This is a genomic window from Maridesulfovibrio zosterae DSM 11974 (assembly GCF_000425265.1).
Lineage (GTDB): Bacteria > Desulfobacterota > Desulfovibrionia > Desulfovibrionales > Desulfovibrionaceae > Maridesulfovibrio > Maridesulfovibrio zosterae.
In genome coordinates this window covers 223,788-339,130 of sequence record NZ_KE384343.1, presented here as the reverse complement: position 1 = coordinate 339,130, position 115,343 = coordinate 223,788, and the positions used below count along the sequence as shown (strand labels likewise).

94 protein-coding genes and 4 tRNA genes (2 of these 98 cut by a window edge) are annotated in these 115,343 nt (G+C 42.3%); 44 read left to right on the top strand and 54 right to left on the bottom strand.

All coding sequences use genetic code 11. The features are described from left to right. Positions 1-123, bottom strand: partial view of a radical SAM/SPASM family putative metalloenzyme maturase gene (locus tag H589_RS0117795; RefSeq protein ID WP_245577197.1) — the 5' portion only. It extends 1,200 nt beyond the left edge of the window; only the first 123 of its 1,323 coding nucleotides appear in the window; its start codon is at positions 121-123; its stop codon lies beyond the left edge, outside the window. A 357-nt stretch (positions 124-480) separates the two neighbouring features. Between H589_RS0117795 and H589_RS20060 the strand changes: the two genes are divergently transcribed. The 3 genes from H589_RS20060 (at position 481) to H589_RS0117780 (ending at position 3,356) form a co-directional block, all read left to right on the top strand. Beyond that, a complete protein-coding gene (locus tag H589_RS20060; RefSeq protein WP_084147043.1) occupies positions 481-795 on the top strand; it encodes a TIGR03905 family TSCPD domain-containing protein in 315 nt (104 codons plus the stop codon). Positions 796-991: 196 nt separating this feature from the next. Further along, positions 992-1,930: a hypothetical protein gene (locus H589_RS0117785; RefSeq protein ID WP_027723284.1), complete on the top strand. Its 939-nt coding sequence runs from the start codon at positions 992-994 to the stop codon at positions 1,928-1,930. A gap of 271 nt (positions 1,931-2,201) precedes the next feature. After that, a complete protein-coding gene (locus H589_RS0117780; RefSeq protein ID WP_027723283.1) occupies positions 2,202-3,356 on the top strand; it encodes an iron-containing alcohol dehydrogenase in 1,155 nt (384 codons plus the stop codon). Positions 3,357-3,492: 136 nt separating this feature from the next. Here H589_RS0117780 and H589_RS0117775 read toward each other — a convergent pair whose 3' ends face one another. Further along, the gene (locus tag H589_RS0117775; RefSeq protein ID WP_027723282.1) at positions 3,493-4,302 is read right to left on the bottom strand and encodes an EF-hand domain-containing protein; all 810 of its coding nucleotides are present in this window, start codon (positions 4,300-4,302) and stop codon (positions 3,493-3,495) included. Between the two features lie 234 nt (positions 4,303-4,536). Here H589_RS0117775 and H589_RS0117770 point away from each other — a divergent pair, with 234 nt between their 5' ends. The 4 genes from H589_RS0117770 (at position 4,537) to H589_RS0117755 (ending at position 7,136) form a co-directional block, all read left to right on the top strand. Further along, the gene (locus tag H589_RS0117770) at positions 4,537-5,733 is read left to right on the top strand and encodes a hypothetical protein (protein ID WP_027723281.1); all 1,197 of its coding nucleotides are present in this window, start codon (positions 4,537-4,539) and stop codon (positions 5,731-5,733) included. Between the two features lie 239 nt (positions 5,734-5,972). Further along, positions 5,973-6,049, top strand: a tRNA-Pro gene (locus tag H589_RS0117765). Between the two features lie 165 nt (positions 6,050-6,214). After that, positions 6,215-6,290, top strand: a tRNA-Thr gene (locus tag H589_RS0117760). 177 nt (positions 6,291-6,467) lie between these two features. Beyond that, positions 6,468-7,136 (top strand): hypothetical protein, encoded by a 669-nt coding sequence (locus tag H589_RS0117755; RefSeq protein WP_027723280.1) that lies wholly within the window; start codon positions 6,468-6,470, stop codon positions 7,134-7,136. Positions 7,137-7,209: 73 nt separating this feature from the next. Here H589_RS0117755 and H589_RS0117750 read toward each other — a convergent pair whose 3' ends face one another. After that, positions 7,210-7,653 (bottom strand): nucleoside deaminase, encoded by a 444-nt coding sequence (locus H589_RS0117750; RefSeq protein ID WP_027723279.1) that lies wholly within the window; start codon positions 7,651-7,653, stop codon positions 7,210-7,212. Positions 7,654-7,696: 43 nt separating this feature from the next. Then, on the bottom strand, positions 7,697-8,893 hold the full coding sequence (locus H589_RS0117745) for an MFS transporter (RefSeq protein WP_027723278.1): 1,197 nt from the start codon (positions 8,891-8,893) through the stop codon (positions 7,697-7,699). 134 nt (positions 8,894-9,027) lie between these two features. Here H589_RS0117745 and H589_RS0117740 point away from each other — a divergent pair, with 134 nt between their 5' ends. Next, complete coding sequence (locus H589_RS0117740; protein ID WP_027723277.1) at positions 9,028-9,642, top strand: LysE family translocator; 615 nt, start codon at positions 9,028-9,030, stop codon at positions 9,640-9,642. A gap of 38 nt (positions 9,643-9,680) precedes the next feature. On the opposite strand, the gene H589_RS0117735 is transcribed toward H589_RS0117740, so the two are convergent. Both H589_RS0117735 and H589_RS0117730 read right to left on the bottom strand, forming a co-directional pair. Continuing rightward, the gene (locus tag H589_RS0117735) at positions 9,681-11,051 is read right to left on the bottom strand and encodes an MATE family efflux transporter (RefSeq protein WP_027723276.1); all 1,371 of its coding nucleotides are present in this window, start codon (positions 11,049-11,051) and stop codon (positions 9,681-9,683) included. Positions 11,052-11,243: 192 nt separating this feature from the next. Further along, positions 11,244-11,516 (bottom strand): HU family DNA-binding protein, encoded by a 273-nt coding sequence (locus tag H589_RS0117730; protein WP_027723275.1) that lies wholly within the window; start codon positions 11,514-11,516, stop codon positions 11,244-11,246. Between the two features lie 495 nt (positions 11,517-12,011). Between H589_RS0117730 and H589_RS0117725 the strand changes: the two genes are divergently transcribed. Both H589_RS0117725 and groL read left to right on the top strand, forming a co-directional pair. After that, entirely contained in the window at positions 12,012-12,284 is a 273-nt protein-coding gene (locus H589_RS0117725; protein ID WP_027723274.1) for a co-chaperone GroES, read from the top strand. Between the two features lie 50 nt (positions 12,285-12,334). Continuing rightward, positions 12,335-13,924, top strand: coding sequence for a chaperonin GroEL (gene groL / locus H589_RS20055; protein WP_035076581.1), 1,590 nt, complete (start codon positions 12,335-12,337; stop codon positions 13,922-13,924). A gap of 145 nt (positions 13,925-14,069) precedes the next feature. Here the strand turns inward: groL and H589_RS0117715 are convergent, their stop codons facing one another. From H589_RS0117715 to H589_RS0117690, 6 genes are all read right to left on the bottom strand, one after another. Further along, on the bottom strand, positions 14,070-16,502 hold the full coding sequence (locus tag H589_RS0117715) for a glycosyltransferase (protein ID WP_027723273.1): 2,433 nt from the start codon (positions 16,500-16,502) through the stop codon (positions 14,070-14,072). 188 nt (positions 16,503-16,690) lie between these two features. Then, a complete protein-coding gene (locus tag H589_RS0117710) occupies positions 16,691-19,669 on the bottom strand; it encodes an AIR synthase-related protein (protein WP_027723272.1) in 2,979 nt (992 codons plus the stop codon). 41 nt (positions 19,670-19,710) lie between these two features. Then, positions 19,711-22,194 (bottom strand): HDOD domain-containing protein, encoded by a 2,484-nt coding sequence (locus tag H589_RS0117705; RefSeq protein ID WP_027723271.1) that lies wholly within the window; start codon positions 22,192-22,194, stop codon positions 19,711-19,713. Between the two features lie 27 nt (positions 22,195-22,221). Continuing rightward, complete coding sequence (locus tag H589_RS0117700; RefSeq protein ID WP_027723270.1) at positions 22,222-23,190, bottom strand: polyprenyl synthetase family protein; 969 nt, start codon at positions 23,188-23,190, stop codon at positions 22,222-22,224. Positions 23,191-23,241: 51 nt separating this feature from the next. Further along, positions 23,242-23,940, bottom strand: coding sequence for a futalosine hydrolase (mqnB, locus tag H589_RS0117695; RefSeq protein ID WP_027723269.1), 699 nt, complete (start codon positions 23,938-23,940; stop codon positions 23,242-23,244). 3 nt (positions 23,941-23,943) lie between these two features. After that, entirely contained in the window at positions 23,944-25,254 is a 1,311-nt protein-coding gene (locus tag H589_RS0117690; RefSeq protein ID WP_027723268.1) for a nucleotide sugar dehydrogenase, read from the bottom strand. A 143-nt stretch (positions 25,255-25,397) separates the two neighbouring features. Between H589_RS0117690 and H589_RS0117685 the strand changes: the two genes are divergently transcribed. Beyond that, complete coding sequence (locus tag H589_RS0117685; protein WP_027723267.1) at positions 25,398-25,607, top strand: DUF2065 domain-containing protein; 210 nt, start codon at positions 25,398-25,400, stop codon at positions 25,605-25,607. Between the two features lie 2 nt (positions 25,608-25,609). On the opposite strand, the gene H589_RS0117680 is transcribed toward H589_RS0117685, so the two are convergent. From H589_RS0117680 to lpdD, 9 genes are all read right to left on the bottom strand, one after another. After that, on the bottom strand, positions 25,610-26,341 hold the full coding sequence (locus tag H589_RS0117680) for a ubiquinone/menaquinone biosynthesis methyltransferase (RefSeq protein WP_027723266.1): 732 nt from the start codon (positions 26,339-26,341) through the stop codon (positions 25,610-25,612). A gap of 4 nt (positions 26,342-26,345) precedes the next feature. Further along, positions 26,346-26,528 carry a hypothetical protein gene (locus H589_RS0117675; RefSeq protein WP_027723265.1) on the bottom strand — a complete coding sequence of 61 codons (183 nt, stop codon included), beginning with the start codon at positions 26,526-26,528 and terminating at the stop codon, positions 26,346-26,348. A gap of 284 nt (positions 26,529-26,812) precedes the next feature. Further along, positions 26,813-29,212 (bottom strand): hypothetical protein, encoded by a 2,400-nt coding sequence (locus H589_RS21170; RefSeq protein ID WP_027723264.1) that lies wholly within the window; start codon positions 29,210-29,212, stop codon positions 26,813-26,815. A 66-nt stretch (positions 29,213-29,278) separates the two neighbouring features. Next, complete coding sequence (locus H589_RS0117665; RefSeq protein WP_027723263.1) at positions 29,279-29,680, bottom strand: cytochrome c3 family protein; 402 nt, start codon at positions 29,678-29,680, stop codon at positions 29,279-29,281. 137 nt (positions 29,681-29,817) lie between these two features. After that, positions 29,818-30,657, bottom strand: coding sequence for a precorrin-3B C(17)-methyltransferase (gene cobJ / locus H589_RS0117660; RefSeq protein WP_084147042.1), 840 nt, complete (start codon positions 30,655-30,657; stop codon positions 29,818-29,820). Then, on the bottom strand, positions 30,549-31,583 hold the full coding sequence (locus H589_RS0117655; protein WP_027723261.1) for a cobalt-precorrin 5A hydrolase: 1,035 nt from the start codon (positions 31,581-31,583) through the stop codon (positions 30,549-30,551). The genes cobJ and H589_RS0117655 overlap by 109 nt, the downstream gene beginning before the upstream one ends. Positions 31,584-31,830: 247 nt before the next feature. Next, the gene (hemL, locus tag H589_RS0117650; protein ID WP_027723260.1) at positions 31,831-33,099 is read right to left on the bottom strand and encodes a glutamate-1-semialdehyde 2,1-aminomutase; all 1,269 of its coding nucleotides are present in this window, start codon (positions 33,097-33,099) and stop codon (positions 31,831-31,833) included. Between the two features lie 64 nt (positions 33,100-33,163). Then, positions 33,164-33,649 carry a siroheme decarboxylase subunit beta gene (ahbB, locus tag H589_RS0117645; RefSeq protein WP_027723259.1) on the bottom strand — a complete coding sequence of 162 codons (486 nt, stop codon included), beginning with the start codon at positions 33,647-33,649 and terminating at the stop codon, positions 33,164-33,166. Between the two features lie 224 nt (positions 33,650-33,873). After that, entirely contained in the window at positions 33,874-34,266 is a 393-nt protein-coding gene (gene lpdD, locus H589_RS20050) for a prenylated flavin chaperone LpdD (RefSeq protein ID WP_027723258.1), read from the bottom strand. 283 nt (positions 34,267-34,549) lie between these two features. Between lpdD and H589_RS0117635 the strand changes: the two genes are divergently transcribed. The 3 genes from H589_RS0117635 to rsgA all read left to right on the top strand — a co-directional run bounded on the left by H589_RS0117635 (position 34,550) and on the right by rsgA (position 37,443). Then, a complete protein-coding gene (locus H589_RS0117635; RefSeq protein WP_027723257.1) occupies positions 34,550-35,557 on the top strand; it encodes an NAD(P)H-dependent glycerol-3-phosphate dehydrogenase in 1,008 nt (335 codons plus the stop codon). Continuing rightward, positions 35,557-35,832 (top strand): hypothetical protein, encoded by a 276-nt coding sequence (locus H589_RS0117630; RefSeq protein ID WP_027723256.1) that lies wholly within the window; start codon positions 35,557-35,559, stop codon positions 35,830-35,832. The genes H589_RS0117635 and H589_RS0117630 overlap by 1 nt, the downstream gene beginning before the upstream one ends. Before the next feature lie 498 nt (positions 35,833-36,330). Next, a complete protein-coding gene (gene rsgA / locus H589_RS0117625; RefSeq protein ID WP_027723255.1) occupies positions 36,331-37,443 on the top strand; it encodes a ribosome small subunit-dependent GTPase A in 1,113 nt (370 codons plus the stop codon). Between the two features lie 169 nt (positions 37,444-37,612). Here the strand turns inward: rsgA and H589_RS0117620 are convergent, their stop codons facing one another. Next, positions 37,613-38,569, bottom strand: a complete 957-nt coding sequence (locus H589_RS0117620) for a chemotaxis protein (RefSeq protein WP_027723254.1) — start codon at positions 38,567-38,569, stop codon at positions 37,613-37,615. A 289-nt stretch (positions 38,570-38,858) separates the two neighbouring features. Here H589_RS0117620 and H589_RS0117615 point away from each other — a divergent pair, with 289 nt between their 5' ends. From H589_RS0117615 to H589_RS0117605, 3 genes are all read left to right on the top strand, one after another. After that, positions 38,859-39,497 (top strand): hypothetical protein, encoded by a 639-nt coding sequence (locus H589_RS0117615; protein WP_027723253.1) that lies wholly within the window; start codon positions 38,859-38,861, stop codon positions 39,495-39,497. A 121-nt stretch (positions 39,498-39,618) separates the two neighbouring features. After that, positions 39,619-41,298, top strand: a complete 1,680-nt coding sequence (locus H589_RS0117610) for a long-chain-fatty-acid--CoA ligase (RefSeq protein WP_027723252.1) — start codon at positions 39,619-39,621, stop codon at positions 41,296-41,298. 247 nt (positions 41,299-41,545) lie between these two features. Beyond that, complete coding sequence (locus H589_RS0117605) at positions 41,546-42,061, top strand: hypothetical protein (protein WP_027723251.1); 516 nt, start codon at positions 41,546-41,548, stop codon at positions 42,059-42,061. Positions 42,062-42,172: 111 nt separating this feature from the next. Here H589_RS0117605 and dxs read toward each other — a convergent pair whose 3' ends face one another. From dxs to H589_RS0117540, 13 genes are all read right to left on the bottom strand, one after another. Beyond that, on the bottom strand, positions 42,173-44,089 hold the full coding sequence (gene dxs / locus H589_RS0117600) for a 1-deoxy-D-xylulose-5-phosphate synthase (RefSeq protein WP_027723250.1): 1,917 nt from the start codon (positions 44,087-44,089) through the stop codon (positions 42,173-42,175). Between the two features lie 161 nt (positions 44,090-44,250). Continuing rightward, positions 44,251-45,141, bottom strand: a complete 891-nt coding sequence (locus tag H589_RS0117595) for a polyprenyl synthetase family protein (protein WP_027723249.1) — start codon at positions 45,139-45,141, stop codon at positions 44,251-44,253. Continuing rightward, positions 45,131-45,373 carry an exodeoxyribonuclease VII small subunit gene (xseB, locus tag H589_RS0117590; RefSeq protein WP_027723248.1) on the bottom strand — a complete coding sequence of 81 codons (243 nt, stop codon included), beginning with the start codon at positions 45,371-45,373 and terminating at the stop codon, positions 45,131-45,133. Before xseB ends, H589_RS0117595 begins: the two co-directional genes overlap by 11 nt. A gap of 21 nt (positions 45,374-45,394) precedes the next feature. After that, complete coding sequence (locus tag H589_RS21165) at positions 45,395-46,291, bottom strand: M23 family metallopeptidase (protein WP_027723247.1); 897 nt, start codon at positions 46,289-46,291, stop codon at positions 45,395-45,397. A gap of 21 nt (positions 46,292-46,312) precedes the next feature. Continuing rightward, on the bottom strand, positions 46,313-47,686 hold the full coding sequence (xseA, locus tag H589_RS0117580; RefSeq protein WP_027723246.1) for an exodeoxyribonuclease VII large subunit: 1,374 nt from the start codon (positions 47,684-47,686) through the stop codon (positions 46,313-46,315). A gap of 120 nt (positions 47,687-47,806) precedes the next feature. Next, entirely contained in the window at positions 47,807-49,552 is a 1,746-nt protein-coding gene (locus H589_RS0117575; RefSeq protein ID WP_027723245.1) for a proline--tRNA ligase, read from the bottom strand. Further along, positions 49,553-50,629, bottom strand: a complete 1,077-nt coding sequence (gene ispG, locus H589_RS0117570; RefSeq protein ID WP_035076569.1) for a flavodoxin-dependent (E)-4-hydroxy-3-methylbut-2-enyl-diphosphate synthase — start codon at positions 50,627-50,629, stop codon at positions 49,553-49,555. It lies immediately after the preceding gene. A gap of 171 nt (positions 50,630-50,800) precedes the next feature. Beyond that, positions 50,801-52,372 carry a hypothetical protein gene (locus H589_RS0117565; RefSeq protein ID WP_027723243.1) on the bottom strand — a complete coding sequence of 524 codons (1,572 nt, stop codon included), beginning with the start codon at positions 52,370-52,372 and terminating at the stop codon, positions 50,801-50,803. Positions 52,373-52,400: 28 nt separating this feature from the next. After that, positions 52,401-52,760, bottom strand: coding sequence for a hypothetical protein (locus H589_RS0117560; RefSeq protein ID WP_027723242.1), 360 nt, complete (start codon positions 52,758-52,760; stop codon positions 52,401-52,403). Between the two features lie 54 nt (positions 52,761-52,814). Then, the gene (locus H589_RS0117555; RefSeq protein ID WP_027723241.1) at positions 52,815-53,156 is read right to left on the bottom strand and encodes a hypothetical protein; all 342 of its coding nucleotides are present in this window, start codon (positions 53,154-53,156) and stop codon (positions 52,815-52,817) included. Between the two features lie 41 nt (positions 53,157-53,197). Next, the gene (locus H589_RS0117550; RefSeq protein ID WP_027723240.1) at positions 53,198-53,539 is read right to left on the bottom strand and encodes a hypothetical protein; all 342 of its coding nucleotides are present in this window, start codon (positions 53,537-53,539) and stop codon (positions 53,198-53,200) included. A 302-nt stretch (positions 53,540-53,841) separates the two neighbouring features. Beyond that, entirely contained in the window at positions 53,842-54,549 is a 708-nt protein-coding gene (locus H589_RS0117545; protein WP_027723239.1) for a uracil-DNA glycosylase, read from the bottom strand. Between the two features lie 27 nt (positions 54,550-54,576). After that, positions 54,577-55,269 carry a phosphoadenosine phosphosulfate reductase family protein gene (locus H589_RS0117540; protein WP_027723238.1) on the bottom strand — a complete coding sequence of 231 codons (693 nt, stop codon included), beginning with the start codon at positions 55,267-55,269 and terminating at the stop codon, positions 54,577-54,579. 283 nt (positions 55,270-55,552) lie between these two features. Here H589_RS0117540 and H589_RS0117535 point away from each other — a divergent pair, with 283 nt between their 5' ends. Together H589_RS0117535 and rimK are read left to right on the top strand one after the other, a co-directional pair. Then, positions 55,553-56,023: an ATP-dependent zinc protease family protein gene (locus H589_RS0117535; RefSeq protein ID WP_027723237.1), complete on the top strand. Its 471-nt coding sequence runs from the start codon at positions 55,553-55,555 to the stop codon at positions 56,021-56,023. Positions 56,024-56,044: 21 nt separating this feature from the next. Beyond that, complete coding sequence (gene rimK / locus H589_RS0117530; protein ID WP_027723236.1) at positions 56,045-56,950, top strand: 30S ribosomal protein S6--L-glutamate ligase; 906 nt, start codon at positions 56,045-56,047, stop codon at positions 56,948-56,950. Between the two features lie 156 nt (positions 56,951-57,106). On the opposite strand, the gene nifJ is transcribed toward rimK, so the two are convergent. The 12 genes from nifJ to H589_RS0117470 all read right to left on the bottom strand — a co-directional run bounded on the left by nifJ (position 57,107) and on the right by H589_RS0117470 (position 71,973). Then, a complete protein-coding gene (nifJ, locus tag H589_RS0117525; protein ID WP_027723235.1) occupies positions 57,107-60,631 on the bottom strand; it encodes a pyruvate:ferredoxin (flavodoxin) oxidoreductase in 3,525 nt (1,174 codons plus the stop codon). Between the two features lie 243 nt (positions 60,632-60,874). Next, a complete protein-coding gene (gene pta, locus H589_RS0117515; protein ID WP_027723234.1) occupies positions 60,875-62,995 on the bottom strand; it encodes a phosphate acetyltransferase in 2,121 nt (706 codons plus the stop codon). A gap of 244 nt (positions 62,996-63,239) precedes the next feature. Then, positions 63,240-63,449 carry a hypothetical protein gene (locus H589_RS0117510; protein ID WP_027723233.1) on the bottom strand — a complete coding sequence of 70 codons (210 nt, stop codon included), beginning with the start codon at positions 63,447-63,449 and terminating at the stop codon, positions 63,240-63,242. Between the two features lie 226 nt (positions 63,450-63,675). Further along, on the bottom strand, positions 63,676-65,208 hold the full coding sequence (locus H589_RS0117505; protein ID WP_027723232.1) for an SLC13 family permease: 1,533 nt from the start codon (positions 65,206-65,208) through the stop codon (positions 63,676-63,678). Continuing rightward, on the bottom strand, positions 65,183-65,395 hold the full coding sequence (locus H589_RS20835) for a hypothetical protein (protein ID WP_156891774.1): 213 nt from the start codon (positions 65,393-65,395) through the stop codon (positions 65,183-65,185). The genes H589_RS0117505 and H589_RS20835 overlap by 26 nt, the downstream gene beginning before the upstream one ends. 15 nt (positions 65,396-65,410) lie before the next feature. Next, positions 65,411-66,730 carry a malic enzyme-like NAD(P)-binding protein gene (locus H589_RS0117500; RefSeq protein WP_027723231.1) on the bottom strand — a complete coding sequence of 440 codons (1,320 nt, stop codon included), beginning with the start codon at positions 66,728-66,730 and terminating at the stop codon, positions 65,411-65,413. A 39-nt stretch (positions 66,731-66,769) separates the two neighbouring features. Then, on the bottom strand, positions 66,770-67,327 hold the full coding sequence (locus H589_RS0117495) for a Fe-S-containing hydro-lyase (RefSeq protein ID WP_027723230.1): 558 nt from the start codon (positions 67,325-67,327) through the stop codon (positions 66,770-66,772). Next, positions 67,327-68,166 (bottom strand): fumarate hydratase, encoded by an 840-nt coding sequence (locus tag H589_RS0117490; protein ID WP_027723229.1) that lies wholly within the window; start codon positions 68,164-68,166, stop codon positions 67,327-67,329. The genes H589_RS0117495 and H589_RS0117490 overlap by 1 nt, the downstream gene beginning before the upstream one ends. Before the next feature lie 2 nt (positions 68,167-68,168). Beyond that, on the bottom strand, positions 68,169-68,906 hold the full coding sequence (locus tag H589_RS0117485; protein WP_027723228.1) for a fumarate reductase iron-sulfur subunit: 738 nt from the start codon (positions 68,904-68,906) through the stop codon (positions 68,169-68,171). Between the two features lie 25 nt (positions 68,907-68,931). Next, positions 68,932-70,785 (bottom strand): fumarate reductase flavoprotein subunit, encoded by a 1,854-nt coding sequence (locus H589_RS0117480; RefSeq protein ID WP_027723227.1) that lies wholly within the window; start codon positions 70,783-70,785, stop codon positions 68,932-68,934. A gap of 13 nt (positions 70,786-70,798) precedes the next feature. After that, positions 70,799-71,446 carry a succinate dehydrogenase/fumarate reductase transmembrane subunit gene (locus H589_RS0117475; RefSeq protein WP_027723226.1) on the bottom strand — a complete coding sequence of 216 codons (648 nt, stop codon included), beginning with the start codon at positions 71,444-71,446 and terminating at the stop codon, positions 70,799-70,801. A gap of 164 nt (positions 71,447-71,610) precedes the next feature. Beyond that, positions 71,611-71,973 (bottom strand): hypothetical protein, encoded by a 363-nt coding sequence (locus H589_RS0117470; protein ID WP_027723225.1) that lies wholly within the window; start codon positions 71,971-71,973, stop codon positions 71,611-71,613. Between the two features lie 600 nt (positions 71,974-72,573). Here H589_RS0117470 and H589_RS0117465 point away from each other — a divergent pair. From H589_RS0117465 to H589_RS0117455, 3 genes are all read left to right on the top strand, one after another. After that, positions 72,574-73,146, top strand: coding sequence for a TetR/AcrR family transcriptional regulator (locus H589_RS0117465; RefSeq protein WP_027723224.1), 573 nt, complete (start codon positions 72,574-72,576; stop codon positions 73,144-73,146). Beyond that, on the top strand, positions 73,110-75,296 hold the full coding sequence (locus H589_RS0117460; protein ID WP_027723223.1) for an MFS transporter: 2,187 nt from the start codon (positions 73,110-73,112) through the stop codon (positions 75,294-75,296). The genes H589_RS0117465 and H589_RS0117460 overlap by 37 nt, the downstream gene beginning before the upstream one ends. Before the next feature lie 130 nt (positions 75,297-75,426). Beyond that, positions 75,427-75,503 (top strand) — tRNA-Arg (locus tag H589_RS0117455). 212 nt (positions 75,504-75,715) lie between these two features. Here the strand turns inward: H589_RS0117455 and H589_RS0117450 are convergent. Together H589_RS0117450 and H589_RS0117445 are read right to left on the bottom strand one after the other, a co-directional pair. Then, on the bottom strand, positions 75,716-76,891 hold the full coding sequence (locus H589_RS0117450) for an iron-containing alcohol dehydrogenase (protein WP_027723222.1): 1,176 nt from the start codon (positions 76,889-76,891) through the stop codon (positions 75,716-75,718). Between the two features lie 112 nt (positions 76,892-77,003). Continuing rightward, positions 77,004-77,843 carry a helix-turn-helix domain-containing protein gene (locus tag H589_RS0117445; protein WP_211225351.1) on the bottom strand — a complete coding sequence of 280 codons (840 nt, stop codon included), beginning with the start codon at positions 77,841-77,843 and terminating at the stop codon, positions 77,004-77,006. Positions 77,844-78,784: 941 nt separating this feature from the next. On the opposite strand from H589_RS0117445, the gene H589_RS0117440 reads away from it, so the two are divergent. Next, positions 78,785-78,861 (top strand) — tRNA-Arg (locus H589_RS0117440). Between the two features lie 245 nt (positions 78,862-79,106). After that, entirely contained in the window at positions 79,107-81,524 is a 2,418-nt protein-coding gene (locus H589_RS0117435; RefSeq protein ID WP_027723220.1) for a cache domain-containing protein, read from the top strand. A 5-nt stretch (positions 81,525-81,529) separates the two neighbouring features. Here the strand turns inward: H589_RS0117435 and H589_RS0117430 are convergent, their stop codons facing one another. Beyond that, positions 81,530-81,937 (bottom strand): Gfo/Idh/MocA family oxidoreductase, encoded by a 408-nt coding sequence (locus tag H589_RS0117430; protein ID WP_027723219.1) that lies wholly within the window; start codon positions 81,935-81,937, stop codon positions 81,530-81,532. Between the two features lie 248 nt (positions 81,938-82,185). Between H589_RS0117430 and H589_RS0117420 the strand changes: the two genes are divergently transcribed. Together H589_RS0117420 and pbpC are read left to right on the top strand one after the other, a co-directional pair. Further along, positions 82,186-87,582 (top strand): alpha-2-macroglobulin family protein, encoded by a 5,397-nt coding sequence (locus tag H589_RS0117420; RefSeq protein ID WP_027723218.1) that lies wholly within the window; start codon positions 82,186-82,188, stop codon positions 87,580-87,582. A gap of 87 nt (positions 87,583-87,669) precedes the next feature. After that, positions 87,670-89,976 carry a penicillin-binding protein 1C gene (pbpC, locus tag H589_RS0117415; RefSeq protein WP_027723217.1) on the top strand — a complete coding sequence of 769 codons (2,307 nt, stop codon included), beginning with the start codon at positions 87,670-87,672 and terminating at the stop codon, positions 89,974-89,976. A gap of 3 nt (positions 89,977-89,979) precedes the next feature. Here pbpC and H589_RS0117410 read toward each other — a convergent pair whose 3' ends face one another. Next, a complete protein-coding gene (locus tag H589_RS0117410) occupies positions 89,980-91,554 on the bottom strand; it encodes a SidJ-related pseudokinase (protein WP_027723216.1) in 1,575 nt (524 codons plus the stop codon). Between the two features lie 203 nt (positions 91,555-91,757). On the opposite strand from H589_RS0117410, the gene H589_RS0117405 reads away from it, so the two are divergent. The 6 genes from H589_RS0117405 to H589_RS0117380 all read left to right on the top strand — a co-directional run bounded on the left by H589_RS0117405 (position 91,758) and on the right by H589_RS0117380 (position 97,148). Further along, positions 91,758-93,035: a double-cubane-cluster-containing anaerobic reductase gene (locus H589_RS0117405; protein ID WP_027723215.1), complete on the top strand. Its 1,278-nt coding sequence runs from the start codon at positions 91,758-91,760 to the stop codon at positions 93,033-93,035. Positions 93,036-93,184: 149 nt separating this feature from the next. Beyond that, positions 93,185-93,949, top strand: a complete 765-nt coding sequence (locus H589_RS0117400) for an acyl-CoA dehydratase activase (protein WP_027723214.1) — start codon at positions 93,185-93,187, stop codon at positions 93,947-93,949. Between the two features lie 107 nt (positions 93,950-94,056). After that, positions 94,057-95,580: a 30S ribosomal protein S1 gene (locus tag H589_RS0117395; RefSeq protein ID WP_027723213.1), complete on the top strand. Its 1,524-nt coding sequence runs from the start codon at positions 94,057-94,059 to the stop codon at positions 95,578-95,580. Positions 95,581-95,691: 111 nt separating this feature from the next. Continuing rightward, positions 95,692-95,859, top strand: coding sequence for a hypothetical protein (locus tag H589_RS20830; RefSeq protein ID WP_156891772.1), 168 nt, complete (start codon positions 95,692-95,694; stop codon positions 95,857-95,859). A gap of 58 nt (positions 95,860-95,917) precedes the next feature. Beyond that, the gene (locus tag H589_RS0117385; protein WP_027723212.1) at positions 95,918-96,640 is read left to right on the top strand and encodes a sulfite exporter TauE/SafE family protein; all 723 of its coding nucleotides are present in this window, start codon (positions 95,918-95,920) and stop codon (positions 96,638-96,640) included. 31 nt (positions 96,641-96,671) lie between these two features. Then, on the top strand, positions 96,672-97,148 hold the full coding sequence (locus H589_RS0117380) for an FxsA family protein (protein ID WP_027723211.1): 477 nt from the start codon (positions 96,672-96,674) through the stop codon (positions 97,146-97,148). Between the two features lie 146 nt (positions 97,149-97,294). Here the strand turns inward: H589_RS0117380 and H589_RS0117375 are convergent, their stop codons facing one another. Both H589_RS0117375 and H589_RS0117370 read right to left on the bottom strand, forming a co-directional pair. Further along, positions 97,295-98,017, bottom strand: a complete 723-nt coding sequence (locus H589_RS0117375) for a septal ring lytic transglycosylase RlpA family protein (RefSeq protein WP_027723210.1) — start codon at positions 98,015-98,017, stop codon at positions 97,295-97,297. 79 nt (positions 98,018-98,096) lie between these two features. Next, a complete protein-coding gene (locus tag H589_RS0117370) occupies positions 98,097-98,405 on the bottom strand; it encodes a hypothetical protein (RefSeq protein WP_027723209.1) in 309 nt (102 codons plus the stop codon). Between the two features lie 38 nt (positions 98,406-98,443). Between H589_RS0117370 and rlmD the strand changes: the two genes are divergently transcribed. The 4 genes from rlmD (at position 98,444) to H589_RS0117350 (ending at position 105,772) form a co-directional block, all read left to right on the top strand. Continuing rightward, positions 98,444-99,841 carry a 23S rRNA (uracil(1939)-C(5))-methyltransferase RlmD gene (rlmD, locus tag H589_RS0117365; protein WP_027723208.1) on the top strand — a complete coding sequence of 466 codons (1,398 nt, stop codon included), beginning with the start codon at positions 98,444-98,446 and terminating at the stop codon, positions 99,839-99,841. Positions 99,842-99,921: 80 nt separating this feature from the next. Continuing rightward, positions 99,922-103,863: a class I adenylate cyclase gene (locus H589_RS0117360; protein ID WP_245577196.1), complete on the top strand. Its 3,942-nt coding sequence runs from the start codon at positions 99,922-99,924 to the stop codon at positions 103,861-103,863. Between the two features lie 64 nt (positions 103,864-103,927). Further along, positions 103,928-105,172, top strand: coding sequence for an HD domain-containing protein (locus H589_RS0117355; RefSeq protein ID WP_027723206.1), 1,245 nt, complete (start codon positions 103,928-103,930; stop codon positions 105,170-105,172). A 114-nt stretch (positions 105,173-105,286) separates the two neighbouring features. Then, positions 105,287-105,772 carry a CBS domain-containing protein gene (locus H589_RS0117350; RefSeq protein ID WP_027723205.1) on the top strand — a complete coding sequence of 162 codons (486 nt, stop codon included), beginning with the start codon at positions 105,287-105,289 and terminating at the stop codon, positions 105,770-105,772. 107 nt (positions 105,773-105,879) lie between these two features. On the opposite strand, the gene H589_RS0117345 is transcribed toward H589_RS0117350, so the two are convergent. Next, complete coding sequence (locus tag H589_RS0117345; RefSeq protein WP_027723204.1) at positions 105,880-106,893, bottom strand: HD-GYP domain-containing protein; 1,014 nt, start codon at positions 106,891-106,893, stop codon at positions 105,880-105,882. Between the two features lie 429 nt (positions 106,894-107,322). Here H589_RS0117345 and mraZ point away from each other — a divergent pair, with 429 nt between their 5' ends. The 8 genes from mraZ to murD form a co-directional block, all read left to right on the top strand. Further along, positions 107,323-107,772: a division/cell wall cluster transcriptional repressor MraZ gene (mraZ, locus tag H589_RS0117340; RefSeq protein ID WP_027723203.1), complete on the top strand. Its 450-nt coding sequence runs from the start codon at positions 107,323-107,325 to the stop codon at positions 107,770-107,772. Positions 107,773-107,912: 140 nt separating this feature from the next. Beyond that, a complete protein-coding gene (gene rsmH / locus H589_RS0117335) occupies positions 107,913-108,890 on the top strand; it encodes a 16S rRNA (cytosine(1402)-N(4))-methyltransferase RsmH (protein ID WP_027723202.1) in 978 nt (325 codons plus the stop codon). Positions 108,891-108,894: 4 nt separating this feature from the next. Then, positions 108,895-109,185: a hypothetical protein gene (locus H589_RS0117330; RefSeq protein ID WP_027723201.1), complete on the top strand. Its 291-nt coding sequence runs from the start codon at positions 108,895-108,897 to the stop codon at positions 109,183-109,185. Positions 109,186-109,206: 21 nt separating this feature from the next. Further along, positions 109,207-111,180, top strand: coding sequence for a penicillin-binding transpeptidase domain-containing protein (locus H589_RS0117325; RefSeq protein WP_027723200.1), 1,974 nt, complete (start codon positions 109,207-109,209; stop codon positions 111,178-111,180). Beyond that, entirely contained in the window at positions 111,170-112,630 is a 1,461-nt protein-coding gene (locus H589_RS0117320; protein WP_027723199.1) for a UDP-N-acetylmuramoyl-L-alanyl-D-glutamate--2,6-diaminopimelate ligase, read from the top strand. Before H589_RS0117325 ends, H589_RS0117320 begins: the two co-directional genes overlap by 11 nt. Next, on the top strand, positions 112,627-114,018 hold the full coding sequence (locus H589_RS0117315) for a UDP-N-acetylmuramoyl-tripeptide--D-alanyl-D-alanine ligase (protein ID WP_027723198.1): 1,392 nt from the start codon (positions 112,627-112,629) through the stop codon (positions 114,016-114,018). Before H589_RS0117320 ends, H589_RS0117315 begins: the two co-directional genes overlap by 4 nt. Further along, the gene (mraY, locus tag H589_RS0117310) at positions 114,015-115,094 is read left to right on the top strand and encodes a phospho-N-acetylmuramoyl-pentapeptide-transferase (RefSeq protein ID WP_027723197.1); all 1,080 of its coding nucleotides are present in this window, start codon (positions 114,015-114,017) and stop codon (positions 115,092-115,094) included. The genes H589_RS0117315 and mraY overlap by 4 nt, the downstream gene beginning before the upstream one ends. A 7-nt stretch (positions 115,095-115,101) precedes the next feature. Beyond that, positions 115,102-115,343 carry the 5' end (the start) of a UDP-N-acetylmuramoyl-L-alanine--D-glutamate ligase gene (gene murD, locus H589_RS0117305; RefSeq protein ID WP_027723196.1) on the top strand. It continues 1,063 nt past the right edge of the window, so only the first 242 of its 1,305 coding nucleotides appear in the window; its start codon is at positions 115,102-115,104; the stop codon falls past the right edge of the window.

Below are 115,343 nucleotides of genomic sequence, written 5' to 3'. Positions count from 1 at the left end.
TGCTTCCTGAATATCACTACCATCTGCATATTTTACACACATTGAGCATGCCATATTACATCTGGTAGTAACCTCAACTTGAATTTTTACAGGGTAATTAATTTTATGAGTATAATGTGCCAAAATGACTTCTCCAGCGACTGTTTATATCAACCGTAATAGTATCTTAAAAGAAATCCCGCATCAAATTACACCTAATAAAAACCATAGGATAAAACCTGCCGATACCAGACAGAAGCATCATCGTTTCATAATTTTCCAAATATAAAAATAAAAATTCCATAACCTGACTTATAAGTCAAAATGGTTTTTTCTTGCTCCTAAGCTTACATGTAACCTAACCAGAACCTATCCCTTCCCCTTGACCTTCAATGGTATTTCATGGTGAAAATCACCTTGAGCATGCAGTTGCATCTTTTCAAAATATTTAATCCGCAAGATTTAATGCGGAAATGACTTAATAAAAACCTCGGGATTAAAATGGAAAACATCACGCTACAGCCACAGATTATGGCCCCTTTTGGAGGAACAGATGAACCGGTTAATGCACATGACTTCATTCCAAAAGGAGTCTGTGCAAAACTTATTCGTTATGCAGTGGAAGACGGTAAACTGACTTACGTGAAATTTACCGGTGGATGTGACGGCAATCTCAAAGCTGTATCCACATTAGTTACTGGTATGAAACTGACTGAAATATTATCTAAGCTTAAAGGTATCACCTGCGGCAACAAGCCTACATCATGTGCAGACCAGCTTTGCTGTGCGCTATCTGAATACCTTGATTCAGAGTAACTGTTTTATTCTGAGGCCAGCTTACAAAACAGCTGGCCTTAATTTATACCAAAGTATTTATAGAAAATATTTCATTCCACCTAAAAAAACATTTTCACTCCCTGCCTTCCTTCTTATTTGCATCAAATAAATCCGCCATGCTAAAACAATATTGTTTCCATGATGAAAACTTAACACACAAGTCAGGCGCACAACTATGTCCCCAAAAATTGATGTAGTAATCAACGTATTCGGTAAAGTTTACCAAACTGCTCTTTCATTACTCACTTTAACAGAGCAATGTGGGCAGCATATTAGTAAGATATATTTTCAGGAAGAACCCCTAACGGCCGAATACGAGCGTAAAAATCACACTAAGACTCTTGAATATTTCAGCGATATTGTTGAACATTTCACTCCACGATACTGGAATGGCATTGACCCGACAGATTTAGAAAGGGCCGCTGTTGACTATGCCTATCTACTATCTATACGCTACCAGTACGGATGGGAGAAAACTGAATCTAAATACCTGCTGACAATACATAACGACATTGATGTTCGAGCAGATATTGTTGGTAATCTGTTGACAGCAATTGGCGACCACACTGGAGTAGGAGAAATAGGACAATGCTGGTGGTGTCCTGCATTTCAAAACGGGTTATGTGACTCGGAGCGATACACAGAGTTTAAACCTTCATACCAGTACCTAATGAAAATATATAATAAGGGTATGAATTACACTCAGCGCAGGGCATATAACCTCGGCCTCTCTGAGCAGTTTCAAAAGAACGCATGGCCTTTGCCTGAATGCAGGCTCAACGAATGGTGCGCCCTTATAGATATGGATAAAGCACGTAAATCGACTCTGCCGAACGGATATGCGGCCCCATTTGGTGCCCGCCTTCCATCTGGAGCCTGTATAGGTGAAAACTGGGACCGTCCGGTTTGCCTTGATGTTGGAGTACAATGGTTTAGAGATATGCTGCATATGGGGCATACTTTTGGGCATTATGATGTGAACAATGACATAGTTCATGATAAACGGGGAAGTGTGAAGCTGGATTCAGCAGAAGCATATGTTAAAGCAGAAATGATTGCCTTCAATAAAATTAAAGAAAGGTTCCCTGAATTTTTCAAGTTTATGCAATCATGAAAAACATCCATAATTCCAAAAACTTGACCCAAGACATCTAACGATCCATATAGTCAAAGTATACAAAGGCGGACTATATTTTAATTTTACGAGACAGTATAATAATGCAGATAGGTTAGCAGCCTTTTGGAACTCGTTTAAATATAATAGCCATGTATAATCAAAAATTTTCATAGCATTATTTATCGTGTTGGCAGATAATTATAAGAATCTTTAAAAACATGGAACAAATCCATCATGGATTTTCCTAAGTATAAGTGGACTGACTAAAATGAAATTCCAATTCTCTACAGCTCCTAAAATCATTTTCGGCCCGGGCACAGCCAAATCAATCCCGGATCATGCATCCCGTATGGGCAATAAGATCTGCCTCATCACAGGCCGAAATCACGAAAGGACTAAATGGCTGATAGCAGCTTTAGAAGATAAAAAACTTCCACCGTTCATAATTACTGTCGGCAATGAACCGGATACTAATTTTATTTCAAAACAAGCTAAAAATGCTCGCGAACAAGGCTGTGATGTTGTCATTGCCATCGGCGGAGGAAGTGTGCTTGATTCAGGTAAGGCTATTGCCGCTTTGCTGAACAACCAACGTGACATATATGATTATCTGGAAGTGGTAGGTAAAGGCATGCAGCTCGAAGGTAAGTCTGCACCGCTGATAGCTGTTCCAACTACATCGGGAACAGGGTCAGAAGTTACTTCCAATGCTGTACTTCTATCTAAAAAGCATGGCGTAAAAGTAAGTCTGCGTTCGACAGACATGATTCCTGATCTTGCAATAGTCGACCCTGTTTTAACCACATCAATACCTCCAAAAGTTACTGCTAATACAGGTATTGATGCCTTAACTCAGCTTATGGAGGCTTTTGTATCTAAATTTTCTACTCCCATAACCAGTCCTCTCTGTAAAGAAGGTATGGCACATGCCGCAGCCTCTTTACATACTGCTGTTACTGAAGGAAACAACATAGAAGCACGTAGCGGTATGGCACTGGCAAGCCTTTTTTCAGGAATTGCTCTCGCCAACGCTAAACTTGGTGCTGTTCATGGATTTGCAGCTCCGCTTGGAGGACAATTTAAGGCACCGCACGGAGCTGTATGCGCAGCACTTCTTCCACACGTTATGGAAATAAATATCCGAGCCCTTCAAGAACGGATGCCTGAGAGCAGTTCACTTGCAGCCTATACTGAAACAGCCCGAATTCTAACTGGCAAAAGAGACGCTACTGTGACTGACGGAGTTAAATGGGTGAAACAACTGTGTACAGATTTGAATATTTCCGGTTTAGCTGAAATGGGCGTCACTGAAAATGATTTCACTGAGCTTGCCCTTAAAGCCGCAAACTCCAGCAGCATGAAAGGAAACCCCATTGAACTAACTCAGGGTGAGCTTATTGAAATACTGCAACTTGCCTTTTAAATATCTAAGTCAAAAGGCTTATCCTATAAACAGGATAAGCCTTTTGAACCACATCCCTGTTCACGACATATTTCCTCTTTTAAATTCATACGTCGAACCATGAATCCTTTCACAGTCTGATCAGTTCATATTGCCGTTAGGCTAAAGCTCCAAGTGAGCTTCCTGAATACATAGCACTGGCCTGATCCTGATAAGCACGCATAGCCATACGCTGCATTATTGATTGTCCAGACTGTCCGTCTTCTTTTTGATAAGGCTGATTTTTATCCCCCCTTCTGCCGACAATATCCTCAAGAGAACTATCACCATTAGTGTAAGCCCGCTCTAATTCATCACTTGTTACAACTCCGTCCTGATTATAATCATACTCATCGTATTCTTCTTCCCCCTCCTCACTGGAACTCGACGAAGAGCTAGAACCAGATGCGGAACCGGCTTGAGCCGACATTCCCTCAGAAGACATCATTCCTTCTGGAGGAGTCATACCGGCCTCAATTTCCTCACTGGAGATTTTACCATCACCGTCAGCGTCAAGAGTATTAAAAAGTTCATCCTCAAGGCCGGACTCTTCCTGGCTGATCAGGCTGTCACCATCGGTATCAAGTTCATTGATAAGAGAATCAACTATACTACCGGAATTGCCACCTTGCATCGTCACAGACATCCGGCCCAGCATCGCCATCTGCTCTTGTATCTTCTCAAAATCAGCAACTATTTCTTCCTGAGAAATAGTACCGTCACCATCAGAATCAACTTTATTAAAGCGATCCTTATCAAGAGATGACTCCTCAAGACTTATCAGTCCATCGCCATCGCTATCTTCTTCTCCAATAATGCTCTTGGCAAAATCTTTTGCGGAACCCTTTTGACCAGTGCGGTTCAAACTGAACTGGTCACTGGAGAATAGATTTCCGACCATTGAGCTGTCTAATGCGGAAATACTCACCACAAACCTCCTTGCATTTTTAAAAAGGCAAATTTTTCCTTTTTTCGCGATGCAAGGAAGACTAGCAACTATGGTTCCGTATTATATTAAGAAGCATTAAGGTCAAATTCAATTGCATTACAGATGTAAAGAGTTGGCATAGACACATGCTTAATCATTTGAATTGAATTTTTTAAAATCTTATGCTTATTATAAAGTAGGTCTTTAATTTTTTTCACAGCTGGAGGCGAACATATGAACTCTCTAAAAATTTTCTTTGTAACGTTTCTATTTCTTTTGACCATACTGGCTGGAATTTTATACCCTACAAAGTCTTCAGCTTACGATAATTATGATTTCTGGATACAAACACCTACCAACTGGAACAACAAAACTGACGGCCTTAATGGAGGATTAAAAAAACAGGTCATGGCACCTGATGGAAACGCTTTCATAGAAGTATATGCACACTCCGGTAACAACCCAGGATTGCAAAATCTTGCTGACAAAATGGAGCAGGGAATAAAGGATCGTGGCGGGATATACTTCCAAAACAGAATAACCAGCAAAAATGTTCAAGCAGATGGACATCCTGCAATTTTCAGAGAATACAGCTGTAATTACAATGGAAACAAGCTGCGGTCCTGTGCATTATATACATATGCGAACGGCGGTGCTGTTGTCGCAATTGGTGTATATGTCGAATCACTAGCTCAAAAATATCATAATCTAGTATACAGAAGCATAGGAAGTCTTCGTTTTACACCTCCTCCAACCATGTCCGCCAATGATCCATATGGGACTATGCCTCCAGCACACGGTAATAACAATAACCCATACGCATCAGACGAAGGAGTCTGTGACTTAATCGTAGGAAAATGGAAATGGTTTACAAACTCTGTAGTTGAATTCCAACACGGAGGCAGAATGCCAGGAAACGGTAACTATTGGAAATGCGTCGATTCAAATCAACGCAAGTTCGTGGTTAACTGGGGTAATGGAAAATGGATAGATAATCTTATACTATCGCAAGATGGAAACCGTCTTGACGGTAAAAATCAGATTGGTAACAAGGTATGGGGAACAAGACTGTCAGGATCATCTGCCCCTCCAACTCCCCCCTCAGCACCTCAAGCTGTTCCGAAAATGAATTATGCTAAAGAAATTAAAGGTAATATGTCCGCCAGCTGGCGACTTGCACACGGTAGTATTAAACCATCAGATCCTTCAGAATGGGAACTCAGCACAGTAGCAGGGACAACCCTCCGGTTCACTGATCCATACAAAAAAGGAGCTCAGCGCTATCGTGTAAAAATTACAACTAAAAACAGGCAGCCGGTAGAAGAAAGAGTTATCGGTATGTCCGAACATATTACTATAGGACCGGGGATCTACAACATCAAGGTACTTCCAGAGGGAGGATATGCAGGATGGCGATGTGAATGGCATTAGGTCAGGTAGACAAAAAAATAATATTAAAAACCGGCGGGTAATTTCACTCGCCGGTTTTCATTTTAAATAAGATACTCTTTAATTCAATAGAACGAGACTGTCGACGCCCCCATTTACAGCAACTTAACTTTATGCAGCGACTGATATTCCAAGTATTTGGTTATGCCGTAATAAATTAATTTTTTTCAAAAAACCGTTGACTTATGTTTGGCAATTCCATAGAAGTCTCTCCGTGACGTCGGGATGTAGCGCAGCCTGGGAGCGCACTTGAATGGGGTTCAAGGGGTCGAAGGTTCAAATCCTTTCATCCCGACCACTTTAAAAGATACCCCAAAGGCCGTAATTCTTTGCAAGAATTACGGCCTTTTCTTTTAAAAACCGATTTTAAAGATTATCACCCAAGGCTTTTAACGAAGCTCCCGCTATAGCGGTTGAGCGTGCCACACGGCATTATCGCTAAAAAAAGCCTTAATATAAAGGTGCTCCCATGGCTCAGTAGGTAGAGCGCGTCCTTGGTAAGGACGAGGTCAGCAGTTCAAATCTGCTTGGGAGCTCCAGCAAAAGTAAAAGCCCTTGCTTAAAAAAAGCAAGGGCTTTTACTTTTGCTCACTCAATTGAAACTGTATATTATATTTGTATAGCTCAAATAAGTTTTAAACAGCCAATTCAGCATGTTAACAAAACAACTTGACTTTAATAGCACCGCATTGATAACAAAAATCTACGGAGGGATTATGAAAAAATTTTTATTGTTATTAAGTGCTATTTTAATATGCACATCCATAGGATGTGTTGGAAAAAAAACTGCTATTGGAAACTCTTTCTATTCAACAAATTCACCTTCTCTTACAATTCAATTCCCTAACAACATGAATTATATAGGTGAAAAACATCTCACAAAGAGTCCAAGTAATATTCAAGTATTCTATTATGCAGCAAAAGATGAAGCTGAAAATTATAGCGAAGGCTCATGGATTGAGTTTTTATCCGTGCCTAATGGATGGTATTTATATCCCAAACATCTTCCAGGTGGAAATTCCCCTAGAAGTGCAATATTTACCAAAACGATTGATGGCGACCAATATTATTGCAGAATATTTATAACAAAACCTGATCCTAATGGTTTTATTGAAAAATATTTTCAAGACAATGGTCATAAACTTCCGAAGTACTCAACGGTAAGAGTATGCAACAAACTACTTTCCACTAAAAAGAAAATAGTTTTAGGATATGCTGAATCAACTGATTCGGAAACAGCTGAAAAACTGTTTTGGAAAAACATGAATATCAGTAAAAGGTTAAACCAGCAGCAAATTGAATTCTTTGATGCTTTTGATAAAAAAGCTGATGCTAAAATCTCACTCAAAAAATTTGAAGAAACAGATATGCCAACCACCAACTAATATAACTAATAACAAACAAAGTTCTCCCGCAAGGGAGGACTTTGTTAGCTACAACTCCATATAAAAACGTCTCCTACTCCCCTATATCTTCAGCCCATAATTCCGGCTTTGTAGCTTTCAACTCTTCCATAAGGGCAATACACCTACTGTGATCAAGAATATCAACTTCAATCCCATTTGACTGTAAAAACTCTTCATTACCACCAAAATTTCTATTCTCACCAATCACTACGCGCGGCACTCCAAACTGTACCATAGTACCGGAACACATCATACAAGGAGATAATGTTGTATAAAGAACTGTATCTTTATATGTTTTCTGACGACCTGCATTACGCAGGCAATCCATCTCGCCATGAGCAATAGGATCTCCTTTTTGTACTCTCTGGTTATGTCCCCGCCCAATAATGATTCCATCCCGGACCAATACAGCCCCGATGGGCAGTCCTCCTTCGTCAAAACTTTTCTTGGCAAGCATATAAGCTTCATCCATAAATTTCATATCATTATCTGACATTGCCCACTCCTAAAAAATATCCTGATATGTAATACACTGCATATTATACTCTTACAGATTCACTTTGCCTACTGACAAAAGTAAAAACCACCGCAGCCCCGGCTGTACCCAGAACAGCTATCCACAGAAAGCCTTCATAACCTAGCAGATCAACCATTACTCCACCCATCAAAGGCCCCAGAAAAGACCCCAGATGCACTGTAAGCATCATCATATTAGCATTAAAACTACGATATTCAGGTTCACTGACAGTAAACATTAATGAATTTAGCGCGGGGGAACTTAGTCCCATTCCGATACCAAAAATAGTGGCAACAGGCAGGATCAAAGATTCATCATTTAAGTTCATGAGGAATAAAAAACCGGCTGATGTAAATATAAAAGCGGTAAAAATAAGCATGACCTTTGAAAAACGATCAAAAACAGTTCCACCAAAAAAACGAATGGCAATCATTATTCCCATCTGCATTGAAAAAAAATATCCAGCATTGCCGATTCCTCTAGAATAGGCATAATCCTGAAACATGAAAAATAATCCACTAAAAGTTATGAAATAAACTCCGTTAGCTGCCAATACATTAAAAATATGAACCCGCTTCAGGTTCGAATATGATTCTCTTGTAGAAATTTTAGATGGGAGTAAATTATGGTCAGCACCTGCTTTAAGCAACCCAATTCTATAACGTAGAAAAAGTGCCAGCAAAAAAGCAAGAGGCATCAATCCTGCGGTGCCAGCATAAAGCCAGCTAGGATTTGCAATATATACAGATAATCTTTCTGATAAATAAGGCATTAAAGAATATGGCAGAAGTAACGCAGTAGAATACAGACTGAAAGCAGATCCAGAATTTTCCGGACTGATCATAGAAACCAGCAAAGTCATGCATGGCGCTAGAAAAAGAAAAACTCCGATTCCTTGAACAACACGTATTAAAACCAAAGCCCACAAACTGGTCACTTGTATATAAGCGAGCCCACACAAAATGAGAAGCCCCATACCGACAAACATAAGTCTATACGTATTCCTGACCGTAATAGAGCTGCTGGCAACTCCGTACATGATCATTGAGGAGAGAGAATACAAACTGATTACGATGCCGGAAATACTTTTTGAAAACCCAAGGTCTTGCATGTAAACATGAAAACTATAGAAAACGGATACGTTACACACACCCATAAAAACAACTGTACATAAAATTATGAATTCAAAAACCGGCAAGTGATCTTTCTTTACAGCCATATTTATTCCAGTTTAAAGAGTCCAATAAATGATTAAGTAAAAAAGTTTTAACGGCTATTTGTTTACATTGATCACTTACTTTAATAAAAAGGCATTATACAACATACTTGAATTTGAAAAGCGTGGAAAATCAAATGACATTATCAACAACTGTCGCTTTAATATTAGCTGTACTTATATTTGCAGCTATACCCGGACCAGGAGTAATGTCTATTCTTGCCCAATCAGTAGCTCGCGGATTCAAATTTACAGCATTATGGTGTCTCGGGATCGTCATGGGAGACCTCGTATATCTGCTTATGGCTATCTTCGGTATGGAATTTGCTGCCAAACAAATTGGACCAGGATTTATTGTTCTAAAGTTGGTAGGAGCAGCTTATCTGCTGTATTTGGGACTTAAATGCTGGCTGGCACCTGCTCCTTCTACGGATCAACCAAAACTCCCCCAAAAGAAGGGAGTATTTAATACCGTCATTGCAGGACTGTGCCTGTCACTTGGTAACCCGAAGCTGATCGTATTCTACTGTGGATTTCTACCCGGATTCGTTAACCTGCAAGAATTAACAGGAACAGAATCAATCATGATTATCTGCGCCATCATTCCAACTGTGCTTAGCGTTCTTTTAGGCTATGCCTGGGTAGGGGCAAAAGGACGTAAGATTATCAGGAGTCCCAAGATATGGAAAACGGCTAATCGCTGCGCCGGTTCAGTTTTGATAGGCTCCAGTATCGCTGTGGTAACAGAATAACCTGCCCCATGAACCTAGCATAAAAATCAAACTGATTATTACTCAATAACCTTCATTTTTTCCCACTTTCCACACTTGAAGCGATAATAAAAAACAAAACTCAGAACCACTACATAAGCCGTAAATATACTCCATAAATAATATGATCCGGCCTTGATAAACTCTACGCCTACATAGCATGGAATAACCATAATAGTCAGACAGAAAAAACCTACACTTTTCATAACAAAAACAACATCTCCAGCTCCTTTAAGCGCACCGGAATAAACTAATGCCAGTCCGTCAAAAAGGATATAGGCAACCATAAACATGAGAAATATACGCCCATGCTCAAGAACATTTGTGAACTGTACATCGGTTATATCGTTCGGCCTGAACATGGAAATAAGTATATCGGGCATAGCGATATAAATAATTCCCATAAACAGCATCCAGATGCAGGTAATGTGAAAAGCACAGACGGTTGCCCTTTTGGCATAATCAGGTCTTCCCTTACCTATCGCCTGCCCGACCAGAGTACTGACCCCTACAGAAATTCCGTAAGCAGGAAAAAAGGATACTCCATCAATGGATAATGCAATATTACTGGCTGCAAGGATTATGGTTCCAAGACGGCCTATCATATATACGAAAAAGGTAATGGCAAAAATATCCAGAAAAAACTGAACTCCATTAGACAATCCGAATTTAATAAAGCGCTTAAACAGCTTTAAATCAAAACCGTAATTAGTTCGTGTTTTATATAATCTCTCATTTTTATTACTGAAAATAAGGGGACAATAAATTGATACAATTACAATCCATGCTACAGCTGTAGCGACAGCAGCGCCACGGATTCCCATTTCAGGGAAAAACCAGACTCCATTGATCAAAGCATAGTCCAAAGGAATATTTATTATTGCCCCGATCATATTCACAACCATGACCGTCCGGGTCAATCCACGACCTGAATAAAAACCGGACAAAGCAGTATCAAGCACCGGAAGCCCTGCTGCAAGCATTATAATTCTGAAATATTGAATTTCAAGTTCCAGAACTTCAGGTGGATGTCCCCCGCTAACCAGTACTGGAGTCATAGTATATGCCATAGACGCCAGTATCACCCATGCCCCCAGCGAAAAATATATTCCCTGCCACAAACTTGCTGCGACCTTTTCAGGTTTGGATGCTCCGGTATACTGAGCTATAAATACATTTATGTAGCTGGCAATTCCCATAAAAAATGAGATAAATAAAAAAGAAAGAATCCCTGCCGGAAGCGCAGCAGCAATAGCTTCCACTGAATATCTTCCAAGAAAAATACGGTCTGTAACCTGCATTATAGTAGTAGATGCCATACTGATTGCCAGCGGCATACTAACTTTTAAAACATCTTTATAACCGAATGGTTTATCCCATAAGGATATCATTTTATATACTCCTGAGAGTCAAATGCGGCTGGAGAATTGTTACAGAAGTCGCATCACGTTTTTATCAAATTAATGAAGAATAAATCGCCGTCTAAGAAGATATCATCATGTAAGAGATATTTTTATTGAGCAACAAAAAAAGCCACTTCCAGTATCCCGGAAGTGGCTTTCAACAGTCAAAATATCAAAAAACTATTTAACTGCGTCCTTGAGGAACTTTCCGGGGGTGAATTTTACACCGCGAGAAGCAGGGATCTGGATAGCCTGGCCAGTCTGGGGATTACGTCCGGTACGTGCGGAGCGTTCAACAGTCTTAAATGTACCGAAACCTGTAAGGGTAACATTACCTTCTTCTTTGAGGCCATCTTCAATAGCGCCGAGAATTCCTTCCAAAGCAGCGGAAGCGTCTTTTGCGCTCATATCCAGTTTTTCCCGGATTTTCTTTACAAGAACAGTCTTACTCATAGTTAACTCCTTAAAAATGATTTTGTCCGCACAAATGGCGGAATATCCGTCCCCTTAAAAGGCCCCTACACCAGAAAGTGAGAAAAAGCCATAGCCAAAGGCGAATCGAAACTTGTTAACGAATTTCTGAGAACATAAAAATATTCAACATTATCCAGCCTGGCACAATCAGCTGGTCGGACTAAGGGTGGAGGAGGCGGATTACAGACATTAGCGTAGTAATGTCAAGCTCTAATAGCGATTCAGCATAATTATTGCCATTTTTTTTCGCAAAAACACCAATATTGCTTATTTCGAAAATTCTTAAAAGTAAATTAACTTTTTTTAACTCATGGTGTTGACTTACTCATCAGCTGTCTTAGTTTAGCATAGCTTCTTCATTGAAGTATTCGGCCTGCGATAATACGCAGGCTTTGAAACTTAAAAGTTTGATCCGTCTAACTCGCACGGATTACTTATTATTATCACAAAAGTTTATTTTATTCTGGAGGAAACATGAATCTCAAGCCGTTACAGGATCGTGTACTTATTAAACGTTTGGAAACCGAGCAGAAAACTGCCGGTGGAATTATCATCCCCGACTCCGCAAAAGAAAAACCTATGAAAGGTGAAGTTGTTGCTGCCGGTCCAGGTAAAGACAACAACTCCATGTCTGTTAAAGCTGGAGACGTAGTTCTTTTCGCTAAATATGCAGGCAACGAACTCAAAATTGATGCTGATGATTTCATCATCATGCGCGAAGAAGAAATTCTCGCAATAGTTGAGTAATTTTTAAGCTCTACACATAATATTTCTATATTTTCAGGAGAATCATTGAAATGTCTAAGACTATTAAATTTGATGTAAAAGCGCGTGAAAGCCTCAAAATTGGTGTAGACACACTTGCTGATGCAGTAAAAGTTACCCTCGGACCCCGTGGCCGTAACGTTGTTATCGAAAAATCATGGGGCGCACCCACCATTACTAAAGATGGTGTAACTGTTGCCAAAGAAATTGACCTCGAAGACAAATTCGAAAACATGGGCGCACAGATGGTTAAGGAAGTAGCTTCTAAAACCAATGATATCGCTGGTGACGGAACAACTACTGCAACTGTCCTCGCTCAGTCCATTTTTGCTGAAGGTGTTAAGCTTGTAGCAGCTGGACGTAACCCCATGTCCATCAAACGCGGTATTGACACTGCAGTTGCTGCCATTGTCGAAGAACTTGACAAACTGGCAAAACCCACTCGTGATAAAGCTGAAATTGCTCAGGTTGGAACAATCTCTGCAAACAGTGATTCAACCATTGGTGAAATCCTTGCTGAAGCAATGGATAAAGTAGGCAAAGAAGGCGTCATCACAGTTGAAGAAGCCAAATCCATGAAGACCGAGCTTGATGTTGTTGAAGGCATGCAGTTCGACCGTGGATACCTTTCCCCTTACTTCGCAACTGACACCGACAAAATGGTTTGCGAATTCGAAAATCCTATGATTCTTCTTTGCGAAAAGAAAATCTCCAATATGAAAGAACTGCTGCCCATCCTTGAGCAGGTTCTCAAAATGTCTCGTCCCCTGCTTATCGTAGCTGAAGATGTAGACGGTGAAGCTCTGGCAACTCTGGTTGTTAACAGACTTCGCTCCAGCCTCAATGTTTGCGCTATCAAAGCTCCCGGCTTCGGTGATCGTCGTAAAGAAATGCTTAAAGACATTGCAACCCTCACCGGTGCTACTGTTGTTTCTGAAGATATCGGTCTGTCTCTTGAAACCTTGCCTCTCGAAGGTCTGGGTAACGCAAAACGCGTTAAAATTGACAAAGAAAATACCGTTATTGTTGATGGCGCTGGTTCTGTTGAAGAAATCAAAGGACGTGTACGTCAGATTGAATCTCAGATTGCAGATTCCTCCTCTGACTATGATCGTGAAAAACTTCAGGAACGCCTCGCTAAACTCGTTGGCGGTGTTGCAGTAATTAAAGTAGGTGCTGCTACTGAAGTTGAAATGAAAGAAAAGAAAGCACGTGTTGAAGATGCTCTGAATGCAACCCGCGCAGCTGTTGAAGAAGGCATCGTAGCAGGTGGTGGTACCGCTCTAGTACGTTGCTCCAAAGTTCTCGATGACCTCAAAGTAGGTAACGACGATGAACTTGCTGGAATCAACATCATCCGTCGCGCTGCACAGCAGCCTCTGCGTATGATCGCAGAAAATGCAGGTTTTGAAGGTTCTGTTGTTGTTGAGAAAGTTGCTGAAGGAACTGATGGTTTCGGCTTCAACGCAGGAACAGGCGTATATGAAGACCTCATTAAGGCCGGTGTTATCGACCCTAAAAAGGTTACCCGTATCGCTCTTCAGAACTCAGCTTCAGTATCCAGCCTGCTGCTGACAACTGAATGCTCCATCGCAGACTCTGTTGAAGAAGACGCTGAATAGTTTTGTACTAGATTAATTATTAAAGGCCCTGCAAGCTGATGCTTGCAGGGCCTTTTTTAGTACTTTCAAATCCAGATATTCAAACTTACTAACTTCACTTACCTTTAAATATATTCATTCTCTGTCAGCCAATCATCCATAATCATTACTGAACAGAACCACGCCTTGATAGTTCTTCATACATTATCCATGTTTTAAGGAATTCTTCATCAAAGGATCTTTTCTCGGTATATTTTCGAGCACTTTGTTTCATATATTGTAAAAGTTCAGGATGATCGCTGAACCTTAAAATGGCTCTGGCCATAGCATCAGCATTCCCGGCTTCGACAATAAGCCCGGTTTTATCTTCAATTAGGTTTTCGCAAGGACCTCCAAAATCAGTCACAATTACGGGTAATCCGGAAGCCTGTGCTTCGAGAACCACATTACCAAATGTATCCGTTGCCGAAGGAAATACAAAAATATCAGAACTGGCATAACATCCTGTTAATTCTTCACCTTCGAGATACCCTGTAAAAGTTACCGGCAATCCCCTGAGCAACCTCTGCATTTCTTCAAGATACGGTCCCTCCCCAACAACAACAAGATGGAGCTCCGGCCGCATCGGAGAAACTGTTTTGAATGCTTCTGCAAGAATATCGAGATTCTTTTCTTTAGAAACCCGGCCAACATAAAGCAACTTTACGGCTTCTTTTACTTTAAATCGTCCGCTATAAAAACCATTTCGCTTTTCAGGAGTGAAACGCTCGATATCAACACCTCTTGGATATACTTTGATTTTATCTCTTCCAACACCTTTCTCAATCAGTTCATCACCTGTTGCCTCAGAAGGCACAAAAACGGTATCCATTTGATTGTAAAACCAGATCATGAATTTCCACGCCATATCTTCTAAGCCAGTATCTTCGGTAAACGCTTTTACATATTGTGGAAATGCCGTGTGATACGTTCCATGTACAGGTAGTTTCAAAAGTTTTGCAACAGCAAGCCCTGCAAGGCCCACAGGACCGGGTGTTGCAAGATGCAGCAAGGTGTAATTATTTTCAAGACAATGTGATAAAACACGTAAAAAAGGTGGGTACTTAAAAGACAGTTCAGGATACTCTGGAAGATTGAATTCACCGGCAGGCTTAAAATTTACAACCTGTCCACCTCCACTATCTGATCCGCAAGTCACGACAGTTAAATTTTTGTTATGCTTACGTGCAACCTCAAGTTGATTTTGAAGAGTCAATGCAACTCCATTTATATCCATGAAAGTGTCTGTAAAATGTGCGATCTTTGTTTCTGCCCCAAGAGGATCGCCCAAATCAAAAGTAAACATGCATTCACGAGCTAATTCCCTCTCACTGGCAAAAAGTCCATATGAAAGAAAATACGGAGCCAGAATGGCATATAATGATCCGGCTGCACCTATTGTATGGAATACATCAAAAAAATTAGCACCGATTGCACTATTTATAATTTTATTTCCAAGTCCTGAAAGAACCTTGTCTGTGGCATTTCCTACAAAACGAAACCATTCCTCTTCAAGCTCTTCTGGGCATATTTTTGAACCGTCACAAACTTTGCGTGCTCCTTCGTCACTTTCAACAATATGATTTGCTTCACGTAAAAGAGCAGCCTGAACACAGTCTGAAGTTTTATAATATTTCTTTGACTTATGCCTATATATAAGGCCTTGCAATTTCTCAAGTAACGTAGGCAATTCCTTGTCACCAGGATCAAGGATGTTATCTATGAACCGAAAACATTCTGCGGATCTCTTAAGCTTTGTGACGTCAAAATGACTTTTATAGAACTGGTAGGCGATACCATAAAGATTATGAGCCATTGTATGTGGAGTGGCAGCGTTGCCTTGAACCATACACTTTCCTTCGTCTACAGCTTGAAGCATTTGCTGCGGAGTGTTTACGCCAACAATTTCAGTATAAACTCGCGCAATATTGATTCCAGAATGGTCATCTGAACCTCCGGTAAGCCCCTTAACCCACGGGGTATTCCCATATGGCTCGATGTTGTGCTTATTAGCAAGGAAATCAACTTTTTCAGGATTAAGGCTATTCACAATGCTTCGCAAGGCTGAATTCTGTATTTCATCTCTGGTTCCATTCAATTCCAACAAATTAAACATGAGCAGAGATTTCTCAAAATGATCCGGCGTAAGTCTCTCGTTAACGGCAAAAAGGGGATGGGCAAGAACATGAACAATGCCTTGTTCTCGTAAGTAGACAACCAGATCATGAACGTTTTCACGTATCTTTTGAAACTCACGATGATGCTCTTCAGTTATGTTATATGCAAGAACATGAAGCTTACAACCGTCTTCAGGAAAATATGTTGTTATCTCTTCGCTGACAAATGCGTTATCAAGGTGTGCAATTTCTAGACTGCCATTAATGGTATTATGATCGGTTATAGTGACCATATTCATTGATCTAGCACATGCTCTTTCATAAATCTTAAGCGGCTCTGTAAAACTCTCAGGACAATTCAACTTCTGCAAAATCCATTGGGAAGGTCGTGTTGAATATTTTGAATGAACATGTAAATCCACTCTAACATTGGTAACGTTCATGGCAAAATCCTCCTGACACTATCTCATTATTCTGGCACGAGATTGGTCGTTCATTTTGCCTATTCAATAAAGTGGAGCCGTCTAAATAACCCTACAATTAAGTTACGGTTCAACGTTTTTTCAGAAACCATAAAAAAGGCCGTGTCCTTATGAGACACGGCCTTCAATTTTTTATGAATAAAGTAATCTTACCAATCGAGTGTAGCTTTAAAAGCAGTCGCAAGATGTTCAATCTTACTTCTTACTATACCGAATGTTCCTTCCATGAGACCGAAGGAATCTCCGCCTACAGTCATACCTATACGCTTGCAAATCTGCCCTGCAAACAGGTCTTCAAACTTTGCAGCGTTCTCAGGTGCAACTGTTACCGCAAAACGACTGGCAGTTTCACTGTAAAGAACGGAAAGAGTAGACATGCCATATTCAGTCGGCACGGAACGCAGATCAATTTCACAACCAATGCGGCCACCGATGGACATTTCAGCAAGAGCAACACCAAGCCCACCGTCTGACAAATCATGACATGATGAGACAAGTCCCTGACTCATTGCGTTATTCAAAGTGAGATAACGTTTCTTTGCAGTTAGAGCTTCAACCTGCGGAACAATATTATGGCTGAATCCAAGCTGAGAAGCTATCTCTGAACCGCCCATCTCATTGCGGGTCAATCCAAGAACATATACGAACTCACCTGGCTTTTTAAAGTCGGAGGTTACGCACTTGTTAATGTCTGGGACAGTACCCACAACGGAGAATAATACAGTCGGTGGAATTGAAATTTTAACTCCTCCGCCTTTGTAGTCATTCTTCATTGAGTCTTTACCGGAAATACATGGTACTCCGAAAGCACGGCAAAAATGCGACAAAGCCTGATTTGCACGAACAAGCTGAGCAAGTTTGTAGTGACCGTCGGGAGTTGACTCAGACTGAACCGGATCGCACCAGCAGAAGTTATCAATACCGGCCATATGGGTAATATCACCGCCAACGGCTACGGCGTTTCGAATAGCTTCATCAACAGCGTTAGCCATCATCCAGTAGGTGTCCAGATCACTGAATTTTGGACAGATACCATGTGAAACAACAAGACCCTTGTCTGAATCATAATCAGGTCTGAGTACACCGGCATCAGCAGGTCCGTCTTCTTTCTCACCAACCAGAGGCTTAACTACACTTCGTCCCTGAACCTCGTGATCATATTGGCGGATAACGTATTCTTTACTACAAATATTGAGTCTGCCGAGCATATCCTTAAGCAGAGCAGTATGATCTTCGACTACAGGCTCGCCACTTGATTCAATAACAGGGCGTTCCCATACAGCTTTCAGCTGCATCTGAGGAACACCATCATGGAGAAAATCCATGCGCAGGCAGGCAACAGGCTTTTCACCATAACGGATATTGTAGAGGCCGCTATCGGTGTAAGTTCCAAGAGCAGTTGCTTCAACATCCATTTCATCAGCCAGAGCCATAAACTCGTCCAGCTTCTCTGGAGGAACAGCGAGAGTCATGCGCTCCTGAGCTTCGGAAACAAGAATTTCCCACGGTTTAAGACCGTCATATTTAAGGGGGGCTTTAGCGAGGTCAAGATCACAACCACCGCTGTCTTCCGCCATTTCACCAACAGATGAAGACAGTCCTCCTGCTCCATTATCGGTGATGGCATTGTACAAGCCAAGATCACGGGCACGCATAAGGCAGTCGTACATTTTGCGCTGAGTAATAGGGTCTCCGATCTGAACTGCAGTTGCAGGCGAACCTTCGTGCAGTTCTTCAGAAGAAAACGTTGCGCCATGAATACCATCTTTACCGATACGTCCACCAGTCATTACTATGATATCACCGGGAAGAGCCTTTTTCTCATAGCTGAGGCGTCCGGCAGATTTTACCGGCATGGTTCCTATAGTTCCACAATAAACTAGTGGTTTACCAAGATATCTTTCATCGAAAACAATAGAACCATTAACTGTTGGAATACCTGACTTGTTACCACCATGCTCTACACCTTCACGTACACCTTCGAACACACGACGCGGGTGCAGCAGACGTGGAGGAAGCTCTCCTTCATGAAAAGGAGAAGCAAAACAAAATACATCTGTGTTACAAAGCAGATTTGCGCCAAGGCCGGTTCCCATAGGGTCACGGTTAACACCTACAATCCCGGTCAAAGCTCCGCCGTAAGGGTCCAGAGCTGAGGGACTGTTATGAGTTTCCATCTTCACACAAACATTGAGTTTATCATTAAACTTGATAACCCCGGCATTATCTTTGAAAACGGATAGACAGAAATCATCATCACCCTTTTCGGCACGGATTTCCTTAGTGGTTTTCATAATGCATGTTTTATAAAGGCTGTCTACGGTACTGGAAAATCCGGTTTCCTTATTTTCATATTCAATCTTTGAACTGAAAATTTTATGCTTACAATGCTCGGACCATGTCTGTGCAAGAGCCTCAAGTTCAGCATCAGTTGGTGTAGCTGTCAGCCCCATTTCTTCACGCTGCTTAACAACTTCAGGGTCAGCATAGTAATCACGGATGCCATGAAATTCTTCAAGACTCAGCGCCAGAGTATTGGCACGGCTGAAAGCAACCATTTCATCATCATTCATTGAAGCAAGATCAATTGTGGCAACTTCATCACTGGCTTTTCCGGTAACTCGTGCCGCTTTAGCTTCAAAGCCGGGGGACTGTATCCACTCTTCGGCTGAACGAATCTCGTAACGCTGAATGAGTTCGTTTGCCAGCAGGTCTTTGGCAATATGAGTAATTTTATCCAGACCAAGATCTTTGGAAAAAATATACTGAGTGGATGTATATACTTTAATAGTAGAAGCATCAGCCGGCCCAGTTACCAGAACAACTGACTCCTTGGCGGTACGGCCTTCGTTATCAGTAACACCTGGACGAAAACCAACTTCAAGATTCCATGCGAAATCTTTAGCCAGAGGTTTAAGTGAAGAAATATGTAATACGGGATCATGTAAGACGCCCATTTCCAGCACTTTTTCAATTTCGTCTTTTTCAAGACCTTCTACAGTATATACTTTGATCGTCCGGACTTCGCCGGCGTCAATACCGAGTTCTTCTTTTATCTTGTTGGAAACTTTATGTCCGTGAACATCGCGAACATGGTCTTTGAGTGCGACCTCGACACGCCAGAGCATGGCAATCTCCTTAAAATTAGTTGTATAAATCAAATCAGGACCTACTTGGCCCAGACCAGTACATTTCCGCCTAAACCCTTAGCTTCATAAACGGCCTTGTCTGCCCGATTAAGCATACTTACAGGGGTATCACCGTCCTGAAGCAAGGTCAGCCCTCCGCTGATGGTTACTTTACCTAAAAATTTGTTCTCTATTCTGAGCCGAATCCTACCGCTTATCTTCTCGAGTGCCTCAGGACGCACTTCAGTAACAATCACAGCAAATTCATCCCCTCCGTACCTGCACGGAAAATCCATACCTGCACGCAACTCAGCTTTTAAAATCTTTGCTACGCTCCTTAAAACATCATCTCCAGCAAGATGCCCTTCTGTATCGTTGACTGCTTTGAAACCATCAAGATCAAAAAAAAGTAAGCCGATGGGGCGGCCTGTCCTGTTACTGCGAGTGATCTCACGCCCGAGAAGGCTATTAAATTGAGTATGGTTATAAATATCCGTAAGCCCGTCAAAAACAGCCTGTCGTTTCAATTTATCTTCAAGCCGTCTTATATGAGTCAGATCACGGGCAACGATCAGATGTTTACCGTCTCGTCCTGACAACTGACTGATAACAAGTTCAAATGGCCTTCCAGCTGTATCAGTCCGCTTAAGCAAAACCTCAACTACACTTTTTTTCTGCCCAAACAGCTCTGGACCCCATACTCCTGTGAAAGTTTCGCCTGGTTTTGCAATCTCGAAAAGATTCCTGCCTATGAAAATTTTTGAAAAACGGGCAGAGGCATAATTAATATTTCCTCTTATATCTACAGTAAAAACGATGTCACGCATGGAATCAACCAGACCTTCCAGAAAATCTCTCTGCTTAAGCGCCTGAATCTGGCTCTCCGAAATTTCCCGGATATCTTCCATTACAACAGTAATTAGCTGGTCTCCACCTTTGTTCTGCTTACTTGCAGAGATATAAAGACATGCATCTCTAGGCAACCCATCTTTGCGAAGGACTACACACATAATTTTACTAAATGAATCTTTATTTTCGTTTTCAAGAAAATCACGCCAACCCTTTCCAAGATCGGCACTAAGACCAGTTTGAAAAAGGTCACTGAAACTCTTTGTTACAGTTAACGCATCACGGCCAAGGAAGCGCCCCATCTCTTCATTCATGTCAAAGAGCATTCCGCTTATATCAAGAGATGCAACACCTAGTGGCAAAGCTTCAAGAATAGCGGCTCTGTCTTCAATGAGATGCTGTTTAGCACAATAGTGCTCATAAGCTTGACCGATAAATTTAAAATAGAGTTTTAGGTTTTTCTTCTCTTCCTGAGCCAGACCTTTTGCAACATAACGAAACTGGCCCAAAAGGATATTACGGCTTGTAATATCTATACTCCCGCCACGCATGGTCCATGGTAAACTATTTTGAACACAACTACCTGCGACCTTTATAAGACCTGAACTTGAAGCCTGAAAAAGATGAAATGAATCCGTGTGTGGGGATTTCAAAGCCAGCTCCCATTCAGTCATATCCCAATTCAATCTTATATGGCGCCCCATAATCTGTGCAATAGATTTGACGCCTCCTTCAGCTGTGAGCAGCTCAAGACTCAAAAAATAATTAGACTGAAGGCTTTTTATAGAGTGTTTATAAAAATGTCTCTCGATATCACCTTCTTCAATTCCCAAAGTGGATAACATCGACTGAAACTTGGTTCTGCATAAAGCGCGGAAATCCTCAAGAACATCTTCTTCCATATGAAGAGTACTTTGAAGCTGCATTTCAAATTGCAAAACATTGAAGGGCTTAGAATCATTACCAAGTTCCATCTCTGCCCATCTCGTTGCCAAAATAATCGCCTGAGTAGGCAAATCAAAGGAATCAATTTCATCCATACAATGATGATTTCGCAAAGGAGAACAATCCAAATTGCTCATTTTCCACCGCGCGAGCAACAGCTGACTAAGATCACCATGAGTCATACCCCAAGAGTCATTTTCAGCTTCTACCTGCCCAGGATACGACATTGCAACGGAATCTAGTTTTGCAAGATCAGGAATTTCTTTTGGTGCGGCACTCCTCAAAAAGAGCAAAGAAATATCTTTTAGAAGACAGCACAAGTAGACCTTGTCAACTTGTTCAGGACATATTCTGGAAGCAATAAGTTGAGCAGCTATAGCTCCCCACACAGTAAGCATCCAATCATTGTAGACCTTATATCCGTCATCTTCAATCTTACTTGAAATATGTTTATGATAGCTGACAGTTACAGCAAGATTAAGAAGCTCTCTAGTCCCTAAAACGACAGCAGCCCTTTTGAGATCAGAAACTTCCTGTGATAATCCATAGAAAGGAGAGTTTACAAGTGTAAGAATAGTTGTTGAAAGTACAGGGTCCATGCTGATGATCTCACCGAGAACGGCAAAGTCGGGTTCAGTCTTACTGGCTTCCTCCATCAACTGCAACATTACAGGAGGAAAGCTAAGCTTCATCATCAACCTTGGAGATTCAAGGATTTCATCAAGACTCATTGCTTCCTGCTCCTTTTAAAAAGACACCTACTTGCTTCGGGTCAACACAAAATCAGCTGCTAGTTTAAGCACTCTGCTCTCAACACTATCCGGAAGTGGGGCAAGACACTGTTTTGCTTTTTCAATGTATTCAGCTGCAGATGCTCTGGTTTTGGCTCCGAACTCATGCTTTCTAATATCTTCAAGAACCTGATCACGCCTTTCGTCTGAAAGAGTACGATTCTTAATATGAGCAAGCAATTCTTCTGCCTCTTTAGCTTGTAACATCTCAAGATAAAGAATCAGCGGTAAAGTAATCTTGCCCTCTTTCAAATCACCGCCTTCGGGCTTACCGGTATCCCCGGAAGGAGACTCATAATCCAGCGCATCATCAACAAGCTGAAAAGCAATACCCATGTTCAAACCAAAATTCCCTAAAGCATCTTCAAGCGAGCGGTCATCACAGGCTAATGCAGCACCAATACGGCACGAAGTTTCAATAAGCCGTGCCGTCTTGCCTATGATAATTTCCATATAGATTCCACGATCGACCATGGGTTCTGATATGTGGGCTATCTCTCTGATTTCACCTTCAACTGTCGCCATAATACCTGAAGCCAGAACAGAGCTGATTCTGGATTTTCCGTAATCTGCGCCGATACGGTTGGCTAGTGCCAGAAGAACATCTCCGGCAAGAATTGTTTCGGTTGTTCCAAATACTAGATGTGAAGCTTCAACCCCTCTACGCAGATCGGCATCATCAAGTATATCATCATGCAAAAGTGTTGCAGCATGCAGAAGCTCCAGAGAACCGGCTAAAGGGTACAGGTCATCCTTGGAATATCCCAATCCTCGTGCAGAAAGAATGGTGAGTATTGGACGAATCCTCTTACCAGGGGCAAGAAGTACGTGCCGTGCCACCCCTTTCACCAAGCCTTCAAGTTTAGCGGTCTCCTCATCAAGAAAACCGTTAATTAGAGGCAACTCCTTTTCAAAATAGGCTAATAACTCAGTCATCCGCGTTTGAATTATCCCGGTTACGAAGGATCAGTTAAAAATATAAAAGACTTATTTTACAATCCAGGAGCAAACACGGCCAAGCTCGGCCAGTGCCCCGCGCAAATCCCAGTCTTCGGTTTCCCTTGATCCCACAAGGTTTGAAATGGTTCTCACCTGACATATACTAACTCCGGACATGGAGCAGACATACGCAGCTGCAAAACCTTCCATATTCTCTATATCTACTGCAAATTTTTTTCTAAACCTGTCAGCACCATCTGCCGTGGCGGTTACTCCGCTAACTGTTAAGGATATAGCTTCGGGCAGTTTTGCCAATCGGTCAAGTCCTGAGTTCACAAGACTTACTCCAGACATTAATCCAACTCTGTCCCATACAGACTCACCATCAATCTCAGCAAGACAAAATCCGAGCCCCCTAGGATCAATTTCATCCCCGGACTTAAGCCCGTATTCAGGCCATATTTCAATTTTTACACTGCAAGCAGAACCGACAGGAAATCGATCAGGAACAAAAGTTCCGGCAACGCCGGCTAATATAACAAGTTCTGTGTCATACTTTGCCAGAGTATAGCCTAAAGCAAAAGAAGTATTGATTACCCCGATCCCTGTCACCAACAACAGTCCCGGTTTACCTGAAAAAGAGAACTCGACAGGAACTCCCGGTTTCAGTGCAGGCAAAGAACAGACTCCTCCAAGAGAAGCCTTCATCTCCTTGACTGTAGCTGTGACAAAAAGAATCTTTTTCAACGACTAAAGTCTCCAGTGAGCAATTCCTGCTGCTTCCATTTCTTTGCGGTCATAAAAGCACTTAACATCAATGACTAGAGCTTTAGCAGGATCTCTAAACCAGCTCTTGATTTCATCAAGACTCAGTTTACGATATTCATCATGAGATACGGCAAGAACAACTGCATCGAGATCGTGAAATTCCTCAAAAGAAACCAATTTAATTCCGTATTCCTCTACAGCCTCTTCAGAATCTGCGTAAGCATCATGAATAAGGACATTAACGCCAAAAGACTCAAGTTCTTCAACAACATCAACAACCTTTGTATTACGCAGATCAGGAACGTTCTCTTTAAAAGTCAACCCAAGCACGCCAACACGTGCATTTTTAACTTTGCTGTCGCCATTAATCATATGTTTAATGGTAGTATCAGCAATAAATTTCCCCACAGCATCATTGATCTTGCGTCCAGCAAGAATAACCTGCGGATGATGTCCAATCGCTTCAGCCTTGGTAGTCAGATAGTAAGGGTCAACACCGATGCAGTGCCCACCTACCAGACCTGGACGAAATGGGAGAAAATTCCATTTTGTTCCTGAGGCTTCAAGAACATCCAGAGTATCAATATCCATGCGGTCAAAAATCATCGAGAGTTCGTTCATAAGAGCAATATTGAGATCTCGCTGAGTATTCTCAATGACTTTGGCAGCTTCAGCAACTTTGATGCAGGAAGCTTTATGGGTACCAGCAGTAACAACAGTTGAATACAGCTTATCCAGAAGATCAGTAACTTCTTCATTGCACCCGGACACAACTTTGACAATAGTCTGTAAGGTATGCTCACGATCACCCGGATTGATACGCTCAGGAGAATAGCCTACTCCAAAATCTTCACCGTATTTTAAACCGGATTTTTCTTCCAGAAGAGGAACACAAATATCTTCAGTAAGGCCAGGGTATACAGTCGACTCATAAACAACAACTGATCCGGGAGCCATGTTCTCTCCAACCATTGTTGTCGCGCCGACAACAGGACGTAGATCAGGATTACGGGCTTCATCAATAGGAGTCGGAACAGCAACGATTATTATACCGCAGTCTTTAAGCGCAGCAGGATTACTGCTGAACTCAACATAATTATGAAAATCTGTTTCCAGCACCTCATTAGTGCGATCATATCCTTTACGAAGTTCCGCAATGCGTGACTCTGAGATATCGATTCCCAGAACCTTAAAATGACGTCCTAAAGCTACAGCCAGAGGAAGCCCGACATAACCTAGTCCAACAATAGCAACAGTGGTCTTTTTGTCTTTAATATCTTCAAATTTAATCATAATTTCTTATCCTTTAACTTTTTTAATCCCGATAAGGATCAAGCTTGGCACAGTATAATAATTCTGACCTATAAATTTTATAAAGATACTCAGTACCAAAGGGGGTGGACATAATTTACCAGCACATATACATAACAAACATTATGAATATTGATTGGTCATTTCTACTGTCTGCCCTTGGTCTGGCCTTCATTCTTGAAGGAATACCTTATTTCATTTTTTCTGAGCGTATGCCCAGAATACTTATATCTATTATCGAAAAAGGACCGAGGCAGTTACGTATTCTCGGCCTTATAGCCATGATCTTCGGATTGTTGCTTATATCTTTCGGACAATCGCTGAGTAATCTTTAACCTTATTCAGCAGGTTTCTCAGCTACATGAATGTAAACAATCCCTGAAAGCATAGGAATAAACATCACGCGGTCAAATCCTGACCTGCGCAGCTCTTCGCCAAGAGTTCTTTCGTCCGGAAAAGAGCGAATGGTATCTGCAAGATACGTATAAGCTCCAGAATCACCGGAGACAACTTTCCCTAAAAGCGGCAGAACCTTGTTCAAATAAAAATTATACACACCTTTCCAAATTCTCTTGCTCCCTGATCCGAACTCAAGAATACAAAATCTTGCTCCGGGCTTTAATGCACGCAATACTTCACGATACGCATCTTCGCGGGGAAGAATATTCCTGATACCAAAAGCAATGGTGGCCCCATCAAGGCAACAATCAGGCAGAGGTAACTTTTTGCCGTCAGCCTGCACAGCAGCTATCACTCCGCTTCTTTTTTCATGTTTACCTTCAAGTTTCTTCCCCTTACCACAGGAAAGCATGGGGTAAGCAAAATCCATAGCCAGTACCTTGGCATCAGGGTACTGCCGTGTAAGCTCGACAGAAACATCCAGCGTTCCAGCTGCAAGATCGAGCACAAGTCCGTTCTTTTCCGGACGTACAAGTTTAACCAGCCTATAACGCCAGTACACATCTTGCCCTGCACTCAGGAAATGGTTCAGAAAATCATACCACCCGGCAATACGACCGAACATGGCAGCAACTTTTTTACCGTGCTCCTGATGTGATAATTGCGTCATCTACTTACGCATCTCCCTTGCCATTATCGGCAAGAACTTTCTCCTGCTCCATGACCGAGGCGACTACGTCAGCGTAGATTGCACTGAAATGCTCTGAAAAATTTGAGGGTGAAATCCTGCCAACTTCAATGAATTTGACAACAATTTCCTTAGTAACCTGTAAAGCCTGCTTCTGAATTTTGTCCATTTTTATGTATCCTTGATTCAGCATGAAAAACCCCGCCCGGTGGGAAATGGCCACGACCTCCACAGGTAGGGCGCCGGGCGGGTAAAAAGAAAGAAACCATTAAAGCACCCCTCTTTTGTGAGGCTCTTTAGCATGAGACCTCTAATTAGTCGACCCGCTTGTTGGCGCAAAAAAGATGAAAACCAGCCACAGTCAGAGTTATTTTTTTCAATCTTCTAAATTAAAAGAGGTCCGCCGGATGGCAATTTCCAGCGGACCGTCAAATAAACAGCTTAATATAATAATTAATCTTCTAGTTCACGGGCTAGAGCAGCAATTTCTTCACGAATAATACGTGCTGCTTCTGCCGGAACTGCTCGCTCGAGTTTTTCGGCTAGAACATCTTCGATTGTTGATTTAAAAGAGTCCTCAATAGCACTCTTCATTTCATCAACCTTTTCGGAGAGACGTGGACGAAGATAATCTTCAATATCTTCAGTCAAACGACTCCTTATACGATAGAAAGCAGGGGATTCTGGATCAAGTTCTCTTTCAAGAGCACTGCTTACAATCTCTCCTAAATCAGGCGTAGATTCAAGTTTTTCTTCTGCAGCTGATATACGCTCATCATAGCCTGAAACTTCATTTAACCGCTCTTCCAGTTCAGCTATTTTTGGATCATGATCTGGAATATTATTAAACTTATCCTCGTGAGAAACTATACGCTCCTCAAGAACAGAAACTTCATTCAAACGACTATCCAGTTCATTCAGTTTTGATTCATGATCCGGAAGGTTATTAAACTTATCCTCGTGAGCAGCTATACGCTCCTCGAGAGAAGAAACTCCATTCAAACGACTTTCCAACTCTGAAATCTTTGACTCATGGCCTGATAGACTTTCAAATTTGGCATCAATCGCAGCAAATTGGGATTCAGATTCAGCCTTGATTTCAAGTAATCCTACCTGAATATGTTCTCCAACCCTTTCCTGTACATCGTCGGCTGCAGCGGCAGCAATAGCAACGACAGCTGCGGAACCAGGCCTAAAGGCTTCACTTAATTTCTGGCTTACTGCGGACTCTATTTCAGTTCCCTGAGAAAACCTTTCCTCAAGAGACTGCACATTCTCAGTTAAAACAGAGAAAGTTGTTTCCAGAGAATCAATCTGTGAAAAGCGCTCAATGGCGGCTTCAAGAGCAGATTCAAGTGTCGCAATTCTTTCATTTGCTTCATTCAAGGAAATTTCAAGACTTTCAGATCGTTTAGCTGAAGAAGCTATTCTATCTTCAAGTGCTGAAACCATTTCTCCCTGCTCAACATCATCAGTTGACGAAGAGTGATCAACAATCAGAGCCTCAATATCAGGCAATCTTGTTTCAAGAATATCAACTCTATCCACCAACTCTTCAATACGTGCAGAATTAACAACTACGTCCTGCATATCAGTTGGACACACAACTAAATCTTCATTTCCGTCTGAATCTTCTTCATCAAAATCAGAAAAATCTATTTCAGTATCCTCAAGCAGCTCACCAAGATCAATATCATCGTCTTCAAGATCAAGGTCTTCACCTTCTACGAGCTCAAGATCATTGGTAAAATCTATTTCAGGATCAAGAACTTCTGCAACTTTCTCAGCAGCAGGAATTTCTATCTCAACATCTTCAACTGCTTCAGGAACTACTTCGTCTATTTCATCAAGGTCGACAGACTCAACCTCGACAGCTGGCTGACTATCTTCTGCTGAACCAGAGTCATCAATTTCAACGAGAGGCTCAAGACCTTCTTCAGACAGTACGACTTCCTCATGCTCTTCACCAAGAAGACCTTCAATATCACCGTCATCAAGAATATCTTCACCAAGAGCTCTTAAATCAACATCATCTTCGACGTCACCAAGAAGATCTTCAAGGTCATCCATTTCATCTGAATCAGAATTTTCAAGCAGTGAATCAAGATCGCTGACTTCAGTATCTTCATCAAAAAGAGACTCAATATCTCCTTCATCTGGAGGAACTGTTGCATCACCTCCAAGATCATCTATAAGCCCGTCAAGGCCGTCAGCATCAAGCTCTCCGTCACTTTTTGTCTCGGAAGTAAGAAGCTCTTCCTCACCCAGATCAAATTCGATATCATCTTTGTCATTTTCCGAATACTCATCAACAGAAATTTCGGGCAGGTCAGAAACATCAGTTTCTTCTGCTAAATCAAGAGTGTCTTCAGAATCAGCAACATCATCAAGGACGAGCTCATCTTCATCGGTAAGTTCTAAAAGATCATCAAGATCAAGTATGTCTTCGTCATTATTTTCTTCAACTATATCAGAAAGATCAAGAACATCATCCTCATTGTCATCAGCGACTTCGTCAAGCAACAGAAGGTCATCACCTCCTTCTTCCTCAACAGGATCGTCTAGTTCAATAAGGTCATCACCGGAAACTTCTTCTAACACATCATCAAGAACAAGAAGCTCCTCATCATCGCTGCTCTTAACAACGTCATCAAGAACGAGCATATCATCTGAATCGTCCTCAACGCCAAGTTCAGGCTCTTCCAGTTCAAGGTCTTCAGAAAAAAGGTCTTCAAGCTCCTGCTCGAAGCTTGCATCAACATCTGCAGCAGGATCAGCAAGAACTTCTTCCGCAACTTCGCTAAGGTCGAGAACCTCTTCCTTACCTTTCTTTTCCGGTGAATCCGGGGTCATAGGCTACCCTCTGTAAAAATTTAAAAAGGGGACAAGTTGCCCCCTTTCATTACAAATCAAAAAGACTTATTTCTTAGGGTGACAATCGCCACACTTAGTGGGGCCGGTATTCTTCTTAGCTTTCTTCATAGCCTTATGACAGCCTACGCAGCTGTTATCTTTTTTGGCATGAAAAGCAGAGTAAAAAGAAGTAGGTTTCTTCTTGCCTTCTTTGCTGACATCAATATGACAACCTTCACTGTCACATTTCTTAATAGCAGCTTTTCCGTCCCATGTATGGTGACACTTTGCACAGTCTATAGCAGCATGCCCCTTATGAGAAAAATTAACAGGTGATTTGGTACTCTTAGCACCAGCAGGTACTTTGAGAACCATATCACTAGGTGCGTCTACAGCATACAGGCTGGGAAGAGCAAATGCACATACCAGAGCAGCTGTCACCATGCCGATAAGCAGGGTCTTTTTCATCCTCAGTTCCTCCTTAAAAAAACGTTAACCTAATTACAGTCTTCTTGTGGATTTAATTTAGATAAAACACCATGTCAAGCATGCACGCATAAAACAGAGCATTAATTTAGCGGTATCAAACACTTATAATACGTCGATTAGATATCATACTTGTTTGAATAGCCACGCGGCGTAAGCATCATTTCTCCGCTAATCCGAGTAGAGCTATTTCCTATAATCAAAACTGTTTGCATATCAACGTCCTGTTCATTCATAGTCTCAAGAGTTGCTATCTGCACTTTCTGCCCGTCACGATAGGCCTTATTAACTATCCCCACAGGAGTTGAGTCTACGCGATATTTTCTTACAATAGCAATAGCTTTTCCAAGATTTTCAGGTCTATTCTTTGAGCGTGGATTATAAATAGCAATAACAAAATCAGCGTCAGCTGCTGCTGCAAGACGTTTCTCAATCTTTTCCCACGGGGTAAGTAGATCACTTAAACTGATCGAAGCAAAATCATGCATGAGAGGAGCACCTAGTAAAGCCGCAGCAGCGGTAAAGGCAGGAATCCCCGGTATCACTTCAAATTTTACTTCATCAAATAATTTTCCCTTCTCAAGAAGCTCCATGACCAATCCAGCCATAGCATAGATTCCAGGATCACCGCTACAAACCATTACAACATTTCTTCCGGAAACAGCCGATTCTACGGCTTTTCGGCAACGCTCAACTTCAGCCATCATCCCTGTAGAGAGCACTTCCCGTCCTTCAAGCAGGGTTTTAGAAATAAGTTTTACATATCCAGTATAGCCTACTACAGCGTCAGCGTTTTCAATGGCATACCGAGCCTGCGGAGCAAGTAAACAATCATCTCCGGGACCAAGTCCTATAACCCTGATACTGCCTTTGCCAGAGCTACTGTCACCCGTGCACTTTTGGTTTTGGGTATTAATATTCCTTTTGCATTTGCCAGTTTCATCGCCGCTGCTTCGCATACGCTGCCGACTCCCATATGTTTCATCACCATGCCTGAGGGCTTAGTAACTGTAATTTCATCAAGTTCAGCTGCACTGAAAAAATTTAAATCAAGTCCTAAAATATCAGCAGCTTCAATAAGTCCATCTTCATCGTTTTTTGCGTCAATTGTCCCCATACAGAGGACAGACTGGACCGCAACATCATTTATCTTCAAAGTAGATTCAATAAGTTCCAAAATTTCTTTTGCAGGCACTCCCCTGCGGCACCCGACACCAAGAGTCAAGCACCTTGGATAAAGGCATAGCACCGATTCAGGCAAGTCGCTTCTGCGCCAGTCAATATGAACACCACAGCGTAATCCACGAAGCTCTTCAGCCGTATCCACTATGTAAAAATGCTTACTGCTTTTTTTAATTTTCATAACCCCGTCAGGGTCATAAACTGCGACCTTCACACCATCAAGCAGGGCCGCATTAATATGTTTAATCGATCCCAAATCACCTATTACCAGACCTCTATCTTTAGCCAATAAATCTATCGATGGCACCCCGGCACAATCAGTGGCTGTTGTAATAACCGCAGTAGCCCCGATAATTTCTGCAATCAATCCGGCCAACTCGTTAGCTCCGCCCAGATGACCGGAAACAAGACTCACTGCAAAATGCCCTTGCTGATCCAGAACAACAATCGCAGGGTCCTCAGCCTTATTTTTCAAATGAGGAGCAATAGAGCGCACAGCAATTCCTGAAGCAGAAATAAAAATATGCGACCTGTAAACTGAAAATTTGTCCGTAATCAACTCTGCCAGATAATTAAACGGAATATCACCTTCAACAGCATAGCGCTCCAGCACATAACTGTCAGCTTCAAGCGAAGCCTTCAGCCTATGTGCAAGCAAAGCCCCCGTTGCTGTCAAAGAATATATAGCTATTTCATTTGGCATGATTCTGCCTTGCAAAAACTCCAGTAGCTTCTCTGAAAGAAAATACCGAGTCACTGAGAGTTACATTTTCCAGACCAAAAACAAGTTAACCTTGAGGCCCAGACCACCAAATTCTAGTTAAGTAATCTGCCTTGATTTTTTCTTGCAGGCAATGCGGAGCACAAAGTAATTTAGCACCTTAAAACACAAAATCCAGAGAGGATAATTTTTACAAAATTATCCTCTCTGGATACTATCTACAATAAGACTAGCCCTTAAAACTTTTTACAGCTTCAAGAGTGGCTTCATAGTCTTCTTCAGAATGCGCAAATGAAGTAAAAGTACATTCAAAACTTGATGGAGCGAGGTTAATTCCTTTTTCGCGCATATGGCGATAAAATGAAGAATAAATATCGGCATCCCCTTTTTTAGCTGATTCAAAATCGGTAACAGGCTGCTCAGCAAAAAACAGGGTAAAAATAGAGGCGATATGATTAAGCACGATTTTGAAACCATTAGCTTCAAGGGCAGACTTCATATCCTCAGCAAGTTTAATAGTACGCGCTTCAAGAGCATCGTAGTCATGTTTCTGCAGCGCACGAAGAGTTGCTATACCAGCGGCCATTGCGACAGGATTACCTGACAGAGTTCCGGCCTGATAAACATCTCCACACGGAGAAATGCGGCTCATATATTTTTTCTTACCGCCGTAGCACCCTACAGGGAAGCCGCCACCGATTATTTTACCCATTGTGGTCAAATCAGCGTCTATGCCGAAGCGAGGTCCTACACCACCTGAAGTCACCCGAAAACCGGTTATGACTTCATCAAAAATAAGCAGCGCGCCGTATTCATCACAAAGATCGCGCAAACCCTGTAAAAAGCCTTCTGCGGGCAAAACAAGCCCCATGTTTCCAGCTACGGGTTCCACGATGATAGCCGCAATATTTTTGCCTTCTTTCGCAAAAACAGCTTTGACAGCCTCGAGATCATTATAAGGAGCAAGAAGAGTGTCCTTTACAGTTCCTTCAGGAACCCCCGGAGTACCAGGAATGGAAAAAGTTGCTAACCCAGAACCAGCGCTTGCTAAAAAGCAATCGCTATGCCCATGATAACAACCCTCGAATTTCAATACCTTATCACGTCCAGTAACGCCACGGGCCAGACGGAGAGCACTCATAGTTGCCTCAGTTCCGGAGTTGACCATGCGCACCATCTCAATAGACGGAACCATTTTGATAATCTCTTCCGCAAGTGTGATCTCATCAGGACAAGGAGCGCCGAAACTTGCGCCCATATCAACAGCTTTATGAGCGGCCTTTTTAATATCTTCGTAACCGTGACCGAGCATCATCGGTCCCCAACTCATAACATAGTCGATAAGTTCCTGACCGTCAGTAGACCACATACGACTACCGGCGGCCTTTTCGATAAACAGAGGATCGCAACCAACACTTTTGCATGCTCTGACTGGGCTATTAACACCGCCGGGCAGAACGTTCTGCGCCTGTTTGAAAAGTTCAGAAGATGAAGTCATAAAAGGATACTCCTTATCTGTATATTTAATTTAATCAATTTTACATGTTAACAATTTAAAATGGCTATTTTCTTTCAAAATAAACCATTGAGGTCTTTTTCATTTCCTTAAGACTGCGCAAGATGCAGTGATCGGTAATACCAGTCTGCTCAATAAGTTTATTTACCACTTTTCCACAATCCTCAGGACCTTTTCCGTGAATCATTGTGTATAAATTGTAAGGCCAGTCATCATATGTTCTGCGCAGGTAGCAATGACTTATTTCAGGGCGTGCTGCCATAATTTCACCGATCTTTTCAGGATTCTGATCAGCTTCAACCCTCCAGGCAACCATTGCATTTGCGCCATACCCGGCTTTCTGATGGCGCAAGGTAGCACCGAAACGACGGATAATTTTATCATTTTTAAGACGGCTTAAAAGATCGACTACAGCCTTTTCTTCACATCCCACCTGTTCTGCTATATCCGCATAAGGCGTAAGACTGTCAGACAGATTTGTACCTGCCAATGCCAGAATATTGTGTTCCAATTCAGTAAATTTCTTAGCCATATTTGATCCTTAACTATGACCGAACCACATGGATACGGGCCGGATTTGTTTTTTATTCAGTCGGTGATACCTGTATATTGTTCCATCCTCAAGAGCTGAACTGAAAATATTTATTTTATAGGTCCTCTTAACGGCCAGCACTATTTGCTTTTTAAAATTGGTGATCATATTTACGAAAATCATAAATTTAAAAGTATTCCTATTATGAATCAGACCAATCCAGCTTAGACAGAACGACTGTAATCTCCCTCTTTAAGCTTGACTACAGCCTCTCCCAAAAGTCCGTCCGCCTCATCAAGCACTTGAGTTATTTCCTGAATGCTTGCGCCATCCAAATGTATTCCACATGAAACTGATACCGTACAATTAAATTCAACAGCCAGCTTATACGCAACCTTGCGAGCAAGTTCATCTTCCTTATGTCCGGTCACTGTGAGTAAAGAAACGGACGCATCAATTTTATCACAGCCACTCAAAGCACGATGAGAAATAGCGAGAGCAACAGCTCCTATGTGCGATTTATCTCCCCCACCAATGCTGACGCATAAATCATTGCCCATACAGATTACATGCATCCGTATGCTAAAACGGAGAGTATTTCTTTCAAGAACGATCATAATTCACCTGTTACTTTCCATAATCTGTAGATTCTATTTTTCATTTCTATCAAAATTTATATATTTTTTTATTAACCAAGACAAACTATCAAGAATAACCATAAGTCTTAATTCTTTTAGAACAATTTCAAATAATAACTTTTCAGTTTTGATCTTTAGCTTTCATTTTTGAACCAGTTGCCAAAAACCTTCTGGGTGAGTAACATTAAGTAGTTATTGGTAAATCTAAACATTTGAGACATAACCCAATTATATTTTAAAATATATTTCTTAAGGAGCTGATATGAAAATTGCTGTTATCGGAGCAGGAGCATGGGGCACAACTCTAGCAAATACTTTAGCCAAGAAAGGCTTAGACACATATCTATGGGTGAGGGAACAAGCGCTGTGTAATGAAATAATGGAAACAGGCTATAACAAAATTTTTCTTCCTGACTATAAACTTTGCGAAAATCTTAAATGCAGCAGTGACCCTGAAACCGTTCTTGGTGGAGCCGATTATTTTGTTTTAGTTGTACCAAGTCAATTCATGCGTGATGCTTTGATTAAATTGAAACCCTATTTCCCTGAAAAACCAGCAGTAATATGTGCCAGTAAAGGCATCGAGCTTAAATCAGGAGCTCCCATGTCACAGGTTATAAAGGAGAGCCTTGAGGAACTCAGTCCAAGATACGGACACATTTCCGGGCCTACTTTTGCTTATGAATTAAGTGCAGAACTGCCGACTTCAATTGTTTTAGGTTGTGAAGATGAAGCTCTAGCCAGAGAAGTTCAGGAAATATTCTCTACTCCTTATTTAAGAATTTATACTAATCCGGATTACCGTGGAGTTGAGATTGGTGGTGCAATCAAAAACATTATGGCTATTGCGGCCGGCATGGCTGACGGACTTGAATTTGGTAATAATGCCAGAGCAGCCTTAATTACCAGAGGTATTGCTGAAATGAGTAGACTTGGAGTTGCTATGGGAGCACAGGCTTCAACTTTCATGGGTCTCTCAGGCATGGGTGATCTTGTACTAACATGCACAGGTGACCTTTCAAGAAACAGGCAGGTAGGTCTTAAACTGGGTCAGGGACTTAAGTTGAACGAAATTTTAAAGATGCGTATGGTAGCTGAAGGTGTTAAGACCACTGAATCAGTTCACTTCCTAGCCCAAAAAATCGGGGTGGAACTGCCTATTACAGAACAGGTTTATAAAATTCTTTATGAAGATAAAGATCCGGCGACAGCAGTACGTGATCTTATGCAACGAGATCTCAAAGCAGAATACCCCACAAGGAGTTTATAATGAAAAAAATGATTCTTTTGTTCGCAACCATGGCTATTTTTGGAGGGTGTGGGTCATGGCATAATCCTAACATTGTTGACCCATCTAAAGAAAAGGAAATTCTTGCTCAGGATAAGGATTTCTGCACAAAACTGACGAAACAAAATGTACCTGTAGGAGCCCAGACCGATGGAGCACCTCCGGAGCCCACTACCTACGAAGCTGTTTTTTCAGATGATTATGCTTCAGCAAAAACATTTGATGAATGCATGAAAGGGCGTGGCTGGCAAAAATAGCGCTTCAACGCTATCAAACGAATTTTGAAATAACGAAAATCAATTTTACATTATGTCCATATAAGGGTATTGTTTCGCAGTAATTATAGAAACAGTACCCTTATTGTTTTTTTTAAAAAGGAGTTTTTTTGTTTAAAAAATCATCAGAGATTGTGCCTCACGTTGCCGACATCAGGTAACACACTGGCAGCAGGATGATTTGGTTCTGCCACAAGTAGAACCTGCCAGCTCTGCATAAGGAGCTTCTATATCCCTCCCGGCTTTTGCCGTTCCGGGTCTCAGTACTGAGCCCCGTGTGCTTTGTTGTTCCCTATTGTGTCGGCAACATGTCATTGCCAAGAATTCATAATTTATATGTACACCTCCTAGATAGCTTGCCAGCTATATCTATGGGGCAATCTACAGTCAGATACATATTATGCTTCGAACACAATAATAGTAAGTACACTGCATGCAGCAAGATACCTGCTATTTGAATAACAAATACCGGTGAAACCAATGAAGACTATTATCAATACAGAGAAAGACTTTGCAGCTGAGTCTAAACTATCAGCCATGGGCTGGAACGACTTTTTTCAAACACATGTTAACTCATCCGGCATTCCTGCCAGAGTCATTGCTGTGAACAAAGGTCTGTTTCAACTGAGTAATGGTGATAAGTGTCTGCAAGCCACTCTATCTGGAAAAGTACGCCATAATGCATCCTTATCAAATGAACTCTACCCGGTAACAGGTGACTGGGTCCTGACACATGACACGGTCATTACGCAGGTTCTTCCACGGCAAAATGCTTTATCGCGCGGCGCAGCAGGAAGCAGAGGAAAGAACAATGCCACGGCCACGGGCGAGCAGGTTATAGCTGCTAATCTGGACACGGTATGTATTGTTTGCGGATTGGACAGAGATTATAATATTCGCCGCATTGAAAGATATCTGACGCTTATCTATAATTGTGGATTAAGCCCAGTTATAGTTCTGACTAAAGCAGACCTGCACGATGCTCCTGAAAACTGTTTAACAGAAATTGAACAAATTGCTTTTGATGTTCCAGTACATCTTGTATCTGCCGAATGTTCAACGGGATTACTTGAACTTGAACAATATCTAGGTCAAGGAAAAACAGTTACTATGATAGGCTCATCCGGAGCTGGAAAATCCACTCTTTTAAACAGACTATACGGCAAATGTATCCAGACGACAGGCTCTGTGAGCCAGAGCGTAGGCAAAGGTAAACACACAACAACCGGTCGCGATCTCATTTTTATGCCTCAAGGCGGAATGCTGATCGATAATCCTGGTATCCGTGAAATTGCATTTTATGAAAATGACGGAGGAGTGGAAAGTGCCTTTGCTGATATTGAGTATTTTGCGCAAGAATGTCGTTTTTCAGATTGCTCCCACACAAATGAGCATGGATGCAATGTAATGAAAGCGGTTGAAAACGGGGAGCTTTCACAAGCACGTCTGAAAAGTTATTATAAAATGAAACGAGAACTGGCATATCTATCTGACCGACAGAGCAAAAGTTCAGACAGAGTGGAAAAAGAACGCTGGAGAGACGTTTCCCTGCAAATAAAGTCAATGTACAAAAATAGCAGAAAGAGAAGATAACTTAGCTGAACTGGCGAAAACAATCGTATGTAAAACGTACTTTTATAGAGCCACAGGCAATAGTTAATAACTCCGGATGAACCTGAACTCATCAGGTTCATCCGGACCAAATAAATTACATCTTTATAAATCATGATCTAAAGAACAAATACGGAAATATGAACGGTAGCTAAGAAAATTGCTTCTGCTGATACTTTTCTATCAAAGAAATTGCTCTTCCGGTAAGTTCATTAAACTCAGGTTTTGTTATCTGGTCATCAGCCTTTACAGCTTCTCCTTTATGAAAAAGCCCCTTGGTAATCAATGAGGAAAAAAGAATTACAGGCAAATTCTTAAGGTCCGCATGTTCCTTAATATTTCTAGTTAATGTATAACCGTCCATTTGCGGCATCTCGATATCAGATACAACTACATCAATATGGTCAGTAATTGATTTTCCATCATCTTTCGCCTGATTATTTATATTCTGCAAAGCTTCCCACGCTTCAAGGCCATTTTTATATAGCTGAACTTCGAAATTTGCAGCTTCAAAATTTTTATTCAATAAAGCTCGGACTGAAGCAGAGTCATCAACAAGTACAGCAGTATAACTTTCCGGAGCACTATATACGGTTCCATCATTTCGTTCTGCCATTTCAGGGTCAAGTTCACCGAGAATACGCTCTAGATCGATCATCAGGACAAATCTTCCATCAAGATCCACTGTACCGGTGATACAATTTGTATCCATATCAGCAATATATTTATTAGGCATTTTCAAATCCGCCCAACCGATACGGTGGATCTGGGTCACTCCGCTGACAAGAAAACCGGTTACCATATTGTTGATTTCAGTCACAACAATCAGTTCAAACTCTGATTCTTTACGCTCAAGTCCAAGCCATACAGAAAGATCAATAACAGGAAGAATTATATCTCTCAAAGACATTGTGCCAAGATAACTCGGATGAGGAGCGCCCTCGGCAGCTTCCAACCCCGCAGGGGCTTCTACAACCTCAAGAACTTTCGCTACATTGATACCGAAATAATCACGATGATGCTGGCCACAATCCGATTCATTAATATAAAATTCTATAATCTCAAACTCATTCGTCCCAGCATCAAGCAAAATTTCATTATCTGCCATAGCAACACTCCCGAAGATATCATCTCATTTTCTTTCCAGAACTAACCTTTAGGCAATAATTTATAATCACTACTATTCTTATTCAAATACATATCTATTTCTGCCATAAAATCTGGACTTAAAACATATAATTTCAAGCAATAAACCATACCCGTGCATGTTTTGACTTTAGCATAATATCCGCAAACATCAATATCATCCAGCTATTAATGCAACCTCAATATTGCTAGAGATTCTGTATTCATATACAGGTTATGCTGGTTCCACCCAACTAAACTAAGAGGTTAATATGTGCAAATGCTCCGGGCTTATCAAACTGCTTACAATTATTGTTTTAATTTGTATGGGAGGATGTTCTTCACATGAAACAAAACCAACTGTCCCGATAACAGTTTTCAACCCTTCACCCGGCTCATTTAATGTTAATGTTGTATTATTTCAACTTAATGGTGATGGATCTCCTCAAAAAGTTGAGTCCGGAATAGTTCCTATCGAACAAAATGTAATAAAGGCATTGCAGGGAGTTGGCTACAATTATACTCCGCAGGGAGATGTAAACTACCTTATTGAAGCACGCATAGGATCTATCTCACCCAAGCTTGCCGCACAAGCACAGTCACAACAAATAGGTTTTGCATTCGACTCAATTGATGACTGGCCATATTTCAATGAATATCCTGTGTTAGTTCATGAATGGAGCCCTGAAATTCAGCGCATAAAAAGCGGTCCTGATTCCTGTTTTATTACCATGCAGGTCCTTATTAAAGAAGTTAAACAGCAACGTGATTCTGTAATATATCATGGAACACCGAGACCTCTGGAAGTCCCCTTCAGTCTTGGTTGTCCTTTTGATCAATGCGGTCAGGGAGCTGGTCAGGCCTTAACAAATTACCTGCTTCAGCTTTTCACTCATTCAGCGCAGAATTAAATATATATACAAACTTGCCAGAATCTAAACTGATCAATATACTGCGGCTCTTTTGATCAGGAGCCGCTTCCCTTTTATATGGGGAACTTGTTTTAATATATGAATAAATGGAAGGTTTGGTGTGGAACATAGTCGCCCATGGCTGGATAATTATGATTCAGATGTCCCTACGAGCATAGATTTTTCATACCGTCCACTGTTTGAATATCTGGACATGACTGCTGAAAAATGGCCCAAACGTACTGCTATTGAATTTCAAAACTGGTCCATTAATTACATCAAACTTCAACAGACTGTTGAAGTTATGGCCGCCAATCTGCGCAAGCATGGGCTTGAACCTGGCGACAGAGTGGCTATGATGCTTCCCAATACTCCACAAATGATCATGACCTATTGGGCTATTCTCAAAGCAGGCGGAGTGGTGACAATGACCAACCCCCTTTATATGGAAACGGAAATAGTTCACCAGCTGAACGACTCCGGAGCCAAAATAATGATCACGGTTGATCTTCTATGGTCCAAGCTTGAAAAATTACGCGACAAAATACCAGTACGCAAATTTTTCATCACCCGCATTTCTGACACTCTAAATTTCCCTCTAAATATTTTATATAAGGTAAAATGTATGAGGGATAAGAATTCACCTAAAGTTCAATACAATGGAACATCAATAATTAAATGGGATTCTTTACGCTCAGGCAAGGAAAGATATTCCGCCGCGAACGTAAGACCTGAAGACACTGCTCTATTACAATACACTGGCGGCACAACCGGACTATCTAAAGGTTGCATCCTCAGCCACGCAAATCTTGATGCGAACATGCAGCAATGCCATGCAATGCTCAACAAGCTTGGTCAGGATCGAGAAATAGTGTTGGGTATTCTACCATATTTTCATATTTACGGACTGACTGTTTGTCTTAATTTCCCGACATTGTTAGGGGCAACCATGATTCCATTCCCTCGCTATGTACCGCTGGATGTACTTAAAACCATGGATAAACTGAAACCTACTCTTTTTCCGGGAGCACCATCTCTATATATTTCCCTTTTGCAACAAAAAGAGCTTGATAAATTTGATGTAGCCTCTGTTAAATACTGTCTCTCAGGATCATCCCCCATGCCCGTTGAGGCAATCAATCAATTCAAAGAAACCTTCGGTGCAACAATAGTGGAAGGTTTTGGCTTAACTGAGGCATCACCCCTTACGCACCTGAACCCTCTTCTGGGAAAGAAGAAACCAGGCTCTATAGGCATGCCTGTTCCATCAACCGACGCAGCAATAGTCGATATGGAGGTTGGTAGTGTACCGCTTCCTCCTGGAAAAATGGGAGAGCTTATTATCAGAGGTCCTCAGGTGATGAAAGGATACTACAATAAACCTGACGAGACAGCGGGGACACTTCGAAATGGCTGGTTATACACTGGCGATATTGCTTACATGGATGAAGAAGGCTATTTCTATATTGTTGACAGAAAGAAGGATATGATCATTTCCAGCGGGTACAATATTTATCCTCGCGAGGTAGATGAAGTGCTCTACAAACATCCGAAAATTAAAGAGGCTGTGACGGTCGGTCTTCCCCACAAAACACGTGGCGAGATAATCAAAGTATACATTGTGCTGAAAGACGGTGAGTCAATGGACCGTTCAGAAGTTACCGGATACTGTAGAGAAAAGTTAGCTGGGTACAAAGTCCCGAGGAAGGTAGAATTCCGCAAAGATCTTCCCAAAACAATGGTAGGAAAAGTTCTGCGTCGTGCCCTTCGCGAAGAAGAAGCAAAGAAAAACTCAAAATAAATGAGTTCGTACTTTATTTCGAACTTATTTAAATACTTTCGCAATATAAGTGTTGAAATTATCACCATCTAAATAACTATAGAAAAAGTCCTGCCAGTAAACAACTGGCAGGACTTTTTCTTACTAAAGTTTTCCGATTGACAAAAATAATCTTTTTACACACTATAATTCATCAATTAATACAAATAATTATATCAATACAAGCATAATAAATATATATCCGCTAATCTGTCACAACGGGAACGCAATGACAAGCAAACTTAAGACCGTTACCATTCCCAAAGGTATTCCGGGGACTATCACACTGTTGCAAAAAGGAGTGAGAATACATGCCATTGAGGGAATGAGTATCCGGGAATTCATGACGGAAGCGATTGGACTCAGTGCGGATTACGCTGAAAAAAGAGTTCGCGCTATTTTCGTTAACAGCTCACCTGTTGACGATATCGACGGTGTGAAAATCAAAGATCAAGATATTATTTCGCTGTCTGGAGCCCTTCCAGGAATATGCGGTATTGCCATGAGTCGGGACACAGTAATCAGTGGTTTTCGAAGCGACATCAGTGCAAGAACATCTGATGCGGTACGCCAAGGAAATGCCATTATTACTGTAAAACTTTTCAATCTCGTTGCCAGTGAATCGGGAGCCTTGTTACTTGAAAAAGGCGTTATTGTCGATTCTGTCGATGTTCTAGAAGCCTTAAAAGAGAATTCTCCATCAGAAATCAATTCGAAAAGCGGATCGATCCTACTGAAAATTTAAACAAGAAACCCCTGCCAATTATTTATCGGCAGGGGTTTCGATGCAAAACAATATAATTTTAAGATTATAGCTGAATCTTTAGCAATCGCAAAAAAGTATCAGCTGAATCCATTATTTATCAAGTAGCTCAAGCATTGCTTTTTTCATTCCAGCAGTGTCAATACCAATATCATGACGCAGTTCCTGCTGTGTCCCATGCTCGATAAATTCATCAGGAATTCCCAGCCGCTTTATTTCATGACCGTCAATAGCATTGTTGTCTACTAACACTTCGATAATAGCTGAGCTGAGTCCTCCAGCCATGGCATTTTCTTCTACGATAAGAATTTTCTTGAACCGAGAAGCAAGTTCCAGAATCTGTGCTTCAGGAAGTGGTTTAACAAAGCGAGCATTAAACACTGCAACAGCTTTTCCTAACTCTTCATCAAGCTCTTCTACAGCTTCAACCGCAGGCCATACTCTGGAGCCGACTGTGATGATCACTCCGTCAAATCCATCGCGCAGAAGTTCTCCTTCTCCGATTTCAAGAATACGGGGATTCTCCTCCAGAATAGCGCCAATGCCTACCCCTCTAGGATACCGCACTGCGGCAGGACCATCAAAATCAATTGCAGTTGCAACCATTCGAGCTAATTCAGCCTCATCTTTGGGAGCCATACAAACAAGATTAGGAATATGACGCAAATAAGAGAGATCAAAAGCACCATGATGCGTTGCACCATCAGCTCCGACCAAGCCACAGCGATCAAGGAAAAAATTGACATTAAGATTCTGCAGACAGACATCATGCACAATCTGATCGTATGATCTCTGAAGAAAGGTTGAATAAATGGCAACAGCAGGCTTGTATCCCATAGTTGCCATTCCGGCAGCAAAGGTTACGGCATGTTGTTCACAGATGCCTACATCCACAAACCTTTCTGGAAATTGCTCGCGAAAATCACTTGTACCGGTACCCTCAGGCATGGCTGCGGTAATTGCGATTATTTTACTATCTTTAGCAGCCAGCTTACATAATGTTTTACCGAAAACAGATGTATATGATGGCAGGCCGCCTTTGAATTTCTTAGCCCGTCCAGTTTCAGGTTCAAAACTGCCTACTCCATGAAAATGGGTCGGATTATCCTCTGCAGGCTTGTATCCCTTACCTTTCTTGGTCAGAACATGTACCAGCACCGGAGAATCTATTTTCTTTACCTGCTCGAAGACATCTACAAGAGCATCTAAGTTGTGCCCGTCAATAGGCCCAAGATAGGTGAAATCGAGAGATTCAAACAACATTCCCGGTGTGAAAAAACTCTTAAAAGAATCTTCACCACGTTTGGCATACATTGCAAGGTCGTCACCAATCTTTGGTATCTGCTTAAGCAGAGATTCAAAATCCTTCTTAAAGCGATTAATTACCGGATGAGACAGTTTGCGGCTGAGATAAGATGACAATGCACCAACATTAGCAGAAATTGACATCTCATTGTCATTAAGGACGACAACCATCTTACGCTTCATACCACCGGCCTGGTTCAAACCTTCGAAAGCCTGCCCTGCAGTCATAGAACCATCGCCGATAACAGCAACACAGTTACGGCCCGCGCCTTCAATATCACTGGCAAAAGCCATGCCCAGAGCGGCAGAAATAGATGTGCTTGAATGACCTACACCAAAATGATCATACGGGTTTTCTGCCATACGTGGAAAACCGCTGATACCGTCTTTCTGACGCAAGGTATGAAATTCTTTGTAACGCCCGGTCAAAATTTTATGCGCGTAGGCCTGATGACCAACATCCCAGACCAGACGATCTGTATTGAAATCAAAACACTTAAAAAGCGCTATAGTCAGCTCAATAACTCCAAGTGAAGGAGCAAGATGCCCTCCGCCCTTGGAGACAGTATGGATAATACACTGTCTGAGCTCCTGAGCCAGCTGAATCTGCTGCTCTTTGGACAACTCTTTTACCAGCGCGGGATTATTTATCTTTTGCAGAAGTGGGTAGTCACCGCATCCGCATGAAGAATCATTTATGTTCATCTTCCCCGAACCTCACAACGGGTTATATTTCTTAAAAAAAATTAAGCATCTCTGCACCCACTCTCAAATTTGATCTGGAATGGACACATCGGCACGAGTTACTTAACAGTGTTAACCAATTAGTATATAAAACTTCATATCGAGCGAAAACAGATCGCTGACTAATAAACTCTGTCTACAATATATTGAGCAAGTTCAGTGAGTAACTCAGCTTCTTCACCAGAATAAGGTCTTAGCAGCTCAACAGCTTCATTAACATATTTCCGTGCCAGAGCCTTACTTTCCTCAAGGCCTATCAGGCTTGGATACGTAGATTTACCAAGCTCTTCATCGCTGCCGACAGGTTTACCTAGGGAAGCTTCATCACCGACGATATCCAAAACATCATCTACAATTTGAAAAGCTACACCGATCAAACGACCATATTCTTCAGCTCTCCTGACATCATCTTCTGTTGCCCCTGCACCTTTAGCCAGAATTGCTCCGGATTTACAAGCAGAAAGAATGAGTGCTCCGGTTTTCATGGAGTGCATAGTCTTGAGTTCGTCAAGGGTAACACCGTCACGTCCAGTATAGCTGATATCAACAGCCTGTCCTCCGACCATTCCGCCGCTTCCCGCAGACTTGGCCATAAGAGCAATAGCCTCAACAACGTCTGCTGCAGGGGCTTTGGCTTCAGCCATAAAGCCGAAAGCTTCTGTAAGCAGACCGTCACCGGCAAGAATTGCGGTAGCTTCGTCAAATTGTTTATGATTTGAAGGCTTACCACGTCTCAAGTCATCGTCATCCATAGCCGGAAGGTCATCATGGATAAGTGAATAAGTATGAATCATCTCTAAACTGGCAGCAAAAGGCATTACTGCTTCTTTGTCAGCGCCGAGCATTTTAGCCCACACCAGAACCAAAACAGGGCGTAACCGTTTTCCACCAGCCATAAGGCTGTATTTCATAGATTCAAGCAAGTCAGCTGGAATCCCACGGTCATTAAGACATTCACTCAAATATTTTTCAACTTCAGCAGCATGCACTGCAAGTTTCTCTTTAACTGTCATCAGCTATATCCTTATTTTCGTCTTTAATCTCAAAATCTTCAACCAGCCCATCACTTACAATCATAACTTCATTGCGGGCGGTCTCCAGTTGTTCAGCGCATTCCTTGGAAAGAATCCGGCCTTCTTTAAATAAGGCAACACCCTCTTCGAGAAGCAAATCTCCACGTTCAAGCGAGGAAACTATTTCTTTCAGCCTTTCAAGCCGTTTTTCAAAACTTATTTCGTCTTTCATATAATATTTAAAGTTGCCGGTCTATTTAATGCCAAGCAGCTGATCGGTTGTCTTATAAAGCACATAAGCAGGATCGACAAGTCTTCCCTGAACACTCACACTCATATGCAGATGGGGGCCAGTAACTCTTCCTGTGGCACCAATTCCACCTATTACCTGCCCTCTATCTACTATTTCGCCTTCCTTAACATCTATTCGTGAAAGATGGAAATACATCGTGACAACCCCGTTACCATGGTCGAGGTAAACACAATTACCTGCGTAATAGTGATCGCCTACGAGTACGACTTTACCGTCAGCCATGGCTTTAACAGCCGTGCCTTTCGAGCCTCTGAAATCAAGGCCGCGATGAGGATTTTTAGGTTTGCCGTTCAAAATCCTCTGTGCACCGTACGGGCTCGATTGTGAACCCTTTGTAGGTCTTTGAAAAGGTAAAAACCATTTACGCTGGTCTGACATGGAGGCCTTGGCTGCCTTAACCTCCTCTCTGTCCCTGGAAATTTTATCATAAACTTCCTGCGGCGGCGTGACCATATTCTCAGGCAAAGTGAGTCTCTGGATCTTATATTTTTTCTTAGCAACTTTAATAGTACGTCCAAGACTTCGATTTTTCCCATCAGAAACATATTTAATAACAAGTCTATCTTTACCAGTCTTATCAAAAAGGACATCTGTTCCAAACATTGCTAGTGCAACATAACGCTCTTTCCACTCACGAATCTCAGGTTTTACAGTCTTGCCCTTCCACTCAACGCTTACGGACTCTAATGGCTTGTCAGAAGTTAACCGAACCAGAAAGGCCTCTCCTAATCCAACCTTTTTGGGGTAGGCCAGATTTACAGATCCAAACGCACTGGAAACAAAAAAAAGAAACAAAAAAAATGTAAAAAAAACAACTTTTATCTTATTATACTTCATTGGGACCCAAACTCCGCAATATTATTTAGTAACAATCTTAGCCCTGACTTCACCAGACTTTACTCGAACCCTGATAGCATCACCATCCAAAACCTCATCAGGGCTGCGCAAAAATGTTCCATTCTTTTCAACTGTAACAAGTGAATACCCTCTTTCAAGAGGGCTTTCAGGGTCCAGCATTCTCAGTGAATTAGCAGTATTTTCAAATTCAGCACTTATAACATGCAAAAAAGTTGAACATGCACGACCCAATCTGTCAGAAAGAAAAACAACATCCTGTTCCATGCGAGAAATTTTATCTTTGCCAAAAGAAACCGAAAGCCTTCGTGAAAAATTATCTACTTCCATATTTTTCTTTGAAAAAAAGCTATAAACAGTGCGCTCAAGACGCTGTTCCTCTTCTTCAAAAGATGCAAGCAATCGCTCAATACGTTGGGCAGGCGACAGCCATTTCAGCCCCTTACGCAATGTTTCAAATTGAGAGCTGCTTATATCAAGAAAATTTTCATAGCTTCGAACAAGCCCGTTATCAAGTTCATCCACAGCCTGTATTAATGTCTCGCGCCTAGGCCAAAGCTCTTGAGCGGCATGACTCGGTGTCGCAACCCGTTTATCGGAAACATAATCAGCGATAGAAAAATCAACTTCATGGCCGACGCCACAAACAACTGGAACAGTACTCCGAAAAATAGCATCTGCAACAGGCTCAGTATTAAAAGCCCATAAATCCTCAAGAGATCCGCCACCGCGTACAAGAACAACAACTTCAGCCCAGCCATCTTCGCCAACCAGATCCAGAGCATCAGCGATCTGTCCCGGGGCGAGATCTCCCTGTACCAGAGTAGGATAAATCCTGATTTGTGTCCCTGTTCCACGTCCTTCAGCTATCTTCAAAAAATCACGAACAGCAGCCCCGGTTGGAGCGGTTACTACAGCCACCCTTTTCGGCGAAGCTGGTATTTCCATTTTTCTATCTTCAGAAAAATAGCCCTTTTCTGAAAGTTTGCGTTTCATACTCTCAAAAGCAAGCTTTAAATCACCAACGCCCTGCTCCTGAATAAGTTCTGCAACAAGTTGATACACCCCACGGGGAGGATAAACATTCATATGCCCTGCACATAGAATTTCCATTCCGTCTTCAAGTTCCAGCTTACCGCCTGTTTCAACCTCACCAGTCAACGGATTAATGCTCTCACCGTCTCCAGCGTTTCTCTGATTACCTTTGAACCAGACCACCGATAAACCGGCATCACCATCAGTGAGTGTAAAGTATATATGACCGGACGCAGGACGTGACAAATTAGTAACCTGTCCCTTGACCCATATGAAAGGGAATTCAGATTCCAGCACATCTTTTACAGCGCGGGTTATGTCAGTGACTGAAAATATTCTCATATAGAGAGGCCTCCAACGGCTCTCCTAGGGCAAAAGGGGGAAACTAATGAAAAAGTTTCCCCCTCCGACTATACATTCAAAACTTTTATCGGGCGTACGCTTTGAAAGCGAATAAATATTCTATTTAGCCTCAAGTCCCCATGAATGCCAGATATCGGCACGCCATGAGTTGAACGCTTCAATAAAATTATCAAGAGGAAGTTCTATCTTCTCTCCTGTTTTACGATTTTTGGCTTCAGCAATTCCGTTCTTAAGCCCTTTGCCGCCAATCACAAGCTGCATTGGGTAACCGATAAGGTCGGCATCAGCAAACTTTACACCAGGACGCTCTTTACGATCATCATAAGCAGCATCAATACCCATTTCCATGAGCTGATTATAGAGTTCCTCGGCTTTTTCATTAACAGCTTCGTCTTTACCGCCAAGAGAAATTACACATATTTCAAAAGGGGCTATTGTCGGAGGAAAGATTGCTCCGTTCTCGTCGTTATTCTGCTCAATGGCAGATGCGACAACACGGGACACACCTATTCCATAACAGCCCATGACCATTGGCTGCGCCTTACCATTCTCATCAAGAAAAGTTGCTTCCATCACTTTGGAGTACTTTTCGCCGAGTTTGAAAACATGACCGACTTCGATACCTTTGGTAAATTCAATTTTTGCACCGCATTCAGGACAAGAATCAGATTCTGTTATGACGCGCAGATCAGCAAATTTTTCTATTTTGCAATCACGTCCGAGTGACAGATGTCTGATATGAGTATCACCTTTGTTCGCTCCTGCAACCCAGTCTGTAGAAGAGCAAAGTTCATGATCAGCAAAAATGCGTTCTACCTTGAGCCCTACAGGTCCGGCAAATCCGACAGGAGCTCCTGTCCACTCTCTAACCTGTTCTTCGCTTGCCATTTCAACTTCATTTCCACCCACTAGATTACGGAGCTTTACATCATTCAGCTCACGATCCCCGCGTACCAGAGCGGCTACAGGCTCTCCATCTACGGTAAAAAGTAAAGTTTTAACCAGCTTGTCGGCAGAGATACCCATAAATTCGCAAACTTCTTCAACAGTATGTTTGCCTGGAGTAGAAATTTCTTCAATAGCTGCACATTCGGCATTAGTCATATTTTCGCCGTTTGGAGCTGCTACTTTTGCTTTTTCAAGGTTGGCTGCGTAGCCACATTTTTCGTCGCGGCAGACTGCAATAGTGTCTTCTCCGGTCTCGGCAAGCACGTGAAACTCGTGAGAAAAGTCACCGCCGATAGCACCGGAATCAGCCTGTACAGGACGAAAGTTGAGGCCGATACGTGAGAAAGCTTTTTTATAAGCTTCAAACATATTGCGGTAGGATTCTTCTGCGCCGGATTCATCTTTGTCAAAAGAATAGGCATCTTTCATTACAAATTCACGGCCACGCATAAGCCCGAAACGGGGGCGTATTTCGTCACGGAATTTAGTCTGAATCTGATAAAGGCTGAGTGGCAACTGCTTATAGGATTTAACTTCACCACGCACGAGATCGGTAATGACTTCCTCATGTGTAGGTCCGAGGCAGTAGTCGCGCCCATGACGATCTTTAATGCGTAATAATTCTTTGCCGTAATAATCCCAGCGCCCGGTTTCCTGCCAGAGATCACCGGGCTGAACCATAGGCATAAGCACTTCAAGAGCTCCGGCGCGATTCATTTCCTCACGCACAATAGCTCCTACTTTGTTCAAGGACTTAAGACCGAGAGGCAGGTAGGTATAAAGACCGCTGGTCAATTTGCGGATCATCCCTGCACGCATCAGTAATTTATGTGAAACAACTTCCGCATCGGAAGGATCTTCTTTTAAAGTCGGTATATAGTAACGGCTCAAACGCATTTATTTCCCTCTCTTTTCTTCCAAAAATATTTCGATTTCTTTCATAAATTCGGGCAGCAGATTATCTTCACCCTTAACCTTGCGGATAACTTCACCCTTACGGAAAATGATCCCAAGACCACGCCCTCCGGCAATACCGATATCAGCTTCTTTAGCTTCGCCGGGACCGTTAACTACGCATCCCATAACTGCCACCGTAAAAACATCCTTAACTCCGCGGAGGTTGTCTTCAACCTTTTGAGCCAGATCAATAAGATCAATTTCAGTACGTCCGCAAGTAGGGCAGGAAACAATCTCTGGACCTCGTTCACGCAGTCCTAGTGAGCGCAGAATTTCCCATGCTACACCGACTTCAGCAACAGGATCATGAGTCAGGGATACACGCATGGTATCTCCGAGGCCTTCCCAAAAAAGAATACCAAGGCCGACAGCGGACTTAACTGCACCGCGCACAAGTGTTCCAGCTTCGGTTATGCCCACATGTTGCGGATAGTCAACTTTTTCAGACAGAAGCTTATATGCAGCGATGGTATTCAGAACAGAGGAAGATTTGAGAGATATTTTGGTATCGTAAAACCCTCTCTTTTCCAGCAGTGCAACGTGTTCCAGTGCACTTTCAACCATTGCTTCAGGAGTAGGGCCGCCGTATTTGGCAAGCAGAGCTTTATCAAGAGACCCGCCGTTTACACCTATACGGATGGGAACTTTGCGTTCCTTGGCAGCGGCAACAACAGAATCAACTTTGTCTTCACCACCTATATTTCCCGGATTAATACGCAGAGCATCAATTCCGGCTTCCATTGCGGACAGCGCAAGACGGTAATCAAAATGAATATCTGCCACCAGCGGAACGGGAGATCCTTTACGAATCTGCGGCAGAGCTTTAGCAGCCGCTTCATCCGGTACGGCAACACGTACAATTTCACATCCAGCTTCAGCTAAAGCATCAATCTGGGCTCTGGTAGAAATAGCATCACGAGTATCGGTATTACACATGGATTGAACCCTGATAGGGTTATTTCCGCCTATGCCGACATCGCCAATGAACAGTTCACGGGTCTTTTTTCTATTGATCATTTTTCACCTGATTTATTCAGTTTTGCACCTTATTATCAATAACGTGCGCAGCAGCATAATATATATCTCTCTCATAGCCAACCTCAGGGCGGCACATAAAATTTTATACACAAAAAAGTCCCGATCCAAAAATGGAAGCGGGACTTTTAAAAGCTGGTTTTAGATATTAAATTATTTAGATGCCATTTTCAGATATGATTTAAGGTATTCTAGTTCCTTGTTACCGGGAGCAATTGAAATAGCCTTATCAAGAACTGTTTTTGCTTTTTCAACTTGATTTTGACTTACAAGAAAACGGACATACGCTTTATAAAGTTCAATACTATTAGGAACTAAAGAAATTCCTCTTTCAAGAGATCTTCCTGCAAGCTCAGTCTTTTTCAACCCTAATTGAACATAAGCAACGTAAAGAAAAGGCTCAGCCTCACCTGCCGGGGTTCCAACTTTAAAAGCAGCATCAAGCAAATCTTCAGCGGTAGCGTAATCTCCTGAAGCAAAAGCCTTCTTCGCAGCTCTCATAAAAGTTAGATATTTGGATTCATCAGCACTTGTATTACTCTTAGCTTGTGCTTTTGGTTTATTTCCAAACTGTTGAGTGTTCTTTTCAGGTAATGATTTAGTTTCCGCCAGCGCCTTTTGAAGATCCTGCTGATAAAGAACTTCTGCTTTATGCACAGTCTCAACGTTAAGTGGAACACTAGAATAAATAGCTAAAAATAATTCAGGATCAAGATAGTTATTAATTTTAAGTTTATTGGCCGCAATAAAATCATCAAGAGCTTTCTTTGTTGCATCATTAAATTGCCCTGTAGGGCGAACATCAAAATAACCATGATACATCAGATAATATTGAAGGCATTCTATCCGTTTTGCCTTATTGGACAGAACATACCCTTTTCTCTTTTGATTCAGTACATATTTATCAGCCTTACCACCGTCAACACATTTCCAATAAGGAAGTTTTAAATAACGTCCCAAGAGTTCAAGAACGGAACAATCGATCAGAAGACGTAATGCTGCGTGCCTGCCCTGCAACTCACTTGCAGTGCCCCCTCCACCAAAACCTGTTCCAAAAATAGCAAATCCTAGATCGTATTTGGACATCCCCTTATAAACTTTGATTGTGTTAGTAGCCTGCATTTTGGGAACAAAAAGCTGACTTTTAAAATCAATAAGGTTCATATCTATAGTAATGCGTGACATTGTTTGGGTTTCTACAGCATTAGCTTCAATATCAGCTGAAAAAACACCCGTTCCTACTGAAGCACTCCCTCCAATATCTCCACCAGTGCCTTTCAAACCACGATCAAATTCAGTTAATCCCCCATCAATAATAACTTCTGGGAGCCTAAGTGTTACAGCATTACCATAAATATTTTTGGTATTAATAGTATAGTCATAATCGCCAACGGCATAGCGAACATTTGGACCTATACGGTTGACAGCACTTTTTACCATATCAGTCATTTCTTCAGGAATTTCTCCCTGAGACATTGCATTTACGCCTGTTTTATCGATAAATGGCTTTGCTGAGACGTACAGTGTCTTCCTCTTTTTTGGATCTAAGCTATAGTAATAAACATTTATCATCTCACCGAATTTCTCCAAAGCAGTGGAGTACTCGGTATTCTTCTCTGCCGGCTTTTCCTGTGGAAGGTCTAAAGTTGGAGCTGGTGGTGTTATGCAACCAGAAAGAGCAGAAATTAATATGACTAATACACAAAAAGTAAATCTAGACTTCATAATAAGTAAGTTCCGTTGACTTAAAACATTATTTTCCTATCGAGGTCACATCACCTTTGATATCATTAATGATAATAATATCTCCATGGTTATCCCCTTCAACCACAACTCCGCCAACTGGGCCTGAAGAATTATTTTCTATAACTGACGAGGTTGCTTTACCGGCTCCTTTCTTAGCAAGATGAGCTTGTAACTTAGCTCGGTTTACAGCAGTGACTTTACGCCTGTTATAAGACTTTTGTTCAATATCACTATACATGCCTTTGTTATATTCAGCAAAATTATTTTCAAATGCTAACGCATCATGCGTAAAAAACGAAAAAAACAATAATGCACATCCTAAAAAAGAATAAATTTTTTTGTCCAATCGCCAAGTTATAGCAAACATAACTTACTCCGCAAGAAACGGGGCTTACATAAAAGCAAGCCCCGAATTTATTGCCTATTTTCCGTCTATATTAAGACCACCAACATTCAAATCAGTCCCAACGTTAGTGTATGTACCTTTATTTTTAGATTTAACCATTATAGTTGCGCTTTTACCAACATTAGCATTCTTGATATTAACACCACCGACGTTGGTTCTAGTATTTTTAACATTACCAATCTGTCCACCAGCCATGCCACCGGCCAATTTTACAGATCCTCCTGCTACAGATGTTACAGTAGCTTCATTTTCACTTGCAATTGTAATGTCACCGTCCATCTGCATAGGACCAGCAAAACAGATTCCTGCGATAAGAGTTACGGACGCGGCCAAAACGATAATTCTCAATGTCTTCATCTAACACTCCTATTAAATTTAAAATTAACTACACTAACCATCTATTCATATTTTCTTCCAATTTGGACACCACCAACATTGATTTTTTTTCCAATGTTTGTAACACCTCCACTATTGTTATTAATAACCGTAATTTTATCACTTCTCTTTACATGTGAATTATGAATATTTACTCCACCAAAATTAGTACTCGCATCCTTAACATTACCATCTGATACCTTCATAGCTCCCCACAAAACGTATGCCTCTTTACCCCCAACAGAGGTTACATCTCCCGTATTTTTGCCTGCAACGGTAATATCTCCATCAACCTGCATAGGTCCGGCAATACAATATTGAGCCATCAAAATGAAACTCACCAAAAGAAATATTATCTTCCTCATGCCCTTCCCCTCGAACTTAATTTTACTAGACATAAATTGATTTTGATTAGCTATAAAATGTACAGCATTAGTTTCTACAGCACAGTAATCTTAATATCATATTTATAACTTATTTTTTCTAAGTTCAATTTTGGCCCATGTCAATATGATATCAAGCTTTACGGAGATAGTCTGGTGAATTCATTCTGTCACTTAACTGCAAACTATTACCATCTTAAATTACTAGCGAGGGTTTTCTTAACATTATCCACCCCTCACTCTTATACTCAAACTAAATTAAGTAATATTTAGTACACTTACGTTTATTTAACCCAATTAATTTTTTTGCATTTTGCAAAGTGATTCTCGTGAAGAAACGCTCCGGGTTTCTTATCAAAAAGGCGGGGATGATAGCTGGTTAATTTATTGGACTCAGGAACGAAAGAGCAAAATTCCTGTGCATCTTTGCCCCACAGAAACCATAAGGCATTATTCTTTGCAGAAATAAATTTCAACAGATCCGTTGAGAAATCACGCCAGATATCTGTATGACTGCCGGAATTCATAATCCTGCAGGTAAGCGCTGCGTTTAGAAACAATACGCCTTGCTGCTCAAGATCATCAAAAAACTTATTAGGGGGAAGGATAGGAAAGTGACCTGAATTAATATCATCACGAATTTTTGCAATGCCAACGGTTTCTTCAGCCTGAAGATAGTTTTTATGCAACAATTTCAAAATATTTACTAACGAAGCATTGCGTTTAAGGTCGGACCATTTATCAATATTGCCTACCTCGAATGATCTTCCTGTAGCAACTCCGGGTTGTGGATAGGGGTCCTGCCCCAATATGATTACTTCTATTTTCTTTAAATCAACTTCACAAAATCTCAGCACACGCTCAGCTGAAGGAGTAAAATCATGACCTATTGATTTTCCTATACTCTCCAGTTCATCAAGTTTCTGAATTGAAAAAAAATCTGCCCATGATTCATGCATTTTGTATGTTGAGTCGCAAAATTTAACTTTCATTATAGTAAGACCTTAAATTAATTCTATTTAAAAATAACCTAGAGAGGTTAAGAGTTTCAAATTCTTTTCTTTTTCAGCACTGCGTCCTTCACGCTCATTTCCACCACCTGCAAGCATAGTACATGGTTTGCATCCAAGCGAGCGGTATCCTATATTATATAATTCACAATGCGGAATTTGATGCATTGTAATGAATGACCAGATATCCATTTCAGTCCATTCAAGTATAGGATTAAAAAGGGTGTGATCAGGATCGGTGCGGACTTCAATATAATTACGATTTGCTCTACTAGGATGTTCATCGCGTCTAATACCTGTTATGAGCAGATCTATTTCAAATTTTTCAATTGCACGTTGCAAAGGTTGTATCTTTAAGTCAGAGCAGCATTTAACAGGATCTACAGCTACCGGATAATCTGCTATATCGAGCTCGGGCCTGATAATTTTGACTTCAACACCCCACTCATGTGCAAGTCTGTCACGGAAAGACATTACTTCGGGAAATTTAACCCCTGTATCGATCGAAACAGCAAAAGGAGTATCAATCTCCCTGGATTTCAAAACTTCGCGCCACAAAGCCAGCACGACAGTGGAGTCTTTACCTCCTGTCCAGGCTACCGCGATGTGCGATGGATCATACATTTCAAGCAAACCTGACATCAGACCTGCTGTATGAGTAACCTTTGCATCAAGTGGTGAAGTTACGCTAATTTCGGACAAATTATTCTCCTTAAAAATATTTGATTATGTTTTTGCCTGAAACATACATTTTTGCAAGCTGTGCATATGAAATTAATATGATATAATATCTTGAATATTCACTAGACTTGGACATTAATTATATTAATATTTTTCTCTTGCATTTCATAACTTCAGACTATATGCCCTACCTCGCTATTAATAGGAGTTCGTTGGCATTACTTAACTGCTGCTATATCATTTTATCTGCAAAATACTTAATTGTGCTGTCAATTAGAGCGTTAAAAGATTAAAGGAACTACTGATGGAACATCCCGTAAACAGTTACGGCAGAACAGTAATAGGCTGGCGTGAATGGGCTTTTTTTCCAGAGCTGAATATTCCAGCTATAAAATTTAAGACAGACACTGGTGCACGGACTTCCTGCCTTCACTCTTTCGAACATAAGTTGTTCAAGAGAAATGGTGAACAATGGATAAAGTTTGGAATTCATCCGGCACCTAAACGTACAGATATTGCGATTTTCTGTGAAGCCCCGGTTATTGATATTCGTAGTATTACCAACTCAGGAGGGACTTCTGAAGAACGTCCGGTAATATGCACTCCTATAAACCTCGGAAACATGACATGGAACATAGAGCTGACTCTAACAGACCGTGACTCTATGAAATTCCGTATGCTTTTAGGACGAAAAGCCATGGAGAACAGGCTTATCGTTGATCCTTCGAAATCATATATTCTTGGTAAAAAACTTGCTACTATATATGATAATTGATTTTTTAGACTGGAGACTAACATGAAAATAGGTATTCTTTCACGCAATAAAGAACTGTACTCTACCAAATCACTGGTAGAATCCTGCATTAAACGGGGACATGATGTCAGCGTTATAAACCCGCTGAAATGTTATATGAATATAACGTCTCATAATCCTAGTATACTTTACAAAGGTAAAAAACTTGAAGGTTTTGATGCTATCATTCCACGTATTGGAGCTTCTGTAACTTTTTATGGCTGTTCCGTTGTAAGACAGTTTGAGATGATGGGAGTTTATTGCGTCAATGAATCAGTTGCAATCAGCCGCTCACGCGACAAACTGCGTAGTCTCCAACTATTGGCCAGAAAAGGGATCGGGCTTCCGGTCACGGCTTTTGCCCACTCCACTCAATATACTGAAGATCTTATTGATACAGTAGGAGGAGCTCCTCTTGTAATCAAACTTCTGGAAGGTACACAGGGTAAAGGTGTTGTTCTTGCAGAAACAAGAGGCACAGCTGCCAGTATTATTGAGGCATTCAAAGGCCTTGAAGCCAATATACTTGTACAAGAGTTTATTTCCGAGGCATCAGGCTCTGACATAAGATGTCTTGTAATCGGTGATAAAGTTATAGCTTCCATGAAAAGGCAGGGACGTGAAGGAGATTTCCGTTCTAATCTTCATCAAGGAGGGCATGCAAGCCAAGTCCGTATTACTCCTGAAGAAAGATCTACCGCTATGCGTAGCGCCAAAATCATGGGATTAGGATTTTGCGGAGTAGATATTCTCCGGTCAAATCATGGTCCTGTTGTTATGGAAGTAAATTCATCACCTGGTCTTGAAGGGATTGAAAAAACAACTGGAACTGATGTTGCTGGAAAACTTATTGAATTTATTGAAAAAAATGCTAAACCGGGTAAGACAAAAACCAAAGGTAAAGGCTGATTAAAATCAGTAGCATAAAATTTATGACAATAAATCCATAAGATGAAAATATAGATGGATTATAATACGATTCGTATCTCATATAAGAAAAGCCCCCGCATCCATTAACAGGAAACGGGGGCATACTTTATAAAGGACTCAAGCTATAATCTTTGACTAGTCATTAGAATAATCAAGTTCAGACAACTGCTTGAGAAGTTTGTAACGCTGCTTGCAGTCTTTTTCAATTCCTGCACGCATAGTTTTGGATGCTTCAGGCATCATACGTTCAAGCATAGCGTAACGGTTTTCGCCGGACAGGAATTCCTGCAAAGTTCCATCAGGTTCTTTATATTCAACAACGAGTGGATTCTCGCCATTTTCCTGGCGACGTGGGTCAAATCTGTAAAGCGGCCAGTAGCCGGACTCAACAGCAAGTTTACCTTCGAGCTGAGTTTTCCCCATACCCTTCCTGATACCCTGATTGATACAAGGTGCGTAAGCAATAATCAAAGAAGGTCCAGGGTAGCTTTCAGCTTCGAGAAATGCTTTCATGACCTGATTTTTGTTGGCTCCCATGGAAACGGAAGCAACATAAACGTAGCCGTAACTCATCATCATACGTCCAAGATCTTTCTTGGCAGTATGCTTACCTGCTGCTGCAAATTTTGCAACAGATCCAAGAGGAGTTGCTTTAGAAGCCTGTCCACCTGTGTTGGAATACACTTCAGTATCCATCACCAGTACGTTGATATCCTTACCTGAAGCAAGAACATGATCCAGTCCACCAAAACCGATGTCGTATGCCCATCCATCACCACCGAAGCACCATACAGACTTCTTGGTAAAGAGGTCTTCCTGCTCTTCAATCTCAAGGAGAAGCTCGTAAGTATCAGCCTCAACAGCAAGAATCTCACGCAGCTTATCGCCGCATTCACGAGATTTTTCAGCATCGTCTTTATTTTCGATCCAGCCTTTAAGAGCCTCAGCCAGTTCTGAGCTGATATCCAGATCAAGAGCCTGCTCCATGAGCATTTTCAAACGATCACGGCGGTTGGAAATAGCCATTTCCATACCGAATCCATATTCAGCAGCATCTTCGAATAGTGAGTTACCCCATGCTGGTCCATGACCCTCAAGGTTTTCACAGTAAGGAGTTGATGGTGCTGATGCTCCCCAGATTGAAGAACAACCAGTTGCGTTAGCAATGATCATGCGTTCACCGAAAAGCTGAGTCAGAACTTTAGCGTAAGGAGTTTCTCCGCAACCTGCACAGGCACCGGAAAATTCCATGAGAGACTGCTGGAACTGACTGCCTTTGACAGTAGTTCTAGGCATGATCTGGTCTTTAAATGATACGATTTCAGAGAAATCATAGTTGGGAACCTGAGCATCAGTCTGAGATGCGATAGGCTTCATAATGAGAGCCTTTTCTTTTGCAGGACAAATATCTGCGCAGTTTCCGCACCCCTGACAGTCAAGTGCGTTCACCTGCATACGATAATGCAGACCATCAAGACCTTTACCCTTAGCTTCAACAGTTTCAAAGCTTTCAGGTGCAATTTTGAGTTCTTCATCATCAGCAAGAACACCACGAAGAGCACTGTGCGGGCAGACAAAAGAACACTGGTTACACTGAATACAGTTATCTTTAATCCATTCAGGAACCAGAATTGCTACGCCGCGCTTTTCAAAACGGGATGTTCCCATGGGGAAACGTCCGTCAGGAGAAAATGAACTAACGGGTAATTCATCACCTTTCTGAGCCAGAATAGGCTTAACAACATCAGTGATGAATTCAGGTTCCATACCACCTTCGACAACGTCTTCTTCAGCAGTTGCCCAGGATTCAGGATATTTTATTTCAATAAGATTTGCTTCGGCCTGATCAACAGCAGCGTTGTTCATGTTGACGATCTTATCGCCCTTTTTGCCATAAGCATTTTTGATGGATTCTTTAAGGTAGGCAACAGCATCTTCAAAAGGAATAACGTTTGCCAGTTTGAAGAATGCAGTCTGCATAACCATGTTGATGCGGCCACCGAGACCAACTTCACCTGCAATTTTAACAGCATCAATAACATAGAACTTAAGGTTGTTCTGTGCAATTTTGCGACGCAGCTTTGCAGGAAGTTCAGCTTCCAGTTCATCCTGTCCCATGCTGGTATTAAGCAGGAAGGTTCCACCTTCGCGAATACCGTCCAGCAGATCGTAAAGCTTTACGTAACTGGGATTATGACAAGCGATGAAATCGGCAATTTCAACTAGATATGTGGATTTAATCGGGCTGTGACCGAAACGCAGATGGGATACGGTGATACCGCCGGATTTCTTGGAATCGTAGGCAAAGTACCCCTGAGCGTACATGTCGGTTTTATCGCCGATAATTTTAATAGCCTGTTTGTTTGCACCGACAGTACCGTCAGAACCGAGTCCCCAGAATTTACACTGAACAGTACCTTCAGGAGTGGTATCGAGTTTCTCGCCGATCTCAATAGAAAGACGAGTAACGTCGTCGTTGATACCGATGGTATAGTGATGTCTTGGAGACAGGGACTTCATGTTGTCGTAAACAGCTTTGACCATTGAAGGAGTGAACTCCTTAGAACCTAGGCCATAACGTCCGGCATAAACAGGAAGATCAATGTCCATTTCTTTCAAAGCAGTGCAAACATCAAGATACAAAGGATCACCGATAGCTCCGCCTTCTTTGGTCCGGTCAAGGACAGTAATTTTCTTGGCTGAACCAGGAATAGCGCGACCCAGATGTTCAATTGAGAAAGGACGATACAGTCTGACTTTCACCAGACCTACTTTTTCGCCGTCTGCAACTAGTTTTTCAATTGTTTCTTCGATGGCTTCACAACCGGAGCCCATTGCAACAATGATATTTTCAGCTTCAGGATGTCCTACGTAATCAAAAAGATTGTATTCACGACCGGTAAGATCGGCAACAGTCTTCATCGCATCTTCCACATAGCCGGGAACAGCATCACGATAAGGGTTGATTGCTTCAGTTGCCTGAAAATAAATATCAGGATTCTGAGCGGTACCTCTGGTATGAGGATGCTCAGGATTAAGGGCGCGATCACGAAAATCTCTGATTTTATCCCAGTTCAGAGCTGCGGCCATATCTTTATAATCAATCAGTTCAATCTTCTGAATTTCATGAGAAGTTCTGAAACCATCAAAAAAATGAACGAATGGAATGCTGGACTCGATTGTTGCAAGATGTGAAACAAGTGCAAGATCAAGAGCTTCCTGAACAGAGTTGGAAGCAAGCATTGCAAATCCGGTCTGACGACAGGCCATTACGTCCTGATGGTCACCAAAAATGGAAAGAGCCTGACCAGCTACTGCGCGAGCAGAAACATGGAAGACTGTTGGCAACAGCTCACCTGCTATTTTGTACATATTAGGGATCATCAACAGAAGTCCCTGAGAAGCTGTGAAGGTACATGAAAGGTTACCTGCAGCGAGTGCGCCGTGAAGAGCACCTGCAGCCCCGGCTTCTGACTGCAATTCGCGAACTTCCATGGTGGTATCGAAAATATTTTTCAATCCCTGCACAGCCCATTCATCGGCAAGCTCTGCCATGGGGGATGAAGGGGTGATAGGATAGATGGCAGCAGTTTCGCACATAGCATAGGCTACATAGGAAGCAGCTTGGTTGCCATCCATAGTTTTCATTTTTTTGGCCATTATAAATCTCCGTGTCTTTTATGGTTTGGAAGGCGTGCAGGGCACAATGTAGCATAGGTCAATACACATTGCCTACCCGTATTTGACCGCTTCATGACCGATATGTGTAAAAAAATTGATCAACCATTCAAGTTACCTGAAACACTTATACTTTTAACGCAGTATTCTGTATTTCAGAGGCCGGAAAAAGGTCTTGAAAGCGCATTCAATAACAAAAATAAATATATTAAAAAATATCACATCCTATGAACTTTTCTTCGATTGCCCTTTATCAGCAATCGCCTGAATAGCTGTTATTGCGACAGTATTAACTATATCGCGCACCGTACAACCTCGGCTGAGATCATTCACAGGTTTATTGAGTCCCTGTAAAACAGGCCCTATTGCGACAGACTCCGGTTGAGATCGCTGCACGGCCTTGTAAGTATTATTACCTGTATTAAGATCAGGAAAAATAAGGACTGTAGCCTGTCCCGCAACTTTACTTTCCGGCATAAGGTCAGCTGCAACATCAGGATCAACAGCAGCGTCAAACTGAAGAGGGCCTTCTACAGCCAGATCAGGAGCCATCGTTCTTATAAGTCTTGTTGCCTCTTTGACCTTATCCACAGACTGCCCGCTGCCGGACTCACCGGTTGAATAAGACAGCATAGCCACTTTTGGATCAATTCCGAAAATAGAAGCAGTATGAGCTGAACTGATCGCGATGGCTGCAAGCTGTTCTGCATTAGGATTAGGATTAACAGCACAATCACCGTATGCCATAACCTTATCATCCTGACACATAAGAAAAACACTGGATACAATAGAAACACCGGGCTTAGTTTTAATAAACTCGAATGCAGGCCGTATCGTTTGTGCCGTAGTTGTTATTGAACCTGAAACCATGCCGTCAGCCATTCCGGTGTAAACCATCATAGTCCCGAAATAGGTTGGGTCGGTCATACGGTCACGGGCATCGTCCTTCATTATACATTTATGCTTTCGTAGTTCATAATATTCATTAACAAAACCATCAAAAAGATCTGATTTGACTGGATCAACTACATTAATTCCGTCTAAATCTATATCAATATTAGAGGCGACCCGGCGAACTACCTCTTCATTACCAAGCAGAGTAATTTTTACAACATCACGACGGCGTAAAATATCAGCTGCACGTAAAATACGTTCTTCGCCCCCCTCGGGTAGAACAATATGCTGTTTACACTCACGAGCCTTATGAAGCAGAGTATGTTCGAACATAAAAGGGGTGATACGTGTAGATATGGTTGAAACAAGTTTCTGCTGCAATTCATGTGAATCAACACATGTTTCAAATAACCCCATTGCCGAGAGTACCTTGACCTGATTTTCAGGATCAATGGTACCATGCAGACCACGAAGAATCTGGGCTGTTTTGTGTGTATGATCAGGTGCAACCAGAATAGGCAGCGGAACCCCCTTCCACCCCTCAATCAAGTGATGAATAGTCATTGCAGGGCGGATACCGCCAGTCAACAGCACACCGGCAATATTCGGATATGCATCGGATAGCCGTGATGCAAGCCCTGCCAGGATAATATCAGACCTGTCTCCGGGGGTAATGATCAGACTTCCTTCATTAACATACTTAAGAAAGTTCTCAATCTGCATAGCTGCAACAACATAATTATCAATAGGGGTATCCAATCTGTCCCGACCGTAAAGCACAGTACAGTCCAGCCATTTGACGACATCTTTCATTGTCGGGTTGCCAAGTCTTTTGTCATCCGGAAGAATATAAACAAGAGGCTTACTTTCGCCTTTAAAGCCAGATTTGATTCTGTCTTTCAAGTCAGCATCAAACTTTCTTGAAGCCCTATTAACCATTACAGAAATTACATCCAGACCTTTTTCCTCAAAAATATCAACTGTACGGATAGCTAGATCACAAACTTCATCTTCATCACTGTTCATTGCATTAAGTACAGCTAAAACAGGACAACCTAAATTCCCTACGACATCAAGATTCATATCAAATTCAAGAGCAGCTTCACCGCCAAGATAGTCAGTACCCTCGCATAGGATAAAATCATATTTCTCTTCCAGTTTTTTAAACTTCTCAAGAATATTTTCCATAAGCAGAGAATGCTTACCGTCATTTAGCATACGAGTAGCCTGACTCTGAGTATAGGCATAAGTCGTAGCATAGTCCTGTGAGAGATTGAAATGACGAAGGATCAGATCTATGTCATGGTCTCTCCCACGTAAGTTATCATGAATAATAGGCCTGAAAATAGCTACCTTACGCAAATGAGTAAGCAGTAACTGCATAACCCCTAAAACAATCGCTGATTTACCACTGCGAGCCTCTGTGGCTGCTATGTACAAACTTTTCGACATTATCTCTCCTGATTAAATAGAATGCTTGGCAATAATTAATAACAGAAGTTCTCTCAATAATCACGACTCTAAGGTTATCATTTCTATTTTTATATTTTCGGAATCAGCATGATGATTTTGTATTATAGTACCTATTCGCAAAGACATATTTTTAGATCTAAATACCATTAGATTCATTTGTATATTTCAAAAAAATGATTTGGAGAATACTATAGAAACTCGACCTTAAAATGGTTGGATATTTTTAAGAAGAATTCCCGGAAAGAATACACAGGAGGTGCTGATGAGGTCCGCCAAGCTGCTGAAGTTGCAGTATCACAACCCGTTTAACAAGAAGCTGACAGATAAGTGTATTTCCCGGAAATTCTCCTTTGGCCTTCCACTTATGCTGAAGACTATCCACTTTGTTGCGGGAGAGGATTAAGTCTATATTATAACAAAAAGAGAAAGCCATTTTCTCCTGACCAGTCAAATCCTGATTTCAATGCAATCATAACAAACTAATAATCTCTTAAGTTTGCTAATTCACCCTGCATGACTGATCTGGACAAATTTAAATCCGTTTTCTAGGCGCACGTATAGAACCCATGGCTATTGAGCCGCAGAGTAAAATAGAAAAACTGTTGAAAATTTAGAAACAGATCCGGGCGAGACAACCCCGCCCGGATACAGGGGAGGTATTACTTGGGCATTACAGCCCAGTCAGGAAGCACAGTAAGATTTATGCCCCAAAGAAGCGGAAGAGCATAAACAACGGATAAAGTAATCAGGACCGCACCGAAAAGATTCAGCCAGAATCCTGCTGCAGCCATCTGTTTAATCGACACACATCCACTACCGAAAACAACTGCGTTAGGCGGAGTTGCAACAGGAAGCATGAATGCAAAGGATGCTGCGACACATGCACCGACAATTGTTGCCAGCGGGTTGACCCCCATAGCGATTGCGGCACTGCCCATAATAGGAACAAGTAGAGTTGCTGTTGCGGTGTTAGAAGTGATTTCCGTAAGGAAAATTGTGATAACAACAACCACACCAACGAACATCAGAAGCGTCATACCATCAAGCATTGTCAATCTGGAAGCAATGTAGCTGGCCAGACCTGTTTTTGAAAAACCATTAGCTATTGCCAGACCACCACCGAAGAGCAGAATTACATCCCAGGGAATTTTTACTGCTGTCTTCCAGTCAAGAAGAAATTCACCCTTCTTGAAATTGGTCGGGATAGCAAAAAGAACTAAAGAACCGAGAATACCGATAGTAGCATCATGAATATAACCAAAGTTAGGCCAGAAATCTTTAACAACAGGTTTCATAAAGCCACGTGAAAGCCAGAATGCAGCGACAAAACAGCCTACTATCACGATATATTTTTCTTCCTTGGACATAGGCCCAAGTTTCGCGATTTCACTATCAATAATTGCTTCGCCACCAGCAAGTTCAAGCCCTTTGGCAGGAAACAAAATCTGAGTCAAAATCCACCAGGATACACCTATCATGATCACGGCCAAAGGTACGCCGTAAACCATCCACTGTCCAAATCCGATCTGCACGCCATACATTTTATCAACCATGCCGACCATAACAGTGTTAGGAGGAGTACCAATAATAGTACCCACACCACCCATGGATGCAGCATAAGCAATACCGAGCATCAGACATTTACCAAAGTTGGACTCGGGCCCTGAGGTAGCACAAGCTCTAAGGTCTTTGGAATCAAAACCGGTCGCCTGCTGAATAACAGCCAGACCGATTGGAACCATCATCATTGTTGTTGCAGTATTTGAGACCCACATGGAAAGAAAACCGGTCGCTATCATAAACCCGAGAATCATACGCCCCGGACTGGTACCGACAGTTTTAATTGTATGTAGAGCTATACGTCTGTGGAGGTTCCATCTTTCCATGGTGACAGCCAGAAAAAAGCCACCCATAAAGAGATAGATCAGATGATTTGCGTAGGGCGAACATGCCGCAGCTGATTTCATAACGCCCAGGAGCGGAAATAAAGCAATAGGTATAAGCGAAGTTGCAGGAATTGGAATAGCTTCAGTTATCCACCAGATAGCCATAAGCGCTGTTACAGCAGCAACTTTCCAGGCATTCGGTTCCATACCTTCTGGAGTAGGTATGAAAAGCATGAGCAGGAAAACTATCGGCCCCAGAAAAAAACCGATTTTACGTCCGTTACCACTGTCTTTTGGATCGCTCATAGTCCCTCACTTGAGCTTGTGGCAGAGTTACCGGAAAAAATGCTTCAGCAAGCCCCGCTATGCGGGTTGTCAGCGCAAGTTGAAACATCCTGCCTAATCCGGTCAGACCGCCGATACTTACATACTGGACCTCATCACATATTTTATCTCTCCCGAATTCCCTCACGAATCCGGGAGAGAGGTTCACACAATTCTTATAAAACTAGAAATCGAGATTATAAGACTTAATAAAATCACCAACACGTACTCTGGAAGCAGCCAGACGCTCGCGAAGTTCTTTTTTGTATTCTTCAATGTCGATTTTTTTGCGGGCAACTCCGGTATCCATTGCAGCCTGAGCAACAGCAGCTGATTCGAATTCGATCAAACGCAGGTCAAGCGGTTTAGGAATAATGTAGTCAATGCCGAATTCCAGCTTATCAACTCCATAAGCTTCACAAACATAGTCTGGAGCCGGTTCTTTTGCCAAAGCAGCAAGAGCTTTAGCTGCGGCAATTTTCATTTCTTCATTGATAGATGTAGCCTGTACATCCAAAGCTCCCCTGAAAATGAAAGGAAAGCCAAGAACGTTATTAACCTGATTAGGATAATCAGAACGTCCGGTCCCCATGATTGCATCAGGGCGGGCTTCTTTAGCATCAGTGTAACTGATTTCAGGGTCAGGATTTGCACAAGCAAAAATGATAGGAGAGTCAGCCATGGATTTTACCATATCTTTGGTAACCATGCCTTTTACAGAAAGTCCCAGGAACAGGTCAGCACCATTCATTGCATCTGCAAGATCTTTATATTCCTTGTCAGTAGCAAATTCCTGTTTCTGTGCGTTGAGTCCTTCACGGCTTTTGTTGATATGCCCACGGGAGTCAAACATAGCAACATTCTCACGTTTAATACCAAGTGACATATAGAAGTTTGTGCAGGCAACTGCAGCTGCTCCTGCGCCGGATACAACAAGGCGCATATCTTCTATTTTTTTACCTGTGATTTCAGCAGCATTAATCAGTCCTGCACCGGAAATAATAGCAGTTCCATGCTGGTCATCATGAAAGACAGGAATATTCATTTCTTTTTTGAGTTTTTCTTCGATGTAGAAACACTCAGGAGCCTTGATATCTTCAAGATTGATGCCGCCGAAAGTAGGTTCGAGAGCTTTAACAATATTGCAGAGTTCATCAGGATCAGTGACATCAAGATTGATATCGAAAACATCTACATCAGCGAAAACTTTGAAGAGAACCCCTTTACCTTCCATTACAGGCTTACCTGCTTCAGGGCCGATATTACCAAGGCCAAGTACAGCTGTACCGTTGGAAACAACAGCAACAAGGTTTCCACGTCCAGTATAAAGATATGATTTTTCTTTGTCTTCAGCTATTGCCAGACACGCCTCAGCCACACCTGGGCTGTAGGCCATGGAGAGATGTTTCTGAGTCGCACATGGTTTTACAGGCACAACTTCAATCTTACCTTTTCTGCCCTCGGAATGATAATCAAGAGCTTCCTGTTTAGTAAAAAGAGCCATAAATATTCTCCTTAGTTGTCAGCATAAATAAACTGACGGTTACTCAATACCCGCCGCCTTGCGATCAGGGACAGCGTATAACTCGCCTCCGTGAGAATCATTGATAACGAGAAGAGGAAAATCTTCTACAGTCAACTCACGGATTGCTTCGGGGCCCAGTTCATCAAAAGCGATAACTTTCGCTTCCTTGATGCACATGGACAACAGAGCACCAGCACCTCCGGTGGCTCCGAAATAAACAGCTTTATTATCTTTAAGAGCCTGCTTAACTTCATCACTTCGCTTGCCTTTACCTATGCTGGCTTTCTGGCCGAGGCTGTGCAAACGAGGTGCATAAGTATCCATTCGGTAGCTTGTAGTAGGACCGGCTGCCCCGATGGGTCTGCCCGGAGGAGCCGGACTGGGACCTACGTAATAAACCACTGAACCTTTAAGTTCAAAAGGAAGCTCTTTGCCTTCATCAAGAAGATCAACAAGTCTTTTATGTGCTGCATCACGCGCGGTGTAGATAGTTCCGGTCAGTTTAACCACATCACCGGCTTTAAGCTGCACCATATCTTCATCAGTCAGGGGGGTGCTAAGTTTATATTCAGCCATTAGAGTTCCACCTCCTCATGTCTTGAAGAGTGACACTGAATGTTAACAGCCAGCGGCAGACTTGCGATATGACAGGGACGCATTTCAATTTTGACATCAAAAACTGTGGTTTTTCCGCCCAATCCCATAGGACCAATCCCAAGCTTATTTATGTCTTCCATAAGTTCGGCTTCAAGCTTTGCAATCTCAGGATCAGGTGACGCTTCGCCAACTTTTCTCATAAGTGATTTTTTTGCCAGAAGTGCCGAATATTCAAATGTTCCGCCGATACCGATACCGACCATTGTTGGAGGGCAAGGATTAGGTCCGGCTTCAGCAACTCTTTCAATGACAAACTTCTTAATACCTGCCCAGCCCTGAGCCGGAGCAAGCATGGTCACACGGCTCATATTTTCAGAACCGCCGCCCTTAGCCATAAAGGTAATTTTAAGTTTATCCCCGGGGACAACATCCATATGAATAATTGAAGGAGTATTATCACCGGTATTTTTTCTGGTCAGAGGATCACAAGAAGATTTTCTTAAAAATCCCTCTTCATATCCTTTGCGAGTTCCAGCATCAATAGCATCCCTGATATTCATACCTTCAACACGGACGTCTTCCCCCATTTCCACGATGTACACGGCAAGGCCGGTATCCTGACAGAGAGGCAGACCTGACTTTTCAGCAAGTTCCCAATTTTCTTTAATTTGCCTGAAAACTTCTTTTGCAGCCGGAGAATCCTCGGCAGCAGCGCATTCTTCAAAACGCTTGCGCACATCTTCGGGCAGGTAGCGGTTTGCACTGACGCACATTTTCGCTACGGCATCGATAACCTGTTCAGCTTTAATAGTACGCATGATTACTTCCTGAATATTTCCTTGATTGCAGTGATCCCCATCTTACGCCGCAGAAAACCTAACTGGTTCTGCAACGGCAGTCCTTTGGGGCAGACATCTTCACAGCCGAGTAATCCCATACAGCCGAAGATACCTTCATCATTACCGATAATTTCAAAATAATCGCGATCAGTACGCTGATCTCTTGGGTCCACTACAAAGCGGGCTACACGGTTGAGAGCTGCAGCGCCGAGAAAGTCATCACGCAAACGAGCTGTACCGCAGGCTGAAACACAACACCCGCACTCAATACAACGTTCAAGCTCATAAATCTGCTCGGCAACTTCATTTTCCATACGCTCTTCAATAGCATTCGCATCAAAGACCTTGGTGGTATGCACCCATGATTCAGTTGACTGATACATTTCTCTGAACCAGACACCGGTATCAACTGAAAGGTCACCGATCAGTTTAAATACAGGCAGAGGCAACAGAGTGATCCGTTCGGGAAGATCAATAGTCTTTGTCTGGCAGGCCAGTCCCGGACGTCCATTGATAACCATGGCACATGCACCGCAAATACCGGCGCGACAGCAGAAATCAAAAATAAGACCGGGGTCCTGCTCTTCGCGGAGACGGTTAAGCGCAATGAAAAGAGTCATGTTTTCGGTTTCATCCAGCACAAAAGTCTGCATGTGCGGAACCGACCCCTTTTCCTGCGGGTTATAGCGGAATATATCAAATTCGAGTTGTCTGCTCATTTTTATATCCTTAAGTCGTCAGGGGTTATTTCTTAATAGTTTTGGCTTCAATTCCAGCTTTATCAGCCTCAATAATAGAGCCGCCGCCGTACCCACGATCTCCCGGTGGAATTTCGTAACAAGGAGTTGCATCTTCATATTGCAGTTCAGGCATATCTGCGCCTTCACGCCAGTAAGCAAGAGTCCTGTTAAGCCATTCTTTGTCATTACGGGCAGTGTAGTCCTCACGGTTATGAGAACCTCGGCTTTCAGTACGTTCCAAAGCTCCCTTGGCAATACAAAGTCCCAGTTTGACCTGACCTTCGATTTTTAGAGCTGCAGCCATTTCATGGTTTGCACCTGCGCCGCTTGAAACCAGACCGACTTTACGAGCCTTTTCAAGAGTTCCCTGAAGAGTATCAATACAGCTTTTAAGTCCGGCGTCATTTCTGAAAACAAAACAGCCATCCATAAGAGCATTCTGCAATTCTTCACGGACTTTGTAGACGTTTTCCTTACCTTTGGCTCCGCTGGCAAGTTTTTCCATCCTGTCCTGCTGCTTACGAACGGCGTCACTGACCAATGAAGTCTTAAAATCAGTTTCGTAACCCTGAAGAAATTCAGATATTTTTCTTCCGATAATTCCACCGGCAACAACTGTTTCAGCAAGAGAGTTTCCGCCTAACCGGTTAAAGCCATGCATATCCCAGCATGCAGCTTCACCTGCGGAAAAAAGACCTTTAAGACCGTACACGGCACCGTCCTTGTCAGTACGTACACCAGCCATGGTGTAATGCTGTGTTGGGCGGACAGGAATAAGTTGTTTTCTAGGATCAACATTAAGAAAATGATGACAGATTTCATCAACTTCACGAAGCTTTGTAGAGATATGCTTGTCACCGAGATGACGGATATCAAGCCAGAGATGTTCGCCGTAAGCAGATTTAACACCTTTACCCTGCCGCATATGATGGGTCATCCAGCGGGAGACAACGTCACGGGAGGCAAGTTCAGCTTTCTCAGGTTCATAGATGTTCATGAATCTTTCTTCATTAACATCAAGCAAAGTTCCGCCGTCGCCACGGCAGCCCTCTGTTACCAGAATATCTGTCGGCACGATTCCTGTGGGATGAAACTGAATTGCTTCAGGGTTACCGATAGGAACGACACCGGTATCGTGAGCAATTATATGCCCTCCACCGTCGCAGATAACCGCGTTGGTCGTTGCTTTATAAATTCGCCCGAAACCACCTGTACATATTGCAGTTGCTTTTGAAAGATATACTTCCAGCTCACCTGTGCGAAGACAGCGCACAACAGCACCGGTACAGACATCACCGTCATGAATAAGAGAGATAGCCTCTTTTCTGTCAAAAACATTAATGCCAAGCTCAGCACACCTGTTATCCATAGTACACATGACAGCATGTCCGGTACCATCAGAGGTGTAACAGGTACGCCATTTAGCTGTTCCGCCGAAAGAACGGGCTGTGATTAAGCCGCGTTTTTCTTCTTTCTCTTCTTTTTCAAATTTCTCGCCACCTTTGAAATAAAAAGATTTACCGGGAACAACACGGTTCCATGGAACACCCCAGTGGGCAAGACGGCGCATTTCAATGGGAGCGGCATCTGCGAACAGACGGGCAACTTCCTGATCACAACCCCAGTCTGAACCGCGGACTGTGTCACCGAAGTGAACATCTACATTATCGCCTTCACCTTTGGCACAGTTACCCAGAGCGGCTTGCATCCCGCCCTGCGCTGCAGATGAATGTGAACGACGAGCAGGAACAATTGAAAGACAGATTACATCGAAACCGTCCTGGGCCGCCTCCACAGCCACTCGCTCACCCGCCAGTCCGGCGCCGATGACAAGGAGATCAGAGTAATATGTTTGCATATAAGAACCCCGTTTAACTTAATGTTATGAACCGGATCAGGGTGATGATGCCGATGACCATGAATGTTGCGAAAAGAATAGACTCAAGCTTTTTAGCTTTAACTCTGTTCTCAGTCTTGATGACACCCCATTTGACGCCTATGCGATAAAAACCAACGCTGACATGAAGTTCAACGCAAGGAAGAAGGATAAGGTAGAAAAGAAGCCACCCGCCTCCAGAAACACGGGCTGCAGACTTAGCAGCAGTAATTGGGAGATCGTTTAGTACAACCCACATATGGACTGCACCCATAACAAGGATGATCATTGCGGTCACAGCCTGAACAACCCAAAGCCAGGTGTCGCGATGCTTCAACATTTGAGCATGCTGCCAGATGGTTGCCTGCCCTTCCGCACGGAAAGGTATTTTTCTGGCCGCCAAGGCAAAATGTAGCAGAAAAGTTAAGAAAATCAAAGGCCCACCGAGTTGAGCCATGTATGTGTATTCAAAAAAACCAGCTATACCATTCATGATTTTGGGTGAAATCACGACCGATGAAACCAGCAGCATATGACACCACATAAAAGCGACAAGTCCTGCACCGGTGAGCATTTGCAGCCAATCAAGAATGGCATCTCTCTTGCCCGGGCGGGCTAAATGCATACCTACGTTTACAGCCATAACCATCCTCCTTTGACGGGATTTCTCCCGCATTAATGGTTTACCAACGTGACCTCATCAGCGTGAGCACAGTGGTCTTTAGACCATTTTACAGGTGAACAACCTGCAATAATTCCGATTCCATAAACATCTTCCCGAAAATATGGATATTTTCGACAGCCTATCTAAATATCTGGCTTAAAAGTCATAAACCCGGTCAAGGTAAATACTTTAGAAAATGAATTCAGGATATTATCTAAAACGCAAAAGACTTTTCTTGCGCCTTTGATCAGAAATGATCTATTTTTGGAGAAATGAATTTTAAAGTAAGTAATATAAGAGACAGGCGCAGCAATCATAGAATTAAAAACTACTGTAGACCTGCTAGGTACGAAATGAGTGAAGAAGAGAAGATATAAAAAATCAAGAAACAGCATAAATCCGGCAGAAATACGCATTGCTTTCACACTGCGCTCACCTTCTTGCGGATTCATCAGCATGAGACCCACCCCACTGCTGACGATCATGTTTTGTCCTACAACTGGCATTCATCCCCCGGCACCCGAAGCTTCTTCCCAGAAAAATATTCACTTAAAAATACTTCCCAAAATCTTCGGTGAGATTGTTTACTGCTCAGAATCACAAAACCTAACCACTAACTGTCAAAATCAACGGATAAATCCGCTTTTTTTTCTAATGATTTTCTTTCTACCATCCCTTAATTGGTCGGTCAATCAATTTTGAAAAAAACATTGACAACTTCGTTCTTTTTTGCACAAACGATTAGTAACACCATTCTCTATAATCTTATACACATCAGTTTTGCACTACAACTCACCGACTTAGCATTTTTTTAGCAATGACTCCTTTTATCAACATATTTAAATTAATACTTTTACTGTATTAAATTTATACCGATATACACTATTTCAGAATCAAACTTGTTATTTTTTTTGTTGAGGACTATTAAAATATATGAAACTCAAAGTCGGGCTGGCAATTTATCCAGATTGCAGTTGGCACCACACGCAGATACAGAATTTAATAACAGCAGTGAATATTTTCGTGTTAACACATCCATAAATAGTATTTTTAAGATCACGTGGCACACATTGGAACACGACCTGCACAAACACGGAGCCATGTTTATGACCAAAAAAGAAAAAATTCTACAGGCAGCGCAGGAACAATTTGGGGAGCACGGATATACAGCAACAACACTAAAAATGATTGCCGACCATGCAGGAGTTGCTTCAGGTCTTGTTTCCCACTATTATGGAAACAAGGACAACTTGTTTTTAGAATCCGGAGGGGCTTTAATAGACCAGATGCTAAAAGTCCTCACAGCTAAAGCTGCACAAGGTAAAAATGGACTTGATGCACTGGCAATATTCGTACAGGCCTATTTCGACTTCACAACAGCGAACAGAACAACCTTCCCAACACTGCTTCGAAGCTCTCCTTTCAGTGACGAATATCCAAATCTAGACCGTACCCATATCGCAGAGAAATTTAAACGACTGATCATTCAGATTGAAGAATACCTAAGACAGGGAATTGAGGATGGTTCAATCCGTGATGTCCCTCTTTCTGCAACGCCTTTCCTTATTTATGGACATATTGTCGGAGCAGTTCGTACAAAATTCCTTACACCTTTTGAAGTTCAAAACCTTTTTAGAGAAGCATGCCAATTCATAGTTCGAAGCGTAGCCAAAGACTAAGCTCAATTAATACAATTATACTCATGGGTGCAGCATTCGCAGCAGCCTTGAGTTCAGGTATATTTACTTTCACACTGCCTCTTATGAACCTCGACGAAAAAGCGAGTGGCATGTGGCTGGGCAGCGGTTTTGCAGGATACTTCTTTGCGAAACTCCTCATCGCCCCCATATCCGGTACGTTCGCGGACAAATTCGGAGTAAAAAAGCCACTACTAATTGCAACGTCCTTGGCAGCCTTCCTTCCACTGATCTACGTCTTTTCCCCAGAAATAACATCGCTTTATGCTATACAATTTGCTCTGGGTTTATGCGCAGGAACAGTACGCACAGTCAGCATGGCAGCCATTGGAACCTCAATGCAAGGAAACAACCTTTCTGTTCGCTTTGGGCATCTGGCAGCGGCCATGAACAGTTCATTTCTACTTGGCCCTTTGCTTGGTGGATTTTTATATCTTAATAAAGATTATCTTCCAGTACTTGGAGGCATGTCTTTTTTCATGATTGTAGCCTTTATACTTTTCATTCTCTACAGCCCCTCAAAATCAGCCCCATCAGCACTTAGTCAAAAAGAAATTGCTCCACCTGCTTCAACTCAATCATACATATATATTATGCTGGCTTTGTTCGGGCGGGCTGTCGGTATTGGCAGCTTGATAGCCTTCTACCCGCTACTTATTAAATCAAGCTTGAACCTTAGCCCGGCAATGACAGCTGTTGTTTACTCGGTTCCAAGCCTTATCACAATTGTTCTGCTGCCTATCCTCGGTAGACTCCTTGCTGAATATAATCGTAATCTTATCACTTGCACAGGCATGATAATCAGCTCACTTGGTATTTTTTGTGCTGCGACCAGTAACTCTTATATTTTTTTTATTTTAGCAGGGATCATTATGGGAGCTGGATCTGCGGTGTCCATGCCTGCGTCAATGGCTATCTGCTCTGATCTTGGATCACGCAAAGGAAAAACAATCGGATTTGCCAATATGGCAACCAACCTGGGATTTATGACAGGACCACTTTTCTGCGGGATTATGGTCAGTACTACTGGGCAAATAGGCATTCCTCTAAAGCTTGCTGCTATCGCAGGAGCGTTATTAACTCTGCCACTTATGCATCAGGGAATATACGCTTTAGGGAAAAAGAAACTTGCTCATTTCACGGCAATCATAGTCATATTAATTTCTTCATTACTAATTCCACTGCAACTGCAACATCACAGTACGAAAGTATCAGCGCCAGATACTTTCCGGTACACCGATGTGGCTATGGGGACAGTAGTAAATCTGACATTAATCACTCCTGAGACACATAGCACGAAACGAATAGCTAAAAAAGCTGTCACTCTAATGCACAAACTGCAAAGAGACTTTGACCACCGCAATAAGCTTGGCTCTGTTGGACGTATCAATCACTCAGCCGGAAAACGAGGAATAAAAACTTCGGACAATGCTTTCCACGTTATTAAGCGCGGACTTGAGTTCAGTAAAAAATCCAATGGTAATTTTGATATAACCATTGGTGCAATAACAACCACACCTTTTTATTATGCGTTTGACAAAAGTCACTACGAAGGACGCAAAGACCTTATTAATTACCGCCTTGTTGAAATTGATCCAACGGACAACATAGTAACACTTCCGCACAAAGGCATGGCTATTGATCTTGGAGGACTTGCCAAAGGAACTATCATTGATGCAGCTGCCCAGTTTTTGCAAAACTCAGGTATTAAAACAGGGATGGTTGAGGCTGGTGGGGACTTTATGGTCTTCGGGAAGCGTTTATGGTCAATCGGAATACGCAATCCGCGTGGTAAAGGAATTCTTGGCTATATCGAAGTAAAAGACAGCGCAGTTTGCGGTTCAGGTGATTATTACCAATTCATCCAGCCCATTTCAACAGAAGAGAAAACCAGAAAACACCATATCTTTGACCCATCCAGGCTGCAATCGTCTAATGAATGTATTGCAACCACGACAATTGCTCCAAATGCCGAAACAGCTGACGCACTTGCCACAACAGTTTTTATTATGGGGCCGGATAAAGGAACTGAATTTTTAAAAAAACAATTCCCAGCCTGTGCAGCAATGTGGGTTTTACCGAATATGACAATTCGAAGCACGGATAATTTTCCAGCCATAAAAAATAAATAATATTCTATTATTTAAATATATTACCTACTAAAAATCACTAAGCAGCAATTTTATGTATATTAAAAATTTAATTTTATTCAAAATAACACTTGACCTTAAAGACGTTTCTCCATAGAACCCTTTTCAACGCGCGCCTGTAGCTCAGCTGGATAGAGTGCCGGACTACGAATCCGTAGGTCAGAGGTTCGAATCCTCTCAGGCGCACCACTAAGCGTATTAAAAAGGATTATAACCAATCGGTTATAATCCTTTTTAAATTTCTTTCACATATTCTGCTTATTTAATTTGTTATTTTAGCTCACTACAAGAATGAATAGTTACAGAAGTGGGTTTACTTTGTCGAACCACAGAGAGGCGAATGTTCGGCGGGTTTGTCCTTCCCTTTCCTCACTCCTTTTGTCTATATAGATATGGACACATCAGTAAGCATCCTGAAGAATTGAGAGCACTTCGTTTTTGCCAATGGCATAGAGGCATCCAAGTTGGCCGTTCTCTACGGCCCGATTAGCAATGATTTTCAGATCATTTTCTCTAACGCCAGCCTCGCTCAAGTTAGTAGGCATACCAATGCGTTTGTAAAACTGGGAGAGCTTTTCGATTCCTGTTTTCGCTGCTATAGCATCATTGGCTTCTCGGATGTTCATCACATTACGAGCGAATCGAGCGAAGAGCGGCAGATATTCTGGAGCCTTGGATATAGTCTGTCGCATCCATGCCGGTGTCAGTAAAGCAAGTGTTACTCCGTGTGTCATATCGTACATGCTGGAGAGTTCATGTCCGATCATATGCAGCCGGGAATTTGCCGTCGGCTTGCCGAGGCGGAGATGGAATCCGGTCAACGCCATAGAGCTGGCCCACATAATAGAGGCTCTGGCATTGTAGTCTCTTGGATTCTCGAGAATCTGAGGGGTACGTTCGAGCACTACACGCATCAGCCCCTCATTCATTCCGTCTTGGACGTCTGCGCCACATTCAGGTGCGAAATACTGTTCCATAAGATGGCAGAGGATGTCGGCACATCCCGCCATGGAGTGATATTCCGGGACGGTGAATGTGTATTCCGGGTCGAGAATAGAGAATCTAGGAAAGAGTTTTTCGTGAATTAATGCCTTCTTTTTATGCTGTTTCCCGACCGAAATAACCGCTGCCTGATCCATCTCGCTCCCAGTTCCAGCCATGGTTAGCACCGAGCCCAGCGGCGCAGCTTGTTTAGGGACCTCTTTGCCTAATAACAGATCAAGCACAGGGCCATCATAGACAACACCGATGCTGACGGCCTTGCAAGTGTCTATGACAGAGCCGCCGCCGACGGCCAGGATGAAGTCACAAGCTTCTTCATGATACAGGGTCATTCCTTGCTCGACACTTTCGATGTGTGGGTTGGGTTGAATGCCTTTGAATTCCACATAATTGATACCTTCGGCATTCAGTTGGTCAACGATCTGCGCGAAAATACCATTTTTTTTGATGCTTCCACCACCATATCCCAGAAGGACCTTAGCACCGCCGTTGGCTTTTATAGCCTTTCCGAGGTTCTTAATTTGTCCTTTTCCGAAATATGCCTTGGTCGGGATGTGAAAAATGAAATTATCCATAGTCTCTCCTTTGGTTTGTAATGATGGAGATCTATATGAGTGGGAACCTACGGGCTATACACAAACCAACGGAAAATGGATATATTTCTTCGATTCTTCAAGGGACGTTATTCTAGTACTCAGTTTTTTTTATGCGGTATTCACTCGGAGACAGCCCCGTTTTATTTTTGAAAAGTCGCGAAAAATATTGTGGATATTCAAACCCAAGTTGATAGGCAGCCTCAGAAACGGTCATATCTGGGATGAGCAAAAGGCTTTTAGCCGTATCAATTAAATAGTTGTGTATGTGTTCCAAAGCGGTCTTGCCAGTCTCTGCCTTCAGCGTGTCGCTTAGGTAGCGAGGAGAAAGGGAGAGCTCTTCTGCTGCCCATTCCACGCTGGGCATACCTTGTAGTTTCGGTTTTCCACTTTCAAAATACGTGGTCAGCAGTGCTTCGAATTGAAGACTGAACTCCGTATTCAGCTTCTTTCTATCGTCAAACTGTCGTTCGTAGTAACGAGTGGAGAACCGTAGAAGAGTTTCAATTTGTGCGAGTATAATATCACTACTGTAGACATCATGATCTGCCTGATATTCTGAATAAATGGTCCTGAATACCCCAAGGGCGCTCAATTCTTCCTTTTGGGATAGATGCAAGGCTTCATTGATATCGTATGAAAAGAAGTTGCATTGCTTGATCTGCTTCTCCACAACATGCCCCCGAATATAATCCTTATGAAAAACGAGAGAGTACCCCCAAGGCGCGGTTATAATTCTGTCCCACTCGAGAATTTGCCCCGGAGCAACGAATTTCATGGACCCATGACTGAAATCGTACTTTGTTCTTCCATAGCCTACGTCGCCAGCAAGCAGTCGCATAATCTGTATCACGTAGAAATCGCTGCTGATTGGACCAGATTGGGGTCGGGTGCTGCCATTAAATTCGTCGGGGAATCGTGACATAATACTCATCAACGGGAGCCTGGGCGAAGGCCATCCCATGTAGTGGTGGTATAATATCAATGACTCAAAATGTTGCATAGTTACGCCTTAGAAAACTGTTTGATGTGTGAATTTTACTGGCGCCAAAGCGGTATCCCCTCAGTTTAAGTGCCAAACAAATTTTAGATTTTACTCCAATTGCTGAGGTTGTCCATCCTTTAGGTCTGCTTTGCAGGTGGGTTGTATCCCGGTAAGCCCTGAGGCCTAATATAATTAGGGGGCTAGCAATTTCCCCGCCTCTTTTGAGTAAAGACTTCCTCCTTCCAACTATTCAGAGTTTTACCTAATGTTCGAAACAGACCAAAAGGACTCTGCTGAAATTGCTTGATTTTATCAAGCAATTCGAAAATGTATTTTTTACAACTACGACCATTCTAAACGCTGACTCTGAGCAGAGCGCATGGCAAAAATGATGTATAATTTTATGCTTGGTTGAGCTTCAAAATGTCTAGATATTAACTCTATTTTCTATCTGTTAAGTGATCTTTACGAGTAAGCAGAGCTTTCATAATTCCGCCTCGACCATACGAAATATTCTCCTCGGCAATCTGCTTATAAACCTTGTGGAATACTCTTGATGAAACGCCAAAGAGTCTTTGATACGGAAAGACGAACTCCTACATCGTGGATAAATGGGTTTGCCCGTCCACTCCACCTCAAGAATTATTGAAAAAATACGACATCACCTTTTTAATTGCAAAATCGGGCAGACAGATTAATATTTGATCCATAAATGGATATCCTTTCTTTGAGGTAGAGCCGTTTAAATTTCTTTCATATATTCTGCTTATTAAATTTTATTAAAATGCTTATTTCGAGAATTTTTATTTTTAACAGAACCATTAATTTTATTTTTTTTAAATTAATGCTTGACCAAACAAAAGTTTACACCTAAAAGATTTCTTCGATGTGCGCCTGTAGCTCAGCTGGATAGAGTGCCGGACTACGAATCCGTAGGTCAGAGGTTCGAATCCTCTCAGGCGCACCATTAAGTAAACTAAAGGGTTACGATCATATGATCGTAACCCTTTTTTATTTCCTATTCCCCCAAAAAAGGACACTCTTGATCTCAAAACTAAATCATAGTTATTAGTTTAATTCATTTCTTGTCCCAACGCCTGCCAGCTGTTATTATTATCTACCGTTGAGAACCTCTCCATTATTACTCTGAATCTCATTGTAACTAGCAACAGCTCTTAAAACTGGAAAAAATTTACTTCAAATGGATCTTGCATGAAAAGTATTGTTTCTATTCTGTCACGCTACTTATTAAGCCTATGCTTCTCCTCCACCCTCATTTTTGGGGGAATCACAATATATTTTGTTATTGCTGACTACCATAATGATACTCGTGCGGCTAAAGAAGAAATAATGGGAGATGTGGAAAAATCATTAATCCATGAAGTTTCAAGAGTTCAGAATTTCATTGAATTCAGTCAAAAAAATGCACTGGAACACGCCATCACCAATGTTAAAAAATTTATTCTGGAATCACATAATCTGACCACTACTATCTATAATAAATACAAAGACACTCTGCCCGAGTCAGAACTGAAAACACTTATTAAGGATACTTTGCGTGCTTTGGCCCATGAACAGAACAACTTGTATCTCTTCATATTCGATAAAACCGGTATATCGCAAATAAATACTGATAATCCAGAGATTGAGAAAACAAATATACTTAACCTACAAACCCCTGACGGACGATTTATATGCAAAGAAATGATCTCCATTGTTGAACTGAATTCTGAAGGATATATTAATTATTTGTGGAGCAAACCCAATTCTGCAGGAAAATTCTTCGAAAAAAAAGCGTACATAAAACTTTTCAAACCATATAATTGGATAATAGGTACAGGAGCCTATTTTGAAAACATAAAAAAGAATACTCAGAAAGATGTTCTTATCAGATTAACCAAGATCAATCTTGACGAGGAACTTCATATTTTTGCGGGGCAATATGACGGACTATCACTTATTGGACGCACCAAAGGTAAAAATATTCTCAATATTAAAAATGCCAATGGAGTAAAGGTTATCAATGAGCTGATTTCTGTAGCAAAATCAGGAGGAGGGTTCTTGACCTACATGACTCCTTCTGCTCCACCTAACTATAAGACGTATAAAAAGTTAAGTTATTGCACGGCATTTCCTGAATGGAAATGGTATATTGGATCAGGAATAAACATCAGCATACTTGAAAAAGAGCTCAAAGAAAAAGAAGCTGTATTATATAATACACTTATCATCCATATATGTTCTGTTTGCATTCTGTTGCTCATTTTTTCTATTGCAATAATTTTTTTCTCCAGACGGTTCAAAAAAATGCTTTCAGATAACTTTGATTACTTTGATCGTTTCTTTTTAAAAGGAATAGAATCACCTGTAAAAATTGACCGGTCACAAATAACTTTTAAAGAATTTGATCAAATGGCAATTCTTGCCAATTCTATGAGTAAAAGTCGCGAGCTGGCCAAAAATGAGCTGCTTAAATCAGAGATAACCTATCGTGAAATATTTAATGCGACAAAAGATGCCATTGCAGTCATGGATATTTCCAAACGGATATTTACGGATGTAAATCAAGCATTTCTAGATTTCTTTGGATTGAGCAGAACAGAAGCAATAGGTATGTCCCCTGAGGCTATAAGTTTTAATACTCCCCCCTATGACAACAAATACGCTGCTGAACTTTTTAAAAAAGCTCAATCAGGTCAGTCAGTTCACTTTGAATGGATGGTTAAAAATTCCAAAAAAGAACCATTCTGGACTGATAATTTAGCTAGAGTAGCTACTATCGGTGGACAAAAGAAGCTGCTCATTGTCATGCGTGATATTACAGAACGGAAAAAAATGCAGAAAATTATGATCCAAACGGAAAAAATGATGTCAGTCGGAGGTCTTGCTGCCGGCATGGCTCATGAAATCAATAATCCCCTAGGGGTCATCATGCAGGTAACCCAGAATATACTCAGACGCACCTCTCCAAACCTTGAAAGCAACCGCCCTATTGCGGAAAAGTGCAACATTGATTTGGATAATTTAAGAAACTACATGGATAAGAGGGGTATAACAGGATATTTACACGGAATTCAAGAGGCTGGAGTGCGTGCAGCATCTATTGTCAAGTCAATGCTTGACTTCAGCCGCAAAAGTAATTCCTCCAAATCATCCTGCAATATTGAAACGGTAATTGAGACAGCCATATCACTGGCGTCAAATGATTATGACCTGAAGAAACAATATGACTTTAAAAAAATCAAAATAATAAGAGACTACAGTTCACCTCCTATGTTCAATTTTACAGAGATGGAAATAAGTCAGGTAATTTTGAACCTAATCAAAAACGCCGCGCAGGCCATATCTGAAGATGAAAACAAACATAAGGTCCCGACAATAACTATCCGGACCTTAACAGACAAACAATCAGTAAAAGTGGAAATAGAAGACAACGGCCCAGGCATTCCTGAAGAACATTTAAAAAGAATATTTGAACCATTTTATTCAACAAAAAGTCCAGGACAGGGTACCGGGTTGGGACTATCTGTTTCTTATTTCATAGTGACCCAAAATCACAGCGGAAACATCACCGTTGACTCCAGCAAAGGTGACGGAACAAGGTTTACGATAACTCTTCCTGTTATTTAGAAGAGTTAATTTTCTTCGGCAATAAGCATATCTGCGTAAACCTGTGATTTCCTTTTTCCAAGATCGGGAAGACACCCTTCCTGGCTCATAAGGTCCCAGACCAGTCTGGCAAGTCTATTCTGAGCGACTTGAGTATATGTATTTCCAGATTTATCAAGTTTTTTACGTAATCCTTTTGTGACATTAGGATCCCCGGTAAGGTCAAAAATAATATCGATTCCAACACCGAGAGAAACAATTTTACTTAGATCCATGACCGGGATGTTTTCCGCCTCAGCAAGTATACGTCCCTTTGTCTCGTAAAGTTCGCAAACAGCTTTAATAGTGATAACATCAGTTCTACTGAGTGTTTTTTCTAAAAATTTTGTCCCGATGCGACCAAGACCAACAATTGCGATGTTATGAATTTCCAAATTATTTCTCCTTGTTTTCAAAAAATGAAATGCTGCTGACAAGCACGCATAGCAATGTTAAAAACGATAAGAATATATACCCTTTTTTAATGTCCAAGAGCAAGAGGAGAGATTATTTTAAATTTTATAACCACGCCCAATTGTAGAAAAATTCATTCTTATCCAATGACTAACATAAAAAAAGCTGGCACTATAGGTTGAATCAACTGAATAATTATAACCTTTTCATATACCACGAGGATTGCCATATGGACAGAGGTCCTTCCCCCTTCAGAGACAAAAAAAATGTCATTATTGCCCTTCTGCTCATGCTTTGTGTTATTCAGGCTGCAGCACTTTTAAAAAACAAACATGAGTCGGTTTCAGCCAGAATAGAGTCCGGTGACGGAGTTTCAGTTACTGATATAAGCCTTGATGGTCAGGGTTACTCACAACTGCTCATCGCTTTTGATATGCCAATCGGACCGGAAGCACAGTCAGAGGTTTTAATAAAGGCACCGGCTGTTATTTCACCGGAAGTAAAAGGGGAATGGCGCTGGATAAATCCATACGGTTTGAAATTCACAGCTGATCCAGCTTTTAAACAGGATACAAAATTTGATATTGAGCTGAAACCAGACAATTTCTTACTGGAAGGACAGAAATTTACAGGACAAACAAAATTTTCAGTTCAAACTGGAAGTTTCACTGTTAACCAAATCAACATACGCACGGAGCCAATTTCAGGTGAAGGCCGAAAGGTTCGCGTTGAAGGTGATATTATCTTCAGCAGCTATGTTAAACCTGACAAAACTTTAAAAAACATATCACTGACAGGACCGGACGGTAAAGCCTTACAATTGAGCATTACCACCAATTATGATGATAATTACCAGAGTTTTGTCAGTAGCCCCATTGAAAAGACTGTTGACCCTAAATTATACGTTCTGAAAATAGGAAAAAATCTTCCGGACGGGCAAGGCTCCATGGTTCTGTCTAAAGATTATGAAAAGAAAATTGAAATAGTTTTCAACCCTGTTCTTAAATACTCCGGTTATAAAGCCTCAAGTTCTATTTCAGGTTCAAACATTGAACTTACATTTTCAAGCCCGCTAATCCCTGCAAAAGCTCTTGAAATGATCACAATTAAACCCGGAATTAATGTTTCAGCAGCTACATCAGGTAAAAAATTAATTCTTTCCGGACCATTTAAATCAGGAAAAACATATTCCATAATCATGAAAAAGGGACTTGCTGCAGCTGATGGAGCAATCCTTGATAAAAATATCACTGCTAAACTGAATATCCCAGATATCAGCCCCATGGTTGATTTCACATCAGCAGGCATGTTCCTGAGTGAATCTGGATATAAGACTCTCGGCATTGCAACAATCAACACTTCTGCTGTGAATGTTAAAGTTGACCGTATATTTCCCAATAACATGTTCACCCTGTTCACCCACTACGGATATATGGTTTATGATCCGGTAACTTATGGCGGCGGTATATCCGGAGCGCTTGGGAACCAGATTTTTTCAGGACAAATCAAAGTAGCCGGCAAAAAAAATGTAAAAGTGACCACACCTCTTTCTCTGCAAAGCTTCATTGCAAAGGGAGGAAAGGGACTGTACCGCATCAGCGCCATGATTCCTGGCAAAGGACAGGGAAGACAACGGTGGGTCATGATTACAGATCTTGGGGTCGTTGCCAAACAGGGCGACAAAGAAACTCTTTTCTGGATTTCATCTCTATCAAACCTCAAACCTGTGCTTGATGCCAAGATCCAGCTCATCAGCAACAGGAATCAGATCATTGCCAGCGGAACCACGAATTCACGCGGCATGCTGGTCATCAAGAATTCAACACTGCGTAAAGACCTAGGAACTCCATATATGGCTGTGATCAGCCGCAAAAATGATATGACTTTCATATTGCTTGACCGCTTTGCCACAGACAGATCTGGACTTGATATTGCCGGGCAAAGGCTTTCTCCTAAAGGTCTCACAGCTTTTGCATACGGTGAAAGAGATCTCTATCGCCCCGGTGAAACGGTAAAGGGTGTTGCTGTTATACGCGATGAGAAACTATCACCGCCCAAGAAACTTCCCGTGGTTCTTGTATACACAGATCAGCGCGGCAGAGAACTTTTTCGAAAAACAGTTCACACAGATTCACAGGGATTGGTAGAATTCAGCAGGGCAATTCCAGAGTACTCACCCACCGGACAGTTCAACATCCGAATCATGGCTGGGAGTGAAAGCGTCGGCAACTACCGCTACTCTGTTGAAGATTTTATGCCTGATCGCATCAGTGCTGAAATAATTACGGCAAAACCAGCTGCCATCGGTGAAAAACTTAACTTTGAAGTGGAAGGACGATACTTATTCGGCCCTCCGGCTGAGGGACTTCCTGTCACAGCCAGAGTGACTTTGGAGCCGACAGAATTTACTCCGGCAGGATTCGGCGAATACCGTTTCAATACAGATGACGGCAACTTCAAAGCTCGTGAAATTCTGGTTTCGGAGAATAAACTTGATGCTGCAGGAAAATTAGCTTTTTCCACACTTATTCCAGACAGTATAAAATCAAATTCAGCAATTCAGGCCAGACTGACCGCACGAGTCAGTGAAACAGGAGGGCGAGGGGTTACCGCGACCAAAACAAATCCGGTTATCATTTCCAAATTCTACCCCGGCTTAAAAAGATTAAGCAAGCAGGGATATGAACAAGGTGAATCTGTCAAACTTGACTACATAACCCTGACCCCATCCGGAAAAAAGACCAAAGCTCCCAAATTGATCATGCACCTTTACCGTGACCGCTGGCAGACAATTGTCAGGGCAACTCCATCAGGTTCATACCAATATGTAACAGAGCGTGACCCACAGCTTATAGAAACACGGGAACTGTCTCCGAAGGATGCTCTAGGCAGTTTTAATGTCAGCCCGGCTGAGTTCGGCAGCTACCGTGTTATTTTAAGTGATCCAGAGTCAGGAGTTGCAGCACAGGCTGATTTCTTCTGCGGAGGATGGGGCTATTCTCCCTGGGCACTTGAAAATCCGGCCAGACTTGAAATTATTCCCACCCGCAAGGGAGACTACAAAGTAGGTGAAACAGCCCAGTATCAAGTACGGACACCCTTTGCTGGAAAAATGCTGGTTACAATTGAAGACCGCTCCATTCGCTGGATGAAAACTCTAAATGTTAAAGGCAACACTGCGACCATCAATGTTCCGGTTCAAAAGGGAATCAGTACAAATGCATACGTTACTGCAACATTAATCCGCTCAGTCAATAAACTTGAAACAGGATCATCTGCCCGCGCGGTTGGAGCAGTTCCCATTTTTGTTGACCGTGACTCAAATAAGCTTGCAGTTAAAATCAGTGCTCCCAAAACAACCCGACCGGACCGTATTGTGTCTATGAAGATCAAAACCAAGCCGGGAGCAAAGCTGACTATTGCGGCTGTAGACGAGGGAATACTGCGTCTCAACAATCACAAAACGCCAAATCCTTTTGACTACTTCTATGCGAAGAGAGCCCTTGCTGTAAGCTGGTCTGATACATTCGGTCTACTCATGCCTGATGCAGGTCCTGTTAATAATTCACCTGCCGGCGGTGGCATGGAACTGGCTATGATGAAACAGTTTGCAGGTAGCGGCTCTATTAAAAGAGTCAAGCCTGTTACCTTCTGGTCCGGTGTCATCACTGCGGATAAATCAGGACAGGCATCATTTGATGCTCAAATTCCTGATTTCAGCGGCGCACTGCGTATAATGACAGTGGTTACCGACGGCAAAAGATTCGGTTCAGCATCAATGCTCATGACCGTGCGGTCACCGCTGATGATTACTCCGACTCTACCACGTTTTCTTGCACCGGAAGAAACTTTTGACATCCCGGTCAGCGTACGCAATGACACTCCGAATGGCGGTAATTTTTCTGTTGCAATTAAAACAAGTGGAGCTTTCAAAACCGAAATGAATCATGACGGCTTTGAAATTCCTACAGGTAGACAGAAAACGGCATTTTTTAAAACTCAGGTAGGTAAAGAACTTGGTAAAACGATCTTCAAAATATCTGCCGAAGGGAACAAAGAAAAAACTGAAACCAGTGTAGACATAAACATTCGTGCAGCATTGCCTGTGCAGCGTTCAAGTCAATCCGGTTTTATAAAAGATAAATCAACAAACATTCCTGCCGACCTGTCAGGAATGAGGATAGAGACTTTTGAGCGTACCCTTCTGGTTGGTAATCAACCTATGCTGCGCCTCGCCGGTAAACTCGATTACCTACTGCGTTATCCCTACGGGTGTGCAGAACAGACTGTTTCTCAAGCCTTTCCACTGTTGAAATTTCCAGAGCTGTCTCGTGAGCTTTCACCGGAAAGCTTCAAAAACAGATCACCACAGTACATGGTGCAGTCTGCTCTAAGCAGATTATCCATGATGCAGACTTCTGACGGTGGATTCTCCATGTGGCCCGGTGAAAACAGGGCTGAACCATGGATATCTGTTTATGCACTCCATTTCCTGTATCAGGCCAGTATATCAGGTTATCAGGTAGATACTATGCTCTTAAACGGAGCTAAACGATATGTAGCGGATAAAGCCAGTACCATACTTGATGATCACACTTATCGTCTTCCGGCTTATGCAATGTATGTGCTGTCCCGTACCGGCAAAGTGATGCATGGCCCCATGAACTATATGCGGGAACAGAAAACAGCTGCTATGGATAAATTGTCCCTGACCATGCTTGCAGGAGCTTTTGCAGCTTCCGGAGATATGGCTGCCTACCATGAGCTGATCTCAGCAAAACCAGCAAAACTTGCAGGGCAAGACAAGGACAATCAGTTCAGCAGTCCTGTCCGTGACATGGCTCTTGAGCTGCTGATACGCATGGAATCAGACCGCACTGACGATGCTATAGTTAAGCTTGCTGGCAAACTATCTAATCTTATGGCAGACACAGGCAAAAATGTAACGCAGGACAATGCTCTTGGCTTTCTGGCCCTTGGCACTTTCTTTGCTCAGACAAAATCAGCAACGTTTCCATCCGGACGGATAATGAGTAACGGCAAAGAACTTGCGTCTTTTAATCGAAACGGAACGGCTCATGTAACAGTTACCGGAGATAAACAATTATCTATAGAACTGGACTCTGCCCCCAAAGACGGAACATCCATCTGGGCAATCAATACCCGCGCTGTACCGGAACTGGAAAGTTGGAAACCGTATTCCAAAGGACTCGTCATCAAACGTGAATTCCTAACCCGTGAAGGAGAACCATTGGATGTTTCCAGTATCAGACAAGGACAGTTAGTCGCCATGCGCACGACAGTAACTTCATCAGGAACCAGTGTCGCCAACACTGTTACAAACTGCCTGTTACCGTCCGGTCTTGAACCGGAAAACAACAAACTGGCTTCACGAGAAGATCTGCCATGGATTCAAAATGGAAACGTTCAGGCCGACCATGTAGATATTCGAGATGACAGAATACTGGTGTTCTCTGATATTTCCGACAAAGGAAGTGTAGAGCAAGTAACTCTGCTTCGTGCTGTTACTCGCGGAGAATTCAAGATTCCTCCGGCGCAGGTAGAAGCGATGTACGACCCATCTGTCTCCGCAGCAACAGATCTAGGCAAGATGACTATTAAATAAGAATGTGAACCCAGAGGGAAATAAATTTCCCTCTGGGTTCACATTCCTCTGCACTTATAATACGCTGACAGTAAAGTCAGTTTTGCAATGCTAAAAAAAATTATTCTTATTTTATCGGGAATTATCTTCTGTTTTGTTGCGGCATTCTATGTTTTAGATTTGTGCTCACCTTTTCCCGAACATAAACTCCATCCTGAAACTGCTACAGTGGTGAAAGACCGTAAAGGAGGCGTGCTGCGCATTTTTCTGCCACCGGATGGAGCCAGGCGCATGCATACTGAATTAAAGGACATCTCACCCATATTAAAAAAATCTTTAATTGCCTCCGAAGACAGCTGGTTTGAATACCATCCGGGGATAAACTTTTTCTCAGCAATCAGAGCAGCTGTTACAAATATAATTGCCGGACGGATTGTGTCAGGAGCCTCGACCATCCCGATGCAGATAGCGCGCATGGCAGAACCCAAACCCCGTACTTTTTATTCCAAATTAATTGAATCATTCAGGGCTGTGCAACTTAAGCTTCATCACACCAATGATGAACTGCTGGAAATATATTTGAATATGCTTCCCTACGGCGGAAATATTGAAGGGGTTGGAGCTGCTGCACACTTCTATTTCGGTCATGCCCCTTCTATCCTATCTCTAGGAGAATCAGCTTTACTGACAACTATCCCACGTGGTCCGGTTTACTATGATCCCTTGAGACATCCACAGCAGGCAATGGAAGGCCGTAACCAAGTTATGCTTCAATTGAAAAAAAAAGGAGTTTTTCCTACTGAAGAAGTAGAACGTAATCTGAAACTGCCACTACCAAAACAAGTAAGACACATCCCGCTCAAGGCCCCTCACTTTGGTCGTATGGTATTTGAGCGATGCGGCAGTTCTGCTGAAATTTATACAACTCTCGACTTCCCCTTACAGGAAGCTGCGCAAGACATCGTCAAAACTCATGTAGCCCGTTTGCGCATGCAGGATATTGATAATGCAGCCTGCGTTATCATTCATATTCCTACCAGAGAAATCATAGCCTTGGTCGGTTCGGCAGACTTTTTTGAGCATAGTTACGGGGGAGCCATTGACCTGACCGAAACAAAACGCTCACCGGGATCAACACTTAAACCATTCCTTTACGCACTTGCTTTTGATCAGGGAAAACTAACTCCTCAAACTTTTCTCTATGATATTCCCGTAGATTATTCAGGCTATTCACCGGAAAATTATGACCGAACATGGAAGGGACAGATTACGGTAAAGCAGGCTCTTGCAAAATCTCTAAATGTTCCTGCGGTCAATACGCTGGCGCTTACAGGAGTTGCTGAATTTATCGACCTTCTAAAAGAAGGAGGGATCAGTACTCTTGATAAATCACCCATGCAATATGGTCTGCCGCTTGCTCTCGGAGGCTGCGAAATAAAACTAACCGAGCTTACAAATCTTTATGCATCCCTTGCTGATCATGGCAGATATAGGCAATTATCGTTCACCCCGGCAAACAAAAAAATTGAAACACAACTTATATCTCCCGAAGCAGCATGGATGACAATAAACATTCTTTCATCAGTAACCAGGCCGGATATGAATGAAACATGGATGCTGACCAGAGATATGCCCGAAACAGCATGGAAAACAGGAACATCTTTTGGACACAGGGATGCATGGGCTCTAGGAATTTCCGGAGATTACGCCATAGGAGTATGGGTAGGAAATCCTGACGGCAGACCGCGTAAAGGAATATCAGGAGCAATGCATGCAGGGCCGATTCTATTTGATCTGCTTCGCACAGCTGCACCCGGCGGCAAGTTACCGCCCAGCCCAGAAGGCTCAGGTATAACGGAAGTTAAGGTCTGCGCTCACAGCCACCAGTTACCAGGACCATTTTGTACAGAACTCGCAACCATGCAGATTTTAGCAGGAAAAACAGTGCTGCATCCGTGCAAACTGTGCCGACAGATTTTTGTTGATGCAAGGTCCGGCTACCGCCTGTCCGGTGAATGTCTTGACCGCCAGAATATAAGAAAAAAAATCATCCGCACAATTCCTGCAAAACTTGCACACTGGCGTTCTGAAAACAATCTGGAAGTTCCGCAAATGCCGCCACTTGCTCCTGATTGTGATCTTATTCCGGCTGGTATAGCCCCCCAAATCATCTCTCCGGCGACCAATACTCCCTACTTGCTACGCAAGGATACCCCACTTAAATTCCAGAAAATATCCCTTAAAGCTGAAGCAGGATCTGACAGTGGAAGACTACACTGGTTTCTGGACGGACGTTTAATTGGGGAAGGGCCGTCTGATAAGAAACTGTTCGCTGAAGTAGGAATAGGGAGGCACAGAATTTCTGTTTCCGATGAAATAGGAAGAACTGACTCTGTAAAGTTCGAGGTAAGATGATTCCTAAAGACTCCACCTGTCTCCCAAAGATTTAGCAGCAATACAGCATCCGGCAGCCATGGCTGACCATTCTATTATTTCAGGAAGTGAAATAGCTCCGTTAAAATTGCCCAGATGCGGACCTGTAGTCAGTGGAATGTCTTCTTTATTTTTCTCTATACTATGCGCTTTTTCAGGGGCCATACCGCATTTAACAAGGTATTTACGAAACTCTTCATCTTCTAGTATTTCCTGATCCACCACACGCATAAATTCGAACATATGATTATCAACGCCCATCTCATTGATCATTGACTCAACCAACTCAGTAAGATGGAGATTTATTTCACCTTGAAATATTTTACCTGTAAATCCACTATAATAATGGCTGAAGCACTCCATAATCGCCTGCTCAAAAAATTCAGGATCAAACAAATGGCGGGCATCAACGGGATTGCCTTTTTCGTCAAGACCGCAAAGTTCCGGTTCCTGCGCTCTGAACCAGCTTCCCAGCACAAGGAGTACAGACATAAAATGAGAACCTATAGCCCAGTAAAATGAATCACGCCCCGGTTTAATTAATTGAAAATGTTCAAAGTCACGCAAACCTGATAAACCGAAATTTGGATAGCGGCAGGAATCAAGCCAGCGGTCCAGCCGTCCGAATCTCCGCCATTCATAGATACCTTCATCAGTACGCCGTGTAGCCTGCACCCTGTTATGAAATAGAGGAATAGGGGCATCGTGTACAACCCCCTGCCCCGCAAGTCTGCCGAGAATATAGGAATTACGGCCCATTATTTCCAACAGATCAAAAGCTGAACTGCGTTTATCTACCCGGTCATCATTAGGATAAACAAAGTAATCGCTATGGGCATGGTATCCCATAGCATAACATTCTTCATGCAGATTATCAGGAGCTTCCTCTGGAAGGCCAACTATCCTGAACACAACATGACCGGATATGGTGTATGGACGCGGGCAGTCAAAGCGAACTTCACACTTAAGGGCATCATGCTGCAACATATCCATCCAGCGTCCCTCCATGTGGAGACTGTTTGGATCTTCACCTTTACGTAAAATTTTAACCGCAAAAATCTGATTATCACCGGAAGATTTCATCACCGCACTGCGCCCGGAGAAAACTGGAGTCCCCTGTACCTCTGCCAATTTAAGCAGATTCTCCCATTTGATAGACGGTGCAAAACCACTAAATGGAGCTGGATGTTCCGGCAGGCAGACATCAAAAGGCAGGAGTCCAAGACCTCCGGAAGCTTCGATAGATGCGTATTCTTTGCAGGTCGAAGCAGCCTGAATCTGCATCTGTAAAGCCATACGAGATATGGACTGATCTGAACTTCCAGACCCTACTGCAGCAAGAACCTTGGCACATTCACGGTATAAAAGCTGGGACATACGCTGTTCACTGTACCTTTGCTCTATAAGAATATCCCATACAGCACTGATAACAGTATTATCGGCACAGTCAGGCTCTTTTTGCAGCAGCCCTCTCAAATTTCTCAAATCCATATATGCTGCACTGAATTCTCTTTCAGGCGTCAACCCTAATGCATAGGCAGTTGCTTGCGTTTTTTCCAATTTGTCCCTCTTAATCAATGTATGATCGAAGGGGTAACTGAAAGTCAAAATTTAAGCCAGCACGAACAGTCATGTTATTAGATAACAAGATTATATCGAGCTGTTTTAATAGATTTAATCTATTTGTCCTAAACATTTAACTCATTTATTTCAAAAAGACTCAACACCAACCTTTATCGTAATCAATACGGGAGTTTTTTGCCATGACACAGCCATCTTATAAAGAAATGTGGGAAAATCTTAATCTTGATATTGAGGCTCATGACGGGCTTCTGGAAGTACTTGGTAAATTCTATGGTGATATATACATGAGCCAGCAGGGTCGCTTGCAGGGCATGGAATATTTAGATTTCGTTCTTTCCGAAGTACACGGACTTAGAATCAAGGAGCTTATGGATGCCAAAGCCCAAGGCCGCAAAATAATCGGAACGTTCTGTGTTTTTGTTCCGGAAGAACTCTCTCTTGCTGTAGATGCTATTCAAGTAGGCCTTTGCGCAGGGGCTGATGCCGGTACTGAAGCAGCAGAAACAATTGTTCCCCGTAACACATGTGCTCTCATTAAATCTTTTATCGGTTTTAAAATGGCAAAGATTTGCCCCTACACAGAATCATGTGACCTGATCATTGGCGAAACCACTTGTGACGGCAAAAAGAAAGCATATGAAGCATTCGGTGAGATGGCACCAATGCATATTATGGAAATCCCCCAGCGCAAAGAAGCTTCTGACAGAGAACTCTGGAAATCAGAAGTACTCCGTTTTAAAGATGAGTTGGAAAAAATTACCGGTAAAAAGATTACTGCCGAATCACTCAAGCAAGGTATTAAAACAGTTAATGACAAAAGACGTGCTCTCCAGCGTCTCAACACCCTGCGTGCGGCAACACCAACACCAATTTCAGGCCGTGATGTTCTGCTCATTAATCAGGTCAGCTTTTATGACGATCCAGTCCGCTTCACACAGTCAATAAATACCCTCTGCGACCAGATAGAAGAACGCATTGCCAAAAACGAAGGTATCGTACCCGAAAATACACCTCGTCTTATGCTGGCAGGCTGTCCTATGGCAGTACCGAACTGGAAACTGCCTTATATTATTGAAAGCTCAGGTGCTGTAGTTGTGTCAGAAGAATCCTGTATCGGAACTCGTAACACTCGTGATTTAGTAGATGAATCAGGCGAAACTGTTGAAGAAATGATTGATGCCATCTGTGAACGTTATATGAAAATAGACTGTGCATGCTTCACTCCTAACAACGAACGACTGGACAACATCAAAAAGCTTGCCGAAGAAACAAAAGTAGATGGAGTAATTCACTATTCACTTATGTTTTGTCAGCCATACACCCACGAGACTTTCAAAGTGGAAAAGACTCTGGCTGAATCAGAAGTTCCAATGCTGGCTATTGAGACAGATTACAGCATGGAAGATGTTGAACAGCTGAAAACCAGAGTTGAAGCATTTGTTGAGATGATCTCATAAAGAGCTACGTCAATCTGATCTTAGCATCTTTTCCATAAGAAAGATTAAGAACTCAAACAGGCTCTATCCTGCGTTTTATTGAGTGCTAAAAAATAAAATCAACAAACGGGGGAGACATGCTCTCCCCCCCTCTTGGACAAGGAAGGCATATGATTGCAGGAATTGACATTGGCTCGCGGTCAATGGAACTGGTCGTGCTTGACGGTGATAAAATTATCTTGAAACGCAAACTTCCGACGACCTTTGACCCGGCTTCACAGATTAAAAAAATTATGGACGGCGTGAAAGTCGATCTTATTTCTGCAACAGGATACGGCCGTAAACTCATGACCGAAGAGCTTACTGGTACACCCTGCACCTCCCTTACCGAAATTAAAGCTTATGCTCTTGGGATATCACATCTGTTCCCCGAAGCCCGTACCATTCTTGATATCGGCGGACAGGACACCAAGGCTATATCTCTATTTAAAAACGGTAAAGTTGCTAAGTTCGAGATGAATGACCGCTGCGCAGCCGGTACAGGAAAATTTCTGGAACACCTTTCCACGGTTTTCCAAATACCGATTGAAGACTTTGGTTCATATGCTCTTGAAGGCAGTGAACCTCTACAAATCAACAGCATGTGTACTGTTTTTGCTGAGACAGAGGCGACTTCACTTATGGCCCAAGGTAAAAATCCGCACGATATAGCTCTTGGACTGCACGGATCTATTGTTCGGCGAACAACCAATATGCTGAACAGAGTCGGACTTGTTGAACCATTGGTCTTTGCCGGAGGAGTGGCAAATAACAGTTGTGTTATCAAGATGTTACAAGACTCTTTATTTATAAATCCCCTCATTCCTGATGAGCCGGATTTTGCTGGAGCACTCGGTGCAGCACTATTTGGACGCTCTCAGCAAAAAATTCTTTAATAAATCGTTTGAAAATTGCTTCTTTTCCCGTTAGGTTCCCAATGTCCTTGGCATCATAATAATTCGAAACTGCCGGGACCAATTTGCCCTTCAGGAGAAATAAGAGCATGTCCGAGAAAAACTTGGAAACAAATGGCGAAGAGAACTTTGCCGAACTGTTTGAAGCCTTCCAGTCTGAATCCAACGACAATCTTCAGGTCGGTGACCAGATCAAGGGAACTGTAATTTCCATCACCAAAGACTCTGTGTTTATTGACACAGGTTCAAAAGTTGACGGAGTTGTATCCCGCGATGAACTGACCAATGAGGAAGGTGAACTGACCGTTAACGACGGAGATAATGTAGAACTCTACGTAATCTCCATGAACAACAATGAAATCGTCCTTTCCAAAGCCATGTCCGGCGCAGGTGGACTCAATATGCTGCGTGAAGCATATGAGAACAATGTACCTGTTGAAGGCAAGGTTAGTGAAACTTGCAAAGGCGGTTTCAGAATTACGATGATGCATCGCAAGGTGTTCTGTCCCGTCAGCCAGATTGACACAACTTTTGTTGAAGATGCTGAAAGCTTCGTTGGCAGCACCCACAATTTTCAGATCATCAAGTTCGAAGAAAACGGTCGCAACATTGTTGTTTCCCGCAGAGTTCTTCTCGAACAGGAGCAGGAAAAAGTCCGCGAGCAGTTTGTTAAGGATGTACAGCCAGATGCTGTTATGGATGGTAAGGTTACCAAACTCATGCCTTTCGGTGCGTTTGTTGAACTTGCTCCCGGCGTTGAAGGTATGGTTCACGTTTCCGAGCTTAGCTGGTCACGTTCGTCCAAACCCGAAGATGTTGTGCAGCCCGGTGATGAGGTTACAGTTCGTATCCTTTCCATGGAACCACGCAATGATGGTAAAGGTTTGAAAATCAGCCTTTCCCTCAAACAGCTTCAGGCTGATCCATGGGACGAAGTCGGCACTAAATTTGCCGCTGGTGACAAGCTGACCGGAACAGTGATCCGTTGTGCAGATTTCGGCGTATTTGTTGAAATCGCCCCCGGCATCGAAGGTCTGGTTCACATTTCTGAAATGAGCTACACCAAACGCGTGCATAAACCTGAAGATGAAGTTACCCCCGGTCAGGAAGTAGCTATCATGATTAAAGATATTGATCCGGTTAAACGCCGTATCGGTCTATCCATGAAAGACGCTGCTGGAGATCCTTGGCTGGATGTTGCTGACACCTTCAAAGTGGGTCAGGAAGTGGAAGGAACTGTTGAAAATAAAGCTGAATTCGGCATTTTCATCAACCTCGCACCCGGTATAACCGGACTGCTGCCCATGTCCCGCATTTCACGTTCAGGAAAACAGGCTGAACTTGAATCCCTAAAACCTGGTGATAAGGTTAAAGTTTCCATCGAGGAACTCAATACCTCTGACCGCAAGGTCACTCTCACTGCAGGTGAAGCAACTAAACAGGAAGGCGACAGTGACTGGAAAGAATATGCCAAGTCTGCACCTTCAAAGAAAACAGCCCCACGCAAATCGTCTCAAGGTAAATCAAGCCCTAGAGTAACCTCCGGTGATTCCGGTGGATTTGGCGGTCTGCTCGGTGCTAAGCTTCAAGAAGCCATGAAAAATAAAAAATAGTACTTTTAAGGCCGGAATTCTTAAAAAGAATTCCGGCCTTAATTTTATTGGACTATGAATAAAACTGAGACTATTATCTGCTGGAATGACTGCTGATCAGGATTTATGAAGGTGAGTTCACACCTTCGTTCTCTTGATTCCGGGCAGTGTGTTCAAGTTGAAATACTCTCGAATCAACTTACGCAAATAAAAGGCATCGCCAGAGTCAGAAAAGCTGAGATTATTGCGAGTCAACCTCTTCAAGACGGCATAATCATTCTGACCATTCGCAAGAACTAATTTTCTTTAGTACTATTTTTCAACTGCTGCATTCAGTTCATTCCTTCAGGAATTAATCATGTCCCCATTTCTGATCGTACCAGCCATCTTTACTATTGCCGGGATAATGCAAGGGCTTACCGGGTTCGGTTGCGCACTCATTGCAATGCCTCTGCTGGCCTTTGTTATAGATATCAAAGTAGCCGTTCCCACATGTACTCTTTGCGCTGTGTTTATAAATATAAATATGACCCACAACCTGCGTAACAATCTTGACCGCAGCAAGATTCTGCCCCTCATCATCGGAAGTATACCGGGCACAATTTTGGGGCTTATGATAATCAAAGAGGTTAATGGTAACTACATACGACTTTTCCTGGGTTTACTCATTGCGACATTCGCTTCATATTCGCTTTTAACCAAACCCGTCACCCTGAAAATAAGCAATAGATGGGGATACTTTTCAGGGTTCCTAACCGGCCTTCTTTCTGCAACTGTCAGTGCCGGAGGACCTCCAACCATAATTTACTCATCCCTCAAAGATTGGGGCAAGGACTGCTTCAGGGCTACATTAGTCAGCTTTTTTCTAGTTGCGGGACTGATGGCTGCTGCAGGACATCTGATCTGCGGCTTAACCACTATGTTTGTTTTCAAACTTTCACTGGCCTCAACTCTACCTATTGTTTTCGGAACTTATATAGGTTGCAAACTGTCTTCCACCATTTCAGAAGGGCATTACAAAAGAATCGTCATGATTCTGCTTGTCTTCATGGGATTAATGCTTATATTCCAGAACGTCTAACTTTGAAAAATAAGCACGGAGTTGAGAATTAATGTTTGCAAAAATTTTTATCACCCTTGTCGTTGTCCCTCTTTTCGACCTGTACCTGCTGGTACAGATCGGGAGTAAAATTGGTACTCTGAACGCTATTCTACTATGTCTGTTTACTGCCTTTGTAGGAGCATCACTTGCAAAGTCCCAAGGCATGGCAACCATGCAGAAAGTACGCGAGAACATGGATAAGGGAGTAATGCCCGCTGAAGATATTCTCGATGCCGTGATCATTTTTCTGGCAGGACTGGTCCTGCTCACCCCCGGATTCATCACAGATGCTCTAGGACTGCTGCTGCTCTTTCCACTGACACGTGGCTACTTTAAGCGCTGGCTCAGAGTTCAGATAGAACAAATGATGAAACAACCGAACGTACATATAGTGCACCATAATTCTGAATTCACGGCATGGACGAATCAGGATCAGCCTAAACAACGTATCGACAATGTAATCGATATCAAACCTGACGATAAATAAAGGACAGCTCAAAACCCCACTATCCCGTTGAGCTTGGTTAAATCTTCATATAAAAATTAAAAAAGGTGGATAGATACTATTTTTTGCATCTATCCACCTTTTTTTGATGTTATTAAGCTTAACTATTTTGGCTAGAGAGGAATGTCCTAATCCTGAATTACATCTGCTAAGATAAAAGTTCCGGGGAAACCTGGTCCAATTTTAGCATTAGCCTTGCGTGCATTAGAAAGAGTTTTGTACATACCAAGCTGTACTTTAAAAATCTGGGCACTGTCAGTTACAACACGTACAATTCTAGTGTTATGAAAATCAGCCTTATTAAGCCTTTCAATCAACCGCTCAGCATTAGCTTTAACTTTATACGCTCCGACCTGAATGTAGAATGCCCCATATAAATTTACTTTACCTGTAACTACCTGAGATTCTGGAGTCTTAGGCATTACAGGTCGATAAGGCTCAATTCGCACGTTGGCTTTTCCGCTCTCAATAAAATCCAGTTGCTGAGCAGCTGAACGCGAGAGATCGATAATCCGGTCCGGGACAAAAGGACCACGGTCATTAATTGTAACGGCAACACTCTTGTTATTGCCCATATTTGTAACCGTAACCTTCACACCAAGCGGCAGATAATTATGAGCAGCGGTAAGTTTATCCATATCATATGGCTCACCGGACGCAGTAACTTTGCCTTGAAATTTTTCACCGTACCATGAAGCAATTCCCTCTTCCTTGTAATCAGCAGGAATAACAGGAGTATCAGCACTAACAACTGTTTCGGTAGCGTTCAGTGTATTATCCTGTGCAAAGGCAGGGCTTGTTGCAACACTAAGCAGCAACAAAAACTGCATAATATAAAAAAATCTGATCATTTATCTCTCCTGCCATGTATTGTACGGTTTCAGTTTGATACCTTTATGCAGATTTTCTGATACTTGCAAGTAAACTGTTCTACAATTTCTTCATCTCACGAACACGCATAGATTGATCATACTCACCAAGCTCATACATACGGATTTTATTACTACGGGGAAATTCTCTTTTAAAAAGCATTTTCAAGAGCTTACGCATCCCATTCAACCTTGCCTCATGGGTATTTGTTTCATATCCCTCTTCATAAGTGATGAATTCACCATCATTTATGTGTAATATGAGCAAAGAACGGTTGCGTTTGTATGTCCGCAGGTCTATGCAGTGCCCAACAGGAAGCTTTTTTAACTTCCGTAACACCGATTCCAGAGCAGTTGCTTTATCAATCATGCTTTGAAGATATAGCGCCAAAAGGAGAACTGTCAAATATGAGTAATGATACCGCCCCCATCAGTAAGGGAAGTACAATTGAATGCACAATCGAGTCACTGGCTTTCGGAGGACAGGGTATTGCCCGCCACGAAGGTATGACTGTTTTTGTAGACCGGGCTGTCCCGGGTCAAAAAGTGCGATGTGAAATAACAAAACTTAAAAAAAGATTTGCTGAAGCAACAAGAACAGAAATTATTGAAAATTCAGAGTCTCAGCAAACACCTTTTTGTGAATATTTCGAAACCTGCGGCGGATGCATGCATCAGGACATGCAATATGATGCCCAGACATACTGGAAAGGACGTCAGGTAAGCGAAACCCTTGCAAGAATCGGCAAGATCTCGGCTGAAACTGAAGGAATGGGAGAAGAAGCCCTGCCGTCACCTGAAAACATCGGTTACCGCAACAAAATGGAATTTTCATTTTCAGGTTATGCAGATGACCTGAAAGTAGGTTTTAAACTGCGCGGCAGTGAAACTGATGTACTGAATATTTCAAACTGTCCTTTGCTGCCAGAATCCTGTTCATCAATCCCGGCACTGGTTAAAGACTATTGTGTTAAAAGCAAGATTGGCGCATATCGTCACGGTAAAAGCGGTTACTGGCGTAAGCTTGTAATTCGCGTCGCACATATCAGCGGAGAAATAATGGTCCACCTGATCACAGCTCCGTCAAAAACACATCACGCAATCCCCGGACTTGAAAAACTTTTATTTGATAACGTGCCTCAGCTTAAAACTTTTGCCCACTCTACCCGCATAGGTCGCGCTGATCTTGCTACAGGGGAAAGACAGATTTCTCTTACCGGAAAGCCATTTATTACTGAAAGTCTTGAACGTGAAGATGGAAAGGCAGTTAAATATAAAATTACGCCGAACTCATTTTTTCAGACTAATTCCGCAGGAGCACAAGTTCTATACCAACGCAGCGTTGAAATTGCACAGCCTAAAAAAAGCGATATTGTTTATGACCTTTTTTGCGGGTCAGGCGGTATCGGTATGTTTATGGCCGACAAGATTAAAGAAATTATCGGCATCGAAATTTCTAAAGAAACAGTATTAGCAGCCAAAGAAAATGCCGAATTGAACGGTATTGAAAATGCCCGCTACTTTGCTGGAAATCTTTCGTCTGAGAAAGGCTTTCCACGCGATCTTCCAAAGCCGGATATGATCATTGTAGACCCGCCACGCAGCGGAGTTCCTGCGCCGACAATGGAAAAGATCCTAGAACTATCTCCTGAAAAAATTCTGTACATATCCTGCAATCCATCAACACTTGCACGCGACGCGGAAAAACTCGGTGATGGATATACTGTTAAACGTTTTTCAGCAGTGGATATGTTTCCCCATACATCTCATGTTGAATGTATCGCCTTGTTGACTAAAGCAGACTAAAGCTGACACAATTAAGTACCGATAAAAGAGGGGTGTGTTTTAACAATTTAAAATAAATTCATTGCACTGGGCAGATGCAAATGCATCTGCCCAAATATTACATTATGCCTGAACAAGTAATACACGATACATTGCTTCGAGAACTTCGCAGGCTGAATCTATACCCGCCTGAAGAAAGACAGTTGAAAGATTTGCGCTCAAAAATTGAGGGCAAACTCACTCGTGATGAAATCAATCCCTCAGACCCAGATTTCTCCAAATACACAGTCCTACTCTATGGACTGGCCCTTAAGTCACTGGAATCAGATGCAGAAACAGGCGTCAAAGAATCATATTCACAAGAAGAAAACGATTCTGCCACGACCATATGCTTAGATGCCCTTGCAATCATGGGACACATTGGGAGAACTCTTGCTGCCAAAATACTCTGCAATAAATTGTTTCATCTTTCTCAGGTTAAAGAATGGCTTGAAAAAAAACCTCATGGCATAGCCATATCAGTTGCCGACCGCATAGTTGCTACAAACCCTGCCGAAGTTCCTGAGCGACTTGAATTTGCAAAATCAATTATTGCAAAAGCCGCAATGTTTGATGTCGCTGATGCCGCTTCTTTTTTCAGGAAGAACGGGACCCGCAAGGGACAATTGACATTTTCCACTCTGGAAAATTTTATGTCCGGAAGGTACGGCAAAGACTGTCATAAAGGACTAACAGAGCCGAATACTATTGAAGAAATCAGTATCTGTACTGAAAGTATGCCTCCATACCCTAAGAAAGAGCTTATAAAAGACGTTATATTTCATCTGCGCACCATGGACCCTATTGTTATGGAACAGGTGTTACGCGCCATAGAACGGCTTGCAGATGAAATAGACGATGACATGATGAAAGATATTGTCCCGCTGTCTTTTTCCCCCTCTCTACCGCTTGCTAAAGCAGCCATGGATATTATTGCCAAATTCGGCAACAGCAGGCGAGGAGCTATTTTTGCTAAAATATTCAATGAATCACCTAAAATCCGGGCAGAACTGATAAACAGACTTCCTATCCTGAGCAGCGATAATTTATCAAACTTTATGAGTATGATTTCTAATGGTTTCCACGCACCTGTAATTTCAGCTCTATATTCAACTCTGGCCGAAGAAGACCCGCAATGCTTTGGAGCACTTCTTTCGCAGGTTGTAAAAAGTTCTAGCAGTCCCAAAAAGACAAGACTAAAACCGGAACTGACAAAAATTTTACAACAGGATGTTTTAGACAAACCCGAAAGGCCGGAAGAAATTGAAACTCGTACAGTAGAGGGAATAGACTACATTAAGTCAGGAGCCCCTATTGTTTTAAACATAGAGAAAAAAAATATACAAAAAGGGTTTAAAAGAATTTTCGGCAAAGAAACAGCACAGTCAGATTCAATGCCCGATAAGTACATCGATGGTCAAATTTCAAATCAGCGCATCCACAAACTCAATCGCTGGAAAAGTCATGCAAAGGGTATAACATTTCAAAACTGTAAATTTACGGCTTGTGATTTCAGATCTTCTTTTATGACATCCTGTACTTTTAAGAATTGTACCTTTGAATCCTGCACCTTTGGCGAAGCTTCTTATATGAAGTGCATGTTTGAAAATAGTTCTTTCTTAGGCTGCTCAATGAATAAAACTAAGTTTTATAATTGTACTATGAAACGATGCACTTTCAAATATACACATATAGATTCAGCAATAATTTCCATATGCTCGCTTGAACTGTGTGAATTTACAGCCGTAACGGCAGTATGGAGCTATCTATACCAAACGCATATTTTATCCAGCATCTTTCATCTATCTGATTTCAGAGAAACATTCTTTTATAAAGGTCAGCTGAAAGGGGTTATATTCACAGATTCAGATTTAAATGGAACACTCTTCAGTCAAACGGAGGTTAAATGTACGACGTTTAACGGATGCACCAACTTTGATTGCAAAGCCTTATGCACTAGAACAAATTCAACAGATATTCTGTCCGCAATGCAGCGAACATTGGTTGAACGCCTGACAATGAGAGAACAGCTTAAAAAACGCCATTCCGGATTTGGAAACATGGGTCAGTATGAGCGGGGTGTTATTTATAAGGCTGTAAAAAGATGGTTTATATTAAAAGACATTGACCGCTGCTACGCAAAGTTTTCAGAAAATAATACACGCAGGCTGCGTTGGGCTGCATCCAGAATGAATAGTAAGTGCAAGATTTTTTTGGAACTGCTTCCGGCACTGCTACACACAAATATTTTTGATCAAGCTGCAAACATCGAACATTTAACTGTTCCATCCCATATCAGTGGGTACAGCCTGACTCTAAGCACTTTAAAATCTTTCGAACAACTCTTTCCGGACCTCCAGGTAGAATCCCCAAAAGAGAATGCTGTACCAATTGAAGCTCTTATGTCCATTGGAAGCACCGGAACTATTGCACAGACGGCGTCTTCAGATCTGGACTGCTGGGTCTGTTGCGATTTTTCCAAATGCCCTACTGAAAACAGAGAAAAGCTAAAAATAAAACTGAAAGCGATTGAGGAATGGGCTGATAAAGATTTTGACCTGGAAATACACTTCTTTGTCATGGATATTGAAGAAATTCGCCACAGCAGATTCGGGCTGAGTGATGAAGAGAGTTCAGGTTCAGCTCAAGGAGCTATTTTAAAAGAAGAGTTTTATCGTACGGCACTACTCCTTGCAGGAAAACCGCCCCTTTGGTGGTTCACTCCACCGGAGGTGGATAGCGACGCATATGAAAAAACAGCCCGAAAATTAGCCACCTTGAAAGGACCTGAATTTGCCATTGATCTTGGCAACATACCTAAAATTCCAGTGGAAGAATTCTTTGGTGCATCTCTTTGGCAAATTGTTAAGGGAGTGAAAAGTCCATTTAAATCAATTATGAAATTCGGCCTACTTGAAATGTATACTTCCGGAAGCAGTTATACCTTGCTTTGTGAAGGGATTAAAGAAAACATAATTGCAGGGCAGCGCAGACTCGAAAACGTAGATCCCTATATGCTTCTATACAGCCAGCTTGCTGATTTTTACACAAATCATAATAAGCCGGAATACACATGGCTGACAGCTATGGCCCTACGGCTTAAATGCGGAATTCTTGATGACGGTAACATAGATAGAAAGCCAAACAGCCCGGAAGAACTGGAAATAATGGAGTTCACTGCAGGTCTTTCCGACGAGAACAGTCCCGGAAGGTTTAAAGAATTCAAAGGATTAACAGACTTCAGATCCGTAGTTTCACTTGGAAAGAAAATCAACCTGTTCATGATCAAGACATATATGAAGGTACGCGGTCAGCAAGATAAAATTTCTGGCATAGCCATTACCCCTGAAGATTTGACCCGGCTGGGAAGAGTAATCTTTGCCAGCTTTGCCAAACGTAAATTCAAAGTTGAAAGAGTCAGCCTGCCAGGCCCCAGAACACATTTTTTCGATTCACTGCTGATAACCAGAGACAGCAAGCAAGGCTGGGTAATCACTGGCGAACATCCAGATGAATCCGGTTCACGAGTTTTACAAAGCCAGATTGAATCTGGTAAAGATCTGATTCCCATGCTTGTTTGGCTGGCATTAAACGGTCTATACAACTCACAAATGAAAACCAAGACAGATCTCAGTTCAGCTCCTGTACGAGACAGGGACCTAAAAAAACTGTTTGAAAATCTGTCTTTGTTTTTTCCTCTTAAAAAAGTATTCAACACTCAGGTAGAAGAAAGTTTAAACTCTGAACAATTACAAAAAGCATACTTCATAGTAAATTTATGTATTGGACGGGAAGTAAAAGAAGTTAAAGAAGTTCACCTCGTATACAACACCAATTGGGGTGAAGTGTTCTGCATGCCGATGAAAATAACTAATTCTCTGATTGAAACTCCTGATGTTTACTTGAAAGAACAATTTCCTGAAATATATTCAGGCCCTGTAAAAATGGGACAATTTGTTCCGCAAGGTTCCGAGTGTAAATTTATTAAAATCCCTGTCAGTTAAAGCATTCTGGCAGCAATGAACAGCTTAAAAAGCATTTCTACTAGATAAAAATACTGAGGTTCATATGCCGATTATTCGAAAAAGTCTGCTACAATTAATTTTTTCAGGGTCGTTCATGAAAAGATGGAATGACAAACTCCGTCCCATGGAACTTGTGGAAGTAGATAAACAAGCCCATAAAATGATCGCCGCATGGATACTTTTTACATTAAATACTGAAAACATCGATCAGCGCGAAAAGATAAAGCTGGGAAATGATATTGTTGAGGGTGGTATTTTCGAATATCTTTTCCGCATGGTCATTACTGACATCAAACCTCCAGTATTCTACCGCATCAAAGAAAATCCTGAACATTACCGCAAATTAACAGAGTGGGTTCTAAAGCAGCTTCGTCCACGACTTATGCCTCTGGGTGCTGAATTTTGGGTCAGACTTAGTAATTACCACTTAAATCCGGAAGAAGATTCTTTATCGCGTAGAATTCTGGATGCTGCACACATGTATGCCAGCTATTCAGAATTCAAACTGCTCAAGCATTTAAACGAGCCGGATGCAGAACTTACCGGAATTGAGCAAAATTTTATAAACCGTCTTGAAAGTTATTCTGATATTGCAGGAGTCAGCCAGTTACTTAACTCTGAATCCACTCCACTTGGGCGATTTGCAGATTTATGCGGAAGATTGCGTTTTCAAACCAGATGGTCCCAAACGCCGCGTATTCCTGAAACATCAGTGCTGGGTCATGTATATATAGTAGCGACATTTGCCTGGTTTTTCAGTCTGGAAAAAGGCTCTTGTCCTGCACGCAGGCAAAACAACTTTTTTTCAGGCCTGTTCCACGATATACCGGAACTGCTGACTCGTGATATAATTTCACCTGTAAAAAAATCAGACCCAACTATCGGTGAACTCATCAAAGAATATGAAGAACAGGAAATGGAATCCAGAGTGATGGCCCCGCTTATTGAAAACGGATATACTAATCTTGCCACGCGCCTTGGATATCTATTAGGACTTGAAACAGGTTCAGAATTTCATGCTCAGGCAATTGTGGGCGGATGTGCCAAAAAAATTACTACGGAAGAACTTGATGCACGTTACAATGATGATTCATATGACCCCAAAGATGGTGAGCTTCTAAAGCTATGTGATCATCTGGCAGCCTTCCTTGAAGCCTATAATGCAATGCAGAACGGAATTACATCGTCCCATCTGCATCAAGCATACTGGCGTATAAGCCAAAGCTATATGGAAAATCCTGTTGTGGCTGGAATTCACGTAGGTCCATTACTGGCAGATTTCGAGTAGCTGCCCTTTACTTAAAGGGATATAATATGTTCTACCATTGTGAATAATTGTTTTTCTTTTTAATTAAGAATAAATTTTCTTACATAATAACTTTGCCTTAATAAGGAGATGCTGATGCTACTGAGAAAAAGAGCCTGGGATATGATGCGTGAAGAATTCGCAACTATAGATGAATCTGCAAGCCTTGCTGAAGGCATCCGCATGCTACGCGACAGTATGAAAAATGCACCTGACAACAGTATCGTGGTGGTAAAAAAGAAGAACGGGTCCCTGCGTGGAGTTGCATCAATCTGGACCATGCTTAAAGCAGTAGAAGATCAAGTACTAAAAGATGATGACCTTAGCTTAACAGAAGAAACAGACTGGGATCGTGCTTTTAAAAGAGCTGGGACAGCCTGTTGCGCTGCTTCTCTTGAAGATCATATAGAAGAAGATGTTGCTATCCTGAAACCAACAGATCCGATGCTGGTGGTTCTTGAGATTTTACGTAAAAGAAACCGCTCTTGGGCGCTTGTAAGCGAGGGTGGTAAAATTATTGGTGTAGTTCTTTTAAGTGATGTCTATCGCGAACTGACTCGTGACCTAGTTACCCAGTTCTAACCTTCGAGTTAAATTTTACCTTTTCAAAATAACGTCACCACCAAATGCGTTAAAAAATAGCCCCTCCCTAATCAAGGAAGGGGCTATTTCTTTAGTAAATACGTAGCCTACTTCTTCAATGTAAGTACCCACGCTTGTATATTTTTAGTAACTTCCGGATCATATCCCTGATCTCTTGAAATTGCAGTTGCAGCTTCAACAGGAGAAACAGCTTCAGCATATGGTCGCTTAGTTATCATCGCACAATATGAATCAACTGCGCCAATAATTCGACCAAGTTGACTGATATCCCTACCGGATTTTTTCTGAGGATACCCTTTTCCAGTTACACGCTCGTGATGCTCAATAACGCAAGCCTCAATTTCTTTATACTTCAAATCCAGCTTACTAAGCATCTCATAACCAAGCAAAGGATGCTTATCTATTTTAGCACGCTCATCGGTGGTTAACGGCTTTGGCTTTTCCCGTATAAAAGCCGGTATTTTAGTCATCCCCAAATCATGAAGAAAAAAGCCTGCTGTGAGCCTATTAAAATGATTACGTGTAATTTCATTTTTAGAAAACGAATCTGACTTCATGCGGATAAACATGGCAAGAGCTAAAATGCCACTGTTAACGCTGTGTCTGGCAAGAGTGTGCTCAGTATGAAGACGTCTGGCAAGAGCTTTAATGCGAAAGGGATCATTCCAGAGATACTCGGTCAAAACCATCAAGTCAGACCACAATTTCTCCATAACTGCAGCCACAGGCTGATCGTAAAATTCACCTATACGCATAGTCAAAGCTTCAACAAAAATATCGGCAATCTCACTTTCTTTAAGATTACGGTCAATGAGAACCAGATCAAGCTGATAAGCAATATGTTTTACATAAACAGGGTGATCAGTTCTGGAGACAAATATTATTCCTTCCTTGACCATCTGCGCCAAAGTTTCAATCTGCTCTTTTGTAAGCCGTCCTCCCACCTGATAATAAGGTGCAACTCTCCCAACTTTTTCATTGAACATAAAAATATTGAGTGGAGGCCTGAACTTATTGAAACTTCTAAGAATATCAGGACTGATTTGATAATATTCCTCATTCAAACCGTCAGGAACATCCATTCTACCTTTTGCATGCATACTTAATTACCACCAAAGTTTACCATAAACAGCTGTAACATTTAAATAAAAATCAGAGACAGCTATCCACAAAAAATGAAATAACTAAGAAATAAATACACTACAGGGCTCTGTCTCAACAAAATTTAAACCCTTTTTCAGATGCCCCTATAGCATTCATATCTCTGTTCGTGAAGAGTATCTCGCTTGAGATACAATTTTTGGCTATTATTTTTAAAAAAATATATTCTTTTTATATTTAATTTCTATTTTTCACTAAGCTCCACATATTTAAGCTTTTAGGGCTCTAAAAACACCATCTAAGTACTGTAAACTGCCATTTTTTGACCCTCATATTTCAGAAAGGGGCCTTGACTTTTCCCCTATTTTCACACACAGGTGGAGAGACGGGGGGAATTGGTGGTAGAACTGTGTGATTAGGTGGTAAAAATGAAATTCAGAGGTCACGCACATAGAAGCATGGATGCCAAAGGCAGACTAATGCTGACACCGGAGTATCGCGATCAAGTTTATAGCGATTCTCCGAAAGGTTGCGTGACGTTAACTATTTTCGAAGGAAACATAGTTGGTTTCACTCCACCGGATTGGGCTATCCTGGAAGAAAAATTGACCAGTATCAAGAGTCCAAGCCGGAAACTCAGAAATTTTATCCGTATAATCATTTCAGGTTCTGAAGAAGTCTACCTTGATAAACAAGGTAGAATAACCATCCCTTCCCATCTGCGGAAAAGCGGAAAACTGGACAAGGACGTAGTTCTTGCTGGAGTCGGTGACAGATTTGAAGTCTGGGATAAACGGGCATATGAAGCCCTGCTTGAACAGGATTTTGATGATGTTTCCGAAGAACTGGCTGAATGTGGAGTAGAACTCCCCTTTTAGCTGAAACGCTTCCCGCCGCATCACTAGACATACTCTTTTTTATTAATTGTAAGTTTGATTTTCAAAACCACCGCAGTTTAGCACAGCTCCCCCCCAGAGCACAGGCATAAAACACCGGAAACGTTTTGAATCAGAGAACCATGGAAAGCACAGATATAAAACCTGAAAAGGTCCACACTTCTGTTTTACTTAATGAGGTCATCGAGTGGCTCGCCCCTAAACCGGGCGGTCGGTATCTTGATGGCACTTTAGGTATGGCAGGTCACTCCAGTGCCATTTTAAAGGCCGCCGGTGAAGGTGCGCAGCTTGTCGGACTCGATAGAGACGAACAGGCTCTTAAGCTTGCTGGAGTCCGCCTTGAACCATTTGGAGAAAGAGCAAACAGGTTCCACCTTGCTTTCAGTAAATTTGAAACAGCACTAAATGAACTTGGCTGGGATACTCTTGACGGCGTTGTTCTTGATCTAGGAGTTTCCTCCTTGCATCTGGACAGAGCTGAGAGAGGATTCAGCTTCATTAAAGAAGGTCCATTAGATATGCGCATGGATCCGGCAGGTGGAATGCCTCCGGCTTCATCTATTGTAAATAAAGGATCTTACTCTGACATCAATAGAATCTTAAAATTGTACGGTGAAGAACCGATGGCGTCCAAAATAACCAAGGCCATCATTACCGCACGAGAAGAAAAGAAAATTACCACCACCCTTGAATTGGCATCTATTGTTGAAAAGGCATACCCCGCTAAACGCAGGGCTTTATCCCGGACCCATCCGGCAACTAAAACATTTCAAGGACTGCGTATTGCGGTGAATTCGGAGCTGGAAGAATTACAAAAATTCCTTCAACGCATTCCTGATTACCTGAGTCCTGGTGCAAGGATTGCGATCATTTCTTTCCATTCACTGGAAGATCGTATTGTTAAGAGAGCTTTTAAAGCGGGGTCTCTGAGCTGTGACTGCCCGCCAATGCAGCCTGTATGTACATGCGGAAAGATAAAAAAATTAAATATATTGACCAAAAAGCCTATCCTGCCCACTGAGGAAGAAATGGGAGTCAATTCACGAAGCCGCAGCGCAAAACTTAGAGTGGCTGAACGAGTCACAGAGCAAGAGAAATAAGACCATGAAAGGCGATTCTAATGGGATAGCTATGGCTCTGGCTTTAACAATGGCATCAGCTCTTATTCTAGGACTGATCTCGGTGTGGCTCAATATTGAGAGAGTCGATAAAGCCTATGATTTGAGACGGATGGAAAAAAGACTTGATGAACAGGAATCTCTGGCTGCCAAGCTGGAGGTTGAAAAAAACAACCTGCTGTCTCCTATTCATTTAAGGAAGTTGGCAAAAAAATACGGTTACGGCCCGGCTTCACAGGGACAGGTTAGAAGACCCAGAAAAGCGGCAAAACCATAAAGATTATAACAGGAGCTGAAAGTGGCAAAAAGGAAAAAAGAAAGCCTGAAGTCGAGCAGAAATAAGCTGCTCTTCGTCATGGTCCTTTTCGCCCTGATGTGGACAGGCCTTCTCGGCAGGGCAGCATGGCTGCAACTGTTCATGGGAAGCGACCTTTCACGTCTTGCCTCACGTCAGCACCTTGCAGCTGAGCTTGAACGCGGCGAGCGCGGTTCAATATATGACCGCAACGGTAATCTTCTTGCTACCAGCGTTGAAGCTTCATCAGTTTATATTCGTCCGGTGAATGTAAAGAATGTGGACGGAACTGCGACAAAACTTTCTCAGATTCTCGGTATCTCGAAATCAAAATTGAGAAAGAAATTGTCCAGAAAATCAAATTTCATCTGGATCAAACGGCAAATCAATGACCGTATGGCCAGTAAAATTAAAAAAGCCAACTTACCCGGCGTATATCTGGCAACTGAATTTGTCAGACTATACCCGAACAATCACCTTGCAGGACAACTGATCGGTTTTACAGGGGTTGACGGTAAGGGACTTGAAGGACTTGAAAAAGAGTTCAACTACAGACTCGCTGGACGCAAAGCGCAATTTGTTGTGCAACGCGATGCATCAGGGCGCCGGCTTTACCTTGATGCGATGGGACGAGAGATGAATATCAGAGGTAAGGATATACATCTTACCATTGATTCACATATTCAGTCTGTAACTGAAAATGCACTGGTTGATGCAGTTAGAAAATATGGCGGTAAATGGGGAGCAGCTATCGTTGTTGAGGTTGCTTCAGGTGACATTTTGGCCATGGCTAACTGCCCTAGATTCAACCCGAATATTTTCCGCACCAGCTCTCCTGAAATCTGGAGAAATCGTGCGGCTCTTGACGTTGTTGAGCCTGGCTCCACATTCAAACCGTTTTTGATTGCTGCTGCACTTGAACACGGAGTGATAACACCGGAAAAGCTCTTTGACTGTGAAAATGGACGCTGGAAACTTAACGGCAAGTACATCAATGATACGCATAAATGCGGCTGGCTACCGGTACACAAGATTTTACGTTACTCGAGCAACATTGGTTCGGCTAAAATTGGACTTGAGCTGGGTGTACAGCACTATTACCAATTTATCAGCGAACTTGGTTTCGGACACAAAACAGGATTACCGATACCTGGTGATCGCAGCGGTTTGATTCGTCCCGCAGCGAAATGGAACGAAATAGACCTTGCTGCAGGTTCATTTGGACAGGGTATTGGTGTCACTGCGCTGCAAATGGCAAAAGCATATCTGGCCATTGCCAATAAAGGTGTTGCAAAACCGATTAAACTGGTGCAATTCCCCCGATCCGAGGAAAATGAACCGGCTAAGCGCATTTTCAAACCGGAAGTTGCTGAAAAAGTTTTGTCTATGATGCGTGAAGTGGTTCAGGAAGACGGCACAGGAACTAAAGCAAGAATAAGCGGTACAACTGTTGCCGGTAAAACAGGAACAGCACAGAAAGCTCACCGTAAAGGTGGATACGGGGCTGAATTTACGGCCTCATTCGTTGCTTTAGTACCTGGATATAATCCGGAATATATCGTTTTCATGATGGTAGACGAACCGAAAAAAAACCATTTTGGCGGTACGGTAGCAGCCCCGGGTGTAAAAAAAATAATGACAGAGACTTTGGCCTATTACGGCAAGTTGCCGGAAAAGCGCAATCCAACTCCTATCATGGCCGCAGGAATTAATGATTTTTCTGAAATGCCTAAAAAGGCATTTAAATCAAATTCGGTGCATTTTAATGTTTCCGATGAACAGGTTCCTGATTTGAAAGGGATGCCTATTCGTAGAGCAATTGAAATCTTAGTTCAAAAAGGATTTGTCCCCAAGCTGAAAGGCCAAGGGATGACCGTCACCAAACAACTTCCCAAACCAGGCGATACATGGCCTGAAGAAAAGAATGCTGAAATGGTTCTCTGGGTTTCCTCAGAAAAGGCTGATTATGTCAAATAGAGTAATGAATAAAACAAAATGGGAAACACTCATCGCCAAAGTAGGCGAAGGGCTGATGGTCCGTACTGATTCTCGCGAAGTTCAGGATGGTGATATTTTTGTCGCCATTTCCGGTCCATTGCGTGACGGTGCAGACTTTGTCCCGCAGGCTATTGAAAATGGTGCTTCATACATCGTTTGCGAAAAAGATGTAGAGACAGAATCAGCCGAATTGATCATACACACTTCCCCTCGTGAAGCTCTGGGTGAACTGGCAACAGCCTATTTTAAAACAGATCAGAACAAAATTAAACTTGTGGGAATCACTGGAACGAACGGTAAAACAACTGTTTCATACCTGATTGAGCAGTTGCTTTCTTCTGCAGGGCTTAAAGTAGGAGTTCTCGGCACTGTCAGCTACCGCTGGCCTGGCTTTAATCAGGAAGCACCACTTACGACTCCCGGATGCTGGCAGTTACACGAAATGCTTTCATGCATGAACGAAGCAGGTGTTGATGTTGCTGTCATGGAAGTGTCCTCACATGCGCTTGACCAGATGCGGGTTGCAGGACTTAATTTTGATGCCGCAGTAATCACAAACGTTACTCAGGACCATCTTGATTACCACGGTGACATGGAATCATATTTTAAAGCCAAATGTATGTTGTTCAAGCATTACCCTACAGCTCTTAAACGAGGCATTATCAATTTTGATGATCCATACGGAAGAAGGCTTCTTGAATGCTACTCCCCCTCCATCGGTTTCGGGCTGGATGCATCCTGCGCAAGCGGCGGTAATGCTTTATGCGGAGAAATGATTTCCTGCACAGGTCACGGTATGCACCTGAAAATGACCTACGGTGATAAAAGCTGGGAAATTGAATCAGATCTCATCGGCAGACATAACGGATCAAATTTACTGGCAGCTCAAGCAGTCGGCCTGCATTTAGAGCTTACTCCTGAAAAAATGGACGTTTTCAAAGAATTTGACGGAGTTCCCGGACGTCTGGAAAGGGTCAGGAATGATAAAGGACTAAATATTTTCGTTGATTACGCACACACACCTGACGCTCTTGAAAATGTATTGCGTACGCTTAACGATCTAAATTTTAATAGAGTTATTACTGTCTTTGGTTGCGGTGGAGACCGCGACCGGTCCAAACGTCCGCTGATGGCAGCTGCTGCATGCAGATATTCTGATGTCGCCGTGCTGACCTCTGACAATCCGCGAACTGAAAATCCGCTGAGCATTCTTGATGACGTTCGTCCAGGACTGAAAGGCTGTAAAAACATCATCGAAGATGTGGACCGGGCATCTGCTATCAGAAAAGCTGTTGCAGAAATGACTGTTGATGATGTTCTGCTTATTGCAGGCAAAGGACATGAGACTTACCAGATTATAGGAACTGAAAAACGGGACTTCAGCGATTGTGCAGAAGTTTCAAAAGCTATCAAGGAGATTTACGGTTGAAACTGACCCTGTGTGAACTCGAAGAACAGCTCAAGGGGAGCAGCGATATTCCCTGTGCAGCAGACACCGAAATCACAGCCGTGCGTATTGACAGCAGGCTTGTGAGCAAAGGCGATGTCTTTTTCTGCATTGAAGGGGAAAATTACGATGGTCATAATTTTGCTGAAGCGGCTCTTGAAGCCGGCGCAGCAGCCGTTGTTGTGTCGCAGTTCAGACCTGAGCTGGATGGCAAATCAGTCATCATGGTCAGAGATACTGTACAGGCTCTTGGCAGACTAGCTGCATATTGGCGCATGAAATCAAACATCCGCATGATTGCAGTGACTGGTTCAGCCGGAAAAACCACTGTTAAAGAAATGCTGGCCCATGTACTTGAAGGCTCTCACAGTGTGCATAAGAATTTCTTGAACATGAATAATCAGCTTGGGCTTCCACTTTCCATGCTTGAAGCTACAGGCGAAGAAGCATACTGGGTCATGGAACTTGGAATCAGCCTGCCCGGAGATATGGCCGAGCTAGGGCCGATAGCCATGCCTGATATGGCAATTGTACACAATATCGGTCCTGCGCATTTAGAAGGGCTCGGTTCGCTTGAGAACGTGGCCAGATATAAGGCATCTCTGTTCAAATATCTACGTCCTCAAGGTTTAGGTCTATGCTGTAAAGATCACGACCTGCTCTGGAATGCTGCATCTGAAATTATAAATCCGGTAGCTTTCTCTTCTCAGGACGAAAATGCACCTTACTACTCTACCCTTCTAGAAACACTTCCTGACGGTAGAGGAAAATTTATTATTAAAGCAGAGGCAGAAACTGCAGAAGTTATTTTACCCACCTGTGGGTCACACTTTGCTGAAAATACAGCCGCCGTTACCTGCGCTGCGCACATGCTTGGTATGAAATTGACTGATATCGCAGACAGACTGGCAACAGTTGAGCTTCCCAGACAAAGATTCCATTGTCATACATATGGAGAATGGACACTTATCGATGACTCATACAATGCCAATCCTCTTTCCATGAGCAAAGCTATTGATACAGCTAAAAATATTGCTTCAGAAAGACAGTTGATACTGGTCCTTGGAGATATGCTTGAGCTGGGAGAAAAAGCAGGCAGCGCACATTGTGAACTGGGAACAAAGATAGCTTCTATCAAACCGGATGCAACATTCTATTGCGGAAAGCATTATGCAGAAGTGGCTTTAAATACCAATGGCTCTACTCTTGTACCGGTAAACAATCCAACAGAATTTTTGAATGGAATACATGAACTTGGAATAAGTAATGCGGTGGTTCTTTTTAAAGGGTCAAGATCATGCCGTATGGAAAACTTTTTTCACGCACTCAATAATCAAATCAACGGGGAGACCGGAGGAAACAAAGCATGATCTATCATTTTCTAGTCCCCCTGAGCGCACAACTAAGCGCATTGAACGTATTCCGGTATATTACATTCCGGTCCATATACGCATTACTGACAGCACTTCTGATTACAATTGTACTCGGCCCTATGATGATGCGCTTGCTGAACAGAATTAAGTGTGGCCAGTACATTCAGGAAGATATCCACGAACAGCATCAATGCAAGGCCGGAACCCCGACAATGGGCGGATTATTACTAGGATTCGGAGTACTGGTTTCAACCATGCTATGGGCGGACCTGACAAACATCTATGTATGGCTGACCATGCTTGTTTTTACCGGTTTTGGAATCGTCGGCTTTATTGATGATTTCACCAAAATAAAACGCAAAAGCAATAAAGGTATATCCGCAAAAGCCAAGTTTTTAGGTCAATTGATTGTAGCTGGGACAGCCGTAGGGCTACTGATAATGCAGCCCGCCTATTCTACAGAACTGGCCGTACCATTCTTTAAAAATTTTACGCCTGATCTTGGCTGGATGTATCTTCCGTTTGCTCTGCTTGTAATGATTGGAGCATCCAACGGTGTGAATCTTACAGACGGACTTGACGGTCTTGCTATAGGTCCATCCATAACCAGTGCAACCTGTTATGCATTTTTCATCTACATCGCCGGTCACTTTGGTATGGCAACCTATCTTAATGTACCCCATGTTCCTGGCGTCGGCGAAGTTACCGTTTTCTGCGGAGCACTGGTTGGAGCAGGGCTTGGATTCCTCTGGTACAACGCCTATCCCGCACAAATTTTTATGGGTGATGTAGGCTCACTGAGTATTGGCGGAGTCCTAGGATTCATTGCAGTACTGTGTAAACAGGAGCTGCTGCTGACTATAGTTGGTGGTGTTTTTGTCTTCGAGACTGTTTCTGTAATTATGCAGGTAAGTTATTTCAAAGTGAGTGGCGGAAAAAGAATTTTTCGTATGGCTCCGTTACATCACCATTTTGAACATAAAGGCATTCCTGAATCTAAGATTGTCATCAGATTCTGGATCATCTCAATTTTAATGGCTCTCATGGCCTTAAGTACCCTGAAAATCAGGTAGTATAACTATGGACAACGCATTCGTAAAACTGGTCACCTCGACCCGCATGTTCACCAATCGACTGGCAATTGTTGCCGGTGCAGGACGTTCAGGCATAGCTGCAGCAAAACTGTTGCACAAGCTTGGTGCAACTGTGCGTATTGTTGATGCGAATGAAAATCTGACAACAGATATTCTTATAGGACTGGGTGATAATGCGCAGCTCATGACCGGTCCGTTCAGCACTGAGCAATTTGATGATGCTGATAT

Coding starts and splice junctions, on each gene's coding strand:
- H589_RS0117480 (WP_027723227.1), bottom strand. CDS start 70,785: ATGCAAACATATTACTCTGATCTCCTTGTCATCGGCGCCGGACTGGCG.
- H589_RS0117460 (WP_027723223.1), top strand. CDS start 73,110: ATGCCAATTCATAGTTCGAAGCGTAGCCAAAGACTAAGCTCAATTAAT.
- H589_RS0117475 (WP_027723226.1), bottom strand. CDS start 71,446: ATGGCTGTAAACGTAGGTATGCATTTAGCCCGCCCGGGCAAGAGAGAT.
- rsgA (WP_027723255.1), top strand. CDS start 36,331: ATGAAGACTATTATCAATACAGAGAAAGACTTTGCAGCTGAGTCTAAA.
- H589_RS0117785 (WP_027723284.1), top strand. CDS start 992: ATGTCCCCAAAAATTGATGTAGTAATCAACGTATTCGGTAAAGTTTAC.
- hemL (WP_027723260.1), bottom strand. CDS start 33,099: ATGACTTCATCTTCTGAACTTTTCAAACAGGCGCAGAACGTTCTGCCC.
- H589_RS0117745 (WP_027723278.1), bottom strand. CDS start 8,893: ATGGCTGTAAAGAAAGATCACTTGCCGGTTTTTGAATTCATAATTTTA.
- H589_RS0117505 (WP_027723232.1), bottom strand. CDS start 65,208: ATGAGCGATCCAAAAGACAGTGGTAACGGACGTAAAATCGGTTTTTTT.
- H589_RS0117715 (WP_027723273.1), bottom strand. CDS start 16,502: ATGAACGTTACCAATGTTAGAGTGGATTTACATGTTCATTCAAAATAT.
- rlmD (WP_027723208.1), top strand. CDS start 98,444: ATGAGTAATGATACCGCCCCCATCAGTAAGGGAAGTACAATTGAATGC.
- H589_RS0117705 (WP_027723271.1), bottom strand. CDS start 22,194: ATGAGTCTTGATGAAATCCTTGAATCTCCAAGGTTGATGATGAAGCTT.
- H589_RS0117360 (WP_245577196.1), top strand. CDS start 99,922: ATGCATCTGCCCAAATATTACATTATGCCTGAACAAGTAATACACGAT.
- nifJ (WP_027723235.1), bottom strand. CDS start 60,631: ATGGCCAAAAAAATGAAAACTATGGATGGCAACCAAGCTGCTTCCTAT.
- H589_RS0117630 (WP_027723256.1), top strand. CDS start 35,557: ATGAAAAAAATGATTCTTTTGTTCGCAACCATGGCTATTTTTGGAGGG.
- H589_RS0117370 (WP_027723209.1), bottom strand. CDS start 98,405: ATGATTGATAAAGCAACTGCTCTGGAATCGGTGTTACGGAAGTTAAAA.
- H589_RS0117550 (WP_027723240.1), bottom strand. CDS start 53,539: ATGAGGAAGATAATATTTCTTTTGGTGAGTTTCATTTTGATGGCTCAA.
- H589_RS0117685 (WP_027723267.1), top strand. CDS start 25,398: ATGAATATTGATTGGTCATTTCTACTGTCTGCCCTTGGTCTGGCCTTC.
- xseA (WP_027723246.1), bottom strand. CDS start 47,686: ATGAGAATATTTTCAGTCACTGACATAACCCGCGCTGTAAAAGATGTG.
- H589_RS0117535 (WP_027723237.1), top strand. CDS start 55,553: ATGGAACATCCCGTAAACAGTTACGGCAGAACAGTAATAGGCTGGCGT.
- H589_RS0117635 (WP_027723257.1), top strand. CDS start 34,550: ATGAAAATTGCTGTTATCGGAGCAGGAGCATGGGGCACAACTCTAGCA.
- mraZ (WP_027723203.1), top strand. CDS start 107,323: ATGAAATTCAGAGGTCACGCACATAGAAGCATGGATGCCAAAGGCAGA.
- ahbB (WP_027723259.1), bottom strand. CDS start 33,649: ATGGCTAAGAAATTTACTGAATTGGAACACAATATTCTGGCATTGGCA.
- H589_RS0117395 (WP_027723213.1), top strand. CDS start 94,057: ATGTCCGAGAAAAACTTGGAAACAAATGGCGAAGAGAACTTTGCCGAA.
- H589_RS0117470 (WP_027723225.1), bottom strand. CDS start 71,973: ATGCCAGTTGTAGGACAAAACATGATCGTCAGCAGTGGGGTGGGTCTC.
- H589_RS0117730 (WP_027723275.1), bottom strand. CDS start 11,516: ATGAGTAAGACTGTTCTTGTAAAGAAAATCCGGGAAAAACTGGATATG.
- H589_RS0117575 (WP_027723245.1), bottom strand. CDS start 49,552: ATGCGTTTGAGCCGTTACTATATACCGACTTTAAAAGAAGATCCTTCC.
- H589_RS0117690 (WP_027723268.1), bottom strand. CDS start 25,254: ATGATTAAATTTGAAGATATTAAAGACAAAAAGACCACTGTTGCTATT.
- H589_RS0117770 (WP_027723281.1), top strand. CDS start 4,537: ATGAACTCTCTAAAAATTTTCTTTGTAACGTTTCTATTTCTTTTGACC.
- H589_RS0117710 (WP_027723272.1), bottom strand. CDS start 19,669: ATGCTCTGGCGTGTCGAGGTCGCACTCAAAGACCATGTTCGCGATGTT.
- H589_RS0117725 (WP_027723274.1), top strand. CDS start 12,012: ATGAATCTCAAGCCGTTACAGGATCGTGTACTTATTAAACGTTTGGAA.
- H589_RS0117485 (WP_027723228.1), bottom strand. CDS start 68,906: ATGAGCAGACAACTCGAATTTGATATATTCCGCTATAACCCGCAGGAA.
- H589_RS0117375 (WP_027723210.1), bottom strand. CDS start 98,017: ATGATCAGATTTTTTTATATTATGCAGTTTTTGTTGCTGCTTAGTGTT.
- H589_RS0117355 (WP_027723206.1), top strand. CDS start 103,928: ATGCCGATTATTCGAAAAAGTCTGCTACAATTAATTTTTTCAGGGTCG.
- H589_RS21165 (WP_027723247.1), bottom strand. CDS start 46,291: ATGAAGTATAATAAGATAAAAGTTGTTTTTTTTACATTTTTTTTGTTT.
- H589_RS0117445 (WP_211225351.1), bottom strand. CDS start 77,843: ATGAGTATTATGTCACGATTCCCCGACGAATTTAATGGCAGCACCCGA.
- H589_RS0117735 (WP_027723276.1), bottom strand. CDS start 11,051: ATGATATCCTTATGGGATAAACCATTCGGTTATAAAGATGTTTTAAAA.
- H589_RS0117350 (WP_027723205.1), top strand. CDS start 105,287: ATGCTACTGAGAAAAAGAGCCTGGGATATGATGCGTGAAGAATTCGCA.
- H589_RS0117450 (WP_027723222.1), bottom strand. CDS start 76,891: ATGGATAATTTCATTTTTCACATCCCGACCAAGGCATATTTCGGAAAA.
- H589_RS0117420 (WP_027723218.1), top strand. CDS start 82,186: ATGGACAGAGGTCCTTCCCCCTTCAGAGACAAAAAAAATGTCATTATT.
- H589_RS0117675 (WP_027723265.1), bottom strand. CDS start 26,528: ATGGACAAAATTCAGAAGCAGGCTTTACAGGTTACTAAGGAAATTGTT.
- H589_RS0117780 (WP_027723283.1), top strand. CDS start 2,202: ATGAAATTCCAATTCTCTACAGCTCCTAAAATCATTTTCGGCCCGGGC.
- cobJ (WP_084147042.1), bottom strand. CDS start 30,657: ATGCGAAGCAGCGGCGATGAAACTGGCAAATGCAAAAGGAATATTAAT.
- ispG (WP_035076569.1), bottom strand. CDS start 50,629: ATGATCAATAGAAAAAAGACCCGTGAACTGTTCATTGGCGATGTCGGC.
- H589_RS0117665 (WP_027723263.1), bottom strand. CDS start 29,680: ATGAAAAAGACCCTGCTTATCGGCATGGTGACAGCTGCTCTGGTATGT.
- H589_RS0117620 (WP_027723254.1), bottom strand. CDS start 38,569: ATGGCAGATAATGAAATTTTGCTTGATGCTGGGACGAATGAGTTTGAG.
- H589_RS0117755 (WP_027723280.1), top strand. CDS start 6,468: ATGAAAAAATTTTTATTGTTATTAAGTGCTATTTTAATATGCACATCC.
- H589_RS0117560 (WP_027723242.1), bottom strand. CDS start 52,760: ATGTTTGCTATAACTTGGCGATTGGACAAAAAAATTTATTCTTTTTTA.
- H589_RS0117605 (WP_027723251.1), top strand. CDS start 41,546: ATGACAAGCAAACTTAAGACCGTTACCATTCCCAAAGGTATTCCGGGG.
- xseB (WP_027723248.1), bottom strand. CDS start 45,373: ATGAAAGACGAAATAAGTTTTGAAAAACGGCTTGAAAGGCTGAAAGAA.
- H589_RS0117435 (WP_027723220.1), top strand. CDS start 79,107: ATGAAAAGTATTGTTTCTATTCTGTCACGCTACTTATTAAGCCTATGC.
- H589_RS20060 (WP_084147043.1), top strand. CDS start 481: ATGGAAAACATCACGCTACAGCCACAGATTATGGCCCCTTTTGGAGGA.
- H589_RS0117380 (WP_027723211.1), top strand. CDS start 96,672: ATGTTTGCAAAAATTTTTATCACCCTTGTCGTTGTCCCTCTTTTCGAC.
- pbpC (WP_027723217.1), top strand. CDS start 87,670: ATGCTAAAAAAAATTATTCTTATTTTATCGGGAATTATCTTCTGTTTT.
- H589_RS0117345 (WP_027723204.1), bottom strand. CDS start 106,893: ATGCATGCAAAAGGTAGAATGGATGTTCCTGACGGTTTGAATGAGGAA.
- H589_RS0117495 (WP_027723230.1), bottom strand. CDS start 67,327: ATGGCTGAATATAAACTTAGCACCCCCCTGACTGATGAAGATATGGTG.
- lpdD (WP_027723258.1), bottom strand. CDS start 34,266: ATGATCGTTCTTGAAAGAAATACTCTCCGTTTTAGCATACGGATGCAT.
- H589_RS0117330 (WP_027723201.1), top strand. CDS start 108,895: ATGAAAGGCGATTCTAATGGGATAGCTATGGCTCTGGCTTTAACAATG.
- H589_RS0117510 (WP_027723233.1), bottom strand. CDS start 63,449: ATGGCTTTCTCTTTTTGTTATAATATAGACTTAATCCTCTCCCGCAAC.
- H589_RS0117700 (WP_027723270.1), bottom strand. CDS start 23,190: ATGACTGAGTTATTAGCCTATTTTGAAAAGGAGTTGCCTCTAATTAAC.
- H589_RS0117320 (WP_027723199.1), top strand. CDS start 111,170: ATGTCAAATAGAGTAATGAATAAAACAAAATGGGAAACACTCATCGCC.
- H589_RS0117740 (WP_027723277.1), top strand. CDS start 9,028: ATGACATTATCAACAACTGTCGCTTTAATATTAGCTGTACTTATATTT.
- H589_RS0117655 (WP_027723261.1), bottom strand. CDS start 31,583: ATGCCAAATGAAATAGCTATATATTCTTTGACAGCAACGGGGGCTTTG.
- H589_RS0117680 (WP_027723266.1), bottom strand. CDS start 26,341: ATGACGCAATTATCACATCAGGAGCACGGTAAAAAAGTTGCTGCCATG.
- groL (WP_035076581.1), top strand. CDS start 12,335: ATGTCTAAGACTATTAAATTTGATGTAAAAGCGCGTGAAAGCCTCAAA.
- dxs (WP_027723250.1), bottom strand. CDS start 44,089: ATGAACATAAATGATTCTTCATGCGGATGCGGTGACTACCCACTTCTG.
- H589_RS0117405 (WP_027723215.1), top strand. CDS start 91,758: ATGACACAGCCATCTTATAAAGAAATGTGGGAAAATCTTAATCTTGAT.
- pta (WP_027723234.1), bottom strand. CDS start 62,995: ATGTCGAAAAGTTTGTACATAGCAGCCACAGAGGCTCGCAGTGGTAAA.
- mraY (WP_027723197.1), top strand. CDS start 114,015: ATGATCTATCATTTTCTAGTCCCCCTGAGCGCACAACTAAGCGCATTG.
- H589_RS0117615 (WP_027723253.1), top strand. CDS start 38,859: ATGTGCAAATGCTCCGGGCTTATCAAACTGCTTACAATTATTGTTTTA.
- H589_RS0117490 (WP_027723229.1), bottom strand. CDS start 68,166: ATGCGTACTATTAAAGCTGAACAGGTTATCGATGCCGTAGCGAAAATG.
- rimK (WP_027723236.1), top strand. CDS start 56,045: ATGAAAATAGGTATTCTTTCACGCAATAAAGAACTGTACTCTACCAAA.
- H589_RS0117385 (WP_027723212.1), top strand. CDS start 95,918: ATGTCCCCATTTCTGATCGTACCAGCCATCTTTACTATTGCCGGGATA.
- H589_RS0117595 (WP_027723249.1), bottom strand. CDS start 45,141: ATGACAGTTAAAGAGAAACTTGCAGTGCATGCTGCTGAAGTTGAAAAA.
- H589_RS0117555 (WP_027723241.1), bottom strand. CDS start 53,156: ATGAAGACATTGAGAATTATCGTTTTGGCCGCGTCCGTAACTCTTATC.
- H589_RS0117565 (WP_027723243.1), bottom strand. CDS start 52,372: ATGAAGTCTAGATTTACTTTTTGTGTATTAGTCATATTAATTTCTGCT.
- H589_RS0117545 (WP_027723239.1), bottom strand. CDS start 54,549: ATGAAAGTTAAATTTTGCGACTCAACATACAAAATGCATGAATCATGG.
- H589_RS0117750 (WP_027723279.1), bottom strand. CDS start 7,653: ATGTCAGATAATGATATGAAATTTATGGATGAAGCTTATATGCTTGCC.
- H589_RS0117400 (WP_027723214.1), top strand. CDS start 93,185: ATGATTGCAGGAATTGACATTGGCTCGCGGTCAATGGAACTGGTCGTG.
- H589_RS0117500 (WP_027723231.1), bottom strand. CDS start 66,730: ATGGCTCTTTTTACTAAACAGGAAGCTCTTGATTATCATTCCGAGGGC.
- rsmH (WP_027723202.1), top strand. CDS start 107,913: ATGGAAAGCACAGATATAAAACCTGAAAAGGTCCACACTTCTGTTTTA.
- H589_RS0117465 (WP_027723224.1), top strand. CDS start 72,574: ATGACCAAAAAAGAAAAAATTCTACAGGCAGCGCAGGAACAATTTGGG.
- H589_RS21170 (WP_027723264.1), bottom strand. CDS start 29,212: ATGACCCCGGATTCACCGGAAAAGAAAGGTAAGGAAGAGGTTCTCGAC.